The sequence below is a fragment of the Clostridium perfringens genome (assembly GCF_016027375.1).
GTDB classification, from domain to species: Bacteria; Bacillota; Clostridia; order Clostridiales; family Clostridiaceae; genus Sarcina; species Sarcina perfringens.
This window is the reverse complement of sequence record NZ_CP065681.1, coordinates 2,335,317-2,450,659: the sequence shown is the minus strand read 5'-3', so window position 1 is coordinate 2,450,659 and position 115,343 is coordinate 2,335,317. Positions and strand designations below refer to the sequence as shown.

The following is a 115,343-nucleotide window of genomic DNA, read 5'->3' as shown; positions in this document are numbered from 1 at the left end:
AATATTACTCGTAATTATTTATCAGATGAGATATATTCTTTTGTTACAAGTAAGGTTGGAAAGTATTCAAGAAATATTAATTTATTTATTAATTTGATAGCTCTGTTTCAAGATAGATTTGGTAGTGAGGCTCTCACTAGGGAGATAAATGAGAAAATTTTTGTTTGGGCTTTTTATCCACGTGTCATGGCAAAATATATTGGTGATTCAATGCAGGCAAATTATGCAGCAGGTGAAAAGTTTTTGAAAAAGCCTGCTCAAAAACTGTTTCATTTATTAGCTTCATCAACTACACCAAATGATTTCATATCAAAGATTAATACTGATTTATTTCAAAACTATACTTCAAATGATATTATCTCAAGATTAAATGATCAGGGAGGAAATAATTAAATGGGAAAACCACTTTCAATATTTGAGCTTATGAATAATAATAAATATTCAATTCCTTTGTATCAAAGAAATTTCGCTTGGACATATGATGAAATTAGTCAGCTCATAATTGATGTACTTGATTCTATAAAATCTAGAAGAGAAGAATACCATATAGGAACTCTTGTTGTTAGTGAAGATAATGGAGAATATTCTATTATTGATGGGCAACAAAGATTTACAGCATTACTTTTAATAAGTCTTGCTATTCAAAATAATTATAGAGATAGTGCAAATTTAAAATATATCAATAAAATTAATTTGAAGTTTTCTGCAAGAAAACGTTCAGATATAACTTTAAAAAACTTATTTGAATGTAAGGATAATATTGATAATGACGAACTAAGTAGAGGATACGAAAATGCTAGAAATGCTCTTAGTGCTTATGTTATGAATGATGAAGAGTATTCAGATATTACAATGATGGATTTTTATAAATATTTATTCAATAAAGTTAAAATCTTTCTAAGTATTATGCCTATTGATTTAGATTTGAATTTATATTTTGAAAGATTTAACTCAAGAGGTGAGCAGTTAGAATTTCATGAAATTATAAAAGCTGAATTAATGCAAAAGTTATTAGTTGAGAATACTGACCTTACCGTAATTCGAAAGTTTGCAAAAATTTGGGATGCTTGTTCAGATTTTGAAACTCCTGTAATTAGCTTCTTTAAAAAGAAAACTAAATCTTCAGATATTGATGATGAACGTGAGAGGATATTTTTAAATAAATGTAATGAATATGAGACAGGAAAAAAAACATGGAAATATGAATTTAAATTTAATGATATTTATGATTCAATGACTGTAGCTGATGAAAATAAAAAATCACTTTTAGATGTTTTAGAAAGCGAGAATTGTACATCTGATGATAATAAAAGTGGTAAAGAGAATGAAACGGATGAGCCTATTAAATATAGATGTATTATTAATTTTAATACCTTTTTATATTACGTGCTATATTTAACTGATAATAAGAAACCTAATGAAATTCAGTTAGATGATAAGAAACTTAACAGAAACTTTGCTGTAAGCACTAGGAATAAGGAGTGGATTTTAAAATTTGGGGAAAATCTATTGAAGTTGAAATTTATTTTTGATAATTTGATAATACGTAATTCACTTGAAACTAATAGGACAAGAGTTGAAGGGGAATGGTTCTTACAAAAAGCATATCGGGTGGATAAGAATGATAAACAAAGAGGGCATTTATATGTTCAGACTAGATATGATAAGAATTCCTTTGAAACAAATAATAGAGAAATTTTAATGTTGCAATCAATGTTTGCTATTACTTTTACTGCGAATAAAGATACAAAATGGGTATATACAATATTGAAATTTTTATTTGAAAATGCAAGTAAATTAAGTTCTTCAAAATTTGGTAGTGAATTCATGAAATTTTTAGAAGACTTGAGCATAACTTATGCTAAGGAAAGATTCTGTAGTGGTGAAATTATAGACCCAGTAAAATTGAGATGTGATAAAGAAGTTCCTGTATACGCATTTAACTTTACTGATTATGTTTTATGGAAAAACCGTTTAATATTAAAGAAGGATTATCCAGGCATTAATTTTGAAAAATTTTCTTTTAAATATAGAAGATCAATTGAGCATTGGTATCCACAAAATAAGGAAGAAAATGATGAAAGTCGCAAGATGGATAATGATTTACTACACTCTTTTGGTAATTTAGGCATTATATCTGCAAGTCAGAATTCTAAATTTAGTAATTTAGACCCTATGGCAAAACTTGCTAATTGGCGTAGTATTTTTAAAAATCAAAGTTTGAAAATACAAATTATGGCGGCTAAAACTGATGAATGGAGAGAATGGAATAACCATAAAAAAGATGAAATTAAAGATGTTGAATCATCAATCATTAAGTTGCTTAATGAGTATATAAATAAATTTTAATATTTTCATATATTTAGATATAATTACACATAAAGAAATATTACAGCTGATTAACACAGAATATTTAAATATATTGCCTATGCTATTTAAATTTAGAACTGAATGATTAATTAATAATTTGGTGAAGAGACTTATTTCTTATTAAGTTATTGATTATGATTAGAGTTGACTTATATAAAAAGGAGAGATTAAGTTTTGGAACATGAGAAATTAGAGAAGTTTGATTTAGAAGACGTACTTAAGAAATGTAAAAAAAGTGCATCAAATGGATATGACATAGCTTCAAAGCATGAGAAACTTTTAAATAAAACTTTAAATAATGCAAAAAAACAAATTGAAGATACAAAAAATGATTTTAATAAGACAAATTGTTGTATTTCAGATGCAACAAAATCTCTTGAAACTCAGCTGAATGATATTAAAATATCATTTGATTCATTGTCTAAAAAGTTAAGTAATGACTTAGAAAAAAACAGGAAAAATCTTTCAGATTTTTCTATTACATTGTTTGGTAGAACCATGGCAGGAAAATCTACTTTAATGGAGATTTTAACTAATGGTGAAGGAAAATCTATAGGTTTAGGGGCTCAACGAACAACAAGAGATGTTAGAAAATATAGGTGGAATAATCTTGAAATTACAGATGTTCCTGGGATTGGTGCCTTTGAAGGACAAGAAGACGAAGAAATCGCTTTTGAAGCAGCAAAGTCAGCTGATTTAATTTTATTTTTGATAACAGATGATGCACCACAAGCAATAGAAGCAGAATGTTTTGCGAGAATTGTAAGTCTTGGTAAACCAATTATATGTATAATGAATGTGAAAGCTACTGTATCTGAAAATAAAAGCATTAAATTAATGATGAGAGATATAAGTAAGAGATTTGATAGAGAAAGATTAGACTCAATAAAGGATCAATTTTTATCATACTCAAAGCAGATGGGACAAGAATGGGGTTATATCCCTTTTGTATATGTACATTTAAAGGCTGCATTTTTATCTCAACATATAGATGACAAAGAAAAATCTCATGGCTTATACGAAATTAGTCAGATATCATATTTGAAAAAGAAAATCGTTGAACAGGTAATAAATAAAGGACAATTTTATAGAATAAAGACTTTTATTGATCTTATTTCTAATCCAATGATGAATTCAATAGATACTTTATTAAACCAAAGTCTAATAAACAGTACACAAGGTAGAACTATTTTGAGTAAGAAAAGGAATCTTGAAAATTGGAAAGATAAATTTTATCGTGATTCTAGACAACAAATTAAATCACTTATTAAAAACATAAATAGTCAGTTGAAATCTGAAATTGCACTTTTTGCAGAAGAACATTTTTCTGATGAACATGCTGACAAAGCTTGGAATAAGATACTTAAAGAAAAAAGAATAGATACAAAGTGTAAAGATTTATTAGATAATTTAGAGACTCAATGTAATGATAGAATTAAAGAATTATCTAGAGAAATAGAAAATGAATTAAAGTTTTCATCATATATTGCATCTGATAGTTCATTGAAAATGAATAAAATAATAGATAAGAAAAGGTTATGGGATTGGACAACAACTATCTTAGGGGGTGGATTGTCAATTGGTGCGGGAATAGCATTTCTTGCAGGAGCAACTTTATTCACGCCATTAGGTTGGGCAGCATTGGGGGCATCAATAATTGGAATAGTTGGATCATTTTTGTTTAAAAGTAGAGATAAAAAAGAAAATGAAGCTCGTATAAAACTTGAAAATAATTTAAATAAAAATGTAGAAAACATTTGTGATTCTTTACAAAAGGAGATGCTTGCTAATCTTGATAAGCTTGTTAATAAAAGAATAGTATTATTAACAAAAGAATTAGATAGAATTAATTCAGTAATTTTTAGACTAGCTGATACTCAAAAGGAACTTGCATGGAAAATTAATAGTAATCTTGTTCAGTTAAATATACAGATTGTAACTGAGGCAATTCATTTAATTGGTGCTCAAGGATTAGAATTTCACATTAATTCTGTAGCTAGGATACCTGGTGTTTCTACACTTATAATGTTAGATGATGGAAAGAGATTTCCTGATGATATATCAAAAAATTTATATTTATTGATGTCTGAAAAAATAAGATATGTTTTTTATGATGAGAATAAGAAAGTGTTAATCTCTAGGATTATAGGAAAGACAATTAATAGACGCGATATTAACATTGAAGAAAATATAGGGATAGCTCACATACCATTAGAAAATACTACACCAGATGTTCTTAACCGAGTAAAATTAGCACAACAGCTTTCAGAAATATTGATTACAAAATGATAGGAGATAAGATTTATGTTTAAATTTGAAGAATATTCTAAGAAGATAAAAAATATAGAAGAGAGAATAAAGCAGAAATTTATAAATGCTAATATTGAATATAATATTGAAGAAGATAAGAAGAATACTATTAAGTTAGTTTTTACAGGACAATATAGCGCTGGAAAATCATCAATTATAAGAATGTTGACAGGTAGAGAAGATATTACTGTTGGTGCAGGTATAACAACACAAAAGGCACATATATATGAATGGAATGGATTAGAGATTGTAGATACACCAGGAATACACACACAGTTAAGGCCAGATCATGATGAAATATCTTATGATGCAATTGCATCAGCTGATATGCTAGTTTTTGTAGTAACTAATGAATTATTTGATTCTCATCTTGCACAGCACTTTAGAAAGCTTGCCATTGATAAGGACAAGGCAGGAGAAATGATTCTTGTTGTAAACAAAATGGAAAGATCATCTGAGGGAAATACCCTTGTACAACAAAGTGTAATAAGAGAAGATCTCAGAAAAGTCATTGAACCATATACACCAGAAGAGTTAAATCTTTGCTTTTTAGATGCAGAATCTTATTTAGATAGTTTAGAGGAAAGAGATGAAGATATTGAATTAGCAGATGAATTATTTAGTCGTAGCGGTTATACAGATTTTATTGAAACATTAAATTATTTTGTAAAGAAAAAGAGTTTAGCATCAAAGCTTACAACAAAGTTATATAAAATGGATGATGGGCTTCAGAAAGCTATTCAGCTACTTGAGCCTAAATCTTCTGATAATGATATTAATGCTTTAGAAGAAAATTTTATACAACAAAGATATGTTTTATCAGAATCAAGAAATAGATTACAAGAAGAAATAAGTGGTATTTTTACATCTTCAGTATCAAAAATAAGAGATTTGGGAGTAAGTTCAGCTAATTTATTAGTTGAGGGGTGTAAAAAAGAAGATATTGAATCAGAGTTTAAAAAGTCAATATGTTATGCTAATGAAACTATAGAAAAGTGTCAGCAAGAAGCTATGGAAAAACTTGAAGTTCGTTTGAATGAAATAGGACAAGAAATTGACTCTATAGAAAATTCAAAATTCTCAAAAGAGTTAAAATTAAGATTAGATGGTAAGTTCGATGGATTACCAGATAACATAAAAAGAATTCTAGTTAAGGCGGGTAATGAAGCACAAAAGAATGGAAATAAAGTTGTGAAAAATGCTTATAAGTTAGGAAGTAAGGGCGGAATGAAACTTACTAATTTTTCTGGAAGTTCTATTCACAATATTGTAATAAAGGCAGGTCATAGTATAGGTTATAAATTCAAACCTTGGCAAGCAATTAAGATAACTAAAGGTGTAGCTATTGCTGGTCAAGCATTAGCTATTGTTGGAGTTGGCTTATCTGTATTTATGCAAATAAAATCTGATAAAGATGAAGAAAAAATAAGAGAAGATTTAAGAAAGAATCGTCAGAATATAAGAAGTCAGTTTAATTCAGCGGCAAGCGAATTAGAGGATTATGGAAGAGAATTCATAAGAGAGAATATTTATAATTCTTTGGATAATTCTATTCAGGAGATTGACAATAATATCAGAGAGATAAGAAAAACTCGTTCTAATCGAAGTATTTTATGCAATGAAATGGAAAATTTACAAGTTGAGTGCAGAGCCTTAATTAAAGAAATACACAATATGTAATTAAATGAAAAAAATGTTGTTATTTAGGGGCTTAAATAAATATGATTAAACATTGATGTTACAGTTAAATATCATAGCATAATTAATTAATGCTTTTACTAAATTTATATAATTGAATATATAGAAATATGAAGAACATAAAGTTACTTAACGATAATCTTTAATAAAGTTAAGTAACTTTTTTTGTGTAATGAAAACCACTCGCTATGCGAGTGTGTTCAGAAGAGCTTTAGCGATGTAAGAAAAAACCTCCTTTTGTTAAAATGAAAATAGGTTCGCAGCCAATTTTCATAACAAAAGGAGGGTTTTAAATGGATACAAACAGTTTAGCACATACAAAATGGAATTGTAAATATCATATAGTTTTTGCACCAAAACACAGAAGGAAAGAAATATATGGAGAGAAAAAACAAGAAATAGGTAAGATATTAAGGCAGCTTTGTGAATGGAAAGGGGTTAGGATAGTCGAAGCGCACGCTTGCGTAGACCACATACACATGCTTGTTGAAATACCACCTAAAATGAGTGTTTCAAGTTTCGTTGGGGTTCTAAAAGGTAAAAGTAGTCTTATGATTTTTGAGAAATTTGCAAATTAAAAATATAAATATGGAAATAGACATTTCTGGTGTAGGGGATTTTACGTTGATACTGTCGGAAAAAATAAGAAGGCAATTGAAGACTATATAAGAAATCAAGAACAAGAAGATATGATAGCTGATCAAATAAGTTTAAAAGAATATATGGACCCTTTTAAGGGTAGCATGTAAAGAAGTATGCGGCTGGCGGACTAAAATTTAAGCGTCTTAAGATGCAACGCAGGTAGTATGCCCTTATAGGGCTAAGGAAATACCACCAGCTAAGCTAGTGGATTTTTATTTTAAATCGCAATATATTAAGAGTGAACATTATATTTAAGAACTATTTTATGAAAATTATAAAATAATACAACAATCATAACAAAGAATCCAAATGTATAAGCTATTCCATCATATTTAAAAAATCCATCAATGCTCAATGAATTTTTTAAAATAATAAACCAAATTATTGTTGGTAAGCTTAATAATAAAATATTAAGAATATGAATCTTACTTTTATTAATATAAAGAACTTGAATAATTAGATATAAAATTGTTACTATAATATAAATTATTACTTCTTTTAATGAAGAGAATGCGTTTATATCAATAGTAATTCTTGTTGCATATATCCAATTTAAAGTACCCCAAATAAATAATATAAAACTAATAAATATATCTGTAACTTTATGCATATATCCCTCCTTATTAATTAATAATTTAATACGATTGTTCAAAACTTTATCTTTGCTAATACCTCGCTTTTTGAATTGCTTACCTCTCTTACGAGAAGGTCTTGGCATATTCACAGGTTTAGTTCCCTTATAATAATAAGCAAAGAAAACTTCATCTGCTTCAACCACACCATCAACAGAACCTACACCAAGAAACTTACTGATACAATTAAGTATCTTATGTGGCCAGTAAAAAGAAGTTGCAATATTAATTTCTACTTCTTCTGCTGATTTTCTTATAGAAAAACAATTAAATTCTAATTGAGTCAATAGTTCTTGTTGTACTTTCCCTGATAAGGCTTTTGCTTATGCCAATAATGATGTTAGACTGCTTTGCTCATAGTGATACCTCCTAAAAATTGATTATATACATATAATAACCTATTTTTGTAAAATTATCATATATCAACCACTATTTAAAACAGAGCCTAAAATAAAATTTTTAACTGAGAAAAAGATTAAGATAAGATACTTAAATTGTGTTAAGTGTAATATAAGAATAAAGTTTAAAAAGGTATTTTATGCTATAATTATTAAAATATCTTAAATTAAAAAATACAATATATTTGAAAGGAATAGAGAATGAAAAAAAGAAAAAGACTTTTTCTAAGTATCATTTTTTTCGGTACAATTTTAAATTTAATTCTTATATTTTTAGGGCTTAAAGTATTGGTAAAGAGGTTAGAGATAAAAATCAATGAAGAGCCAAAAGTGGTGGAGGCACAATTCCCTTACAATACAGAATTTGATAATTATAATATAGAAATAAAAAAGCCTAAGGTAGTAAATCACTACATTCTCTTTGATTACACTATTTCTACAAAGGATAATTCTCCTATAGAAGAGGATGATTTTCACATTACAGGTAGTCCAAGCTTTCCAGACACAGCATATTTTGTATCAGCCCACGATATTTTAAGAAAAGTAGAGAATAATAAGATGAGAATTGTTAATGTTGGAATAATTGTAGCTAGAAAAGACTATGATAAATATGTTAATAATTTTGATTTTTTAGTAAGTGCTAGAGAAAAGGGAAGTAGTAAAAATCTCTTTGAGGAAAAAAGGGTAGATACAACTATAAAAGTTGATGGAGTAGTTTATCCAGATAAGGAAAACTACAAGGAGATTAAAAAGACTTTTAAACTAGATGATATTGATTTTGAAGTTTTAAGCATAGGAGACTTTGACTTTGGAAGCTGTATACCTATATTTGTAGGAAATATAAGTGAGGAAAAAGGTAAAGAAATAGAAAATAAATATGCCCTTAGAGTTGAAGGGGAAAATATAAATGCAATTTATGACTTAGAAAAATGGGTTGGATTTTATGAGCAGGTAATAAAAAGATACAGTAATATAGACCCAAGTTACAATGCAAACTCCCAGTATGACCAGTTCTACATGGGAAAAATCTTCTATAATCCAAATGAAGTAAATAAGGACAATGTAAAAATATATCTAATAAACAAGAAAACCAATGAAGAAGTAAGAATAAATTAAACTTACATCCATAAAAGAAGTAAAGATAAATTAAGTTGACAAAAGAAGTAAATATAAATTAAATTGACATCCATAAAAGATTTGCAGTAAAAACCTTATTGCAAATCTTTTTAATATAAAGTGAAAAAACATCCATCTAAGAAAAATCTATAAATCAAAAAGTATCTCTAAGGTACCTCTTCCTATAAAGTAAAATCTCCTTAAGTCAAAGGGGTTATTAAGTGAGCATATCTTAAAGGAAAAGTATATTCTAAGGTGTAAACATACTAAAATCAAAAGATATAGTGAAAAAGTTCCTTAAAAGGGAACTAGAGAGCATATCACTTTTTTAGAAGAAATCAATCCAAGTAAAAGCCAGCTAAAAGTTTTATTAAGTGATAATTAATTAAAGCGAAAATCTAACCTAGGTAAAAATATTACCAAGTAAAAAACAGTCTAAATCCCAAAAATCTAAGGTAAAAAAAAGTATTTCAAGTGAAAAAATGCTTTCAAGTAAAAATCTCTTAAAGCAAATATATTTTAAAGTTAAAAAATACATTCAAGTAAAAATACTTTTACAGAAAATTATAGGATATGAAGGAATAAAATCTATGGGTATTTATATATATTTGAATAAATGAAGTAAATTTTTTTATAAGAAAAATCTTTTTAGGAAAAAAGAGAAAAATAAATTTTTAGGGAGTAGAGACTATGGCTAGAAAGTGTTTTTTTATTGATTTAGATGATATGCCAAAAACTGATGAAGATATTTGTTTAGAAGTTGAAAGGTATTGTGGGGAGAATAATTTGCCTTTTGATTTTATTAAAAAAACCTCACCTGTAATTGCTAAAATTAAGGATAATAATTATGAAATTACAAAGAAATATGAAAATGGAAGATTCCTTAATCGTTGGATTTTAAGCTGTAAGGCAGTAAATTAAGGCATAAAGCGTGATGGATTTTTGAAAATGATTCTACTGTTTTAAGTTGTAAATTATTAACTTAAAGTTTAAAGTGTAGTGGGTTTTAAAAATGATTCTACCTTTTTAAGTGGCAAAAGAATAAATTAAAGCATTAACTTTATTTAAAATTCTCAATATATTGAAAAATATGGATAATAATTATATAGTATATATAACAGAATTCATAAATGTTTAATGAAAAGAGTAGTGAACTACTTATAATAACTATATATCATAGAAAATAGCTACTTTTAAATAGTGTAAAACAGTTAATTTGAAATTGTATTTATAATAAAATAGCTAATTTAAAATAGCACATGTACTAGCTACTTTCAAATGGTGCAAAATAGTTAATTTTAAAATTACTTTATCCAATATAATAAACTTAAAAATTAACTTTATTAAGGGGGATTAGAATTTATGTTTAAAAAAGGCTTTTTAATTGATTTGGATGTTGAACCTAAAACAGATGAGGATATTTGCCTAGAAGTTGCAAAATACTGTGGAAAAGATGGCTTGGCCTTTGAGTTTATTAAAAGAAATTCACCTGTAATTGCCATGATTGATGGAACCAAATATGAAATCAAAAAGACATATCAAACTGTTAGACTGCTTAACTGCTGGGTTTTAAGTTGTAGGGAAATAGACTAATATTAATTTATCTTCATAGTTTTAGTACATTATAAATTAAAAAATAAAAGAAAAATAGGTAGATCACATTTTAAGGTCTATCTATTTTTTATAACTTAACTCATAAGATTATTGATTTTTATAATAACCATGGTATAGACTATTTTTATAATTAAACATAGGATTAAGAGAAATACTTAGATTTTTAATAATAAGGGAGAGAGTTATGGGGAAAGAGTATTTAAAAGCAGATGAAAAGGATTATGAGGAGTTGGTTGACTTTATAAATTATGTATTTAGTCATTCAGGTGGAAAAACGGATTTTCCATCCTTATTGCCTAAGGTATATAAGAACAAGGATAAAATTAAGTACCACCATATAATAAAAGTAGATAACAGGATAAAGGGCGTAGTAGGGGCTTTTCCATTAACCTTAAGCTTATTAGGTGAAAAAGTAAATGTAGTAGGAATTGGAAGTGTATCAGCTCATCCCTATTCAAAGGGACAAGGCTATATGAAGGAACTTATGAATAAAGCTATTTGTGAGATGAAAAATAAGAATGTGGATATGAGTGTTCTTAATGGGTATAGACAGAGGTATGAATACTTTGGATATGAACATTGTGGACAACATATAAACTTTAATATTCTACATGTAAATATAAACTATAAGCGTGATGAATTAATTAATAAGGGAATAAGCATTCATTTATTAGATGAAAATGATCCTAATATAGTAGAAAAGGCATACAAACTTCATTGTAAGAAAAATGTAAAAATAGAAAGAAAAAAAGAAGAATTCTTAGATATATTAAAATCATGGAATTGCAGAATTTACTCTGTGTTTAAAAATGGCGAATTTACTGGATATATTTCCTCCAATAATGGGTTTATTGAAGAAATAGTTATAGAGGATAACAATGATTTAAACTTTGTCATAGCTTCATACATAAAAACTTTTAATCATAGGGAAGTAAATGTAAGGGTTCCAATCTATGAAAGAGAGAAAATATCACAGCTTTTAAAGATATGTGAAAACTACTCAATTACTAAGAATAATAATTTTAGAATATTTAACTATGAAAAGATAGTGAGAATAATGCTAAAGCTAAAAGCCACTTACTCAAATCTAGAAGATGGAGAATATAACATAAAAATAATAAACTATGGCATTTTAAAGATTAAAGTCCACAAAAATCAAGTGGAAGTCAAAAAAATTGAAGAGAAAACCTATAAAGCTAAAGGAATTTTAAAAAATAGTAAAGATGAAAACTATAAAGCAAAGGAATATTTCAATAGTAGTGGGGAGGAAACCTATAAAGATAAGGAAGCTTTAAAGAGCAGTGGAGAAGAAATCTATAAAGATAAGGAAGTTTTAAATACCAGTGAAGAGGAATTTAATATTGAACTAAATGAGTTAGAAGCAATGGAATTTTTATTTTCACCAATAAAATCCTACTTTAACTTCAACAAAGATATTCCAAACTTTTTAAATAGCTGGCTACCACTTCCATTATACATAGACAATTTAGATTGTGTGTAATAAATTTAAAAGAGCTTTAGCAGAAAAGAGGACAAGATTATTCTTTATCCACTTTTCTGCTAAAGCTTAATAATTTAAAGTTATTTGTAAAAATCTAATTGTTAAAAAGTAATTTAAGAATTATTTTTTCTTAGGCTTCTTTTCTTACTGTTAAAAAGGGAAAATGCCTCTAATAATAAACCATATCCTACTAAGGCTACTGTTACAAATTTAAAGCCTAAAGTCCACTAAACAATAGCTGCTAAAAGAAAATCTATTAAAAACAAAAGTAAACTATCTATAATTAATTTTTTCAATTAAATTCCTCCAATTATGAAAAAGTATATAATAAAATAAAGTAATTTTCTTAAAATATATGCCCTGCAAACTTTTCCTGTATAACTAAAAGTGCTACAACATCTAAAATACAAAGAATAAATATACTAATTTGCATTTGTGCAAAAGTTAAAATTTCAGTAAAGCCTAAAATAGAAAAGCCTATAAATACTACGCCTAAAAGGAATAAACATCCTCCCATAAAGCTACAATAATTTTTAATGTCCTTTACTCCCCTTAGGTGATAATCATGTATTAAGCTTGTTTTTTTCTTAACCATTATTAAATACCCAAAAACAGAGAAAAGTATTCCTACAGCTCCTATAATGATAAACTCAAACATAAAATCACCTTCTTAAAAATTATACTTATCAAAATGTTCTATATACCTTTATTGTAACGAATTACACACTACTTTTCAATTATTTCCCAATACCATATAAATTTAGCTCTATATTTTTATAAATTGATTTACATCTAAACTTGGTATTGGTGTTATTAGAAAGACGGTTACCATTTCTATTTTTATAACTTAATTTGTATTTAAACTAAGATTTAGTAATAGAAGATTTACATATTTCATTTACTTTCCATGCTATAATATTAAAAAGTAATTTACTGGTATTTTATTAAGGAGAAGTAAAATGAAATATTATAGATATATTATAACTTCAATTGCAATTTTCGCTGTAGCAATGGGAATAATGAAAAGTATATCAAAAATAGATGGGGCATTAGGAAATATATTTGTTACAATGCTATTTTCAGGTATAATTATCTTTACCTTTATTATTATATGTATAAATATTTTAAAGTTTATTAGAGTGAGAAAGAATCTACAAAATGAAAAAATAATAAGATGGTCTTTTACTAATGAAGAGTGGAGAAGATATATAAATAATGAAACAAAGGAAAGATTAAAATGCTTAGGTAATGAATTGAAGTATATTTATATAATGTATATAGTGTATGCTCTAATTATTTTAGAGCCAATAATACTAGATGCTATAGAAGGAAATATATTTATTGATACTGCCAAGCCAGTTATAATTAAGCTTATAGCAGGAGGTTTTTTAGTAACTATATTAGTATTGATTTACAACTTTATAAAAACAATGTTTTTCTACTTTACTAATATAAATTCTAATGGTGAGGTTATAATGACAGACAAGGCTATACTAATAAATGGGGAACTTAATGAGCCAGATAATTTTACTAGAATATTTCCTAAATCAACCACAGTAAAAAGACAATATTCTCTTTATTATGATGATTTTACACAGTTTAACATGTTAAAGATAGAGAGTGGAGAAACTGAAAGAACAGATTATAAGGGAAATAACTTAAATATAATTAAGGTTATTAGAATTCCCATAAAAGATATTTTTGTTATGAGTAACATTAAAAAAACTTTTGGTATAAAGTTGAAGAATAATAATCAAAAATTTAGAAAATATTAAAGTCTTTTTTATAAAAATAGATAGAATTGGCTTAGAGAATAGAAAAATAGTGGTTCAGAACTTGTCATTTAGTTCTGAGCCATTATTAATATGCTACAGATCTATATAATACTCTTATACAAAATTGGTATTGCCAATATTATTAGAATCATACCCATAAAATCAGGGGAGGAATGACCTAGAGATACATAGATTTGTCCTCCTAAAATAGGGCCAATTATTCTTGCTAGAGATTGAAGAGCTTGGCTACCTCCTTGAATCCTTCCTTGTTCACTAGAATCAGCAGACTTAGATAGCATTCCATTAAATGAAGGGCCAAAAATTGAATCTCCAAAACCAAATATAAACATGCCAACTATGAAAAAAGGATAGAATGTGAAAATAGCTGATGCTGCAATAAGAGCATATCCTACAATTTCAGAAGCCATCCCAAGAATTGCTATCTTTACATCACTAAGTTTTATTAAACAAATAAATACAGACATAAGACCAAAGTTTAAAATTCTAAGTTTATTATTTATTAAAAATTAAGTTATATCATATATGGAAAAGTAGACATAAATAAATTATTATATTAATATAGAGAAAAATATTGTAATATTAAGTTAATTTGGGAAATAAGGTGTTTTAATACTTAAAATGAGAAAAAATCTAATTAAATAATTTAGTTTTTATATTTAATTAGAAAAGTTATATTAGGAGGCAAATTATGAAGAGTATAGAAGTAACTACAAAAAATCAATTAAAGGAAGCAGTAGATAAAAACTATGATGAAATAGTAGTCAATGGAGAGTTAGCAAAAAAGTTAAATAAAGCTAAGAATATAAAAAAACTAAGTGGAGCAACAATTGGAGTATTAGCAGCAGCATTATCAGTTGGAGCGGCAACAGCACCAATAACAGGGGGATTATCATTAGTAGCAGCAGCACCTATAGCAGCATTAACTGGAGCAGATATAGCACTTATAATAGCGGTGTCATTTGTTGGATTAGCATTAGTAACATCAATATATAAGGGATATGATGAAATAGAAATTTCAAAAAATCCATGGAAATTAAAATTAAAGAAAAAATCAAATTGTTAGAAAGTTTTTTATGTAAGAAAATTTTATTAAAATACACTAGGTATTTAATTATTATTGCTAATATAAATTATAGGGATTAAGGAGAGTATTAATGGCACGAGATAAAAGAGTTTTTGGAAAATATACATATATTAATACGGGGATTGATATGGCAAATGTTTTTTTGAAAATTTCTGAGGATGATGAAAAAGTAGCTAATGTTCTATGTGAAAATGGGAATTATAATGAAGCTACTTATTTTTATATACAATCTATGGAGAAATACGTTAAATATTTTATATCTCAGAAAGTAGATATTTCTAATAAATATTTTGCCAACAAAATAAGAGAAACAGGACATTCAATAGACAAATCTATTGATTTTCTTATAGAAATTGTAGCTGGCAATGATGATTTATTAAGAGAGCAAATAAGCAATCAAATTAAGTATCAAATACTGAAAGGAGTAAAGCTTTCAGTATTATATAATGCTGTAAGATATCCATTTTATAATGAGTATAAAGGAAATTATAAAATTTTAAGTATGTCCATATCAGACTGTTTAGATATAAAGAATATGTTTAAAGGGCTAAAAAATATGTTAAAAGACTTAGGAAGAATTTAAAAAACTTTTAGTTCTATAGTAAAAAAGCAGGAGTTTTGTCCTGCTTTTTTTATTTAGATATAATTTAATGTTAAAAAATTCAAATTATATAATTTTATATTAAAACTCTAAAGTTTTTATTATACATATTGAGGAATTTAATCTAATAATGTAAAATTATAACGTTAATTGATATTTAGATTTTAATTCAAAGGATAAAAAATATAAATATAAACAATAAGTTTAAAGGTGTTTATTATGAATATTGAAATAAATAATTTTATTAGTACAAGTATTTCTGATGGTCCAGGTATAAGAAGTGTTTTGTTTTTACAGGGGTGTTCTATTAGGTGTAAAAATTGTCATAATAAAGAGGCGCAAAATGTAGGAGACGGAATATTATATGATATTGATCAACTTATTATTTATGTAAAAGAAAGATGTTTAAATAAAAAGATAACTATATCAGGAGGAGAACCTCTAGAACAATATGAATCTGTTAAGTATCTTGTAAAAAAGCTTTCAGAAGATAACTTTAATATTTGTTTATATACAGGATTAACATTAGAAAAGGTTAATAAAGATATATTTAAGTATTTAAATTATATAAAAGTAGGAGAGTTTAGAGAAGATTTAAAAGATTTAAAATTAGCATTTAGAGGTTCAAGTAATCAAAAAATATATAAAGTCTTAAAGGGGCGAGAGGTATGCTTAATAGAAATAGAGAAATAGCAAATTCTAACAAATGTGTTTCTGGAGAGATAGTAGGTATTGGAGAGGAAGTAAATAAAGAATATATTTTAAATAATATAATTTTAGATGATTTAGCATTAGGGCATAAAAATAGAGCATATTGGATACATGACTTAGAATTTTATGAATTAGCCTACAATTGTATTGGAATAAGCGCTTTAGATATTATAAAAAATAAAGAATATAGCTTCTCTAGAGCAATAAGGAAATTGAATAGAGAAATAGTGAAAATAACAAATAGTCAATCGGGTGGAATAGGATTTATAAATTTTGATACAGATATGTCAACTTATTTAAAGGATGAAAGTGATAAGGAAATTATAGAGTTAATATCAGAATTTTTTAATGATTTAAATATGTTTGTTAGAAAAGGGTGCGAAAGACCATATGTGACATTTAATTTTGGACTTGATGAAAGTTATAATGGTAGAAGGTTTAGTAAACTTCTTTTGAAAGCTTATGAACTTGGAGATGAAAATTCAAAACCATTTGTATTTCCAAATTTAGTTTTTAAAATTAAAGATGGAGTAAATAAAAAGGAAAGTGATAAAAATTTTGACATATTTAATCTTTCATGTAGTTTAACAGCAAAAAATATGATACCAACTTATCTAAATTGTGATTCTTCATTAAATAAAAATTTAAATGCAAGTAAATTAGGCGTAATGGGGTGTAGAACTAGAGTCTATAACAATTTATTTGGTGAAGATACATCTAAAAACAGAGGTAATATAGCTTGTGTCACTATAAATTTAGTACAGGCTGCAATAAAAAGCAACGGAAGTATAGATGCCTTTAAAGAAGAAATTAAAAATGTAATGAATAAGGCAAAGAAACTTCTTGTTCATAGGTTTAATACATTGTGTAAAAGTGGTAGTTTTAATTGTATAAGAGAGTTAGGAATATATTTAGACTACGATAAATCTAATAAAGAAATGTTAAGAAATGGGACTTTATCTATTGGATTTATAGGTCTTTGGGATTCTATTTCAGTATTATTTGATAAAAAGTTAACTAAAGATGATATATTATATAAGTATAGAGACTTAGCTTATAGTATTGTTGAATTTATGAAAGATATAATAAATTCTTATAAGGAGCAAGATTTATTAAATTTTTCACTTTTAGCATCAGCAGCAGAAGGAGTTTCTGGAAGATTTCCAGCATATGATAAAGAAAAATATAAGGAGTTTAATAGTAAGTTTAACAAAGAATATTATACCAATTCCTTTCATGTACCTGTTGATTTAGAACTTAATTATTTTGAGAAGTTGAGTATAGAAGGTATATTTCATAAATTATGTGATGGTGGATCTATTAGTTATGTAGAATTATCAGAGATACCATCACATAATATTGAAGGTGTCAAAGAGATAATAGACTTTGCATGTGAAAATGATTGTAATTATATTGGAATTAATTTTCCTTTAGATATATGTAATAACTGTGATTCTGTTGGTGAATTTAATATGGTTTGTGATTATTGTGGATCAGATGATATTTTAAGATTAAGGAGAGTGTCAGGATATTTATCATCAACAAGTAATTTTACAAAGGGAAAAAAAGCAGAACTTTGTGATAGAGTTGCACATTTAGTATAAAAGGAGTGATATTGATGCATATAGCAATTGAAGGTATGGATGGAGCAGGAAAAACTAGTGTAGCAAAATTATTAGCTGAAAAAATAGGATTTAAATTTGTTGAAAAACCATTACACTATATGTTAGATGAAGATGGAACATTAGATAATTATATGAGGGTTTCAAAAGATGTTAATAAGCAAAGTGAAATGGCTATAAAAACTCTTTTTTATGGTCTTGGAAATGTTTTTGTGAAAAGTAAATTTAAAGGAGAAAATATAGTTACAGATAGGCATCTTGTGTCAAATTATTTTTGGAATTGTGATGAGACTACTCAAGATATATTTGATGTTATATTAAAACATGCAAGTATTCCAAAAATAACATTCTTGCTTTATGCAAATGAAGAAGTTAGACTAAAAAGAATAATAGAGAGAAATCCATTAGACGATGATGTAAATAAAATTAATTTATATCCACATGCATATGAAAAAATGAAGGAATGTTTAGAAAAAAATAAAATGGATTATGTGTTAATTGATAATTCAGAAAAAACCTGTGAAGAAGTTGTAAGTTTAATTATTGATTATTTAAAAGTGGTAAATATTATATAAAAGAAATTGGTGATAATAATGGAAATTAAAATATTAATAGGATTACCAGGTTCAGGAAAATCTACTTATTGTGAAACAGTAAAAAACAAACAAGATGTTATATTAGCTACTGATGATATAAGAGAAGAATTATTTGGAGAAACTTTTAGTGACAGAATAAAAGCTAAAGTATTTAAAGAATTAATAAATAGAAGTATTAGAGCATTACAAAAAAATAAAAACCTAATTATAGATACCACTTTTCTTAATGAAAAGGATTATAGAAATATTTTTCTAAGGGAAGTAAGTGCTGTCAATAAAAACTTAATAAAAAAAGCAATTTGTTTTAATACTAATATAGAAAAATGTATATATAGAGATAAATTAAGAGAGAAAAAAAGGTTTGTTGGGGAAACTATAATATATGAATTAAGTAAACACTTAGTGTGGCCCAATAATTCTGAAAACTTTGATGAAATAAAATTTATTAATAATTAAGTAAAGAGAACGATATATTAAAAACAGTAGATAGATTTGTATGAAAACAAATACTATCCACTGTTTTTTTATTTCTCACTTACTAATTGCTCTACGGCTGGAACATCAGCAGGAGCCCATGAAAGAGTTTCAAGGTAATCTACTGGAAGCCATATAAGTTTTGCATGTTCACTAGCTTTTGGAGTTCCATTAACAAGTTTACATCTTAATGTTATTAAGTTAACTATAACTTTCTCATATTCATGAGTATTATCATTAAATGTAGATATGTATTCTATATCACAATCTAATTCTTCTTTAATTTCCCTAACTATTGCTTGTCCTACAGTTTCCCCTTCCTCAATCTTTCCACCAGGGAATTCCCATTGCTTAGGAAGAGTCATATCTTTTGATCTTAAGGCACAAAGAATTTCTTTCTTTTCATTTTCAATTATAGCACCAACTACTTTTACTGTTTTTTTCATAATGTTTTTCTCACCTCGAAGATTATTTTATCATAATTACAATCTATAGCAAATTTTATATTTATATTAAGTGATTTAAATTAATATTTGATAATAAATAGAATTTAATGTTAAATTTGTGTATAATTACAGATGTTAATATTAAAAATACATAAAATATATTATATGTATAAAAATAGTATATATTTAATGATAATCATTTTAAGAAAAGACCCTATTTTAATGGGGAGGAGTATTTAGATATAAATTAAAACTACTTTAAAGGAAAGTTAAAAGAAACCTTACTTTAAATAAAAAAATGTTTTGAAGGATAAATATTGTACTTTAAACCTATTATAATATTCTTGTACAGGAGAAAAGCAAGGTTTTTTATATCAAAATATAAAATGAGTTCAAGTTTAAAAAATAATTAATAAGAGAGGTTATAAAAATGAATAAAGAAATTTTAAAATGGTATTTAGATTATATTGATAGAAAAAGATTGGATGAAATAATCAATAGAGCTTCTGTAAGCATCAAAGGATTTACAAGTAAGAAAAATGTTTCTGCAATACCTACCCAATTAGCTAAAAAAAATATGTTAAATACTACAAACTATAAGAAGGTAAGGGAGTATTTACTTTCAGAATCCTTAATTGAGCTTATGGGAATTAAGGACAAGAGTAAGTTAATGAATTTAATTAAGGAAGGAAAAGAAAAAGAGGCTATTTTAAAGTTTTTAATTGGTAGCGATGAGGATGAATATATAGAGGAGAAAGAAATTTTTATTAATGAAATTAAAAATGAAACTCTTGACTTAAAAGATAGTAATGATTTAGAAGAAGATAATTTAGAAGATAGTAATGATAAAATTGATGAAAATAACGAGGTGTGTGTATCTAAGGAAGAAGTAAGCACTGAGTCTAATAAATCAGCTAAAAATCAGATTGAAAAGCTGAAAAAGCAAATAGTAAAGCTAGAGAAAAATAATAATAAATTAACTAGTGATTTAGAAAAAATTAAGGAGCAAAAAAAGACTCTAAGCAATGAGAAAATTTCTTTAAGCAAGCAGATTAATGTATTAAGCCAAGATATTAGCAGCTTAAAAAAGAAGTTAGAAGCAAGTGATAATAAAATATCAAAAAGTATTGAAAATTACAATAACTTAAAAAATAAATATGATCTTCTTATAATGAAAGAAAAAGAATTAATTGAAGAAAATAAAAATTTAGTAAAAGAGGGTAATAAGGTTAAAAAAAGAGAAGAAGGGTTAAAAACAAAAAACAAAGATCTTACAAGTGAAATTGAAACCATTAAAAAAATGTTAGAAAAAGCTTCAAAGGAAAAGATAGCTCTTATTGGAGAGATGGAAGAAATACATTTAAAGGGAAGTAGTTATGAATTTGAAAAAATAGATTTAAAAAAGGTCAAGAATTTAGATGAGCTTCTTGGAGAAGGTTATGAGGAGGTATGGGTCCTTTTATATGAACTATCTTCTTTAGATCAAAGTGTAATAAATAGAAAAGAAAATAAATATAAGGTCTTTAAATTTAAAAATTTTGAAGAAGTAAAAAGTCACATGGATAATGTCAGATAAGGAGAGTTATTGATAATGGATAATTTAAATATATACCTTTTAGGAAAATTAGATAGTAATGTATTTGAAAACTCAAGAGAATTTTTGCAATTTAGCGTTAAATCAATAATAGATGATTATAAGGATATAGTAAAAGAAGAAAAATTTAATTGCTTTGTAGAATCGATTTATAAATATGGATTAATAGAAGGTGAAGGAGAAAGTAAAGAAGACAGATTTTACGACTTCTTAAAGGATAGATTAGTTATATTTAATCCAATTATAAATAGTAATAATCCATCTACATGTAATGAAATATTTGTGAAGAAGCCAGAGAATTTTAAAGAAGAATTTGTATATAAAGCTATACCTGTATTTTCTAAGAAAAACTTAAAAATAAGTTTTGAGGAATTTAAGCGAAAATTAATAAATAAAGAGTGGATAGATGAGATTGAAGGGTTTTCACAAAGTAAAGAGTCTGTGCCTAATATAATATTCTTTGAAGATGAAGAAAGAATATATGCCTTATCTGGTTTTACTACTCAGCTTTGTAGATATGGAAAGGTTATTTATGACTATGATAAGATTTATGCTGTAGAGGAAAATGAAGCTTGGTATGAAAACTTTGTCAGAAGTGCAGAGCTTGAAGATATAATCTTTGTAGAGGAAAATACAGCTTTAGAAATAGAAAACTTAGCAAGGATGAGTAATGCTATTGACCATTTGAGCCTCATTAGTGATTTAGAGACAAGAGAAGATGAGAAGCCCGTACAAGAGGAGAGGGTTGAGAAATCTAATATTAAAACTTTATCAGACAACATTAATGATGAAGAGAGTAAAGGTGAAAGTGATATTTTTGAGGAGGGTACTATTGGCTCAGCTGTTTGGGATATTTCAGTAAAAGATGAAGATAAAGAAAAGATAAATTCAGAGATTTCAATAAATGAAGGGGTATTCCTAAAAACATTTATGAATACGTGTAGAGCTATGAATTTACTTTATGAGGAAAAAGATTTAATAAACTTTCACACAGCAATGAAATCTTCAAAGCTTGTTATATTATCAGGAATGAGTGGAACTGGTAAATCAAAAATTGTACAAGCTTATGGAAAAGCTTTAGGCTTAGATGAAAATAGACTTAATTTTATCTCTGTAAGACCTTCTTGGGGAGATGATAGTGACTTATTAGGATATGTAGATAGTATAAATAATATTTATAGACCAGGAGATTCTAGGTTTATAGATACATTAATAGAGGCTTCAAATAACAAGGAGAACATTTACATAATATGTTTAGATGAAATGAATTTAGCTAGAGTTGAGCATTATTTCTCACAAATATTATCCGTTCTAGAGCTTGATAGGGATGATAGAATACTGAAACTATATAATGAAGAACTTGAAGGAACAATAAAAAATTCTAATAAATATAAAGCAAATATAAAAATAGGTAACAACATACTTTTAGTTGGAACTGTAAACCTAGATGAGTCAACTTATCATTTTTCAGACAAGGTCTTAGATAGAGCTAATGTTATAACCTTAAATCAAGTTAATTTCTTAGAGCTTAAAAAATTACAAAGAAATAAAGAAAATTTAGTTAAAGTCAAGGAGATTTCTTTTAGAGAATATGAAAAAATGATAGATTCAAGTGATTTAATTGATTTAAAAGATAGGGAATTAGAGCTTCTATCAGAAATAAATGAAAAAATGAACTTCTTAAATAAAAATGTGGGAATTGGATTTAGAATAATAACTCAAATAGATGACTATATAAGAAATATTCCAAAAGATTCAATAATTTCAAGAGAAGAGGGAATAGACATTCAGTTAACTCAAAGAATTCTTCCTAAAATAAGGGGAACTAAGGAGCAATGGGGAGAATTTATTGGTGAATATGATATTTATGATGATGAAAATTCATATTCTAAAAGCTTAAATAGTGAATTGATTAAAATTTTAGATAACTACAAGGATGTATCAGACTTTAAAACCTCAAGAAAATATATTCTAAATAAGGCAAGAGAGCTTAGTATTTATGGCTACACATTATAATAATTTTGAAGTAAGCTTTCATAAGCAATATAACAATGAAGTTAATTACTTAAATTTTTATGAGGATTTAAAGAGCATAGATTATGAAAAAATAGTTGAAATAGAAGAAAATAGTATAATTTATTTAAGGTTTCAAGGGGAAGATAAAAGTGCACAACTTTATATGGATGAACTTGATTTAATTCTCTTTGAATATTTAGAAAATCATGAATATAAAAATGATAATATACATCTTCTTAGAAATGGAGAGATTTATTTAAGTCCTTCAGAGGAGGAAATTCCCTTATGCAAGGAGGGAGTCTCTCCCTTTATACCAGGTATATATTTAATAAAAGTTATTTCTTTTGGGAAGGAATTTTATGGTGCTTTTAAAGTAGTAAATAAGATGATAACCTGTGATGAAGCAAACGAGATAAGAAGAGAATTAGAGGAAGAAGTAGAGGGAATAAGCTTTGAGTTTATAAAAAAGAAATTTGATGTCTATGACAAGGAATTACTTTTAGATCTACCAAAGGGGCTTTATAAGTTCTTTGTAATAGTTAATGAGTTTAAAAATATTATGAATTCTCTTATGGAACTTAGGGTAAGACCTAATTATAAAATTATAAAAAGCTATAAACAAATAAGCAAGGAGAGAGTTAAATATATAGATAATGTAACTATTAGAAATCATTTAAGCAATTCTGAAAAACCTGGTTTTATGAAGGTACCAATAAAAATTATGGAATATGATTTGCCAGAAAATAGATGGGTAAAGAAAATAGTTTTAGAAATGCTATCCCTATTAAATGATTTTATAAAGGAAATAGAGATTATAGCTATAAAAAAGAATAAGAGAATAGAAGAAATAAAGAGATACTCTTATGAGGGAAGTAACAATATTATCTTAAATAAAGAGAAAAACGCCTTACAATATATAATAGAACTTAGAAATAAGGCATTTAAGATGAAAAGTTCAATAGATATATTAAAATCTACGAAATGGTATGGAAGCATAAAAAGTGTAGAAACATATACATTACCCCACGTTCTCATTCAAGATTCTAGATATAATATTTTGTATAAGGTCTATGAAAGATTACACTCTAAAGAGTTTAACTTTAATGATGATGAGAAAATTTCCCTTCAGTGGAAGAGAACAGACAAGCTTTATGAAATGTGGTGTTATATAAAAGTTTGTAACATATTAGAGAACATAGGATACTCCATAAGCAGTGAGCTTGAAAATTCATCAAGAGGTATATTAAACTCTATGTGTCAGCCTAAAGATTTTATTTTTAATCCTAGTAAAAGGAGAAAAAATTCTTTCTCCTATGACTTAGAAGAAAACAGCTTTAGAAGTTTTGAAAAAGATGATATAAAAATAAGATTTTACTATGATTCTAAAATACCAAATTGTAGTGAAAAAAGTGATTTTTATAGTAATCCAATGTTCATAAGAGCCTCAAATAATAAACCAGATGGAAGATTAGATCTCTATAAAAATGAACGTTATTTAGGAAGTATAATCTTTGAGTTTAAATATAGAATAAGAGAAATGCTTTGGAATAATGATACATTTTATAAACATTTAGACCAAGGGATTTATAAGCAATTAATTGCATATGGAACAAGTTGTGCAAGTAAATTTATTTTAAAAAGAAATGATGAAAGTACAGAAAAAAGACATCCAATTTTCCCTGTAAATAAAGTTATAATACTATATCCAAAATCAAAATACGATTTTATTAATTTAGATGAAGTAGAAGATTATAATTTAAAATTCATAAAAGTCAAGCCAGGTAAAAACTTAAAACTTTTAGAAGAAGAATTAAAAGAAGAAATAGAAGCTATTATAGAAAAAGGAGCTTTATTAAAATAACTTGTTAATAAAACTTACAAACAGTATGAAGAGAATATCTAGTAATTCTCGGAATATATTTGTAAGTTTTATTATTATATTTTGATACACGCCCTTTTTTTAAAATACAATAAAAAATATAATTAATTATACAAACAAGGAGTAATAATCATAGAATTTTAAGGGAAAAATCATAAGATAAATTTAGAAAAGTACTCAAAGTTCTTTTCAGATACAGACTTTTTTGAAAAATTAAGAAATTTTGCTAAAAAAGCTGGTATTAAGGTTGTTTATATGAGCTTATTATTATGAAATATTAGGTAATTACATTTATTAAGTAAAAGAAAGAAGAACTAATTCATAGGTTACTCTTTCTTTTTTATTTCAATAATATAAATATATTAAGTTATACTGATTTTAAAAAATTTTAGGCCATATGAAAGGTTGGATTTGTTTCAATATCTTGGACATAAAAATTCGAACTTACTTAAGCTGCATTCAAAGCCTTAAATTCTACCTCATTAGGAGTATTATAATCAAGAGCTGAATGTAGCTTTTTACTATTGTAAAAACTTTTCATATATTGAAAAGTTGATTTTTTAGAATCTTCATACTTTTCATAAGTATTTCTATAAACTTCTTCTTTCTTTAAAACAGCATGAAATGACTCTATACATGCATTGTCATAAGGACACCATTTTTGACTAAAGGATTGTATTATATTAAATTCATTGCATAGATTTTTCATATAATTACTTGTATATTGTGAGCCTAAATCACTATGAAATATTATTTTATTATCTTTGCCTATATCTTGAAGATAATAAGCATTTTTTAGTGCTGCTATAACAAGATCATTTGTCATATTTTTACCGAAAGAGTATCCCACTATTTTCTTAGAGTGTAAATCAAGTACAGAAGTCAAGTAACACCAACCATCTTTTTGCGTTTTTATGTAGGTTATATCTCATGTCCATTTCTCATTTATGCTTGTTGTTGCAAAATCACGCTTCAAAAGGTTTTCTAAACCTTCTTACGGCTTTTTATTACTATAATATTTCATTTTCCTCTTTAATTCTAGCCATTTCTTTCTTTAATTTGGCTACTTCTTTTAATGTTATAACTTCATCTTCAGATATTTTTATTTCTTTGTTAGATTTTACCCAACCATTTATAGTTGATTTTGCTATGCCATATTCACTACTTATTTCAGAAATTGTCATATCAGATTTATATAAATCATTTCTTTATAATCTTCAGTATATTTTTTACCTCTACCCATAGTAGTTTAACAGAGCCAAATAATAAAAACTAATATTCATTGGAAAATTTAATACTTACTTGTAGTATCTCTAACTATTAATTCAGTTGGTACAACAATATGCTCAATAGGTGCAATTTTATTATTTTTTTTAAGGTTTATTTGTCTTAATAGAGACTTTATAGCATAGTCAGATATTTTATCAATATTTTGACCTATTGTTGTTATAGGAATTATTGCTTCAGTAGAAATTGGAGAATTATCAAATCCTATTAGTTCGTATTCGTCTGGTATACTTTTTTTATTTCTTATAAGAATATTTAGAAAGATATTTGCATGTGTATCATTACTTAGAAATACTCCTTTTTTTACATAAGGATAATTTTTCTCAATATCTAAATAAATTTGATAAAGAGAATTATAGCTTTCCTCAAAAGAACTTTTAATGTCTGACATATAAATCTTAAAATCCTGATTATTCCTTTGGCAAGTTTCTTTAAATGCTTCAATACGCTTGTAAGCAGGAGTATTGCCATTTATTTTTCCATTTATATGTATTAATATATCACAGTTATTCTCAATTAGTAATTTAGTTGCTTTTTCAGCACCAGAATAATTATCACTATTTACACTTGATATATAATTGTCTTCGCGTTCTATGGCTACAATTGGAATATTAAATTCTTTTAATTGATGTGAACTTATAGAATGACTTAATATTATAAGCGCTTCAATTTTATAAGCCATTAGTTCCTTTATATATTTTATTTCTTCATTTGGATCAGAATTTCCTAAGAATACTAAAAATTTATAATTATATTTACTATAGGTATCTATTATATTATTTAATATTTGAGAATAATAGTGAAGAAATAAGTTAGGGATAATAATTCCTATAATTTCAGTTTTACCATTTGCTAAACTTCTGGCAACTTTATTTTCAGTATAATTTAATTCTGATAATGCTTTTTCAATTTTTTGTATTGAAGCTTGAGTCAAAGTTTCTGGAGAATTAAAATATCTTGATATTGTTGTCTTAGAAAAATTTGTATATTTAGCTATATCACTAAAAGTGATGTTTTTTTTCATGTAATTACCTCCTATTTCAATAATCCTTATATTAAGCTTATAAATACAAGGTTTAAAATATGTATTAAAACTATGTAAAGTAAAAGAATATTAAAATTAATGAAATTATATCATTAAATATTAATTTCAGCAAAAATATTAAAAATATATTGATTTGTAAATGTTTTCCTGATATACTTTAATTAAGATAACCGGTTACATTACCGGTAATTTAAAATAGGAGGAATGAATAGTGAAGAAATTTTATGGTTTTGTTTTACTAATATTTTGTTTTAATCTTTTTGGATGTTCTTTTAGAAATACAGAAGTATCAAATAAAAATATTCAAGGATATGACAAAGGCGAGGAGCTTATAACAATGTGGGTTCATGTTATAGAAGAAACTTCAGAAGGACAAGCTTATAAAAATTCAGTAGAAAGGTTTAATAAAGAATACAATGGTAAGTATTGTTTAAGTGTTGAATTTGTACCTCGTAATGAAAGTGGAGGAGGATATACTGATAAAATAAATTCATCAGTAATTTCTGGAGGACTTCCAGACATAATAACTGTTGATGGGCCCAATGTATCAGCTTATGTTGCAAACAACATAATTCAGCCTTTAGTAGGTATAACTGATGATGAAAAGGCTAAATATTTACCGTCAGTAATAGAGCAAGGAACAATAAACAATAAATTATATGCATTAGGTCTAATGGAATCTAGTACGTTATTTTATTATAACAAAGATATATTAAACGAAGTAGGAATACAAGTACCATCATTTGATAATCCATGGACTTGGGACGAATTAAATAAGGTCTGTGAAAAAGTTAAGAACTATTTAGATAAAAAAAATGGATATCCAATAGATATGTCATTCCCAGCAGGGGAAACAACTATTTATTTTTATGCACCATTTATATGGTCAAATGGTGGAGATTTTGTAAGCTCTGATGGTTTAAAGGTTAATGGAGTATTTAATTCTGAAAAGAATGTAGAAACTATTAGTTATTTTAAAGAAATTACAGACAAAGGATATATACCTAAATATACAATAAGTGATTTATTTGAAAAGGGAAGAGCTGCATTTAAATTTGATGGAGCATGGGCTATTACAAATATAAGAAATAACTATCCAGATTTTAATTTAGGAATAGCACCATATCCAGTGGGAAATGATTGGAATGGAGAAAAGTATACACCAACAGGAGGATGGGCTTTTGCAACAACTACAACTTGTAAAAACCCTGAGGCTGCAAAAGAAGCAATCAAGTTTTTAACTAATGCAGAAAGTGGCATAGATATGTATAACTTAACAGGTAATTTACCATCTACATTTGAAGCTTATGAAAATATTGATGCATTTAAAACTGATGAATTATTTAAAACAGCATATTATCAGCTTGTTAACTATGGTCATCCAAGACCAAAATCACCAGCTTATCCTCAGATAAGTACATCATATCAGCAGGCTATTGAAGGTGTACTATTAAATGATGAAACACCAGAAGAATCGTTATATAAAACAATGAGAAGAATAGAAGATAAGTTAATACGTTATCAAGATTAATATAATTGGAGGTGGAAAGTAATGAATAAGATAAGAGAAAAGATAATGGGAATGGCTTTTTTTGGTCCAGCATTAGTGTTACTAACATTATTTTTGTTTATTCCTATGATTTTAACTTTGATATTTAGTTTTACAGACTTTTTTACATTAAATCCTAGCGCAACTAAGTTTGTTGGACTTAGAAATTATACAAGATTATTTAACGATGAGTTATTTGGAAAAGCATTTTTTAATACAATAAAATTTGCACTTGTAGTTGTACCATTGCAGATGGGAGGAGCATTACTTTTAGCACTTGGCATAAATAAAGTTACTCATTGTAAAAAATATTTCAAAATAGCATTTTTTATTCCAGTAGTAATGTCACTTGCAGTAGTATCAACTTTGTGGATGCAGATTTATAGCCCTGAAGGTATATTAAATAATATGTTAAATGCTATTGGAATATCATCTCAGCCATTTATATTCAGTAAAGATCAAGCACTTAATTCTATATCAGCATTAAGTATATGGCAAGGAATGGGATATCAGATGATTATATTTCTAGGTGGCTTGCAGGCTATTTCTCCTAGTTTATATGAAGCAGCAGAAATTGATAATGCAAGTGGATGGGGCAAATTTTGGAATGTAACAGTTCCAGAGCTTAAACCAATTTCAATATATATATTATTAACAATTACAATAGGAGCATTTAAATTATTAGTTCAGCCTATGGTGATGACAGGAGGAGGACCAGCCTTCTCTACATATTCACTTGTGTACTATATCTATGATACTGGTACAGTTAATTGGGATATGGGATATTCTTCAGCAATGGCAATTGTATTTGCAATTATAGTAATTGCACTTGCAGGTATTCAATATAAACTTACAAACAAAAAGGAGGATTAATATGCTTTCAAATAAAGGAAAAATTTTTAATAGAATTCTTATAGTTTTTATGCTTGTATTATCACTATTGTTTTTATTTCCTATTATATGGATGATTGTAAATTCTTTTAAATCAGATGCTATGATAACACAAGATATGAACAGTATAGCAGCATTTCTTCCACCACTTAGCTTTGATAACTTTTTTGAAAATTATATAACTATTATTACAAACAGCAGTTTAATGCGATATATGACTAATACGTTAGTTTATGCAGCAATACTTATAGTTTTAAGTATTATAGTTAATGGTCTAGCAGGATATGCTTTAGCAAAAATAAATTTTCCATTTAAAGAAGTATGGGTATTTATAATACTATTATTAATGATTGTACCCATGGAAACTATAAGTATTATTCACTTTTTAATGATTGCAAAAGCAGGACTATTAAATACTGTAGTTGGATATATTCTTCCTATGATTGTAAGTCCGTTTAACATATTCTTATTTAGACAAGTATTTATGAAGCTTCCAGATGATTTATATGAAGCAGCGCAGCTAGATCATTGTGGTCCATTAAAATATTTTTTCAGAGTTGTTATACCTATGTCAAAGTCTATAGTAGCAACAGTAGGGGTATTCACATTCTTAGGAATATGGAATGATTTTTTATGGCCATCATTGGTGTTTACATCAAGCAATTTATTAACAGTTCAAATAGGATTAAATTCAATTACTGCAAATGATAATGTTACAACAGGTCAGGTACTTGCAACTATAACACTGGTTACAATACCAATATTAATAGTATATTCTCTTTTCTCTAAGCAATTAGTAGAAGGAGCAATGTCATCAGGATCAAAAGAGGGCTAAAATTTATATAAATAAAAGAAAGGTTAGGCGATAAAATGGGTTTTATAGAATTTAAGAATGTAGAAAAACAATATAAGAATGCAACAAAGAAGTCAGTTACTGATTTTAATTTATCCATAGATGAAAAAGAATTTATAGTATTTGTAGGACCATCAGGATGTGGTAAATCAACAACTTTAAGAATGCTTGCAGGTTTTGAAGAAATAACTGGAGGAACTATTTCAATAGATGGAAATATAGTCAATAATACGCCGCCAAGAGAACGTGGAATATCTATGGTGTTCCAAAACTATGCATTATATCCTCATATGACAGTAGAAGATAATATAGCTTTTGGATTAAAGAATATTAAAACTCCAAAAGATGAAATAAAGAAAAAAGTAAACTGGGCAATTGAGATTTTGGGTTTAGAAGAATACAGAAAGCGTAAGCCTAAGAATTTATCTGGAGGACAACGTCAAAGGGTTGCACTTGGAAGAGCAATAGTACGTAATCAAAAAGTATTCTTAATGGACGAGCCTTTAAGTAATTTAGATGCTAAATTACGTGTCAGTATGCGTAATGAGATAAGTAAATTGCATAGAGAACTTGGAAGTACTACAATTTATGTTACCCATGATCAGGTTGAAGCTATGACTATGGCAGATAGAATTGTTGTTATGAAAGATGGAATAATACAACAAATAGGAACACCTATGGACTTATATGACAATCCTAGAAACAAATTTGTTGGAAGCTTCATAGGCTCACCACAAATGAACTTTCTTAATGTTGAAGTTAAAGGAAATAAAGCTATATTAGAAAATGGAAGCAAAATAACGCTTCCAGAAGGAATATTAAAAAGAATGAACAACAGACAAGGCAAATTATGTATGGGATTTAGAGCTGAAGATATAAAGCTTGATAATCTAAATATTGGATTATTTGAAGACAGTATTATTACTTCAGCTATAGAAAATACAGAAATCATGGGAAATGAAAATAACTTGTATTTTAAAATAGGAAACACTACATCAGTAGCAAGAGTAGGAAAAGAAGACGTAAAGGAAATTGGAGAGCAATTCAAATTTGTAATCAATGTAAATAAAGTTCATTTCTTTGACTTGGATACTGAAGAAAATATACTAAACTTAGGAAATACCCTAACTTTAGATCATAATTAAAAAAATATATTAAAATTAAGAAATACTCTAACTTTAGAGAACTAGGAGGGAAATTAATGAGAAGACCTAAATTACATTTCACATCACCTAAAAATTGGATAAATGATCCTAACGGATTTATATATTATAAAGGAGAATATCATTTATACTATCAATACTTCCCATATGCTGCAGAGTGGGGAACTACACATTGGGGACACGCAACTAGTAAGGATTTAGTAAATTTTGAACATCACGGTATTGCATTATTCCCAAGTAAGAAATTTGACAGTAACGGATGTTTCTCAGGAACAGCATTAATAGAAGATGATAAACTACAATTTTATTATACTGGAATTAAATATTTAAGGACTGAAGATGAAAATATTCATAAACCATATGATAATGAATCATTTGAAGCGTGCCAAGTGAAAATAGAAAGTAAGGATGGATATACATTTGATAACTTTAATGATAAAAAAGTTGTTATTCCACCTATAACTGATAGAAAATTAGGTAATAAAACTCATACAAGAGATCCAAAGGTTTGGAAATATAAAGATGGATATTCAATGATAGTTGGAAGTAAGTTTGAAAAAGAAGGTGTAGAAGGATATATAGGACAGGCTCTTTTCTACACAAGTAAGGACGGCGAATCTTGGGAATACAAAAACCGTTGCTACGATGAAAGTATAGGTGATATGTGGGAATGTCCAGATTTAGTTAATGTAGATGGAAAATATATTTTAATTATATCTCCTGAACATATAACAAATGATGGGGTAAACTATACAAATAATTCTATTTACTCAATTGTAGATTTTGATGAAGAAACTTGTGAAATGAAAATAACAAATGGATATAGTTATTTAGATGAAGGGCTTGATGTTTATGCACCTCAAACAACTTTAGACAAAGATGGAAACAGAATTTTAATTGGCTGGGTTCGTATGCCTAAGAAGTTTGAAGGTGAAGAATGGATAGGTATGATGACTCTTCCAAGAGTAATAAATGTAATAGATAATAAAGTACATTTTGCAGTTACAGAAAATATACAAAACTTATTTACAAAAGAAATAAATAGATCAGATTTTGATATTAATAATCCATGCAGAATAAAAGTAAAGCTAAACAAAGAAAGTCATATAAATATTGGAGGATACAAAATATGTGTAGAAGAGGATAGCATAGCAGTTGATAGAAGCAGTGTGTTTGTAGAAACTGATTTTAAAGGAGTAAAATTTAAATCATCTAAATTAGATGGAATATATGATTTAGACATATTTGTAGATAACGGAATAATTGAAATCTTTATAAATGGTGGAAAGTATGTAATTACAAATGTAGTATACAATATGCAATCATACATTAAATATGATAATATTAATGAATTGGAAATATTTGAGATAAATAATCCTGATATTATTTTATAAATTGAAAAAGTTTAAGAGTACCGCATTTTTAAAATAGTAGTACTCTTATCTAGCATATTATTGGAGGAATGGAAGATGAAAAAAGTACTTTGCCCTGGAGAAGCATTAATTGATTTTGTATCTAATGAGCATGGAAAAGCTTTAAAAGATACAAGTGGATTTATTAGAAAAGCTGGAGGTGCACCAGCTAATGTTGCTGCTGCAATATCTAAGCTTGGAGCAGATGCATATTTTTGTGGAACAGTTGGAGATGATTTTTTTGGGGAGTTTTTAGAGGAAACCTTTAAGAAAAATAATATTAATACTGAAATGATGATTAAATTAAAAGATAAAAGCACTACATTAGCCTTTGTTTCACTTAAAGAAGATGGGGATAGAGATTTTAAGTTTATGAGAAATGCAGATTCAGATTTAACTTTTGATGAAATAAAGAATAATCTTGATCAATTTGATTTATTCCATTTTGGAAGTGCAACAGCATTTCTTGAAGGAGAATTAAAGAATACTTATTACAAGCTAAAAGACTATGCATTAAAAAATAATAAGATAATAACTTTTGATGCAAACTACAGAGACGCTTTATTTGGTGAAGATAAAGATACTTTTGTAAGTTGCTGTAAAGACTTTATAAAAGACAGTAAAATAGTTAAACTTAGTGATGAAGAAGCATGTTTAATAAGTGGCATGGAAAACATAGAAGAAGCAGCTAAATATATAATAGATTTAGGTTGTGAAAACTTAATAATAACTTTAGGTAAAAAAGGTGCACTTCTTACAACTAAAGAAAAACAAATATTAATACCAACAAACGAAATGAAAATGGTAGATGCAACAGGTGCTGGTGATGCTTTTATAGGTGCTGTTATTGCACAAGTGCTTGATATTCCTAATAAAAGCATAGAAGATATAATAAAAACAGCTAATTTAGTTGGAGGAATTACAACTACAAGAATAGGTGCATTAGAATCAATTCCAACATGGGATGAAGTAAAACAATATAGTAAATTAGATCAAATATAGTATATTTCAAAAGTGTAGATATACAAAATAAAAGTTTGCAATTTTAACATTAGAATATGCTTAGATAATTGTGTCATATATAAGTAATAAAAATAGCTAGATTACCTGGAATTATCCAATATCTAGCTATTTTTATATAATAGTATACATTTTAAACTTATTATTTTCCAAGAGTACTTCCAGTGATTCCTCTTTCAGCTAAAATATCATAAATAGTTTGAGAAGTAGTATTTTCTAAAGTATATCCAAGAGAAGCAACAACCTTTTCTAAATTTTCAATGGAATCTGTTTCTATTTCAATATAAGGGAAAGGGCAGAAGCTTTTATCGTTAATATCTATTTCTACAAGAGCATTTTCAAGTTCATAGCTTTCTATATATTTTTTTATTTGCAAAGAGTAATAAACTTAACTTATTAACAAAAATGTTATATAATGTTAATAAGTTGTTAAATATAGGAGGATATTATGAGAAGATTAGTAAGTCTATTACTTTCAATAGGAATATTAAGCGGTGCATTCATTGGTTGTAGCACAAACAATCAAAAAGAAGTAAGTGATAATGAAAACAGCTCTAATATTTCTAATGAGGAAAAGAATAATAAAGAAGAAGTTAAAAATGATAATAATGATAAAAAGGAATCAAAGGATTCAGAAAATGATACTAAAGCAAAAAAAGAAGAAAAATCTTCAGAAAATGAAGAAGTTGTTACTGTAAAGAATGGAATTATAACTATACCAAAGGGGTTTAAGATTGCTGAGATAAAACTTAATTACAATAGAAAGAATATATTAGAACTTAATGAAGTTGAAAATTATTCTGATTTAGACAAAGAAAATATTTATGGAGCTATAATAGGTAAAAATCCTTTGGAGGTTGGAAATATTGATGGTGATTGGAATTATAACACCTTTCTTATGCATGGTTTATCATTAAGGTATCCTAATTTCTTTAAAATACAAAAAAGTGAAATGCCAGATTTAGAATGTGGAATAACTCTTAAGAGTAAAGATAAAAAAATAGAATTTTCAGCAGGGTTAAATGATAATCATGATGGAAAAACAGCTAAAGATGAGCTTGATATTGAAAATAAATGTAATGAGAAAGATAGCAAAATATTAATTAGTAATCTAGAAGGAAATACATATACCTTTGCTTGTGAAAAAAATGGCTTAATAATTTATGAATATGGAATTGTAGAAGGACCAGATTCAGATATACCAGTATTTATATATAGATATCCTGCTAAATATAAAGACACATTTGATAAGATAATTGAAGAATCAAAGAAGAGCTTCGTACCAACTAAAGGATTTCCAAGAGAGGTTAATAATAACTCTAATAAGGTAAATGATAAGAAGTCAAATAATGTTCAGTCAAAGGATAACGCTCAAACAATGGACATTAAAGAGTACGGATTAACTCCAGATGAGGCTATAAAATTATTTTATAAAAATGATCCTAAAGGATTAAAAACACAAAATGAAGTTGATAAATTTTTAATTAAGAATTATAAAAGTGCTGATATATCAGTATTTTATGATAATTTAGATACCATATTAAATAATTTTGATAATAATATGGTATATATAGAAAAACCAGAGTGTGAGATATCTCCTGTTGCTTTTATAGGGAATGAACCTATATATATGTTTGAAGGATGGGGACAAGTTAATACTACATTTTATATGGATAGCAAAGGAAATTATTATGGAAATGAAGTATTATTAAATGCTCTTATGGAGAATAATTTATATAGATTTCTTGATGGGAAAAAGATAAAAGTAGTAAAGAAACCATCTTTTAATAGTAAAGGATGTTTACTTATGTATAATGATGAAGATTAAAGAGGTAAATATTATGAATAACAATAAAAAATTTAAGTTTATAGTATATTTAGACAACAAGGAGTTAGTAAAGCAATTTTTTTATAATAACATTGCTCCATTTACATATTACACTTTACCTGTCTGTGGGATACCTGCTGGCAAGGTTATTTTTGAAATAGAAAATGGAAAGATTTACTTAAAAGCAAAGTTAAATGATTTTGAAAAGGGAGAACACATTGAAACCTTAAGTGAAATAGGCTTTGAGGATTTAGATGATTTTAGCATTAATAAAACAAAAAATAAGGATGTTTACCACATTACAATGGCCAAGAAAAAACACAAAGTAGGACTAAACTGTAGCAATGGTTTAAATGATGATCTGGCTAAGGAAATAGTTCAGTATGTGAGGGAGAGTGCTTAAATGCATAGTTCAAAGAAGTTAAATTCATATTTGGAAATGAAGCACTAAATAGAGCAACAGGCTACTTTAAAGATGGAATTATACTTGGCTACTACATTTTCTACTTTAAAAATATACAAGTAGCTTACAGAGATAAATCAGGAAACATCATTGTAGAAGGATACGACAAAAGCCCCTTCAAAATAACCATTGCAGCAAAGAGAAACAAGAAGTATTTCTCCAAAATTTTAGATGTGGATTAAGGTAAATAATATAAGGATACACTTATAAATAGTAAACTCATTAAATCTAAAATAGATTTAAGGGTAATAATTAAATATAAAGTTATAAGAGTTCTAAAAATATCAATGCACAAAGATAATAAAAATGATACCAACATAGGTATCATTTTTTTATTTTATAAATTAACTTCACACTAGGAGAGTTTTTTATTAGTTTCCTCTAAAAATAAATATTTATTCTTAAGGAAAGTTATATAAAGTGGGAATAAAAGTTGTTTCCAACCATTCATATAATTACCACAATCAAAAAATATGGTTTCATTATCTGAATTAGAAAAATTCAATTTAGGGCTTCTACACCAATCTATTTTTAGATAAATTGTGTGATCCCCTTTCTCTAAATTTATTTGTTTTGTTTCACCACATTTTATCTTTCCATAATAGGTATCATCTATAATTATTTTATAAGATCTCATAACGTCAAGTAAGTTATCTCTATGTATTATTATCATAAATACCCCACCTTTTATTACCGTAATTTATATGTATATTTTACTAAAATTTAAACAAACAGTAAATAAAAGGAGGGTGAATTTGTTAATTATATATAATAAGAATTGAAAAGTAAAATGGACATGATATCTGTCCATTTTTACTTAATTATTGATATATACTTATTAAATTTAGAACTTTGAATCTAATAATCTATGTATTTAGCAGTTTACATCTAATAGCTCCCTTGAAATTTCTTCAAATCTTTCATCAGATATACCAAGTTTTTTCTTAAATATATCATCATCAATTCTAGCAACAATAACCTCATTAGGGCAGATTGTTTTTATAACTTCCTTCAGTTTATTAACTGATTCAGAGTCATCATTATATCCCTTAACTATGGTTATTTCAAATATGAATTTGCCATTATATTGTTTATTAAAGGAAGCCATATTTGATATGTATTCATGAAGGGTATAGCCTTCAATTGGTCTTTGAACCTTCTTAAAATCTTCCTCTGTTATTACCTTTATTTCTCCAATAACTTCATCACATTTATTAGCAATCTTTATATATTCATCCTTTCCAAGCATGTAACCATTAGAAAGTAGTCTTACAGGAACTCCCTTTGATTTTATAAAATCTATAATATCCTGAATTTTATCATTTATTAAGGCTTCTCCCTTTGAATTAATAAAGATTAGATCAGGTTTTGTATCATTAATCATATTTTCTAGTTCAATTAATGACTCATCCACATTATCAAAGGATTTTTGAGTATCTATTTTATTCTTTGATCTTCCTATAGGACAAAATATACAATCAAAATTACAGTACTTTTCTGGAAGCACATTAATCTCTAAAACTCTCTTTCCATCCTCAATATAAACCTCTTTATAGGTAAAATTATTCATAAACTTATCCTCCGTAAATACTTAAATTATAGCTTCCTTATTGTTAATATGAAGTATTGAAATCTCAGATTTTCCACCTAAGTTTTTCTCTACTAATTGAGATAACTCTTTTAAGGCATTTTCAAAATCTTTTTCTCTATTTTCATCAACTAACTCAATGCATAAGAAAGCATTTTTTGTATCTTCTGTTAACATAGTTCTTACTGACTCACGCCAATTCCAGCATCTGCAAATAGCTCCTTCATCATCTTTATAAACTATTTCTCCCTCATAGGGTGGCTCACTTTTATCTGATCCTAAGGTAATAAAACTTTCATCTCCTGTTGCCTTAGTTAATCTTATATCTCCAATAAACTTATCCATATCCTCTCCACCACAAGGCATGGCATACTTTAATGATATAGAGTTGTAAATATCAACTAGTGGGTTAATTGTTCCTAATCCTTTACCAGTAGAAACCCTCTTTAATAAAGCTTCAATTGATGATCTAGCACCTTTTTTAGTCTTAAACTTTTTAAATGCATCTCTCCATACCTTAATAACTTCATTGCTGCTAAATTCTTCGTTAGGTAAGTGATTTAAAGCTTCCTTTTCTCCTTGAGAAATCATGTCCTTATATTGGTTCTCATCTTTTATAGTATTATCTATGCCATTGCAAGTGATAATACCTATCTTTGCATTAGGGAATAGCTCCCAAAAATCATCCTCAATAATAAACTTTTTCATAACAATATACCTCCTTTAAAATAAAAAAGCCAGAGAAATATTATAAAAATATCTCCCAGGCTTTTATCCTTCCGTGTTCACAGTTTATCTGTGCGTTTTCTCTTGGACCAGACTAACTAAAAAGCTACGGAACCCTAGAAAACCATATATTATTAAACTTTAATTAACAAATAAAAAATTATAAGTTAATTTTAGCATAGTATAAGGGCTAAATCAAATTAACTGAATTATTATACATATTTCAATTACAATTAAAAACCCTATATGAAAAATTTCAAATATAAAAGGTTATATTAATTTTTACAAGAATAAAATATTAAGAATTACTAAGAATAGATATAGTGTTAAAAGTTATTATAGAGGAGTTGGAATAATGAAAAAGAGAATAGAACGCTTAATAATTTTTTGTATGCTTATAACTATAACTATTCCCAATATAGCATATGCAAAAACTAATATGAGATATGAACAAGAAAAAACAAATATTGTAGAACCTTATGGCCCTAAAATAGAAGATTTAAAAAGTAAGGATGTTATTATAAATAACTTACAGGAAATAAAGAGAATAAGAGGAAATTTAACTGCTGTTAATATAAGTGAAAGTTCTACACCTAATGAGTTAAAAGATGTATATAATCGTTTAGACTTTTATATTCAAGAGTTCATTGAGATTAAAAAAAATTTAGATAATAATATAAAGACATATACAAATTCATTTTCAGATAAATTTTTTTCTGAGCAAGTTTTATTTATAGCTGAAAGTTATATTGTTAGTTTAAGACAACAACAAAACTTAATAATTGCATTACAAGAAAAAAAAGTAGATGCAAAAAAACTGGTTTATTCAAGTTATTTAATACCTATATATCATTATATTACTTTAGGAGACCAAATGACGGCATATGTTGATACTTATTTTGTAGTAATATAAGTGCATTAAAGAATTTATTTATAGCTAATAATAAATATTTAAAACTAGATAACTTTTAACATAAACTTAATTTTATTATTCATTTTTAAAAGCAATATATTACTAAAATAGTATTAACTAATATATATAATTAAATAAAAAATAATATATAAAATTAAAAATTTCTCAATTACATTAAGCTGATAATTGAGAATTTTTTTTATATACTATTTATATAGTATATAATTCAACTAATAGTTAATTTATTTAATTTTAAATTAACTATTATTCAAGGGAATTTAAAAAATTTCCATATATTAATCCAAAATAATTAATAACAGATGAAATTAATAAAAAAGGTTAAATTTAAATCTTTTTTATATTTTAGATTAATTTTCATTAATTATGAAGAAATAGCTATTTTACAAGCATTAAAACTTAATATGATATGTATTTAAATATTAATACTGAATTCACTAAAAATTAAGTATCTAATTTATATTATTTTTCAGTATAATATAATTACTTAATGTCTTTCTATATAAAGTTTTATAATTAAGTAGGGGTATAATATGAAAAAACTAGCTTTTATTATAAAAAATATTTTGAAATTCTGGTATTGGCAAGATATAGAAAAGTCTAATATTTTTATAAGGCTTATGAATCTTGGAATGGCTTTATTTTTAAGTTTTTGTCTTTTAGTATGGATGTATGGAGAAAACTTTAATATTATATTAAGATTATTTATAAGTATTTATGGAGTTCTATGCTTCATGTCTTTTTGGCCAGTTTCATATTTATTTGATGAAAAGGACAAGGTAAAAGGAAGTACATTTTACATATTTCAAAATATTTCAGTATTTTTCTCTATTATTATATTAGTTGTTTATATACTGAAGAATTATGATAGAGTTAAAAGCTAGTAATATAATCAAAAGTAAACCAATATAATTTAAAAAATATAATCTTAAAATCAAAAGTTTATAATATAAAAATAAACTGATAAAATATAAAAATAGTATTTTATCAGTTTTATTTTTTATCTTAATATTCATAAGTTACTATGTGTTCAATCTCATTCTTAAGATTAGTTAACTTTTCTCTAAAGAATGTAGGATAAGCGCGATAATTACTTAGTTCTTCTATTGGAATCCAATACATTATTTCCTTAACTTCACTAGTATAGCTATTACTATTTAAATTACGTGTTCCTCTAGGTTTCATTAAAAAATAAAAACATATTTCATGACAGTTTTTACCTTCCAAACTTCCATCACCTTTAAAGAAGTTTTCATGTATAAATACCAATCTATCAACTTCATATTCAACTCCTGTTTCTTCAAAGACTTCACGCTTTACAGCTTCTTCAGCTGATTCTCCCATATGTACTCCACCACCAATAGAATAGTAGTAATCTTCCCTTTCATTACTAGCGAAAAGAACAGACTCATCTTCAATAATAATTGCACCAGCACGATAACGAAACCAGTTACTTTCCTTTACAAAACCACAATCATATTCCATAATATTAAACCTCTCAAAATTATACTTTAAGATTAATTTTATTCCTTATAAAAAAATATTTCTAGTATTTTTTACATTTTATTCAATTTATAATCCATGAAGGATATATAATAAAAATATAAATACTTGTACCAAAGTTTATAAGATAACTGTGAAGTTACAAGAGTAATTAATTTAATAGAGATTATTTTCATAGTATTTTAACTATGATTGCTATAGAAACTGTAGAAAAAGATTAAGCAGAAGTTAATTAAATCTTTGAAGCAGTTTATTTAGGTGTTATAGGAGGAATAGAAAATGAGATTATTACTAAGTGATAAAGAGTTAAATATTAATTTTTTAGAGAGTGATGAAAATAAATATATTGATTTATCTAAGCTTAGAATTTCAAATTGTATAGGATGTTTTGGTTGTTGGACTAAAACTCCTGGAAAGTGTGTTATCCGTGATGATGCAGTAAAGGTTTATCCTATTATTGCAAAGAGTGATAAGGTTATTTATGTAAGCAAAGTTAAATATGGTTCTTATGATACAGTGATGAAAACTATGCTTGAGAGAGCTATTCCAATTCAGCAAGCCTTTATTCGTCTTTTAAATGGGGAGGCTCATCATGTTCAGCGTGATGTTGCTATGAAGGAGGCTATTATTATTGCATATGGAAATATAGAAGATGAGGAAAAAGAAATATTTAAAAGGTTAGTAGAGCGTAACTCTCACAATATGAATTTCAAAAGTTTTAATGTTATTTTTGTAGGTGAAGAGAATTTAGAAGAGGTAGTAGATAAGGAGGTTAGAAAATGGGAAGAGTAATTATTATAAATGGGAGTCCAAGAGCACCAAGATCTAATTCTAAAGAGTATGGAGAAATCTTTAGCAGTTATTACAAAGGACAAGCTGATACTTTTAATATTACAAAAAATAATCATAAAGAGATTTGTAGTAAGATAGGAGAGTATACAGATATACTACTTGTTTTTCCACTTTATGCAGATGGACTTCCAGTTACAATGCTTAACTTTTTAAAGGTTCTTGAAGAAAATCCACCAAAAAATAAACCTAAAGTAAGTGTAATAGTAAATTGTGGATTCATAGAGCCAGAGCAAAACAATGTTTGTATTGATATGGTTAAATTATTTTGCAAACAAAATACATATGAGTTTAATTCAGTACTATCAATTGGTGGTGGTGAAGCTATTTTAGGAACACCTTTTAAAATCTTTGTAAAATGGAAAATAAAAAAATTAGGAAAGTCTATTTATAATAACACTCCTGAAAACTTAAGGGTTACCATGCCTATATCAAAAAAGATGTATCTTAAGGCCTCTACAAATTATTGGATTAACTATGGAAAAAGAAATGGTATTACAAAATCACAGATGGAAACCATGAAGATTGAATAGTTATTTATTCTATTAGGATAATAAATGTTATTTTTGAATTTAAATTAACTTTAAAGTTTATAAGTTATAATAAAATAATAGGTTTTAAAAAGAATAAAATCTATTTAATAGAGGACTCTATATTAATAATTATATTTTATAATTAAAAAATACATAATAAATTTTATATCCTTAGGCATTTAGATAAGTTGCCTAAGGATATATTTTTATTATTAAAAATTAATTGAGTTTAAGGAAGAAACAATCTAACTTTTAACAGTTTAACCTATAGTTAAATTATTTAATTTTAAATTAACTACTATTCAATTGTAGCTTAGTATATCACTTGATAAAATAATACTATCAAAAGCTTTTGTTATTATTATTTTATCAAGGAGTAGAGATTATATGAGAATAAATGAGATTATAAAAGAGAAAAGAAATGCTCAAGGGTTAACTCAGGAACAAGTTGCCATGTATCTTGGAGTATCAACGCCTGCAGTGAATAAATGGGAAAAGGGAACTTGCTATCCAGATATTACATTACTACCAGCTTTAGCAAGGCTTTTAAAGGTTGATTTAAATACCTTACTTTCATTTAAGGAAGATTTATCAGAGCAAGAGATAGGAGTTTTTGTTAATGAGTTAGTAAAGATAGCTAATAATGATGGATTTCATATAGCTTTTGAAAAAGCCATGGACAAAATCTATGAGTATCCTACCTGTGATAAATTGATTTTAACAGTTTCTACAGTGATGCAAGGAAGCCTGTATATGTTTGGAGTTGAAAGTAAGGAGAAGTATGAAGAGCAGATAGAAGAGTTTTATATTAAATTAACAAGAAGTGATGATATAGAGATTAGAAATCAAGCAGTTTCTATGCTTATAAACATATATTTAGGAAGAAAAGAGTATGGGAAAGCACAGGAGTGTGTGGATAAATTACCTGATATTACTTACGATAAAAAAGTATTACAAGGAAATATTTATAATAAATCTGGTGAATTTCAAAAGGCTGCTGAAATTTTTGAACAGAAGTTACTTTCAGCCACTACTGATATATTTATAAGTTTAATTTCTATGCTTGAAATAGCCTTAAAAGAAGGGCGCAATGAGGATGCTAATTATTTTGCAGAAGTTATAGATAAGACAACAAAATTATATGATTTATGTGAGTATAATTCATATAGTGGGTATTTTGAAGTATACAAAGCAGAAAAAGATGTAGAAAACTTTTTACTTGTATTAAAGAAAATATTAGATGTAATGGGCAAAAAGTGGGAGCCATCAAAATCTAAATTATATAAGCATATAAAAAGTAAAGGAGACGAAGAGGGATTTAATGAGCAACTTCTTTCTAACTTTGTAAACATTCTAAAAAATGATAGCGATGGTGAATTAGATTTTTTAAAGGATAATGAGGAATTTAATAATTTATTAAATTCATCTATATAATAAAACTTTAGATATAAAAATTATTATTTAAGGGAAATTAAAACATTACCATATATTAAACTCAAAATCATTAATAACAGATGAAATTAATAAAAGAGGTTAAATTTTAATCTGATTTTAATCTTTCTTATATTTTAGATTAATTTTCTAAAAGTATTATATAACCAAGATGAATAAGGAAATTAATTCGTGGAGGTAATATAAATGGAAAGAAATGAAATGATTAATATTTTAATTAGAAAGGCTAATATAAATGAGGAAGAGGCACAAGAGGTGCTAGAAAAATGTAATTGGGATCTTTTAGATGCTATTGTTTACTTAGAGAGAAGAGGAAAAGTAGAAAATAATGAAGTTACAGCACTCACTATAGTTGAGATGAAGGAAGAAAAAGAAGATAAGAAAAAGCAGGATGAGAAATTTGGTGGCATTGGAGAAATTGTTGGAAGAATGTTTAGGTTTATAGGTAAAATTATAAGAAAAGGAACTAAAAATTTCCTTGAGATTAGAAAAGACAAGGAAAAACCAATAAGAATATCTTTAACAATATCAATCCTCTTCTTAATATTTTTATCAGTACCAACTATAGTTTTATTAATCGTAGGATTATTCTGTGGATATAAATATTCAATTTCAGGACCTGACTTTAATTATGATGGAGTAAACAATATTTTTGAAGAAGTATCAAAGTCAGCAAATCATATTAAAAAAGATTTTAAAGAAGGATATGAAAAATAGTTTTTAGATAGTACTATTAAAGGAGCTACATCAAAACTCTTATATAAAATTTTATAAATATATTCCGAGAATTACTGAATTTTAAGTGAAAGTCTAAATTTTAATTTAGATTCTTGAACTTATTAAATGGAACTTTAGTTATATTGTAGTCATTAATTATAGCAATTACTTCTAATAATTTGATAAAGCTCAGAACTTAAGTGAAAATCCAAATTTTAATTTGGCAATTTGAACTTATGCAATGGAACATAAGTGACATTGTATTCCTATTAATACGATGCTTAGCTTATTAACGCAAATTATTCTACGTAATAGCTTAAATTCTAAAGGTCATTCAGATATTTTCTTTATATTATTTATAAAGTTTTATTAACAAGTTATTTTGATATAGCTCCTTTATTTTTGTGGTGTGGAAATATCAGGGGAATGGTATAATTTAATTATTATAAAGAGAATTAAAGTGGGAGATTAAAAGCTTTAATACTAATATAGGAGTAATGAGCTTCAGTAAATATGGAGGATTATTTATGGAAAAGCTTAAACTTGTAGATAAGTTAAAAAATAAAGCTAATATAAGCTATGAAGAAGCTAAAGATGTTTTAGAAAAGAGCAACTGGGATATGCTAGAGGCTATGCTATATTTAGAAGCACATGGAAAGGTGCAAAAGCCTTCCATTAGTATATTTTATACCAATGAATCCAAAGAAAGTTACAATGAAAATGGAGAAGAAGTTAATCTTAAAAAAGATACAAATGAAAATAATTTTGAAAATAAAAATAGTTTTGAAGGAGTTTTTGAAGCTATATGCAAAGCTATAGATACTTGCAATAATATATTTATTGAAATAATAAGAAATAGTAGAGTGATTTTAAAAATTCCTTTTACTGTACTAATTGTACTTTTGTTTTTTGCATTTTGGATAGTTATACCTTTAATGATAATTGGACTATTCTTTAATATGGAATTCTTAGTATCTTCTAAAAAGATTGATGTAGATAAAATAAACAAAGTATTTAAGGAAACATCAAAAGTAGTTAAAGACGTAAAAGGTAAGTTTACTAACCATATGCACTAAAAAGAATTCTTACTTAAGGGGGTTAATGAATGATTAAGATTTTGATTGTTGAAGATGAAGAAAAAATAGCAAGATTCATAGAATTAGAGTTAATTCATGAAGGATATAAAGTAATAAAAGCAGATAATGGGAGAACAGGTCTTGAAATTGCAGAGAGAGGAGAAGCTGACTTAATTATTCTAGATGTTATGCTTCCAGAAATTAATGGTCTTGAAGTATTAAGAAGAATCAGAAAGGTATCAGAAGTTCCTATTATAATGCTTACAGCAAGAGATGCTGTAATGGATAAGGTTTCAGGGCTAGATGCTGGAGCTGATGATTATATAACAAAGCCTTTTGCTATAGAGGAATTGCTTGCAAGAATAAGAACAGCTCTTAAAAAGAGAGTATTTACAGTGAAAAAAGATGAAGATGTAATAAGATGTGGATTATTAACCTTAGACAAGATGAGACATAAAGTAATGTATGGTGATACAGAAATAGAATTAACTAATAGAGAATTTACTTTGTTGCAAATATTAATGGAAAACAAAAATATAGTATTAACTAGAGATGTGCTTATAGAAAAGGTATGTGGTTATAACTATGTTGGAGAAACAAATGTAATAGATGTTTACGTAAGATATTTAAGAACAAAGATTGACGATGTTTTTAAGGTTAAAATAATAAGTACAGTACGTGGTGTAGGATACGTAATAAAAGATGAGTAAAAAGAATAAACCTAAAAATGTTACCTCTATTGCAATAAAGATTAATGCTATTTCTGTTAGAGATTTATTTTTTAGATTTTTAGCAATTGACATATGTTTAATAATTATTTTAATTATTCTTTGGTGTATTCAAGCTGAAAAAGATTTCTATGGAGAATTGGTAAAAAATGCACAAAGGTCATTTAACTTTTTCCCTATAGAAAATTCAACCTATACAGTTGTTTGGAGTAATGGAAAGACCATGGTTAAAGAAGCTGGTGCTTTTTTATATTATGTTAGAAAAATAGTTATAATTTTAGGAATAGTAGAAGGAGTATTTTTATTAGAAGAAATAATATTTGGTACAGCTAAAATTAGAAAGACCTTAAAACCACTTAATGAAATAGCAGAAACAGCAAGTAGGCTTAGTAATATGGACTTTGATGAGGAAAAATTTCAAAGTCTTGAAGATGCTATTTCCAAAATAAGTCCTGTAACATCTGATGAGAGAATACATATAGGTGATAGCGAGCTTAAAGGATTAGAGGATGCAATAAACAAGCTTTTAGACAGGATGAGGGATTCTTATAGGCAACAAGCAAGGTTTGTATCAGATGCATCTCACGAACTTAGAACTCCTATTTCTGTAATTCAAGGATATGCTAATATGCTAGATAGATGGGGAAAAAATGATGAGAGCGTATTAGAAGAGTCTATTATAGCAATAAAGAGTGAATCTGAAAATATGAAAAATCTAGTTGAGCAGCTATTATTCTTAGCTAGAGGTATTAATGGAAAGACTCAGCTTACAATAAAGGAATTTTCTTTAAATGATATGATAGATGAAGTTTTTGAAGAGTCTAAGATGATAGATAAAAATCATGTATATAACTACATTGAATCAGAACATATAACTGTTCAGGGTGATATGGCTTTGCTTAAACAAACAGCTAGAATACTAGTTGAAAATGCAACTAAATATACAGAAGAAGGAGAAACAATAACGCTTAAAGTAGGTAAGAATTCTAAAGGAGAAGCTTATTTCTCAATTCAAGACAATGGAATTGGCATGGATGAGAATGATGTGCCTCATATATTTGAACGTTTTTTTAGGGCTGATACAGCAAGAGTTAGAAAAAATGGTGGAACAGGGCTTGGGCTTTCTATAGCAAAGTGGATAATTGATAACCACAAAGGGTACTTTAGTGTTTTAAGTAGAAAAGGAATAGGAACAAGGATAACTGTTTACTTACCACAAAATATTAAGTAGCAAATATAGTTCTAAATTGGATTTAATAGAATGAAAATGGTGTCTTTATAGGGGATAGATACACCATGGTTGTGATTGTAAAAATTAATAATAAGATTAGCATATATTATATAATGAAATTTAAGGAGAGAATATGAAGTTATTAGCAAGTGATTTTGATGGAACATTATTAGTAGATAAAAAAATTAATAAGAGAGATATTGAAGGAATTAAAAATTTACGTAAAAAAGGTCATAAATTCATTATATCTACAGGTAGAACACTTCTAACTATGGAGGGAGTAATTGAAAAATATGACTTAGAGTTTGATTATTTGGTTCTTTGCAATGGAGCTGTAATACTTGATAAGAATAAAAATGTAATAAAAAATAACCTTGTTGATTTTGAGGCAGTTAAAAAGATTGTAGAAGAGTTTGCAGATCAAGATAAAATAATGATTTATTTTGATGATGGAAGTGGAATGAAACTAATAGAAAATAAAAGCGTTGATATGAAAAATCTATATTTTTCTGAAGAAATTGACTTTGATTTAGTAAAAAAAGAAGAGATATTAGATTTAAAAAGTGGAGCAGTAATCTTAAGTATATGCACCTCAGATGCCTCTGTAGAAAGAGGAGAAGAAATAAAGAAAAGATTAATAGAAATCTTTGGTGATGAGCTTTCCATATTCAGAAATCAGTTCTTTGTGGACATATCCTCAAAAGGCTCCTCAAAAGGGGAGGGTCTAAAGGAAGTTTTAAAACTAGAAAACAAAAATCTTAATGATATATACACCATAGGTGATTCTTTTAATGATATATCTATGTTTGAAATAACAGATAATAGCTATACCTTTAACAGAGCAGAAGAGGGCGTAAAGGCACATGCAAATAATCACGTAGACTATGTTCATGAAATTGTTGACCATATAATAAAATAGGGATGAATACTTAATAACAGGATGTTTAAAAGGTAAGAAAAATAGATAAACTTTTCTTACCTTTTTTTTATTTTATAAGATTTAAGTAATAGTAAAGCATTTATTATGAAAATAGGGAATAGTACAAACATTCCTATGAAAAACCAGTGATACTGTATTAAAAATAGTCTTTTAAAAGGCACATCCCAATAGGATACTTCAAAGACAGGGACTGCACCATCACCAGAGAATTCATAAGTTATATCTGTTACTTTCCCATAAACAGTAAGGGAACCAATTTCAGCTGGATCAGAAACGAGGTCATAGGGTGTATTGCCTACAAGTTTTATAAGAGAAGTATTTGCTTCTGGATAAGTATCTTTTAAAAGTTTTTTTAACTTTTTTGAATCTTCTTTAAGATAGTGAGTTGCTCCAGTAACTGCTTGATAATAAACCTTTAGCTTTATATCACCATTTTCAATAGCAGATCTTCCTATTAATTTAATCGGTGAAAATATGAGAAAGGCTAAGAGCAAAGCATAAATTACCACAAAAATCTTTTGAAACTTCATAGTTCACCTCCAATAATTATGTATTTTTCTAAATTATTATGCATGTCTATATTGAAATTTAAAAAGATTTATTTAAAAATAAATTCATACTAAAATTGGAAATATAATAAGATTTTATCATAAAGTAAGTTTAAAAAATTAAACTGAATGTAAAATTTATTAAAGGTGTGTTCTTAGATAAGATTTACCTTATGTTAATTGTTTTCAATAAAGTCTTTTGATATTATTAAAAAGATATTTGGTTAAACATATGAAAAAAAATTAAAATTTTTAGTATTTAAATATAAACTTAATGATTACGAAGGAGAATAACTATGATATTTAAAATTGAGGATAGAGATAGAAAAGAAAAAATATCACGAGAAATACTATGTGAACTTCAAGAGTGGTTTGGGTTGCCAGAGAGTACAGCTGAATATATTACTTATAGTAAGGAAATGTCTTTTGGGGCTGATATAGAAAATAGACAAGTAAGAGGCTTTATTGCACTAAAAGAAACAAGTCCATATACTTTAGAGATTTATGTTATGGGAGTATTAAAAGAATTTCATAGATATAAAATAGGTACTAAGTTATTTAAAGCTTGTTATGATTATGCCAAAGAACAGAGATATTTATATATGCAAGTCAAAACAGTAAAAGAAGGATGTTATGATGTTTAAGATAGAACAAATTCATTTTATAAAAAGCTTGGACTTAAAGAGTTTGAATGCTTTCCTACACTTTGGGACCAATGGAATCCTTGTCAGATTTATATTATGCCTATTAATTAAATTAAAGATATAAACAATGGTAAATCAAATTTCACCTAATAAGTCTAATGCTTCAGTAGCCATAGCTAAAATATTTTCTTGAATATTATTTACGTTTTTAAATCTTTTTTACTATACCACTTAAGAATTTTAGATTCACCAATTTCAGGTGAGGTCTCAAAGGAAGTAGTTGTTGCATAATAAACAAAGTCTATATGTGAATGATTAGGACTTACATCGCCCAAAATTGTGTGTATAGGATTTATGAGTAGTTTTTCACCAGATAAATCACATGATTTTTTTAGATTTATGTCTATGGGATTATATAAAGTTACATTTAATCCAGCTTCTTCTTTTGCTTCACGAATATATGCTTCTTTAGGCAATTCATTTACTTCAATATGTTCACCTAAAGGGAGCATTTTTTTAGCTTTCTTATGTAAATGTAATAATACCTTATTTTAATATAAAATTATATAATTCTTGGTATTATTAATGAGAATAAAAATAAATAGCTTGCAATAAATGTTAAATTTTTAATCCAATAGTATTATTAAAGTTTATATATTTAAAGTTATACTCAAATATGAATTGAAAATTTTTTGAATAAATTTTAATTATATTTAACTTCAGATTTATTCTTGTTTTAAAGTGTAATCGTTTGTTTTTGTGATAAAAATATTATCTTGCTATATTTTTTAATTTTATATTTTAAAATAAAGTGTTAAAAATGTTAAAAGTTGTTTTAAAAAAATTATTAAATATGCTATAATCTGTAGAATAATGGATAAATTTAAATAATATAGTGGGAGTTAATTTATGAAAAAAAGTAAGAGGTTTATAATGCTTATACTCTTTTTTCTTGTATTTATAATGTTATTTTTATGTCATGGATTAATTATAAATAAAGAGCAAAGAAAAACCTTATTGAAAATTGGATTTTATGATGACTACCCTCATTTTTATATTGACCATAAAGCCAATATCTGTGGATATTATAAGGATATAACTGAAAAATTAGCTGAAAAACTTAATTTTAAGATTGAATATGTAAATGGAAAAGCTCCAGATCTTTTAAAAGAACTTAAAAACGGAGAAATAGATTTAGTATTTGGAATAAAAAAACTTCCTGAGAGAGAAGAATTCTTTGAGTTTACAAATAAATCTATAAATAATGAGCTAAAGCTTATATATACTAATACTGATATAAAATATGGTGATTTAGAAGCCTTAAATGGCATGAAAATGGGATATATAGAGGGAGAATTAGATAATGAATGGATATTAGATTATCTAAGAAAAAGAAATATAAATGTTGAACTAGTTAAGGGATCTTCTTATAAAGCAATAAAAACTTTATTAGCTGATAATAAGGTGGATTTTATTGTAGATAATCCAGATAGTGATATAAAAAATAAAGGAGAAAATATTAGAGAAATTTTTGAATTTTCATCTGGACCAAAATATATTGTAGCAAATAAGAATAATAATGAGTTAATAAAAAAATTTGATGGATCACTTAGTACAATTAATCTTAATGGATATCTTGATAATAACCATTATTTTAAAAAAACTCATAACTTTATCATTGCTATTACTAATAAGAATGTAATTACTTTAATTATTTTTATTATATGTATAATTATATTTAAGAGGGTTAAAAAGAGAATAGTTAAAATCTTTAAAAAGAAAAAAATATATAATGATCTAAAAAAAGATAATTATATTTTGTATTATCAACCAATAGTGGATTTTAAACATAATAGAGTAAGAAGCGTTGAGGCTTTATTGCGTTTAAGGAAAGACGGCAAATTACTAACTCCATATCATTTTATGAAGGTGATAGAAGACGCCAATATGATGAAAGAAATTACATTGTGGGTCTTAAAGAGAGTAATTAAAGATTACAATATTATAAGGTGTTACGACAATATCAATGAAAAAGACTTTTATATTTCTCTAAATGTATCTTTTAATGAGATAAAAGATAGAGAATTTTTAAAGAAAATAGTTGAAATAGTTAATGATAACAAAATAATAAAAAATAGTATTTGTTTAGAGATTGTAGAAAAGTTTGTAGTAGGTGAAATAGAAAAAATACAAGAAAATATCAACTTTTTACAAGACAATGGTATTTTAATCGCAATAGATGACTTTGGTGTGGAGTACTCAAATTTAGATTTATTAAAGAAAATAGATTCTAATATTATTAAAATAGATAAGTTTTTTGCAGATGGAATTAATGATTCAGAAATAAGCCTTAAAGTAATAGACTTTATATTAGATATATGTAGATTATCAGATAAGTCTATAGTTATTGAGGGGATAGAGGAAAAAGAGCAGGTTGATATAATAAAAACCTTTCTTTATGAAAAAATTTATATTCAAGGATATTATTTCTCAAAGCCATTAGATATTAAAAGTTTAAAAGCTTATACCTTTTAGAATAAACTTATGGATATAATTACTTAATTTAATAAATAATAAAATAAGTAAATATTTAAAGGAAATAAGTAAGAAGAATAGAAGTAAGTAATTAGTCTTATTTTAGGAGGTAAAAAAGGTGAAGATTGGAAGAGTAAGAGAGGATGCTAATGATGCCTTTGAAAGCTTAATTGGATTTGAATTTATTTTATTAGATTTAAAGATTAAAGATAAATTTATGGTACTAAATCCTTTGACAACAGAGGGCTTTGAAAAGTTTTATTATGAGATTTTTAAAAGGTTTGGGAAAGATGTAATCAATAAAAAATACAAAGATTTCTTAAAATATATGATGAGTGAAGAGTGTGGGTTTGATATTTGCTCAGATATAGACAACTTTAAGAATCTAAGAGATTTTACTGATGATGATAAGAAAAATTATAATTTTGCTCTAGAAAACTTCAAGGGCAAATATGGTTTGCAATAAACAGTATTTTAATCAAAAATCTTAATAGTTCTTTAGAAGAAAACCTTCTAAAGCATAGTTTGCAATAAAACTTATGTTAATCAATAATTAAGCTATTAAAGGTAGAAGAAGTTTATAAGATTTTAAAATAAGCAGTATAGTAAGGCATATACTAAAAATGATTTTAAAATATAAAAATACATCTTTGTAATAAAGTAGTAAGCTATATTCTATAGAATTTAAAAAATTAGCTTTTGCTTAAGTGAAAGTTAAAGTATATTAATACCTAAGATAATATTTGCCTTTTTATTAACAATGGGGCCTTGTTAAAGTCTATATTAAGACCTAACTTGATTTTTCAAAGAGTTTCTATAAATAATGAAACTTTAATGAATCATTAAGAAGGTCTTTTATTTTTAGAATAAATGAATTGGATTAAAAGGAATATGTAACATCATTTTATATATAGGCATAGTATATTACTATAACGAAATTACCATATATGTAAAGGATGGATAAATAATATGTATGATTGTACTGATGACAAATTTAAATTAGAGTATGCACGTGCATATATATTACCTCAGAAATATGAAAACTTATATTCAATCTGTAAAGGTTTCTGGAAGGGAACAATCTTTAAAGACTTATACAGACCATATAAAGAAAAGAAAGAATGTTAATGAGGTGAAATTATGAAAGCACTAGAATTATTAGATGATATACAAAAGTTACAATTTTATGCAGTGGAATTAAATCTTTATCTTGATAATTTCCCAGAAAACAGAAAAGCTACTGAGGACTATAAAGAAATATCTTCAAAATTAAGCGAATTAATAGAAAGATTTGAATGTGAATATGGACCTATAAGAAATTTTGGAGATGCTTATGTAGAAAACCCAGTTGCATGGATTGAACAACCTTGGCCTTGGGAAATTAAATGTTAGGAGGATTTAATTATGTGGTATTATGTAAAAACTTTAGAATATCCAATAAACTTAAAGTGTAACGATCTTAGAATGGCAAAGTTTTTAATATCTCAATATGGTGGACCAGATGGAGAGTTAAGTGCAGCACTTAGATATTTAAATCAAAGATATACAATGCCAACTAATAAAGCAAAGGGATTATTAACTGATATAGGAACAGAAGAAATGGCTCACGTAGAAATGATTGCAACTATGATTTATCAATTAATGGATAATGCTTCCCTTGAAGATTTAAAGAAAGCAGGACTAGCTGGTCATTATACAGATCATGGAAAGGCATTATATTATGCAGATGCTCAAGGAAATCCATGGACAGCAACTTATATTCAAGCAAAGGGTGATGTTATAGCTGATTTACATGAAGATATGGCAGCTGAGCAAAAGGCTAGAGCAACTTACGAATGGCTTATAAACTTAACTGATGATCAAGATATAAAGGAAATCTTACGATTCTTAAGAGAAAGAGAAATTGTTCACTTCCAAAGATTTGGTGAAGCATTAATGGATGTTCAAGACAAAATGAAATGTAAAAAATAAGTAGAACAAAAGGGCTATATCAAAATTAATTTTGATAAATGCCCTTTATTTATATTTTTTTACAACTTGAATAAGAATCAATATATTGTATTCTTTAATTATATTTTATTATATGGGAGAGATTAAAAATATAATAGTTCTATCTATTGGTACTTTTAAAAAATATAATAAAAAGCTATTTAATCTCTTTACAAGCTAATTCATAACCACCACGAGCCATTGTAATTTCTACTTCATAGATCACATTGTCTAATTTAAAGATTACAGGTTTTTCTTTACTTATAAATTCAACATTACTTTCTTGCTTTAAAATCGTATCGCATATGGTATTAGCTGAAGGGTACTGTAATGAATCCTTTAGCTCAACAACAAAGGTTTTCCTAAAAAGTTTCATTATTAAAATCACTCCTTTTTATAAAATTATATGCTTAGATATTATATATTTACATTCATTATATCAGGATAGTGTTACTTATAAAGAATTTTAATGAAATGTTTACTTAAAATACATAATATAAAATAATTTTACATGTTATAATAAAGTTGTAATAAAAGTAAAAATATGTATATAAATATTGAAGGTGTATTTTAAACTAAAGTATAGTCTTTAGATGAAGGGTGACTTTTATTTAACTATTAAATTTAAGGCTATGATTTTATTTTATTAATATTGTCACACGATATAATCAACATATTAAAAGTTTAGAATACATTTTTAATATAAGTGTACAATTAATAAACAATTAAATAATATATTAATTAGTTATAAGGGAACTAGTTATTTAGATTTAATAAGTTTATTAAGTTTAATTTTTACTAGATTATTTTAGGAGGTGTTATAGAGGGGAAAATTGATATTATGTAAACTACAAAATTCATTATGAATTTTATAGTTTAAGAAAACGTTTTAAAGCAATCATAAATAAATATATTCTAATTTATAATCTGTTAATTTACTATGAAAAATTAGTTTGATTCTTTCAGAAAAAAAGGGGTTCTTAAAGAATCAATTTAACAGTTAGTGGAATTTATAGGGGGAATATTAATATGATGAAATATTTTCAGAAATTAGGTAAATCTTTAATGCTACCAGTTGCTGCACTTCCAGTAGCAGGTATATTAATGGGAATTGGATATTGGCTAGACCCATCTGGATGGGGTGCTAATAGTGTAGTATCAGCATTCTTATTAACATCTGGTGGAGCTATTATAGATAACATGGCAATCTTATTTGCTATTGGGGTAGCTGTTGGTATGTCAGATGATAATGATGGAGCAGCAGGTTTAGCAGGTTTAGTATCATGGCTTATGATAACTACATTATTATCTAGTGCAGTTGTTGCAATGATGCAAGGAGTAGATGTTGAAGCTGTTAACCCAGCTTTTGGAAAGATACAAAACCAATTTATAGGTATCGTAGCCGGTTTAATAGGAGCTGGTTGTTATAATAGGTTTAAAAATACTAAATTACCAGATTTCTTAGGATTCTTTAGTGGAAGAAGATGTGTTGCTATAGTAACAGCACTTGCTTCAATAGTAGCTTCTTTAGTTTTATACTTTGTATATCCTGTAATATATAGCGCATTAGTTTCATTTGGTGAATCAATAATAGCTATGGGACCAATAGGAGCTGGTGTTTATGGATTCTTCAATAGATTATTAATACCACTTGGTTTACACCATGCTTTAAACTCAGTATTCTGGTTTGACGTTGCTGGTATAAATGATATAGGAAACTTCTGGGCTGGAACAGGTACTTTAGGACAAACTGGTATGTATATGTCAGGTTTCTTTCCAGTAATGATGTTTGGTTTACCTGCTGCTGCTTTTGCAATGTATCGTTGTGCAAAAACTAATAAAAAGAAGGCTGCTGCTGGTATATTATTAGCTGCTGCTTTATCATCATTCGTTACAGGAGTAACTGAACCATTAGAATTTGCATTCATGTTCTTAGCACCTGCTTTATATGTAGCTCATGCTTTATTAACAGGAATATCTATGGCAGTTGTTGCTGCTTTACCAGTAAGAGCAGGATTTAACTTTAGTGCTGGCTTAGTAGACTGGATATTAAGTTTTGCATCACCAATGGCATTAAACCCATTATACTTATTAGGTATAGGTTTAGTATTTGGAGTTATATACTACTTAGTATTCGTAGTTATGATAAAGAAATTTGACTTAAAGACTCCAGGTAGAGAAGATGATGAGGATGATGATTCAAATGCAGTTTTAGCAAATAATAACTACACTGAAGTTGCAAAAATCATCTTAGAAGGACTAGGTGGACCTTCTAATATTACTTCAATTGATAACTGTATAACTAGATTAAGATTAGAAGTAAAAGACAGCACACTAGTTAATGAGAAAAAGATAAAATCATCTGGTGTTTCAGGAGTTATAAGACCTGGAAAAACAAGTGTTCAAGTTATAGTTGGAACACAAGTACAATTCGTAGCTGACGAGTTTAAGAAACTTTGTAAGTCTAAAAATTACGTATAATAATTAATATGGTTTTAAAGTTTTAATATAAAGTTTTTATATAAAAAGTTTAATCTTTAGATTAAGACTTTTTAATAAAGAAATAATAAAGTATCTCTTATATTTAAAAATAATTCCAGTAGAGTAGTTAGATATTTCTACTGGAATTTTTTTATAATAAACCCCAATTGTATAGAATTTAAGTGAATTTAATAAATCTAAAGATTTTAATTAATTTGTATATATTGTAAAATAAATTAATATAATTATTAGAATATAGATTGGGGAGATTTTATGAAACCAGCAGATTTAACAGGAATTCTAGTACTTGCTTTTTTAGGGGGAGGAATATTAACCTTTTTAGGGGTAATAATTAAATATTTTAATTGTGGAGATATACTAAACGGCTTTTATGAAAAGAAGCATGATAAAGAGAAAGTATCTAGAATTGTTGGAATGGATTTTTTGATAATTGGATTAAGTGTAATAATAATTGCTCTTATTAGTATATTTATAGATAAGAAATATTATAATGCTATAATGATAACCCAAGGAATTATTATTGTTTTGGGATTAATAAAAGCTTTATATGATCAATTCTTTAAATGTGGTAAAAATTAATTATAAATAAATATGAAGATGGGGTGTTTTTATGTTTAAATTAAATCTAAAAGAAGAAGATATTCTAATGAAGATTACAGTTATGAAACAAGTGAGTAATAAGGATGCAGCTATAAATTTTGTATCAAATTTAGTAACTGGAGCTGGTGGAGATGTGGCATATAAAGTAAATCTAATTGTAACTAAGGATTCTCTTTATTTAGAGCATGTAGGACATGCATCCTTAGGTTATGCTGAAGAAACAAGAGAGGTTGATCAGATACCATTTAAAGATTTAAAAGAATTTTCAGTAACTACTAAAGATGAAAATGAAGAAGTAAAAATAGTAACTGCTAATAAGGAATTTAATCTTTTTAGAGATAATTCAAAAGGTGATAATTTAGCATTAACTATGGCTAAGGTAGTAGAAGATTTAAAGTAATATAGCTTTAAATTAATATAAAACTATAAAAATACATGTGTTTATTTAATTTTACAAATTAATAATATAATTAATAAATGAAAAGCTAGCAAGAAAAAAATAAAAAATCTTGCTAGCTTTTTATTTATAGTATAACTTCTATAAATTAATGTTTTTAGAGTTTAATTTTATTTATAAAGTGATTTTATAAAAGATGAATAAAATGTAAAAAGTATAAAAAACAAGTCGTTTTTTATAATATTACATAAAAAATTAGAATATCTTATATTGAATATAGGATTAAATTTTTGTATTATATAAATACTAAAATAATATATTGGCAAACCTAGGGAAATCTAGAGACGCAAAGCTAAAGGGGCTAAGGTTATATGATAACTATGCTAGCCAGTTGCCGAAGAATTAATATTCTTTGTTTTAATAGAGTTAATTTATAAATATATACTTAAGTATATATTTATTTTTAGAACTGTTTTTATGCAACTATCCTTTAATTAATATTAAGGATAGTTTTTTTTAGTAAAAATACTTTATTAAATGGTATAGGCGTAGAGAGATGACTCGTGGTTACATAATAATATGAGGGGGAAAATTATGAAGAAAAAAATATCTAAAATTCTTATTGCATCAATGATAATGTCAAATGCAAGTCCTATTTTGAATGTTTATGCTAGTGAGGTAATAAAGGAAAAGATAAGTTCTATAGAAGAAAGCGTAATAAATCAAGCATCTATAAATCAATTCAATTTAAATAGCTACGAGAATTTTGATGCATATAATCAAAAGTACAAAGTACAGAGAAATGAAATAGTTTCAATAACAAATAATGGGGGACAATATTCAACAAGTTCTATAGACAAAGCTATAGATGGTGACTTGGCTACTCACTGGGAAACAGGAAGAGAAAATAGTTCTGATTTCACAAATGAAGTTGTAGTAGAATTTAATGAGTTAGAATCAATAGATAGAATAGCATATGCAACAAGACAAGATGGAGCAAGAGGAAAGGGATATCCAACAGAGTTTGATATATATGCTTCACAAACTGGAAATGATAATGACTTTAAATTAGTTTCTCAAGGGACAAGTAAGTCAACAGGAAGTCTTATGGAGTTTAAGTTTGATACAGTACAAGCTAAAAAACTTAAATTCGTATTTAAATCAGCTGATAGAGATTGGGCAAGTGCTTCAGAGTTTTGGTTTTATAAGGAAGATAAAATCATGGATAAGGTGAACTCCATATTCACAAATGAAGGAAAAAATAAGGTGAATCCAGAGTTTGACACTATAGAAAAATTAGATGCTTTTGAAAATGAGATTAAAGATCATCCATTTTATGAAAAGTTTAAAGAAATAATAGAAAATGCTAAGTTAGTTTTACAAGGAAACAATGTAGTTTACAAGGATGCCTTAGTAAGTAAATTTAAAGATTTTAATGATGAATCATTAAAAAAATATAATGAACTATTTAAGATAAATACATCATCAATAACAACTAATGGAGGAAGTTATGCAGAAAATACAATAGAGAGAGCTATTGATGGAGATGTTAATACAAAATGGCATTCTGGAAAGCAAAATAGTTCAGATTTTACAAATGAGGTAATAATTACTTTAGATAAATTAGAGACTTTAGATAGAGTAGTTTACACAAACTTAAATATGAGAGGATTTGCTGAGGCCTTTGATATATATACATCAAAGACAACTTCTGGAGATACCTTTGAAAAAGTTACTTCAGGAAACAGTGAAGTAACAAAAGGTTCAGTAGAAATTAAGTTTAATCCAACAGAGGCAAGAAGAGTTAAATTTGTATTTAAAAAAGGATATGAAAATTGGGCTTTAGCATCAGAATTTACTTTCTATAAAGAAGATCAGTTAAGAGATAAAATGAGTAGATTATTCACAGATAGCACTATGAGTCAAGTATCTGAAGAATTTAATACTTTAGAAAAAATAGAAAAGTTAGAATCAGAAGCTAAGAAGCATCCTTTTTATAATGATTATAAAGAAGAGATAGAGAATGTTAAGTTAATTATTGAAAATAAAGAGGTTCAATATACTGATGCTAAAGTATCTGACTTTTTAAATCCAGATAATAAATTACTTAAAGCTTATGATGCTATCTATAAGTTAGATAAGAGCAAAATAAAATCAATAAAAACTAATGGTGGACAATATGCATCAGAATCTATAGATAAAGCTATAGACGGAGATTTCAATACAAAATGGCATTCAGGAAAGCAAAATACAGAAAACTTTACAAATGAAGTTGAAATAGAATTAGAAGAATTAACTACATTAGATAGAATAGTATATACAGCACCTCGTGGTTCAAATAGAGGTTTTGCTGAAGCTTTTGATATTTATGCATCAAGAACAACTAAGGGAGATAATTATCAAAAGGTAACTAGTGGCAATGCTAATATAACTCAAAATTCTGTAGAAATAAAATTTAATCCAACAGAATTTAAGAGAATTAAATTTGTATTCAAAAAAGGTTATGAAAACTGGGCTTGTGCTAGTGAATTTGGATTATATAAAGAAGATAAAACATCAGATAAAGTTGATAAACTATTTACAAATGGATTAATGAATGAATTATCAGAAGACTTTAATACAGAAGAAAAATTAGCTTCATTAGAGGAAGAGGTAAAAAATCATCCCTTAGTAAATTTATATAAGGAAAAATTAGAACTTGCTAAAGAAGTATTAGCAGGAAATACAGGATCTACTGTATTTGAATTACAAAGTAGAGGAAACTCAATTAAAGAATCTCAAAAAAGAAAGGTTTGGAATTTCCAAGACTGGCAACCAACTGGCTATGCAGTAAAATCTGGACAAGTAATAACTGTTTATGTTGATGTGGAAGATGGAAAGCCAACACCAAAATTAGTATTTAAACAAATGGATAGTCAGCATAACGGAGATGTTACTATAAGTTTAAGCAAAGGTAAAAATGTAATAACTATACCAGAAAAACCTACAAATGAGTTAAGACCAGGAACAGCTAAGGCAGGTGTACTTTATACAAGTAACCCATACACTTCAGAAGAACAAGGAAGAAAGCCTAAAATAAGAATAGAGGGTGCTATAAACTATCCAAACTATATAAAAGGCATTGATAATGATGAAGAAGTTATGAATGATCTTGAAGAATATGTTGATTTATTAAAAAAGGATCCTCAATTACCAGATGTATTTGATGTATTTAGTGATAAAACATTAGTTAACGTAACTGCAACCTATGCTTTAAATTGGTATAAAAATAATAATAAATTACCAAGTGAAACTGCAAATAAAAGTGATGAAGTAATTAAAGAAACTATGAAATATTGGGGATTTGATGAATCTAGTGAGGTTAACTCTGACTTTAACTTTAGATATATAAGTATGCTTAAATGGTTAGACAATGGAGGCTTTATGAATGCTGGAAATGGAATAACAGGATTTAATAAAGCAGAGCAAGGTGGAGCGTTAGGCGTAGATACTGGTTGGGGATTTATGCATGAAATGGGTCATAATTTTGACACTAATAATAGAACTATAGTAGAGGTAACTAATAATATGCTTCCACTTCATTTTGAGAGAATTAAAGGTGTACCATCTAATATAACTAGACAAAATTTATGGGAAAGAAACATATTACCAAAGGTGGCTTTAGATGATTATTCTAATAATGAATATTATCCAGAAAGTGATAAATCTTTATTATCTCATGTAGCCCCTTTATGGCAATTACAGTTATATGATAAAACTTTCTGGCCAAGATTTGAACAAGAATTTAGAAGTAGAGATATAGGTGGTGGAAGTTGGGAAAATAAACACAATGCATGGGTTATGGCTGCATCAGATGTGTTTAAGTTAGACTTATCAGAGCATTTTGAAAGACATGGAATGGATGTATGGAAAGAGACTAAGGAATATACATCTAAATATCCTAAACCATCTAATAAATTATGGTACGCAAATGATAAAATGTACTTAAATAAAGGTGGAGTATTTACAGAAAATCTTAAGTTCGAGGCAGAAGCAAAAATAGTAAACGGAAATGATGTATCAATTTCTTTTGATATAGATAATGAAAATAAAAACAATGTTATAGGATATGAAATATCTAGGGATGGCAAAACAATAGGATTTACATCAACAAATAATTTTGTTGATCACGGAGCTAATATAGATGAAAACCATGAATACAGTATAGTTGCTTATGACAATGAAATAAATCCTAGTAAGCCTTATAATTTTAAATTACATGCTCCAAGTATTAGTGCACAACAAAAGGTTTTAATAGCGCTTAATGAAGAGTTTAACCCATTGGATTACGTAAAAGCTTATAATTACGAAGGAAATGATATAAGCAATAAAATTGAAGTAATTAAGAATACTTTTGATAACACTAAGAAAGGTGAATATGAAGTTGTTTATAAAGTCACTGATGAAGAGGAAACTAAAGAAAAAACTCTTAAAGTTGAAGTAGTTAGTGCTTATGACTATTTATCAGATGAAGAGTGGGAATCAGTAGAAACTCAATGGGGAACTCCAAGAAGAAATACAAATATAAAAGGTAGAGTAAATGGAGAAATTAAAACCTTTGAGAAGGGCATAGGAATACATGCTAATGGAAAAGTTGTATATGATTTATCAGGAAAAGATTATGACAGATTTGAGGCTTTATTAGGTGTTGATCAAACAATAGGAGCTAACGATAATTCAAGTATTTCTTTTAAGGTTATAGCAGATGGAGAGACTTTAGAAACAACTAAGGTTTTAAGATATAACGATAATATGGTAGAAATAAGTGTACCAGTTAAGGGCGTTAATAAGTTAGAAATACAAGTTAGTGATAGTGGAAATGGAAATACATCAGACCACGGTATAATAGTAAACCCTAAGTTATCAACTAATAATGTAAAGCCTACAATAAAAACTGAAGATACAGTAATAAATGTTAAGGATAATTTTAATATATTAGATGGTGTTACTGCTAATGATGTAGAAGATGGTGATTTAACATCAAGCATAAAAGTAAAATCAAGTGATTTTGAAGCAAATAGAGGTGGAATATACACTGTAGTATATGAAGTTACAGATAAAGACGGAAACACAGTTACTAAGGAAAGAAAAATATACACAATAACTACAGCTGAAAGTTTAAGTGATAAGGAATGGAAATCAGCATCATCTGGATGGAGAGATGTAAAAAAAGACTTAAGTGTTGAAGATAATAGAATAACTTTACTTGGTGAAAATGGACAAGAAGTAGAATATGATAAAGGTCTTGGAACTCATGCAAACTCAGAGATAGTTTATGATCTATCAGGTAAAAATTATGGAATGTTTGAAACTTATGTTGGTGTAGATAGAGAAATGAGAAACTCTAATGAGCCATCAGTAATCTTTGAAGTTTACGTTGATGGAAAAAAAGTATTTGATAGCGGTGTTATGAATGTAAACACTGAAAGAAAGCATGTTTTAATTCCAATAGCAGGAGCAAGTGAGCTTAAATTAGTCGCTAAAGATGGTGGAAATGGAAATGCCGGAGATCATGCAGACTGGGCAGATGCAAAAGTTTATACTACAAGCGATAAACCAATATTAACTGGGGAAGAGGTAGCCTTAAATATAGGTGATTTATTTAACCCATTACAAGGAATGGTTGCTAATGATCCTGAAGATGGAGACATAACAAAGAATATAAAAGTTATAAATAATAATGTAAATACAAAAAGAGGAGGTAACTATATAGTATCCTATGAAGTTACTGATTCTCATGGAAATAAAACTACACTAGATAGAAAAGTATCAGTTGTTAATGCTTATGATTATATAAGTGATAAGAACTGGAAATCAGCTAATTCAGGTTGGAGAAGTGTACAAAAAGATAGAAGTGTTGAAAATAATACCATAACTTTACTTGGTGAAGATGGACAAGAAGTGGAGTATAAGAAGGGTATTGGAACTCATGCAACTTCAACAATAGTATATGATTTATCTGAGGGAAATTATAAGTTCTTTGAAGCATATGTTGGTGTAGATAGAGAGATGAGAAATTCTGATGTATCATCTTTAAGCTTTGAAGTTTATGTTGATGGAAAAAAAGTATTTGATAGTGGGGTTATGAATTCAGAGACTACAAGAAAGCATGTTTTAATTCCAATAGTTGGAGTAAGTGAACTTAAATTAGTAGCTAAAGATGGTGGCAATGGAAATGGAGGAGATCATGCAGACTGGGCAGATGCTAAGTTATTATATGCAGACTCTAAGGATTTTACTGCTTTAGAAAAAATAGTTGAGGAAGCAAGAGGATTAGATGGAAATCTATATACTGAAGAAAGCTTTAATAAATTACAAGTTGCTCTAGAAAAGGCTAACAAAGTATTAGAAAACCCTAATCCAGAACAAGAAGTAATAGACTCTACTATTATAGAGCTTAGAGAGGCTATGGATAATTTAGAGGCAGCTATTGATTTAACAGAGGAAGTTAATATACCAGATAATGAATTAAAAAGGGCTATAAAAGATCAATTAAATCTATCAAGGGATGTAATAACAAGAGGCGATATGAATAAGTTAACAAGCTTATCAGCAGTTGGATATGGAATAGCAAACTTAGAAGGTTTACAATATGCTGTAAATATAGAAGAATTAAATCTTGACTGCAATGAAATAAGAGACATATCTAAAATAAAAGATTTAAAGAAGCTTAACAATGTAAGCATAAAAGAACAATATATAGTTATAAGATCACCAGAAGAAGTTGAAGGAAAATATGTTATAAATGAATCCTTTGTAGGAAAAGATGGAGAAAGATTATCACCTAAAGAAATAAATATAAGAAGAAATACAGGTGGACAAAGTATTGACATATCAAATGTTGATGTTGAAAGTTCTTTAAATAATGGAAATTTAGAACTAGATACTAAGCTTTTTAAAGAAGGTTTTAGTGGTATAGCAGCAGTGTATGAGGATTTAGATGGAAAATATGTAGCAACTCTTTCAACTATAGTAAGTAGATAAAAATAATTTATTTAAGCAGAATATTTAAATTAAAGTAAAAGGAAAGGGATTCGTATTTTAAATACGAATCCCTTATTAGTTTTATATAAAGTAAAATATTTGAAATGGTATTTAGTTTTTACATTACTATTTAATTTATTATTCATTTAAATAAGATTTTATAAATAACTTTTATCTTAGTGATTTTAATATATGGTGTTGTAAACATATTATGCACAATATAGCTAAGAATATAGGAAAGAAAGGGTTAAATTTAAAACATACTATACATAGACATAATATTAAAATAATAAAATTTAAAAAAGTTGAAAATAATATCTTTTTATATTTTTCTTCGTTTAAATTAGTATATAGAATTCCATTAAATCTAATTTCAGTATCGCCACTAAGGAATGAACAAATTGGATTAATAATTCCAGTCATAAGCATAGTTAAAAGCATCATTAAAGAAATACAATAATATATAAGCATCTACATCTTTCCTCCTTACTTAGAATATTTATTTAAATTTAAATTTTAATCTTATATTAAAAAATAATAATAAATTAATCAATAGGTTTTGCGCAACTGGTCGAAAAGTTAACAAAATTGGCATAAAAGTAAGTAAATGTATTAATAGAGGGTTAATAAGGTATGAATTTTAGATAATTAATATATAAGTAATATTAATAAATTTATTTTTATTAAGGGTTTATTAGATGAGTTTTACATATATTATTAATGGGTTAGTTTGTTAAATATTGGTGGATTTAATGGGGGAAATTATATAAAATTAATCTAAGGTTTATATTTTAATATGTTGGGAGAAATGTTATGGAGGAAAGAGAGAATAAATATTTAAAGAATAAGAATTTTAACTTTAGATTAGGAGTTTATATTATTGTAACTTTAATATTTTTAGGTGTAGCTACTTTTAAAATAACATCATCAATAAGAGAGTTTAATGATAGGTTTAAAGTAAGTGAAGAGCTTTTAGGAGAAACAGTATCTAGTGACGGAAAGTATAAGGTTGAAGCTTATCTTATTAATGGAGGCGCTACGGTAGATTGGTCAGTTAAATGTTATTTAAGGGAAGGAGATATTAAAAAAGAGATATATAGGGATTATCATATAAATGAGGCAAATATGATTTGGATTGATAATGATACTATTTCAATAAACAATCATAATATAGACTTACCAAATGGTAAATATGATTTTAGAGATGAATAAAGTAGAGAGTAGGTTTTAAAGTATATTGCAGTAAATTATTATACTTTTGATTAAGTAGGTTTAAGGCAATATATTAGGGCTTACTCTAATTTTTTATTAAAAAGCATTTTAAACAATAAAGTTTTAATGGTAGATTTTTTTGTTATAAGAAGAAGCTTAAAGTTTAACAAGGTTATTGTATTAGTGACATGGAGGATTTAAAACTTAAATATTCTAATAGGCTTAAGTTTAATAAGGTTACTATATTAGGTAACATAGATATAATAAATATAAACTAGAAATCTATAAATTAAAATTTATAGATAAAAGCTATAGAGAATTGGAAGTATATTAAAATAAAGTTCATATTATTAACAAAAAGTTAATAAATGCTCAGAAAATAAATTATAGTATTTAAATACATTAATTGAAAAAATATGTATTTGAGGTTAATATTATATGAAATAAGGAAACAAAAGTTTAATATTAAGGGGAGGAAAAATCTATGGGTAAACACTTAGCTACAACTATACGTGTAGCTATTGAGAAGGATAATCCATCTATTTGTAGAGATGAAGAGAAATGTATAAAATGTGGTTCATGTAAAAATATATGTACAGATTATATAGGTGTAAATGGTCATTATTCTTTGGAAAAAACTAATGATACTGCTGTTTGTATTAATTGTGGTCAATGTGCGAATGTATGCCCTACATCTAGTATTACAGAGGTTTTTGATTATAAAAAGGTACAAGATGCAATAAGTTATAAAGATAAAATAGTCATAGTTTCTACGTCGCCTGCTGTTAGAGTATCTTTAGGTGAAGAATTTAATATGAATGATGGAAGTTTTGTCCAAGGTAAAATGATAGCATTACTTCGTAAGTTAGGTTTTGATTATGTTCTTGATACTAATTTTGCTGCTGATATGACTATAGTTGAGGAGGCCAGTGAATTAGTGGAGCGTATAACTAAAAATAATAAACCTCTACCTCAATTTACTAGTTGCTGTCCTGCCTGGGTAAAATATGCTGAAACCTTTCATCAAGAAATATTAGATCATATTTCAACTTCAAAGAGTCCTATAGGAATGCAAGGGCCTACAATAAAGACTTATTTTGCAAAGAAGATGGGAATTGATCCTTCTAAGATTGTAAATGTAGCCTTAACGCCATGTACAGCTAAAAAGTTTGAAATAAAAAGAGAAGAAATGAATGCATCAGGTAGATATTATGGCATAGAAAATATGCGTGATATGGACTATGTTATAACAACTAGGGAAGTAGCTATTTGGGCTAAAGAAAAAGGAATTGATTTTAATTCTTTAGAGGATAGTAACTTTGATAAATTAATGGGAGAAGCTTCAGGGGCTGGTGTTATATTTGCTAATACAGGTGGAGTTATGGAGGCTGCTTTAAGAACAGCATACAAATATATCACTAAAGAAGATCCGCCTAAAGATTTTTATGATTTAGAGTCTGTAAGAGGTATGGAAGGTGTTCGTGAAGCTAGTTTCAAAATAAATGACTTAGAAATAAACATAGCTGTTATTTATGGAACTGAAAATGCTTCAAAGTTTATTTCAAAGATGAAAAATGAAGATAAGAAATATCACTTTATTGAGGTTATGACTTGTCCAGGCGGATGCATAGGTGGAGGTGGACAACCTAAAGATAAAAAATTTGAAGGTGATAAGCTTAGAGAAAAACGTATAGATGGGTTATATAAAAGAGATTCAAACATGAAATTAAGAGTTAGCTATGAAAATGAAGAGATTAAAAAGTTATATGAGGAGTTTTATGAAAAACCTTTAAGCAATCTTGCTGAGGAAATGTTACATACAACTTATTTTGATAGAAGTAAAGATTTAGGAGGAGAAAAAATGAGTGAATCAGTAAAATATCGTTGTACAGTTTGTGGATATATACAAGAAGGAGAATTACCAGAAGGATTTATATGTCCAGTTTGCAAGAGTCCAGCTTCAGCCTTTGTAAAAGTTGAAGAGAAATCAGAGGTAGATGATAAAGATTCTAACAAATCAGAATCATCTAGTGAAAGTAGTAATAAATATAAAGGAACAAAAACAGAAAAGAATTTAATGGATGCATTAGCTGGGGAGTCCATAGCTAGAAATAAATATACATTCTTTGCAGAGGTAGCTAAGAATGAAGGATATGAACAAATATATGAACTATTCTTAAAAACAGCTGGCAATGAAAGAGAACATGCTAAACTATGGTTTAAGGAGTTAGGATATTTAGGAGATACTAAAGAAAATTTATTACATGGGGCAGAAGGAGAGCATTATGAATGGTCAGATATGTATGCTAGATTTGCAAAAGAGGCTGAAGAAGAGGGATTTTTTGATTTAGCAGAAAAATTTGTAGAGGTTGCTAAAATAGAAAAATCTCATGAAGATAGGTATAGAAAGCTTTTAAACAATATAAAGATGAAAAAGGTATTTGAAAAATCAGAAGAAACTATGTGGGAATGCTTAAATTGTGGATATCTTGTTATTGGTAGAAAGGCTCCAGAGGTTTGCCCAGTATGTAATTATGCCAAAGGATTTTTTGAAGTAAGAGCTGAAAATTATTAATAATAATTTATTTTACATAGTTTAAGCTTATAAATTATAAAAACAATCTTTGTCACTATAAAAATATAGGTATAAGTAAATTACTTCCTTTAAAGTAGATAAGAAACTATAAAAATCTATTTTAAAGGGAGTATTTTTTTATTTGAAATGATACATAGATGAACTATGTTTTATTAAAATAATAGTTTAAAAATAGAGAAAGAGGATTTTAAAAGATAAATTTAAGTGATTTTACAGGGGAAGTGAAATAGAAATATTTCTTTAAATGTATGTACAAATTATATAATTTATTAACAAATTATATAAAGTATTCTTTTTGTATTAAAATATTAGACTTAAATTATTGATATTAAATAGTTTAAATAGTAAAATTCTTTATATAAAACGTTTTCGAAAGCGGATAAGATATTATTAGGAGGGGGACAATATGATAAAAAGAAAAAAAGCATTGTCACTGATTTTAAGTGGTATTGTATGTTCATCTTTAATACTTACAGGCTGTGGAAATAGCAAAGAAGAGGAAAGTAAGGAAACTGTTAATTTAACTTGGTATGTTATAGGTGATGAGCCAGCTGATAATGACATTGTTGAAGAAGAAGTAAATAAATATTTAAAAGATAAAATAAATGCTACAGTAGATATAAAACATATACCTTTTGGGGATTATACTAAGAAAATGAGTGTTATTAGTAATTCAGGGGAACCTTATGATCTTGCCTTTACATGTTCTTGGGCATTTCCTTATTTAGAATATGCTAGAAAAGGAGCTTTTTTAGAGTTAAATGATTTATTAGATACAGAAGGAGCACCATTAAAGAAAGAAATAAACAAAGAGTTATGGAAGGGTGCAGAGATAGATGGTAAAATATATGCTGTTCCAAATCAAAAAGAAATAGCATTAGCACCTATGTGGGTATTTGATAAAGAGCTTGTTGAAAAGTATAATATTCCTTATGAAAATATACATTCAGTAAACGATTTAGAACCTTGGTTAAAATTAGTAAAAGAAAAAGAACCAGATTTTATTCCATTTTATACTCAAGGAGATTCAATTCCTTTAGACTTTGATGATATAGTAAATCCATTAGGCATATTCTATAATGATAAGAGTTTAACAGTAACAAATAAATTTGAATCAAAAGAAATGAAGGATATGTTATTAAAATTAAGAGAATATTATGAAGCTGGATACATAAATCAAGATGCAGCAGTAACTGATATGAAACCAGAAGTAAAAAGATTTGTATGGAAAGCAGATGGACAACCATATGCTGAAAATATATGGGGAAAATCTTTAGGTAGGGAAGTAGTAACTTCATCAATAATACCACCATATATAACTAATAATTCAACAACTGGTGCAATGACTGCAATTTCTGCTAACTCTAAACATCCTAAGAAGGCAATGGAGTTATTGACTTTAGTAAATACTGATACAAATTTAAGAAACTTATTGATGTTTGGAATAGAAGGAAAACATTATGAAAAAATAAATGACAAGCAAATAAAGAAATTTGATGGTAAGAAATATGATGTTGTTAGCTGGGCATATGGAAACTTACTTGGTACTTATGTTTCAGAAAATGACCCTATAGATAAGTGGGAGGCTTTTGAAAAATTCAATAATTCAGCTAAGGTTTCTCCAATATTAGGATTTAAATTTAATTCCGAAAACGTTTCAAATCAAATTTCGGCTATAAATAATGTTTTACAGGAATTTGAAAGAGCATTATATACAGGTTCAATAGATCCTGAAGTTGGACTAAATGATTTAAATAAGAAATTAAATGATTCAGGTATAAATGAAGTTAAAGATGAAATACAAAAACAATTAAATGAATGGAAAGCAAAAAATAATTAGTGTTATTAATAAATAGAGGGTAAGTTTTCACTTACCCTCTTTATCTATTTAATAGTCTTATTTTATTTGTGATGTTTTGGTGAAATTTCAACTGTTATGCTAATACCAATACCTGCTATTATTCCAGTTAATATGTAGTAAGTTAAGTCATTCATTGGTATTACATATAAACCAAGTAGCCCTATTATAAGTAAAAGTAAAAACATACATACCACAAAAAATAGTGGTTTAAATTTAGGGGTTGTAGGAATAATTTTTGCTATTTTATCTGATAACTTTAAACTTTTATTTATAGGTATAAAAATAAAAGTTGCAATTGCTAGTGATAAAATCATTGGAATAAAACTCATTAAAGATTTCATCTTAAGTTCCTCCTTTATTAAAAACTTTCTTAATTTTATAAGTTGATATTAGTATTTTAAGAAGGCCTTATAATTCTTACCTTCATAATAATCACCTCGATTTTTCTTTAAATATAAGTAAAAATACAAATTATGAATTAATCAGTTTTAGTTAATGTTAATTACTTCTTATATAAATTATACATTATTTAAGATAAAAGAGTTTATATTATAAGGAATTTAATATAGAACTTTTTTACAAATTAGAAGTGTTTTAGGGATTTTAAGCAATTAGAAAATTAATCAAAGGAAAAAATAAAGAACCAGTTATTAAAACTTAAAAACTGGTCCTTATGAAATGTATATAGTTAAAAATAATTAAGATTATAAAAAATTAATTATTAGTGCTATTTTCTAATTGTTTAATAGACTCCTTAGTTTTATTTAATGAATCATTTAGAGTACTTAATTGTTTTTCTAAATCCTCTTTTTCAGTCTTAGCCTTAGATAATTCCTCTTCTTTGTGAGTTAAATCCTCTTTTGAATTGTTAATTGTGGTAACTAATTCATTATGAGTATTATTTAAACTTGAATCACCTTTTGCTGAAGAACAAATACAAAGAGCTATAAAAAATATACATATTCCTAGTAAGAATTTTAATATTTTTTTTGGTGTATTTTTCATAATATAGTAAAGTCCTTTCTGAATTTTATTAATAACATTTTGAACAAGGGGAGTATCCCATAGATTCTGCCTCTGATAGTGGAATATAACTTGTCCTAGCTGGGTTTGTATTACCACATTTATTTTTACGATGATATTTTTTACCTGTTGCAGTTATGTACACCATCTCACCAACTGGTTTAGAAGGCTGTGGATTATCAGAATTATATGAGTTTGATTTAGCGTTAGATGAGTTATTACTAGTAGATTTTTTACTAGAATTATTTGAAGAACTTTGACTAATACTATTTGCTTCTTCTTGTTTTTGTTTTTCAATCTCAGCTTGTCTTTGTTTTTCAGCTTCTTCTTTTTGTTTTAGTTCTACTTTGGCTGTGGTATCTTTTAAAAGTTGTTCCTGTTTTTGTTTTTCATCATTAAGTTGATTTATTTTTTCCTTCAAATCACCTATATCTTTATTCAAAGTAGATAGTTCTTCTTTGGAGCTATCTATTTTTGCTAATACAGTAGTTTTTTCAGCTTTTAATTTATTAATATCTTTTTGAGGTGTACCAAAAACAGTAAAACCAAAAATCATACCAATTAAAGCTACTATAACAAAAGCTTTTCTTTTCTTTAAAAATGATGTGAATTTATTCATTTTGTCCTTCTTACGTTTATGTCCATTAACTAATATAACATAAATTTAGAATAAAATGTATAAAATATTGATAAAAATTAAATTTTAAGTAAATAATATTAATTAATTGTTCATTAATTAGATTTTTATTATTATTTTATAATATTTAACTATGTATATATTATCATTACTTAAAAAAATACCAATTTATAATATTTTTTTATTAATTAGTGATGTTATTTAAAAATTAGTATTTAAATTTATACAAATTTTCTATATATTTGAAAAATATATAATAAATTTGTATTATATATTATATAAACAAATATGGAAAAATTTAAATGGAGTTGTTTTAAAGATTTATACTATTAATGAAAAGAGGATTTATAATGGAAAAAACAAAAGAATGTAAGAACTTATTATTAAAAGAAATACTAATGGATTTTTTATTTGTTATCTCTATGGTTGCACTTATATTATTAATTGATATTGTTTTAGGACAATTAATAGATATATATATTAAATTAGGTGGAAAATTTATTGGAAGCAATGTAATTAATGAGAGTGTTAGTGTAAGAATTATTTTTGCTAGTATAGTAGGACCCATAATAGAGTCATTTTTAATAATTGGATTAATAAATTTAAGCAAAAAAATTATTAAAAGCAAATTTAAATATTCATTATTAGTTGCACTAATATTTGCTTTATTGCATTACTACAGTCTAATATATATTTTTTGTGTGATACCTAGTGCAATAATAATGGTATTTTCTTATACATATTATAAACCTAAAAAATTATCTTCATTTTGGATTTTAACTTTAATACACATGATAAATAATTTTATAATTACTATGAGTTAAGCTAGAAGTTATATTTTAAATTTACTCTAAGGAGGACAAAATGAAATACAAAATAAGATTTGCAGATAAAGAAGATTACAAGGTGATAAATGAAATTATTAGAGAGGTACATGACTTACATGTTAAAAATAGACCAGATGTGTACAATGAAACTGATAAACCTTTATTAGAAGAGGAATTTAAAGAAATTCTAGAGGATGATAGATACAAGATGTTTTTAGTTCAGGAAAGAGAAAGTAAAGAGGTTGTAGCTTTTAGTCTTATACAAATAGTAGGACCTAGAAACATACCAATACTTACTCCAGTAAAAACTGCCTTAATTGATACTTTTTGTGTTAAGGAAAAGTATCGTAAAAGAGGAATAGGAAAATTTTTATTTCAGCATATTATAAGTTTTGCAAAAAAAGAAGGAGTAAACACATTACAATTAGTTGTCTGGGAATTTAATAAAGGAGCTATTAAATTTTATGAAGCTTTGGGAATGAAAAAAAGAAATATAAGTATGGAATTGGCTTTATAGATAAATATTACTTTATTACAATAAATAATTAAGATGAATTTTAATTAGGATATTAAATAGTTAATAATCTTTAATGGATAAAAATAAAACAGGGTGCTAATATTTATCACCTTGTTTCTATTTAGGTTAAAAGTATTTAAGCTCTTCTTCGTATATAATATTTCCATTAGTATCTAAGCCTTTTATATAGTTAGCTTTATTTTTTTCATTATTTGTATGTGAAGTAAGAATAAACATTTTATTTTCATCCAATTCATAATTTGAAATGATTTTATTATTATTGTCCTCTAATACAATATTTTTTATTTGAGGGTCATTTACATAACCGTATATTTTAGCTATAGGTTCAGAGTTTTTTATAGGCTTTGAAGTATAAGTATTAAAAGTTACTTGCTTAGAGTAGTCTATTGGATATCCAGCTGGATAATTAACTGGATGCCACTTAATTAGCCCTTTTCTAATAACATCTATTGAAAACCAATCCTTATATTTACATAGATATATTTTTTCTTTACCTAAGTCTATAGTTTTAATTATATTTGAAGGGCCATAATAAACTGACTTTTCTGATTGCTCATGTGCTTTTAGAGGAGTGAAGCTTCCAGGGAAAATTATTTTAGAACAAATGAGGATAAGTATTATTGCCAAAAACCATTCTATAATAGCACTATATTTTTTATAAATTTTCATTAGCTTCACCTTCTTTGTTAAGTGGAATTTTTATTTTATTTTGTCTATCATACCAGTCAATTTTAATAATTAAATATTTTACGTCTTCCTTGATCTTTTTATCAAGTAGTATTAATCCTTCTGTTACCCAAAAACTTGTAGAGGAGCTTATAGCTGTTTTTATATATTCTTCTCCATTGTCATCAAATATTCTAAAGATACTTTCTGAGAAAGACCAGCCTAGAGTAGTTCTGACTTGTTTATATCTAATATATGACTCATCTTCAGTATTAATAATTCTTTTTATTATTAAGTAATCATCATCTATTTTTATCTTTTGATTTGGTTCTATTACTTCAGCTTTGCCTTCATTAACAAGTGATCTTATATCTTTAAAATAATATTTGCTTTTAGGTAAGCAAATAAAGCCTATAAAACAAATAGTAATTAAGCAAACTAAAATTATTAATCTTCTTATTACCTTAATTGTATTCTCCCCCTTATTAATTTATTTGTAATTTTTATTTTTAAAGTTTAAAGTATTATACTTTGTAATTTGCTAATAGTTTTATATTAAAATAAGCAATAAAGTCTTTATATTTTAAAGTGATTTATGGATTTTTTATATTTACCATAGATTTTAGTATGTTCACTAAATATGATTTTAAGATTTAAATTTTTCAATCAATATATATAATTTTATAAAATAGTTTTGATTTCTAAAATAATATACCATTTTTTCTTTTATATGGGAATAAGTTTGTTGAATAAAAGCAATATTTAATAATATATATATTTATTTAAAATATATAAAATGGAAAAGCAGATATGTATATTTAAAAAAATAATCAATAAAAGTATATTTAAAATATAAGCTTAATTTAGTTGCTTTTGTATAATGTTACAAAATTTCTAAAAATATTGAAAACGTTATGATTAAAGTGTTAATATTAAAATATATTATTAAAATTTAAATAAGAAAGGGGTTTATAAAGTGAATAGTAGTAAAAAAATTAAGTCTATTTCTATGCTAGTTTTATTAACATTCTTATTTAGTTTTTTACCTCATATGCCAGTAATGGCTCAAGTAGAAAATAATAATGCTAAAGCAAATGAAAAGACTTTAGTTAAGAATGAGAGTGAAGCTTTTGCTGTAGTTGTGGGAGATTTTTTAAAAGAAAGTGGTAACGGTTCCGATTGGGATCCAAGAAATATGAAAGGAGTGTTGAAAAAGTATAAAAATGGTTTATATGAAGGGGCTTTAAAGTTAAAGGCAGGAAATTATAATTATAAAATTGCCATGAATGGAACTTGGGATGAGAGCTATGGTAATAATGGTCAAAACATAGCTTTGAATTTATCAAAAGATTCAGAGGTAATATTTAGGTTGGATTATAAAAATAAAAAGGTATATGATTCAATAAATAATCCTGATCAATTTAAAACTAAGGCTATTTTAGCAGGTAATATAAAGGATATAATTGATGGGGCTTCTGATTGGAATCCTGGTAACGATACCGAGAAACTTGATTATATAGGTGGAGGTATGTATAAAAAGACTTTCCCTATAAAAGAGAGTGCACAAGGAAAAGATATAAGTTTAGAATACAAAGTTTCATATAATGGAGAGTGGAATAATGGCGAAGTAGCAGAAAATGCTAAGGTAGTAATTCCAAAGGATACTAAAAACATAACTATTCTAAGCAATTATTTAGATAATTATGTTAAGGATTCAATAAATAATCCAAGTTTTTCTAATACAGTTTCCCTAATAGGAACAGTTAGAGAAGGAAATGGAGATTGGGATGTAAATAACAAAAATTTTGAAATGCATAATCTTGATGAAAATAGAGTTTTATATTCTAAGGTAATGAAAAAAGGAACTTATGAGTATAAAGGCCTTGTAAATCATTCTTGGGATAATGGAGGAATACCATCTCAAGGAAATGTTACTTTAAATGTGCCAGAGGACAGAAATGTTATCTTTGTAGCAGATTTAAAAAATAATAAAATATACGATTCAATAAATAACACCAAAGAAATAAATGAGGCATTAGGAATAAAAGGTGATGAAAATACAGGTGAAGATAATAATGATGGAAATCAAGGAGAAAGTGAAAACAAGCCAGATTCAGTAAAAAGTCCTGTAGTAAATGAGGATGGAACAGTAACTTTTAGTGCTAAGTTTAATGGTGATAGCTTGTATCTTATAGGATCTATGGTATCTTGGGATACAAGTAAGCAAATTGAAATGAAAAAGGGAGAAGATGGTGTATTTAAAGTAACAATACCTTTAACTGGTGGAGTTTATGAATATAAGTTTAAACCTAATAAGGATAATTGGGATAATTCATTTACAGACCCATCTAATAAGGCTATGGCTAATGGAAATTCAGTATTAAATATGCCAGGTTTAGAAATAGGCATAGAATCAAGTGTTGAAGTTGGTAGCAATACAAAGCTAGTTGCATATATCTATGATACTGAAGGTAATAAAAAAGAAACTAATGTTAATTGGTCTTTAGAGGAACCAGTAAGTGGAGTATCAATTGAAGAAAATACTTTAAAAGTTTCCAAGGATGTAGATTCAAGTAAGAAAATAAAGATTAAAGCTACTGATGGAAAATATGCATCTAGTAAAGAAATTACTATTTTATCTCAAATGTATACCTATACAATAAATTATTATAGATTTGATGGTAATTATGATAACTGGAATTTATGGTTATGGCAAACAGGTGGAGAAGGAAAAGGTTATGACTTCAATAAAAAAGATGAAGCTGAAAAAGGATTTACAAGAGCAGTCTATAAATTCCCATCTGATAAATTAAACTTCCTTATTAGAAAAGGAAATTGGGAAGATAAAGATGTTGGACATGATAGAACCATAGAAGTTAAGAAGGGAAGTAATGTAGAGGTATGGTTAATACAAGGGGATGAAAATATTTATTATGATAAGAAGGATGTAGATACCTCACCTAAATTAGTATCTGCCTTAATGGATAGTAAAACAGACCTGTTAGTTACTTCTGCTGGAAATATAGAAGATTCAGAGTTAGATTCTTTCAAATTAATTGATAAGACTGATAATAAGGAAATTAAAACAAGTGCAATTAAAGTATCTGATAATAAAGTTAAATTAACTTTAAAGAAAGAATTATTTAGTACTCCAGAAATTGATCCAAGCCATGATTATGAAGTTAGTAGTAATAACTTTAGAGCAACCAAGGTTACTATGAGAAAAATCTTAGATGATCCAGAATATTTCTACAATGGAGATGACTTAGGGGTAACTTACAAAAAAGATTCTTCAACATTTAAATTATGGGCACCAACAGCTAAGGATGTTAGCTTAGTATTATATGATAATGAGGGAACTTATGATGAAAATGGAAAAGTAACAGATAATCCTGGTGGAAGAGAAATTTCTATGAAGAAGGAGGATAAAGGAGTTTGGAGCCTAAAAGTAGATGAAAGCTTAGAAGGTAAGTACTATATGTACAAAGTAAGCTTTTCAGATGGAAAAACAAATTATGCTATAGATCCATATGCCAAGGCTGTTTCAGCTAATGGCCAAAGAGGGGCTATAATTGATTTTTCATCTACAAATCCATCAGAATGGGGAAGTGTAAAGAAACCTCCTATGTTAAATCCTACAGATTCAATTTTATACGAAATGCATGTTAGAGATTTTTCAATATCTAAAGATTCAGGAATAAAGAATAAAGGTAAATTTGAAGGTATAGCAGAAGAAGGAACAATGGTTCCAGGAACTGATGTTAAAACAGGAATAGATCATTTAAAAGAGCTAGGGATAACAACAGTTCATTTATTACCATCTTTTGATTATGCTTCAGTTAATGAAATAAGCAATAAGCCTCAATTTAACTGGGGATATGATCCTCAAAATTATAATTCCTTAGAGGGATCATATTCAACAAATGCTGAAGATCCAAAATCAAGAGTAAGAGAATTTAAAGATATGGTACAAGCTCTTCATAAAAATGGAATAAGAGTAGTTATGGATGTAGTTTATAATCATACTTATGGAATAGGTCAAAACTCACCTTTTGATCCAGTTGTACCAGGATATTTTTATAGAACTAATGATGAAGGCAAATATACTAATGGATCAGGATGTGGTAATGAAGTTGCAACAGAAAGACCTATGGTTAGAAAATATATAAAAGATTCTGTTAAGTATTTAGCTAAAGAATATGACGTTGATGGATTTAGATTCGATTTAATGGGATTAATAGATACAAAAACTATGAGTGAACTAACAACTGAGTTAAGAAATGAAATTGATCCAAGTTTAATAATATATGGTGAACCATGGCAAGCTGGAGGAAGTGCACTTCCACAAGAACAGCAAACTTTAAAGGGAAGCCAAAAAGGTAAGGGCTTTGCCGTATTTAATGATAATTTTAGAAACGCTATAAAAGGTGATAGTGATGGAGCAGGACAAGGATTTGCCACTGGAGCTAGTAGTAAAGAAGGAGATATAGTAGCTGGGGTTAAAGGATCAGTTGATGATTTTACTGATAGTCCAAGTGAAACAATAAACTATGTAACTGCTCATGATAATTTAAATCTTTGGGATAAGATTATAAAGGCAGCAGGCAAGGAAAAAGCTGCAGGTTTCTTAGAAATGAGAGATGGAGTTTTAACAGGGGAAGATGCTAATAAGTATTCTTCAGTTCAAGAGGCTGTTGAAAAGAAAGCTAAACCATATAGTGTAATAACAGAGACTAATCCTTTAGATAATGAATATGTAAGAAGAAGTATATTAACAACTGCTATTACAATGACTTCACAAGGAATTCCATTCTTCCAAGCTGGAGATGAATTCTTAAGAAGTAAATATGGAGATCACAATAGCTATAAGAGTCCAGATGCTATAAATGAAATAAACTGGCAAAATAAAGAAAAGTTTAGTGGAGTATTTGATTATTACCAAGGATTAATAGCTTTAAGAAAATCACATCCAGCCTTTAGAATGGATACAAAGGCTGCTATTGAAAGCAATTTAGTAGTAACTAAAGCTAATGATAATATAGTTGTATTCCAACTTAAAAACTTTGTTAATGGAGATTCATGGAAGAATATAGTTGTAGCTTATAATGGAAATAATGCTGAGAAGGAAATTTCTCTTCCACATGAAGGCGATTGGAATGTGGTAGTAAATGAACACAAGGCCGGAACAAGTGTCTTAGAATCTCTTAAGGGAGTAAATTCAGTAAAGGTTGCACCTTTATCAGCTAAGGTTCTTTATGATGAAAGCGTAGAAGGAGAAGCACAAACTCCAACATCTATAGATGTTACTCCTTCAAGCTTAAAACTAGATATAGGAGCTTCAAGTTTCTTAAAGGCAGTAATTAAAGACCAAAATGGAAGAATAATTTCTAATGCAGAAATAAAATGGAATGTTTCAGATGACTCAGTAATAAAGGTTGATTCAAATAATGGAAAAGTAACTGCTTTAAAAGAAGGAAAGTCAATTATAACTTTAAGCTCTGGAAGTTTAACTAAGGACGTAGAAGTAGAGGTTGTTCATCTTGTTCCAAGCTCTTTAGAATTAGATGGTCCAAATCAAGTTTATACAGGGAAGGATATTCAACTTAATGGAATTGTTAAGGATCAATTTGGACAAATAATCTCAGGGGCAAACATAGAGTGGTCCTCTTCAGATGAAAGCATAGCTAAGGTATCAACTCTAGGAGTGCTTCAAGGAATTAGTGAAGGCAAGGTTAAAATAACAGCTAAGAGTGGAAAGGCTAAGGCTACTAAGGAAATAGAAGTTAAAAAATATACTAAAAAGTATATAGAATTCACTTATGTTAGAGATGATAAAGACTATGATGGATGGAATATTTGGACTTGGCAAACAGGGGTAAATGATGGTCAACAAAATTTTACTCAAATAAAAGATGGAAAAGCAGTATCAAAGTTTGAAATAGCACCAGATGTAACTCAAGTTGGATTTGTTTTAAGAAAGGGTACTGGTTGGGATGAAAAAGATCCATATGAATCAGATAGATATATACAAATAGATCCATCAATGAATGTAACAAAGGTAACTGTTAAGAGTGGAGTAGGAGAGTTCTTCCAAGTTCCAGCTATAAAAAATGCTGAAATACAAGAAGGAAATATTAACTTTAAATATAGGGATGAAGCTTTATATGAAGAGAGTAATCAATCTTCCATAGATAAGGTTCAAGTTAAGGTTACTTCACCAGGAATATTGTTTAAGGATACAAAAACTTATGACATGGATTATGATTCACAAAATGAGTTCTTTGCATATTCATTAAAGGATATAAAACCTGGAACTTATGAATATAATTTCTTAGTTACTAAGGATGGTAAAACCGTTGAAACTGAAAAACAAAAAATAGAATATTCTCCATTAAAAATAAATGGAGAGGTTACTTTCAAAAATAATAAGGTTAACTATGATGAAAATGCTCTTGTAAATCTTAAATTAAGTGGAAGTGATGCTAAAAAAGAAAATATAAAAGAAGTTTATATGGACCTTACAAATGTAGGTGGTCCTAATAAGGTGTTAATGGATTTAAATTTATTAAAGGATAATTCATTAAGCCAAAGCATTGGAATAAATGATAATGTAGTAGCTGGAGAAAAAGAAATACCAGTTACAATAGTTGATAAAAATGGTGAAAATCATAAGGCATTAGGAAATTTAACTGTTAAATCAAAGGTTGGAGTTGGACCTTTAGACTTTGGTTTTGATGAATCTAGAATTTACTTTACAGTAACAGACAGATTCTTTAATGGAGATAAGAATAATGATGATCCTCATGGAAATAACTATTATAAGAAGAATCCATATACTTATCATGGAGGAGATTTAAAAGGATTAACAGATAAGATTCCATATTTAAAAGAACTTGGAATAAACACAATTTGGATAACTCCTATTGTTGAGAATACTGATTTTAATCAAATGTTCTCACAAGGGAAAACTCAATACTCATATCATGGTTACTGGGCTAAGGATTTTGAAAAATTAGATCCACATTTAGGAACAATGGATGACTTAAAAACATTAATAGATACAGCACATGATAGTGGAATAAAAATAATGGTTGATGTTGTTTTAAATCATGCTGGATATGGAATGAAGAATAAAGAGGCTAATAGTGGAGCTAATAACTATCCAACAGAGGAAGATAGAGCTAAGTTTAAAGGTATGTTTAGAGAAAATCCAGGAAATGATTTTATAACTCAAGAGTCAGCAGGACTTCCAGATTTTAAAACAGAGGATCCAGAAGTAAGAGAAAAATTAATAGAGTGGCAAACAGGATGGATTGAAAGATCAAAGACTGAAAAAGGAAATACTATTGATTATTTTAGAGTTGATACAGTTAAGCATGTTGATAATACAACTTGGAAGGCATTTAAAAATAAATTAACAGAAATAAATCCAAGCTTTAAAACTATTGGTGAATATTTTGGTGCTGATATAAATAACGATGGAGGACAACTTCAAAATGGTCAAATGGATGCTTTATTAGACTTTGGTTATAAAGGAAAAGCAAGAGATTTTGTAAATGGAAATATTGAGGGAGCTTCAGTTTATTTAGATGATAGAGCAAGTAAAATAAGCAATACCAATTTAATGGGACAATTCTTAAGTAGTCATGATGAAGATGGATTCTTAAAGACTGTAGGAGATGACTTAGGCAAACAAATGCTTGCTGCTTCTCTTCAAATAACAGATAAGGGTATCCCTGTTATATACTATGGAGAAGAACTTGGAATGTCAGGATGGAATGGCTTTGAACAAGGAGATCAAAATAGATATGATATGGATTTTGAAAGATTAAATGATCCTAAGTATAAAAAGGTTCATGATCATTATGAAAAACTTCTTAATATAAGAAAAGAATACTCTAAGGTATTTTCAAAGGGAAATAGAAAAACTATTGCAGGAAACAATGAAGAAGGATATTCAGTAGTATTAAGAAGCTATAATGGAAAAGAAATCACTCCTATGAATTTAAGTGAAAATAATGAAGAGAAAAATATTACAAATGGACAAAACCTATTTGTTGTATTAAACACTAAAAATGAAGGTAAAGATATAAGTTTTAAAACAAATTTCAAAGAAGGAGATAAGGTTAAAGACTTATATAGTGGAAAGGAATATTCAATAGGCAAAGATGGAAAGGTAACTGTAAAAGCCCCTTCAAAAGAAGAAGGAGGAACTGCTATCTTAGCTCGTAAAAATAATAGTATATCACCTTCAGTTATAAATAATGCTCCAGAAATAAATGCTAAAGATGTTACATTAACAGTTGGGGATAAATTTGATCCAATGGAGGGTGTAATAGCTATGGATAAGGAAGATGGAGAAATAACAAAGGATATTAAGGTTATAGAAAATAATGTGGACACAGAAAAGTCTGGAGATTATAAAGTAATTTACAAAGTAACAGATAGTGAAGGTGCATCAAAAACTAAGGAAATCAATGTTAAGGTAAATGAAAAAGAAACTACTCCTCCAGAAGAAATTAAGGTAACTGGTGTTAAATTAAATAATAAAGATTTAAACCTTAAAAAAGGTGAAAAATACGTTTTAAAGGCTGAAATAAGTCCAAAAGATGCAACAAACAAGGAGGTTACTTGGATATCAAGTAATCCAAAGGTTGTATCAGTTGATGAGAATGGAAATATAGAGGCTAAGTCATCAGGAGAAGCTGAAATAACAGTAACAACTAAGGATGGTGGATTTAAATCTACATGTAAAGTTAAGGTTAAACACTTAGGTTTCTTACCTAATACTGGCTCAGTAGGCGGAAGAATAGTTATTGTAATAATTGGTGTTATAGCTATTGGAATAGGTATAGCAATGATTTTTTACAAAAGAAAAGTAATTAGAAGAAAATAGGCAGGATAAATAATCATTATAAATTAATATTAATTTCTTCGATTTAAAGGAAAATTAATAAAAATATCATTAATTGAATAGTAAAATCAATGAAAAAGAGATATCAAAATATATGATATCTCTTTTTATACTCTATATTTTAATTGAATATTAATTTAAAGTGGTTTTCATATAGTATTGTTTAAAGAATTAATCTTATTATTTTTCCACAACTACATTTCCTTTAGAATCTAGTAAAGGGGTTAAACTGCAGCCATTTAGACCTTGAGCTAAAAGATAATTTACTCCAGTTTTTTTATCCACTAAGACAATTATTGTTCCAAAATCTAAGTTTTCTATAAACTTATTTTCAAATCTTTTTTCTTTCTTAGAAAACATATAAAAACTCCTTTTAATATATTTAAATTAATAAGCTTAAAAATAAGGCGTTAATTTTATATAATTTTATTTAAATCTTTTATATATTCTTCAAAATAAGAGCCACATTTTCTTAGCTCACCAAGAACTCTATTTATGCCGTAATCAGATTTATACCAGTTATCCTTAGAAATTCCTTGAGTTTCTACTGGAACAACATAAAATTGTGTATTAGGATATGCTAAAGAGTAAGTAATTAAAGCCCTTCTGGCATGAAAGGCTTGGCAACATAATATAGCACTTTTAACTTCTATATTTAAATCATCTGTAACTTTCCTTGAGAAAAAGGCGTTTTCAGAGGTATTAGTTGATTTATTTTCAACTAAAATGGATTCTAATGGAACATCATTTCTAAATAAAACTTCCTTACAGAATTCCCAATCAGATTCATATTTACCAGCATACTTTTTATTTATTATTTTTTCATTTGGAAATTTTTCTAGTTTACAAGAAAACTTGCCTGAAGGAAGTACATATTTTGCTAATCTTTGTTTATATAATAAACTAGCCTTTTCGCTTACCTCGTATTTGGATGAACCTGGTATAAAGATTAAGTCACAAGGCTTTGGTTCATCACAAACAAAAATAAATTTAGTTATATCATCTAGTATTCTCATTTTATAACCTCTCTAAATTTATAGCCTTAATTTTAAAACTTATGTAATTTAATATAAAAATTATATGTTTAGTTTATAAAGTATAATTAGTTTATTATTTTAAAAATTAGCTTATTGTTACAATATATATAATTTTATATATTGAAATTAGTTTTAATTAAAGTTTTATATACTTCTCATTATCATTATTTTCTTTTAGTTTAATCATAAATGGAGATAAGGGAACAATAATAATTAGATAAATAATGTAATAAAAAATATCAAAAGAAAATAGATAGCCTTCTATAAAATAAGGGAATAAGGCTAATAAGGCAATGAATACTTTAGAATTTTTTGTAACCTTGTATTGAGTATTACAATTTTTACATCTAATATACCCACAACCAACAAATCCCCATAATGCAAACATTAAATCCATATATGGAAAGCTTTCTTTACAATTAGGACAAACTTTCATAAGAGAATCTCCTTAAGTAGTTTATATTAATTAAAGTATCTTAATTTAACATTATTGATTACTTTATTGTCTTTAACTTTAGTTTTATATGATATTTATGTAAGATATACCATATATTATAAATACATTATACACTGTTTTTTTAATTAATTGATAAAATTTAAAGAAATTTAAGTGAAAATTTATGGTATTAATTAAAAGTATAGGTTAACATTTGAATAGATTATAAATTAACTTCATAATTGTTTTAATAACTTCAGGATATTATAAAAGTATAGAGAAACATTATTAAAGGAGGGAAGAAATATGGCACTTGGATATTTATTAATATTATCTGTATTTATATTAGTACTAAGTATATTAGGAATTTCTTTGCTTTTTTTCTTGAAAAACAGCAAACTAAAAAATGTAGTATTTTATTTTTTAGTTATATGGTCAATTCTTATAGCATACCTTAATGCAACTAGTTTACCAACAAATTATGTAGTGCAACAAATTATATCTTGGTTATTTGGATCTATATCAATAATTGCAATTATTATTAAAGTTAAAAAATTAGGGGAAACAAATATTCCCTATATACTTGTAACAATTTCAGTTTTACTTGGAATATTTATGATGTTTTTTTAAGTAGTTGACTATATTTATAGTTAAGGGATAAAAATTTCTTAAAAGAGATAATAAATTAAAATTTATTAGAATAATGGGTTTGTATCAAAATAACTTTTTATAAAACTTATAAACATTATGAAGAGAATATCTAGGTGAGCTTTAGAATTTAAATTATTACGCAGAAGATATTACGTTAAAAAACTGAGACTGTTCGAAGCGTAGCAAGTTTCGAAGTTTTAGTAATATCTTTGGAGTAATAATTATAAATTCTTAGCGAAATCTAGTAATTCTCGGAATATGTTTGTAAGTTTTATTTGTTATATTTTAATATATGATTTAGAGAAATTTTTTATAAAATTTTTCTAAAAAAGTAAAACTATTTCCTTATCTATTACGAATAAATAAGTGTAAAGATATTCAAGAGAAAATTATATATAATTTTTGGTTGTTAAAGTTTAGGATGAATTTTACTGAAGATGGTGGGGTGAGACGGATTAATGAAAAGAAATTAATAACCCTTGTAAAAAAGAATAATGATAAAAAAGCAGCTGGAGAGATTGTTAAGTTTTATTATAAGGAGATATTTGCTTATGTTTTTAGACAAACCTCTAATGAGGAGTTATCTAAGGATTTAACTCAAGAAATATTTATTTCTATGCTTAAATCCTTAGGGGGATTTGATGATGAAAAAGCTTCCTTTAGGACATGGCTTTATAAAATAGCCAGTAACAAGATAATCGATAATTACAGATCTACATATTATAAATATGTTACTGTTGTAGATGAATTTGAGGAAGGATTAGTAGGCTATAAAAATGATTTGGAAGAATCATTTCAGCTTAAGGAGGATGCTAAGGAGATATTAGAGATTATTAATACTTTAAATACAAGCATTCAGCAAATTTTAAGACTAAAGATATTTGGAGGAATGACATTTTTAGAGATTGCTTCTCTAATTGATATGTCAGAATCTACAGTTAAAACTAAATATTATTCAAGTATTAAAAAGATAAAGAAGATATTGGAGGTGAAGAAGAATGAACAGAGAAAAAGAGGAGTTTAATATTGATAATATGGATTTAGAAATAGAGGTTCCAGAATTAAATTTAGGGGAATTAGATGAAATACTTAATGAGGGGGTTAAACCTAAATTAACATTTTTCGCTTACTTAAGAAATGCTTTTAAAGATTTAGGATTTAATAATATATTTCATGATAAAACTGAACTAGGAATTATATTGCTATCTGGAATATTTGTATTATTTTTTTCAATGACCAGTTTAAATAATAGAGAGGTAGGAAGTTTATATAAATTTATATTTATATCTTCACCAATACTTTATCTTAGCGTGATTTTATTCTCATTTTATAATTCAAAAACAAAGGGTGTTTTTCAGTTAGAAATGACTTGCAAATATAATTTGTATCAACTTTCAGCTTTAAGAATGTTTATATTTAGCCTTGGAAGCATCTTAATAAACACAATAGTTATAGTTTTTATGAGTATATCAAATAAAGATTTAAATGCCTTAAGGCTAATAATATTGTCAGTTACAGGTTTATTTCTATTTTCAACAGTATTTATATATGCACTAATGAGGTTTAAAAGTGTATTTTCAAAGGCTTTTATTATAGTAGGGTGGATTTTAGGAAACTTACTTTTAAGTTTTGGAAATGAGAAGTATTATTTAGATTTTTTAATGGAGGTTCCAATATATGTTCACATAGTAATTTCAATTGTATGTATATTTCTATATGTGAAGAATTTGAAGGAATTAATAGATTATAGGTATAAAAAAAGGAGAGAAATTTTATGTTAGTTGTTAATAATGTAAGTAAGAAATATGGGAGTTTTTGTGCCCTTAAGGATATAAATTTAGAGTTTAATAATGGGATATATGCTCTTTTAGCTCCTAATGGGGCAGGAAAGACAACTTTAATTAAACTATTAACCACATTAATTTTTCCAACTAGTGGAGAAATACTTTATAAGGGTACAGATATAGTTTCATTAGATGGAGAGTATAGGGATATTATAGGTTATTTACCTCAGGACTTTGGATATTATAGAAATTACACACCAAGAAAGTTTTTACTATACTTAGCAGCCTTAAAGGGAATAAAAAAGGAGGATGCCCTAGGTAAAGTAAAAGAGGTATTAAAAATTGTTTCTTTAGAAAATGTTGAGAATAAAAAGATGAAGGGTTTTTCAGGAGGAATGATTCAAAGGGTTGGAATAGCTCAAGCTTTGTTAAATGATCCTAAGATACTAATTTTAGATGAGCCAACAGCAGGTTTAGATCCTAAGGAAAGAGTTAGATTTAGAAATTTACTAAGTGATTTATCAAGAGATAGAATAGTAATAATCTCAACTCATATAGTTTCAGATATTGAGTTTATTTCTAATGAGGTAATTATGATTAAGGATCATAAGATTTTATATAAGGATTCCATAGAAAATATATGTAGCACTTTAGAGGGCATGGTTTATGAAACCTCAATGACCTTTGAGGAGAGTAAAGAGTTTAGAAAGAAATATATTTTATTATCAGAAAAGCAAGATGGTGGAATAATGAAAGCTAGGTTCATAAGCCAGGGGAATAATGATGAAAAATGGATTAAGGTTAATCCTAATATAGAGGATGTATTCCTTTATCAATATAGAGATGAGGAGTTAGAAGGATAATCTTATGAGTATTAAAAAGGGTGAATGGGAAAAACTTTTTAGAAATCCAGTGTTAATAGTTCTTGCAGGTATTTTCTTAATATACAATTTTATTTTAATTAATGACAATTCCTATATAAAAGAGGGGTTAGAGGAAACTAATAAGCTAATAAGTCAGGTTGGATATAAAGTAGACGAGAATATGCTTAAAAAGTTAGAAAATATGTATGATGAGAAGATGAAGGATTTAAATGAGCTTACAGAAAGAAAACTTCATAAAATCTTTGAATCTATGGATGAATTTTTAGCTAATAAGGATTTTCATAATTGGACTTATGAGGAAAAAGTATTTTCAAAGGAGGATATGGATTTAATAAATCAGTTAAGTGCAATTAATTTATATAAAAATATAACTCCAGAGTTTATTCATAGAATAGAAAGCTTAGATTCTGAAAAAATGGCTGAAAGTAACATAAATAAGTATGGGTTTAAAGGAGAAGCCGCTAATTTAGTTAGAAAAAATTATGAAGATTTAGGGAAAAGACTTCAAGAGTTAAAAAGTAATGGAGAACATAAAAATTTATTTTTCTTTGGAGAAAGTTATAGAACTCAAAATTTATTATATAAAAAAGTAATTGGAGCTTGCTTAATTGAAATTATGATACTTGTAGTATTAGGAGTAGTTTTTTTAATAAATTATGAGAGAGAAAATAAAACTCTAGGATTAGTTTCTGCTACAAAAAGAGGGCGTAATCTTATTAAAGATAAGGCTATAGTTGGACTTATGTATTCAATATTAGTTGCAATAATCATCTTAGGAATTACTTTAATTTTATATTTTAGTGTGTTTGATTATAGTAAGATTTGGAATGTTCCAATTAGTAGTGCTTTAAATTGGGAAGTAGGTCCTCATATATCTTGGTATAACCTTACAGTTTTACAAAACTTACTTATTTCCATAGGAGTTGTTTTAATAATATCACTTATTTCAGGGGGAATAAGTTTATCCTTATGTCTTTTTCTAAAGAGTAGTTATAAAGCTTTTTTTGCCTTTTTTATACTTTTTGGAGGATTATTTATGCTGCCAGGATTATTTAGTATGAGTTCAAAACTAGTTATATGGTCATATTTTAACATATTTGTTTTAACCTTAAATCCACAAAAATGGTTTGCAGAGGCTGGAGCACTACTAACTTCAAAATATTATATAGAAGGAACATTAATAAGTAATGGAATTATTGTAACTATAATTTCCTTAATTTTAATAAAAAGATTTAAGAAGGTAGATATATTATAAGGGAAAAATATTAATTTAAGTGAAGAGGTAAAATATGAGAATAATAATTAATGAAATAAAGAAACTTTTCAATTTAAAAATTCTATTGATTCTTGGATTAATAGTTTTTATAATATGGAAAATATTTATAAGTTTTTGGATAGAAGTTTTTCCAAATGGTTCAAACACACCAACTTTTAATTTAAGCGTACAAATGCTTAAAGATTATGGAACAACAATGGATGAAAAGGAATTTGAAGATTTTAAGGAAAAGTCAGCTTTAAGAGAAAAAGAGGCAGATGAATATTTAAAGGGAGATAAAGAGGCACAAGAGCTTGGAATAAAATCATATAGAGAGCTAAGAGAAAGTTTAGATAAGGGAAAAACTGATGAAAAGGTTGAGGCTCTTCATTCAAAAATATATTTTAAGGATAATGTATATCTGTTTTGGGAAATGCAATCTAGAGAGTCTTTAATAGCGTCATATGAAAATCCTTTAAATAGAAACGCTGAATTATATAGTAGCAAACCCAATAAGTATAAAAGGTTAAAAGAACTTGAAAAAGGTGATCAATTAAAATCTGTTTTGAGTTATGTTACTTTTTTAAATTATGATTCCTTAATAACTAATTTTTCAATACTTGTTGTGGTGACCTTAGCTTTTATAATATCACCAATATTTTTAAGGGATGAAAAAAATAAAGTAAACTTTCTTCAGTATTCATCAAAAACTGGAAGAAAGATTGGAAGTAAAAAAGTTATTTCAGCCATGATAACTGCCTTTGGCATAAGTACTTTGGAGTTAATAGGTCTATTTTTAATGTATATTCCTAATAATACATTGCAATTTTGGAATTGTAGCATAAATTCTAAATTTAATTATATGGTTTCTTGGTTTGATTTAACTTTTGGACAATATATAATGTTAACTATTCTAGTTATATATATAATAACTTTTGTGGTAACTAGCATATCATTATTTGTAAGTAGTAAAGTTAAAAGTTATGTAGCATTAATAGGAGTACAAGTACCTATTTTAGGAGCTTTAATAATGTTTTTATATAATATAGGACTAAATCATATGACCACAATAAATTATCCTAAATATATTCCTTTAATTGCTTATATGGTATTTATTATAATTTCAATACTTTTAATAATTAACTTATTAAAAAATGAAAAGAATAGGGATGTTTTAAATTAGTATAAATATTAAAGAGATAAGGAAGCATTAAAGTAAAAAAGTCTGTAGCAAGAATATATTGCTACAGACTTTTTGTTTTGAAAAATTATGAAAGTGATAAATACCTATGAATATGCTTAATAAATAAAGAGTTAGATAATTATTAAGCTTAAATATATAAATAATACACTCTTATTAGATGCACGAAAAATATAAGAATGTTATTATACTTCAAATACTGTATTTTCAACCTCTGGATTTCCTATATAAAGTCTCATTGCTACTAGTGGAATATAAAGTATAAATATTTGAGAAAAAGCTGTTACCTCTAAATATAATGGTATGTCAAAGACTTTATTTATGGAGCTAAAGGAATAGATTATTGCACCAGTTAATATAACCCCCATAGATGTTACACAAGTATAGTTAAAGTGTTTTAAGTTTTCTTTATTCCTTATATTATGATCTGTATATAGAGTATATAAAAGAACTCCTAAAACTATAAGAACATATAAATAAGACCATTTAAAGTAAGAATTAAATTTATTAAGGGCCCAATTTATAAACTCAAGACTTACATAATCATAAAGTTCATTATGGATTCTTAAGTTATTTAAAAATATACTTTTTATTAGAAATGAAGTAATTATTCCAATTAATATTAAGAAAGAGGATAAAGTTAAAAATAATTTTTGTTTTACTAAGCTTTTTCCTCTACCTAAGAAAATACTTATTGCAATTATTAGAAAGAAAGATAAATACAGAATAATAAGCACCTCCAATCCTTTTTAGTTTACATATTAATTATAACTTAAATTCTAATAAATTACAAATATTGGAAAATAAAAAGCTATAGTATAGTCTAGCTTATTATTAGCTAGTATATACTATAGCTTTTTATCTTATATACTCTGTGTTTGTTAGCATAGATAAATTATATTATGTTAAATTATGTTCATTTCTAAATAGGGATTAAAAAATATATTAATAAAAAAAGTTTTAGAAAAATGTTTTTATAGGGTGTTAACTTTTATATTTTTTTAAGCGTTCTTTTAAAAGAATAAATGTGTTAATCATAATATATATAACTAGTATGTTTGATATTAATCCTAATAAATTAGTTGAAGTAGAAAATAAGAGAGTGGTACTATCTTGTGGAAATTCATATGTTGTAAAATATTTTACTGGATACCCCCAAGTTTTAAAGCCAGAAGAGCTTAATTCATAGGGGGTTATAAAGGTTAAAAGTAAGCTTATCCAAGCAGCTTGGTTAAGAATTTTAAAGTTAATTCTTTCTTTCATAAAATCCTCCTATATTATGAATTTTAATAATAATATAACATGAAAAATTTGTATTATAATTTATAATTAGTAAATTTTTGTTTAATAAATTTAACTATTAAGAAAAAGTGTTGATAATTGAAGGATTTATTTATATAATGTAATTAAGTAGAGATTTAAAATCTACTTTTGAAATAGGTGCAGTGATGCTTAATAGGGAATTTAGTGTAAAACTAAAGCTGCCCCCAGCAACTGTAAATGACTTCGACTTAACGATATACCACTGTGATTGATCATGGGAAGGTGTTAAGAAGATATAGTTATGAGCCAGGAGACCTGCCTAATTCAAAGCGAATAGTTTATCTTTCTGGGGAAAGAGACAAGTGATTGAAATTTTATCATACTGAAGAGGAATAGAGCCATATTAATAAAGTTCTGACTATTTATGAGTTAGTTTGTTTAAAGTAAGATTTAAGTTAATTATGGTAAGCTACAATGAGGTGGCTTGAATTAGTATGATTAAAATATAGAGATTCATCAATTAACTTGTAGAGATTTTCCTAGATAGGTATTCAAAGTGAGTATCTATCTTTTATTTTTGGGTAATTTAAGCTAGGATTGCTCAAAAATAACATCAGAAAGCAAATCCAAAACAGGTAAAAATCTCAATGGTGAGTAAGGTGCTTTTAGAAGTACCAAGGTTCAAAGAGGAATCAAAAATTAAATTAAGTTGTTTTAAAGGCTAATATAAATAAAAAGTCTTACTAACAAAGAGGTTAGTAAATAGAGTAAGATACTCTAAAGTAAACAACTTAAAAATATTTAAGAGTTATATGATAGAGGAATTAAAAGTTAAATTAACTTTTGCTTAAAAAGACTTTTAATTAAAATCATATAACTCTTTTTTATTGTACTTTTAAAGTATTTAAAAGATGATTTATAATTTCTTTTAATATAAATTATTAAGAATTCTTTTTTATATAAATTTTAAAAATAGACATGATTTATTATCTATAGAAATAATACTTTTAAAAAATAAAAATCTCTAGCTATAAGCTAGAGATTTTTTTTCTGCCAAAACTTAAATGCATAGATTATTTTTATATGTGAGATTCCGTCAAAACTTAAATGTTTACTTATGTTCATGTTTTTTTGAGCTTGCAACTACTAAAGCTATACCACCTACAATAATCGCTACTAATATAACATAATTAAGATAAATCACTATGTTACCTAACATATATCTCACTCTCCTAAATCTATATTTTATTTTAAGTATTAACAATTTAATTATAATTTCCTTTGTACATAGTATCAAATTTTAAACATTGTGTAAAAAAGTAAGAAATTTAATTTTTAAGTTTAATTTCAAGTTTATTTATAAGAAAAGTTTAGATTTATTATTAATTGATAAATTTATAACCTGTATTTTAAAAAGTTGCAATATTTAATATATAGTATTTTTGTTCAAAGAAACAATGACATAGAGAAATAAAAAGGAAAATTTTTAAATATTTTTTATATTGAAATATTTATAGAGTAAGAAGCTTTTTCTTGTAAATTTAAAAAATAAGAACATATAGAAAATGGCTATTTGAAAGGTGGTATGACCAATTTCAATTGTCGAAATCGAATTGGATAATAGAGTGCATAAATAAAATGAATATTTTAACGAAATTAAAAGTTAGAAGAGAATAATGTCAAAAAATAATTTGTTACTGTAATATACGTAACAATTTGTTAATTTTAGAACATTGTTAAATTAAAGAGGGAGTGGTAACATTTATAAGTAAAATAAAGTATTAATTTATATTGTATATATTGTTGAGTGAGTAAATGAAAAGCTATTCAGTGGGAGGAATAGCTTTTCTTTTTTTCAAAACAAATAGCTTATAGGTTTAAGAATCTCTTTGAAAGAGAGGTATTCTCCTTAATTAAATGAAGTGACAATAATTTTGAGAGAGTTAAAGTTGATTGACTAATTAATTACACTTTTAATAATCGTAAGAGATAGGCTATTAAATCTTAAACCTATAAGCTTAAAAAAGTAAGTAGTTATGAAGAAGGAGTATTTCATTCCTTCTTCATGAATTATTATTTGCTTAATTTAAATTTATATTCAAATATGCAATTAATTTATTTAAATTTGTATCTTATTATCCAAATTATCCAAAACATGAGAAATATAAAAAAAAGCAATGGTAATGAATGGATTTAAAGGATAATGAATGAATTTAAAAGAATTTATTAAATGAAAATTGTGGTAAATAGTGGTATTATATAAAGGCGATTGCAATTTTATATTTTTTAGTATTGGTGTTTAAACAAGAAGGGGGAAAATATTTTTGGTTATAATTTTTATGGGAATAGTTATGTTTATTAGTGGGCTTATTTGTAAAAAGCTTCATGATGACTATGAGGAATATCCCAATCTTTTTGTAGGGTATAAACTAAAGTATGCAATGAGAAATGAAGAAACATGGGAAGAGGCTAATAATTATATTTTAAAGCCATGTGTTTTTGTATTTATATTCTCAATAATATTCACTTTGATAATTAGATTTTTTAATTTAGAAATTTCTGATATAGGGTATATCTTGGTGGGTATATTAATTTTAGTTAGTCCTATAATTTGTACTGAAATTCATATAAGAAGATTCAATAAAACTAAAGAAATTTAGTTTTATAATAAATATATAACTATTAATTTTTTCAAAAGGGAATGTATCAAAATAACTTTTATTATATTTTGATACATTCCTTTTTTTATAACTTTAAATTAAGTATGAGAAAATATTAATTTAAGGAGATAATTATAGAATTTAATTATAATAAGGAGTTTTTATAGGAATTTTTGAAGTTGTGTTGAATTATATATTAAAGAAATTAAATTTTCGTTTTATTAAAGGAGTTGAGAAAATGAGAATATTAATGTTAGATTTAGACACTTTAAGAGCAGATCATTTAGGTTGCTATGGATATGAAAGAAATACATCTCCTAATATAGATAGTGTTTCAAGGGAGGGTATAACTTTTGATAATTATTATTGTTCAGATGCACCATGTCTTCCTTCAAGGGCTGCACTTATGTCAGGAAGATTTGGAATACATACTGGTGTTGTAAATCATGGAGGAGTTTGTGCTGATTTTAGAATAGATGGGGATAATAGAGGCTTTAATGATAGAATTGCATTTAATAGCCTTCCTATGTTTTTAAGAAGTGAAGGGTTTTATACAGCTTCTATAAGTACTTTTGCTGAGAGGCATAGTGCGTGGTGGTTTAATGCTGGGTTTAATGAGCTTCATAATGTAGGTGGATGTGGAGCAGAGTCAGCAGAAGAAGTAACTCCAACTGTATTAAAATGGATAGAAGATAATTGTGATAAAGATAACTGGTTCCTTCATGTAAACTATTGGGATGCACATACTCCTTATAGAACTCCAGATACTTATGAAAATCCATTTGAAGGAGATGGTTTAAAGAGATGGATAAGTGAGGAAAGATTTAATGAACATCGTAACAATAAAATTGGACCACATGGAGCTAGAGAAATAGGAATGTATAATAGTGATACATCACCAAGATTTCCAAAACATATGGGAGAAATTAAAAATTATGATGATCTTATAAAATTCTTTGATCAATATGATTCAGGAATAAATTATATGGATTCTCATATTGGACAAATACTTAGGTTATTAAAAGATAAGGGATTATACGAAGACCTTGCTATTATAATAACATCAGATCATGGGGAGGCAATAGGTGAATTTGGTATGTATGCAGAGCACGGAACTGCTGATTATGCAACTACTAAAATACCAATGATAATAAAGTGGCCTGGGGCTATGAAAAATTATAGAGATGATGGATTTCATTATAATTTAGATTTAGCACCAACTTTAGCTGAGTTATTTAATAAGGAAAAGAAAGAGTACTGGGATGGTAGAAGCTATGCACAAAGTATTTTAAATGGAGAAGATACAGGAAGAGATTATTTGGTTTTAGGGCAATGTGTTCATGTGTGTCAAAGAGCTGTAAGATTTAAAGATTATATTTATATTAGAACTTATCATGATGGATATCACTTATTTCCAAAGGAAATGCTTTTTAATGTAGAGGATGATCCTCACGAAATAAGAAATTTAGCAGAGATAAGAAAAGAACTATGCATGGAAGGAGCGTATCTTCTTCAACAGTGGCATGATGAAATGATGATGAGTAGTGAAAGTGATGTTGATCCCCTTTGGACTGTAATAAGAGAGGGAGGACCATATCATGCTAAAGGTCATTTAAAAGAGTACTGTAAAAGATTAGAGCAAACAGGAAGAGGATGGGCAATTCCAGAACTTAAGAGAAGACATCCAGAGGAATTTAAATAGAAAATAAAAATATAATTATTATTAGGATATATAAAGAAAATTTATTATAAATTTAATAAGCTTAAATATTATGGGTTAGATATATTAAAAAACTTATAAATAGATTTAGAGTTTAAAAAATATAAGCTCTTTATCTATTTATAAGTTTTATTTATATGTGTAGTTATTTATGTATAGGTTATTTTATTTATTTTAAAAACTATTAGAGGCTCTTAATGGTAAAAAGAGCTAGTCCATTTTTAGAGTAATTTTTATTTGCTAAAACAAGTTTTAGATTTATCTTTAAAATACTTTCTTATACGTAATAAGTAGTATGCAAAGAATATAATACTATATAATATTATTTCAAAAAGTTTCTTATCAAATTTTGGTATGTATAAAAGCATTATATGTATGTACATTAAACCATAAAATAAATATGCTGACCTTTGAATCTTTTTCCATGTTTTATAGTTCATTTTTTTTCTTACACATTGGAATGAAGTGATCATTAAAGGAATCATTAAGCATATCATGATTAAACTTAATAAAGTTGCAAAAAACTTATAATAAGTTAAAGAATGTGGGTTAGTAAAGAATGTAGGGAAATAATATATTCCATATAAAATATTATGACCTAAGGTTAAGATACAAGCGATTATTGAAAGTTCGCCTCTTATAGCCATTAGGTTTTTCTTATATTTAAATGAATTACTTAAAGCTCCAGTGTACATTACTATAGTAAATAAAGCTAAGGAAAAAGTACTTTTAGAGAATACTCCTATGGTGTATTTACTTATGTGTTTAGGAATATAGTTATGTAGATCGGTTTTCATAAATACTATGAAAAATATAGCTATTAAAGTAGCTATTATGTAGAGTATTGAAGAATATTTTTTTATTTCTTTATAAAAAACAATACTCAAGAATGTTGTTATTAATAATGAAATTATAAGTAGCATTATTATGTCTTCCTTTCTGTTAATGATAATCAATTTCAATTAGATTATATATGCAAGTTGTAATTTAGTCAACAAAAAGTTCATTTTTATAACAATTTATTTTTATTTATCATAAAATAATCTTTTTAGTAGGATATTTGATTTAAATGTGGAATTATATAGGAAACACCTATTTTTAGTATGAGAGGGGAATAAAGATGAGAGTTAAATTAGTTGGATTAAATGAGGAAATGTTAGAAGCTGTCAAGGGATTAGAAGAACTAATTGATTTTCAGCTTTATAATGAGAAGGGAAGTAAGAATGAAAATTTAGAAGTTATAAATGTTTCTAAGCTTCCTGAAGAATCAGAAAATGTAATAGAAGTCCTTAGAGGAAAAAATAATGAAATAAGATATAAGAAAAAACACCACTTTTTTAGAGCATTTAGTTTATATCTTCAATTTCTTAAAAAGGGAGAGGAGAGTTTTAGAAAAAGTGAAAAAACTTATATTGATTCAGTAGGAGCAATGATAGATGCCTCAAGAAATGCTGTCTATAGAGTTGCTGAGGTTAAAAAGATATTAGGATATATGGCCTTAATGGGACATAATAGGTGTATGCTTTATACTGAAGATACTTATGAGATTGATGGTTATCCATACTTTGGTTATATGAGAGGAAGATATAGTAAAGAGGAGTTAAGAGAAATTGATGATTATGGATACTCTTTAGGTATAGAGGTTGTACCTTGTATTCAAACTTTAGCTCACTTAAAACAAACTTTAAGATGGCCTTATGGGGAAGGGATGAAAGACACCCAAGATGTACTTTTAGTAGGAGAGGAAAAGACTTATAAGTTTATAGAGGCAATGATTTCTTCCTTAAGAGAGTGCTTTAGAAGTAAAAATATTCATATAGGTATGGATGAGGCTTTTGATTTAGGAAGAGGCCATTATTTAACTAAACATGGACATGTTCCTCACCAAAAGCTTATGGTAGAGCATTTAAATAAGGTTAATGAAATAGCAAAAAAATATGATTTTAAGCCAATGATTTGGGATGATATGTTTTTAAGATGTGGAGCTCCAGATGGTGGATATTACGATTTAGATATAGTTATAACTCCTGAAATAGCAAATAATATTCCAGAGGAAGTTTCCTTAGTTTATTGGGATTATTATAATTCTGATAAAGAAAAATATAAAAAGCTTTTAGATATTAGAGATGATTTTAATAATAATATTATCTTTGCAGGAGGATGCTGGAGGTGGAGTGGATTTGCTCCAAACTATTCAAAGACCTTTGAAACAACAAATGCTGCCTTAAATCAATGTAAGGCTAAAGGAATAAAGGAAGTCTTTGCAACGGCTTGGGGAGATGATGGATCAGAAACGCCAATATATTCCATAATAGTAGGTCTTATATTATTTGGAGAGCATGGCTATTATAACAAGGTAGAGAAAGAATGGATAGATGAAAGATGCAAATCTTTAACAGGGCTTAGTATGGAGGACTTTACTTCTTTAGAAGAATTAGATCTTGTTCCATCAGTTAAAACTCCTAATATGGAGGTTTGCAATCCTTCAAAATATATAGCTTACCAAGATTTGCTTTTAGGAGCCTTTGATAAGCATTTAGAGGGTTTAGATTTAGAAGAACATTATATTAATCTTTCTAAAAAATATGAGGAAATAGGAGAGAAAAGTGAGAGGTTTAAATTAATGTTTACTATGTATTCTAAACTTGCTGCTTACCTTTCAGTTAAAAGTGAAATAGGATTAGAAATAAGAAAAGCTTATTTAGAAAAGGATAAGGATGCCTTAAGGCTTATAGCATATAACTTTATTCCAGAAATACAAGAAAAGCTAAAGAGTTTTCATAAGAGTTTTAGGGATCTATGGTATAAGGAATGCAAAGGACAAGGCTTTGAAGTTATAGATATTAGACTTGGTGGAGTTATGGCAAGATGTGATTCAACTATGTATAGAATAAAAGCTTATCTTAAAGGAAATATTGATAAAATAGAAGAACTAGAAGAGGAAAGACTTTATTTTTCTGAACATTTTGGGGGAGATGATTGTAAGCTTATATGTTGCAATGAATACCAAAAAATAGCAACACAAAATATTTTAAGCTGGTAATAAGTTTCTATTATACAAAACTCAGAAGTATAAGCAATGGATAAAATAATTAAATTGGAGATGTTATGATATGAAAAATTATTAATCTTATTAGAAATAATATTCTTTAAAAATAGGACTATTTAGGCTTTATAAATTAAAGGAGGAGTTTTTTAGTTGAATACCTTTATTAGGTTGTATGAGGGTTTAGAGCCTTTTATAATGAGTATCTTATTAGTTATATTTTTGATTTTTGTAAATAAATATTTTAAGTGGAAAATAGGGAAAAAGTAAGGTGAAATATAGGGAAGGATTATTAAATGGAAAATAAAAATATTAAGTTGATTTTAGTAGCATTAGGATCCTTTATGCTTGTGTTACTTCAAACAGAGATGTTTCAAAGATCATTGGAGATTTTTAGCTTTATTGGATTAAGTGTAATAGGAGATATAATTCTTTTATTAAGTTCTATTTTATCCTTTGTAGGCTTTGTGATTTTTGCTTTTACATCTTTTAAAATTATAAGAAATAATATTAAATAAAAATAGATGGCTATACCTGAAGTTTCTTAGAAGGGGGAAATATAAGGTATAGCCATCTTTAATTTAAAAAGGCATATAGAAAATTTGAGAAATTAAGACTTTTAGGAGGTGATGAACATCAATCACAAAAATGAAGTCTTAACTTCTATAAGGATACACCCTTATGTTTCCCTTAAAAAAATCTTTTATACTAAATATTTGAAAGGATAATTTGGGGGTTAATAAGAGTCTTATGAAAGAGATTATAATTTAAGTAATAAAATTTTAGTACCCTTAATTTCAGTAATTGATCTGCATAAATAAAGAATGAAATAAATAAAAAAATTTATTTGACAATAATTATTATTAGGAGTAAAATAGTTTGCATAGGAACAAAGAGTTTTCATGCGAACCATTTTAAGGTGGGTTGCATCTAATAAAATAAAATTATTTTGTAGGAGATGAAAATTATGGACGGAATTAAAAAATTTACTCCAAGAGTTAGTAAGAGAATTTTACTTTTTATAGCAGGACTAGTATGGGGATTTGCAGGATTTAGAGTATTTACTTTAGGGTTTGGAGATGTTATGTCACATCACGGAAACTTAATCATAACAATCATTTTTGCAGCAATTATATTTTTTGTGTTTTTTAAATTTATATTTAGTAAAATGTTTAAGAAACATACAACAAGAATAGTAAATAGTAAACTTGATAAACATTGTGTATTTTCCTTCTTTGATTTTAAGAGTTATCTTATAATGGGATTTATGATTTTCTTTGGAATTTCAGTTAGAAACTTAGGAATATTTAATCCAGTTTATTTAGGAGATTTTTATATGGGATTAGGAGCAGCACTATTTATGGCTGGCGTATATTTCTTTGTGGGATTCTTCACCTTTGATAATTTAAAAGTAAAATATAAAATTAGCTAATTTAGTATAAAGATATTAAATGGTGCATAAAGTTTAGAAGACTTTATGTACCATTAATTTTATATGTAGAATCTTTTATATATTTTTCTAGAGCATGGAGAAATATAATTTGAAATTTATTTTTTTAGAAAAGAGGGACTTATATGAATTATGATTCATTTGAAATAGCTATGCTGATAAAGGAAATTTATTCAAGTACCATGGGGAAAGTAAGTGAAGGACTTAAAGAAAGTGGACTTACTCACCAACAAATAACAGTTATTAAACTTATAGCTCATAAAGGTAAGGTTACAGTTAAGGAACTTTGTGATGAAATGTCCTTAGCTAAGGGAACTGTGTCAGGAATAGTGTCAAGACTTGAAAATATGGGGTATGTAGAGAAGTTTAAGGATGAAAAGGATAAGAGAAATACATATATAGTTTTCTCTAAAAAAGGAGTAGACTTTGCAAAAACTTTTAGGTGTGATATAAATAATAGCTTTGATAGTGTATTTGAAAACTTTACACATGAAGAGGTTAAGGAAATAAGAGAGGTACTTTTAAAGCTTAGGGATAAGATAAAGTAATACTTAGTTATTTAGAAGAACTTAATTAATTATTATGGTATATGGTGTCTCTGCTATTTTTAAAGTCTTTTTAGAATTAAAAATGGTTAAAATATGGTTTGTAACTATAATGTTGTTGATATATAATAGTTGAAGGTTATTTAAAAATAAAGGAGACGACTTAAGGAATGGAAAATGAATTTGATATTGAATTTAAAAACTATTTGTATCAGGTTTTAGGAAAGGACAACCTTCAGGAACTAGAATCTAATGATGAATATGGAGAGTGTTATTTAGAGGTTGGCAGCAAGCTTTCTATAGATCTTTCGGAAGACATGGTTAGCCTTTTGACGGATAAGGATAGTCTCCTAGTTATTTTAAGGTTTCCAAGTGAAGCTAAGAAGAGTTTTAGAGGCGTAAGTAAAGGAAAGGTTGATTTTGGATTTCAACTTTTTAAGAGAGAAGACTTTGATATTAATTATGATTTTGTTGGATTTACCTTATCAATAAAGGATGCTGTTGATTATAGTGATATGAGGCTAGACTTTAATTTTACTCCTGAAGGTTTTGAATTTTCTGAGAAAATGAATTACGCTTTAAATATAATTGCTATAGATGAAAAGCATATAGTAAGAGCTATGAGACATATTAGATTCCCAAGGGAGCTTTGTAAGATTATTAGGGAGTATTATTTAAAAATTACAAGGGAAGATTATAATAGAGAAGTTGCTCTAGAAGACTTAGAAAACCTTGATGCTATACTTTTTGATGGAATAACATCAAAGCAGGTAGAAGAAAGTTTTAGCCTATATAAGTTTACAGATGAACCAGAAGAATCTAATTTAGATAAATACATTAAAGATTAAAACTATAATTATATTAGACTATATCAAAAGTGATTTAATTATAAATACTTATATCTTGTGAAAGGTTTATGATTAAATAAATGCTTTGATATAGTCTTTTTCATTGTCTGTACCAAAAAAAGATTTTGGTATATAATGGATTTGGGATGACATGTAATAAATGGGGAGGTTTTTATGATGAATGAGAAGCTTAGTGATGTTAGAGATTTCGTCAGAGAACTTATTAAAACAGATGAATTCGAAGATGAACTTTTCTTAAGTACTATTAATAATGCTAGAGATGAGCTTAAAAAGAGCGAAGAAGAGGCATGTTATGAAGATGAGGGGGTTATTGTTGGTATAGGGGATAAGACCTATATGGATATTAAGGGAGATAGTGCAATGGTTCTTCAAAATAAAGATGAATTTAACCTATTATTAAGATGGGATAATTCAAATAAAGAAGATCATTTTGCTATTAACTACGGGAAGTTAGAACTTGGATTTCAGATTTATCCAAAAAAAGAGTTTGGACTTTCAAGAGATTTTATAGGGTTTACTCTAACTATAGATGGAGTTTTGGAATGCAGTGCTTTTCCAGTGGATTTAAATTTTGCTTCCGATGATTTTTATTTATCAGAAGATTTAGATTATACCTTTGAAATCCTTTTGATTGAAGGAAAAGAAGGGATAGTTAGAGCTATGAGAGATGTAAAAATACCAAGAGAGTTTTGTAAGGTTATTAGAGAATGTTATCTTAAAATAAAAAGTGATGAATATGAGGAATTAGAAGGTTTAGAAGATAGGATGAACATACAATGGCATGTTAGAAAGCTTGGAGGTAAGATGGTTGAAAGGAAGTATGGAGTTTACAAAATTAAAAATGAAATCCAAATGTCAAAATTAAATTCTTACATAAAGTTAATATAGTATTTGTAGGATATTACAAAAATAAAAGAGAATAATGTTACATATTTAGGGAGTAATTTGATCATATTAAATTACTCCCTTTGATTTTGCTAGGTTTCAATTATATTTGGTTTTTGTATTTAAAATTTTTACTAATTATTCATTATTATTTTTGTTAGTTAAGAATATTTACTTATTGTTCAAAATATGATACTATTTATTTGGGATAAAAAGGAAATTGAAAAATTATAGAAATATAGGATTTTTTATAGGATTATAATTTTGCTTAAATTATTTTGCTAAGCTAAATTAAAATAATATAGATTAGGTCACAGGAGGTAATTAGGTGAAAAGAAGTATTAAGGCTTTAATTTTAGTAGTATTAATTACAATTTTATCATTAAATCTTATTGCATGTAGTAGTTCTAATAAAGCACTAGATAAGGGGAAAGAACTTATTAATGAAGGGCAATATGAGAAGGCGGTTGTATCTTTAGAGTTAGCTTTAGACGAAAATCCTAAAAATAAAGAGGCTAAAGAACTAAAAGATATGATTGAAAATTATTTAGAGGCAAGTAAGGCTTTAGATGAGGGAAAGATAAGAAAAGCTGAAGTTAAAATTCAAAATGTTGGGGAGAAGTCTAATGAGTTCCCTAATTTTAAGAAATGTGTAGATGCATTAAATAAGAATATAGATGAAAAATCTGAATATGATAAAGATATAAAAAGTGATATGGAAAAGTTAGAAAAGTTTATTGATAATAAAAACTATTCAGATGCAGTATTGCTTACAAAGAGTTTAGATGGAAGGGTAAGAACAAAGGAACAAAAGGAGAAACTTGAGCAAATAAAATTGAAATTGATTTCAGTATTATCTATAGAAAGTACTAAGAAATGAGAGTTATTTGTAGAAGGATATATTGGAAAAAAGAGTATTTCATATGATTATACAAATGGAAATAGATTAAATTATAGATTTTTGGACTAAAACCTAAATCTAGTTAAGCTTTTTAATAAGGATTATAAGGTATTGGTATCGAAATAACTTTTTATAAAACTTACAAACATTATGAAGAGAAATCTAGTAATTCTCGGCATATGTTTGTAAGTTTTATTTGTTTATTTTTATACATATTCTATTCTTTTATAAATAATAGTCTGTTAAATTTATCTAAAAATTTATTGAAAAATCTAGCTACACAATCCCTAGAGAGAATAAATGTTACTATTAAGGAGCCTACTATTAGTGCAAGTAATTTTCCTAAATTACTTGACATTAAGCTTGTTAATCCTAAAATACTACCTATAAAATAAGTATGTAAAAAATAAACTGAAAGAGTATTTTTACCTATTTTTGATAGAAATGTTTGATTTTCTGGCATTAAGTTTATAAAGACATATACAAAAGCAAATCCAATTATATAAACTGCAATATAAAGTAAGATTCCAGTGAATATTTCTATATTAAAATTACTATAGGACCTATCTGCCCAGAAAAATTCATCTGCAATATTTGAATAGTTAACAAAAATTAAGGCTATTAAAACTCCAATAATTAGAATTAATATTGAAGGAACTTTGTTTAGAATATTAAATCTTGTAAACTTCCTAAATCTTTTTAATTTTTCCTCACTAGAATAATAACCAGCTAAGAAAAATGGAGCAAAGGTAATAGTTCTAGAAAGTGCCATATAAGAGCCAAACTCACCAGAGAGTTTTACAAAAATACCAGCAATAATACTAAGTATAAAAATATTTTTGAACTTTAAAAGATCAGGTAAAAGGATTTTCCATAAAAACATTGCAAATATATACCATAGTGCCCAACCAGGAGTGAAGAAGGAAAATGCTTGTTCACTAGGAAGTTCAGTAAATTCACCTCTTAAAAATAAGGGACCTACTAATGTGATTAAATTCCATATTATATTGAATAGTAAAAAGGGAGTGAGAAAATTTCTTACGGCATTTCTACGTCCTTTTTCTACATTTTTTGAAAGATATCCTGAAATAAAAACAAATACAGGCATATGAAATTCATATATGAATACATATAAAAGTCTTGCCACTTCATAATCTTTTCTAATAAATTCTAAACTGTGTCCTAAGACCACTAAAAATATTAAAAGGCCTTTACTATTATCAATTAAGTAATTCCTATTTTGTGTTTTCAAGTAATTCACTTCCTTAAATAAGTTTGAATATCTTTACTATATTGTTCTTAGTATGATAAAAAGTATTATTTTTATAATAAAATTATATAAAATAACTATGCATTAAAATTATTATTAATAATTATGTTAAATTTAGGTATTAACAAATCTATTATAAAGAAAAATTTTTAACTATTATTGAATTTTTATTATACATTATATTAAAGTAGAATTAGTAATTAATTTTATATATTAATAATTATGTAAAGTTAAAGAAGTTTTTAAGCATAAAAGGGGGAGAAGATATGTTAAAAATACTATTAGTAGATGATGAGGCTACAGAACGTGAAGGAATTGAATTTCTTATAAAAAGATATGAATTTCCTTTAAATATAGCTAAAGCTGTAAATGGAAAAGAAGCTTTAGAATACATAAAGAAAAATCATATAGATATTCTTTTTACAGATGTAAAGATGCCTTTCATGGATGGACTAGAATTAGCAAAGGAAACCTTTAAGTATGATCCTAAAATTAGAATAATAATTTTTAGTGCATATAGTGAATTTGACTATGCTAAAAAAGCCTTAGAAGCAAAAGTGGTTGATTATTTACTTAAACCTATTGAGGTGGATGAATTTAAAAGAGTTATGGAAGAGGTAATAAAAAGCTGCATAAAAAGAAAGGAAGAAGAGAAAGAAAAAGAATTACTTATGGAATCAAGTAAGAAGATTTTACTTTATAAGCTATTAGCTAATCACAACAATCAAAATGATATTAATGAAAAGTTAAACGTATACAATATAGAGCTAGAAGATAAATATTTAGTACTTATAAACATAGAAACAAGGGATAATTTCTTTGAGGAGAGGGAGGAGATTTTCTTTAACCTCTTAAATACATATTTAAAAATTCCATATGAATATATAAATTTTTATCCTAATGAATCATATTTATTACTTTATAGTAATTTAAAAATAAAAGAGGACTTTTTAGATGAAGTTTGTTCTAAATTAGCTAAAGAAATTAAATTATTAGCTAATGAAAACTCTTCTTTTTTTATTAGCAATGTATTTTGTGGAATTGAAAAAATCTATGATGAGGTAAAGGGATTAAATAATATAAAGGAAAATATTTATGATTTTGAATCAAGGATTATTAGGGTTAATAAGGATAAAACTAATGATTTATACACACTTGAAATAGAGAATGTAAAGGAAAATCTTAAAAACTCTATAAATGAAAGAAATTTAAATGATATTGAATTTTACATAAATAAGCTTATAGAATACATGTTAGAATCAGGTTCACTTAGTACTATATACATACATCACCTTTTTTATGATTTAATAGAAAAACTTTGTAAAGCCTTTGATATATATAATGGTGAAGTGAAAAAGAGATTTATAGAAAAGATATTAAAATGTAACTCAAGTGAAACCTTAAAAGCAGCTTTTGAATCTATTATAAAGGATATTGCAAAGGAATGTGATAATGATATTTTAGACGAAAAAAGCATAGCTAACAAAGTGATAAAGATAATAAAAAATGAATATAGCAGTGAACTTAGTTTAGATTATATTGCAGATAAGGTTAATTTTACGCCAACCTATTTAAGCTATGTTTTTAAGAAAGAAACAGGATCAAATATAGTTAAATATATAACTGATTTTAGAATGAATAAGGCTAAGGAGTTTTTAGAAGAAGGTAATATGAAAATTGTACAAGTTGGTAAGGCCTGTGGATATGAAAATCAATCATACTTTAACCGTATATTTAAGAATTATTTTGGAGTAACTCCAAACCAATTTAAACGTAATAATAGTTAAGATAAGTGAGGTTATGTATGATTGAAAAATTAATAAAATGGTTTTTAGGAAAAGCATCTATAAGGAAAAAGTTAATTATTAGTTTTAGCATATCTGTATCTATACCAATAATAGTTTTAGGAGTTTATAGTTTTAGTGAATCAAGAAAAAATTTATTAATACAAACTGAGAAGACAATGGAAAATAATAGTCTTAGAATTGCTGATGAGATAGACTTTAAATTAAAAAAGGAAGAAGGGTATGCAAAATATCTTGCTTATAACTTGAATTTTAGGAAGGTTATAGAAAATAAGCCTAATGATAATATATCAATAGCACAAACCTTAAATGATACTGTAGAGCCTATATTTTGGTATTTTATAACCAGCGATGATTACATAAAGGAAATAAATATATATACTCCCAATGTAAGTGGAGAGATAGGATCATTTTTAAAGCCAAGTAATTTTGTAGAGGGTGAGAAATGGTATAAAAAAAGTGAAAAGAGTTTTAAGCCCTTTTGGAGTTATGAGGATGGAAAATTATTTATAACTAGAAGCATATTAGACACTGCAACTAATAGTAAAGTTATAGGTGTACTTAGAATTGAATTGTTTATGAGTATTATAACAGAGCCTTTAGAAAATATGGATTTCTTAGATAATGGAATTATTATTAAAGATAATAGTGGAAATATAGTTTTTAAAAAGCTGATGAAAAATAGTAAAATAAATGAATTGGTTTTAGAAAATATATTAAATATAAAATCTGGAGCTAATTTGAAAGAAAAGGAGTATTTAATATGTGAAAATAATATTGATGCTTCAAATTGGAAGGTATTTTATTATTTAGATAAAAAGAAAATAACAGAGGAATTAATCCCTATAATAGGTTCAACTTTATTAATAGTAATTTTTTGTTTAATTGCAGTAGTTATATTAATAAATATATTATCTAAAGTCTTAAGTAGAAGAATATTATTGCTTAAGGATAAGGCTAAAGATGTTTCAAAGGGGAATTTCAATAATCCTATTTTTACAGAGGATACTGATGAAATAGGAATTGTGACAAATAGCTTTGGACATATGACAAGGGACTTAAACGATATGATAAATAAAGTTTATAAAATTGAGCTTGAGAAGAAAGCAACTGAGCTTAAAGCATTACAAGCTATGATAAACCCACATTTCTTATATAACAGTTTATCTACTATAAAGTGGAAAGCCATTAGAGAAGGAAATGATGATATAAGTGATATAACAGGGTATCTAGCTAAATTTTATAGAACTAGTTTAAATAATGGACAAGATATAACAGATGTTAAAAGTGAAATTGATAATATAAAATCCTATATTGAAATTCAAAAAATAGCACATTCACATAGTTTTGATGTGGAATATAGAATAGATGAAAAGGGATTAAAAAATAATATGTTAAATTTTATTCTACAACCTATAGTTGAAAATGCTATTAAGCATGGAATTGATTGTAATGAAGGAAAAGAAAGAGGAAAGATTATAGTTGAGTTTCAGGAGGATGAAGATTCTTTAATCTTTAAAATTTATAATAGTAGTAATAATAATGATATTAAGGGCATAGAGGAGATGTTAAATAAGCCAGGAAAAGGATATGGTATATATAATGTAAAAGAAAGAATAGAACTATATTATGGTATAGAGTGTAATTTAGAGTGTTCTTTAGTTGAAAATAATTATATATGCATTGCACTAAGGCTTCCTAAAATAAATGATAAATTAAATTAAAAATAAACTAAGGTGCTGTATCAAAGTTAAGAGATAAAACATAGAAGCATACTGAGAAAATTACTAAAATTCTCTTTATAAGGCTTTAAGTTTTATTAAAAGTTATTTTGATACAGCATTTTTTTATTAATAAAAAATAACGTAAAATTGTACAATGTTTCGAAAAAATGTATTATTTATTAATAAATTAAATGATTTTATAATTTAATCATAAGAGGAACTTAATAATTTATAAGCTATGACATCATTAAAGGGATGGATAAATTAAAGGGGGAAGAGATATGAGAAAAAAAATTCTAAGTGCAATTCTATGTATGATGATTGGAGCAACTGCAATGGTAGGATGTGGTGACAAAACTGATTCTACTCAAGCAAAAGATGGTGGTAAAGTAAAGCTTCGTATGACTAACTGGAATAATGAAGATACAATGAAAGATATGTTAAAGTATTTATCTGAAAAACTACCAAATGTGGAAATAGAGTATCAATTTATTGATAACTCAAACTATAACACAATAGTAGATACTCAATTATCAGCTGAAGAGGGTCCAGATATAATTTGTGAATCTCCAGCATCAGCCTTAAAACATGCTAAATTAGGATATCTAGAAAATGTAAACGATTTGGCTAAGAAGTATTCAGATTCAGGTACTAATGTTTATAAGTACGATAATAATGTATATGCTTTACCAGGAATAAGTTGGTTTGAAGGAATATATTATAACGAAAAATTATTTGAAGAAAATAATATTCAAATACCTAAGACTTTTGATGAATATATTGAGGTTTGTAAGAAATTCCAAAGCTTAGGAATAAAACCTTTAGCAGCAGGATTAAAATCATGGGAACCTTTATTAAAGAATTCTATGGCCTTTGTAACAGCAGAGTATTTATCAACAGATGCTGGTAAAAACTTTGGACAAGAGTATAGAGAAGGAAAAGTTAAGTTAGATGGTACATGGAATATGTATTTAGATAAATGGTCAGAAATGATAAAGGATGGAATATACACTAAAGATATGACTGGAATAGACCATGATCAAGCTTTAGAGGAATTTGCTACTGGAAAAGCTGCAATGTATTGTTCAGGACCATGGGATTTAGAAGCAATTATGTCAAAAAATCCTGATTTAAAACTTAATATGATGCCATTTTACGGAACAAAACCTAGCGATGGATGGTTAATAGGTGGACCTGGATGTGGATTTGCAGTAAATTCAAAATCTAAAAATAAAGATGCAGCAATGGAAGTATTAAAAGCTATATCTACAGAAGAGGGACAAAAAGCTTTATGGGAAAACAATCAAGGAGGATCTTCTTACTTAACTGGAACCTCATTCACTCTTCCAGAAGCCTTTAAGGGAGCTGAAAAAGCTATAAATGCAGGTCATATTTATTGTCCTTGGAATGAATGGGGAGATGCAGGATCAGCACATGTAGATTACGGTAAACAAATGCAAAATTATTTACTTGGAAACCAAGATCTAAAAACAACTTTATCAAATGTAGATTCTGCTGCAAGTGAACTTATAAATAAATAAAATTAAATCTTTTGCTCATAATTCTAATTTGTTTAGAGTTATGAGCAATTTTAAAAAACTTATCTAGCATTTAAAGGAGGAGACTACATGGAATTAGTTAAAAAGAAAAGAAGAACACCGGGAACTTTGGGAAAATACTTTTATGTTTTTGTATTACCAGCTTTAGCAATTTACTTAATATTTAGTATTGTACCATTTTTATACACAATATTTTATAGTTTTACTAATTATACAGATATAAATCCTATTAATTTAAGTTTTGTTGGATTTGAAAATTACGCTAAGGTATTTTCAACACCAGTAATGATGACTGGTATTAAGAACTCAGTAATATATGCTATAGCTCTTACAGGGTTACAAACAGTTTTGGCATTACCTTTAGCAGTATTATTAGATAAAAAATTAAAAAGCCGTAATTTATTAAGAGCTGTATTTTTCTTTCCAGCAGTATTCAGTTCATTAATAATAGGTTACTTATGGAATTTTATACTTTCATCATCAGATTATGGTTTAGTAAATAATATATTACATTCTTTAGGATTAGACACAATAAATTTCTTCACAACAAATAAAGCTTTATTTTCTGTAATTTTTACTCAAGCTTGGCAATGGACAGGATGGGCAATGGTTATATTCTTAGCAAATTTACAATCAATACCTAAAGAATTATATGAAGCTGCAAGTATTGATGGAGCTGGAAGTTTAAAACAATTCTTTCATGTAACACTTCCATTAATGTGTCCATCAGTAAAAATAATAGTTGTTACAGGACTTATAGGTGGTATGAAGGTTTTCGATATCATATATTCAATGACTTCAGGAGGACCAGGAAATGCTACTGAAACAGTTATGACTGTTATGATGAAAAAAGGTATTTCAGATGGATTCTATAGTACAGGGGCAGCCTTTGGAGTATTATTCTTTATTATAGTTCTTGTAATAAGTGGAATAACAACGAAATTAATGGGGAAATGGAGTGAGTCTATATCATGATGAATAAAGTGAAGAGTAGTGGAATTAAGAAAAAAGACAAAAAACTATGGGGATTAGAATTAGCAATGATTCTATTAGCTGCTATATGGTTTATACCAATTTATTATCTTATAGTAACAACTTTTAAATCTCCTCAAGAAGCAACCGCTAGTCCATTAGGAATTCCTAAGACTTGGATTTTTGAAAATTATTCTAATGCGTGGAAACAGATGAGTTTTCCAAGAGCTTTTGGAAATACAGTGTTTATAACTGCCACAGCGGTTATATTGATTGTTGTTTTTGGATCTATGGCTGGATATGCTTTAGCTAGAACAAAAACTAAACTTGGAAATCGTATGTTTTTGCTTTTCCTTGCAGGATTAATAGTTCCATTCCAAATGAATATAGTAAGTTTATATAAAATCGTAAAGAGTTTACATCTTATGAATAGTGCCTTTGCTGTAATATTAGTAAACGTAGCCATAAACACACCTCAAGCAATATTTTTATTTAAAGAATTTATAGAAGCTACTATTCCAATGGAGTTAGAGGAAGCTGCAGATATTGATGGATGCGGAGTATTAAAAAAGTTTTTTAGAGTTATATTACCACTTTTAAAACCAGTTATTTCAACTGTAGTTATAATAGTAACTTTAAATGTATGGAATGAATTCTTAACACCTTTATTATTCTTACAAAGTAGAGAAAATGGAGTTATTTTACAAGAAGTATCTAGAAATATAGGTCAATTCTCAACTGACTGGACAGCACTTTTCCCAATGTTAATGCTAGGAGTTGCACCTCTTATGGTATTCTATATATTTATGCAAAAATACATAATAGGTGGAGTTACAACTGGAGCTGTTAAAGGTTAAATGGCGAGGTGATAATTTTATGAGAAATATTAATATAGACAAAGATTTTGGAAGTATTATGATAATTGTTCCCCATGAGGATGATGAATTACTTATGACAGGAGGAATAATAAAAAATGCCATAGAAAGTGGAGTTGATGTGAAGGTAGTAATGGCTACTAATGGAGATTATGATTGTAAAGATTTTTCTGTGGGAAGGGCAAGAATTAGCGAAAGTATAGAAGGCTTAGAACTTTTAGGGTTACAAAGTGAAAATTTAATAGTCCTTGGATATGCGGACACTGGAATGCCTAAAGAAGAAAGTTTTATATGGAATCTTTATGAAGAGAAGGATGAAAATAAAATTTTAGAGTCTAGCTGTTCAAAGGAAACTTATTCTTTAGAGAATCATAAAGAATATCACTTTAAAAATTTTAATGAACATAGTAAATATACTAGAAAGAATTTTCATGATGATTTATTAGGAGTAATAGAAAAATATATGCCAAAAAATATTTTTACAACCTCTGAGTTTGATACCCACGGAGATCATAGCGGATTATATTGTTTTGTAGTTGAAATACTAAAAGAACTTAGAGAAAAAAATAACTATGAACCTAATTTATATAGTGGCATAGTACATTCTTGTGATGGGGATGAAAATTGGCCTATTATTACTGAAGAAGTTAGTGAATTTACATGTCCAAAACTTCTAGAAGAAACTTCAAACTTAAAATGGAGTGAAGCATTAAGTTTTATTGTACCTAAAGAAATGCAATGTAATAATTTAAAAGAAAATTTAAAGAGAGAAGCAATTTCAAAACATAGGACAGCATTGAAACCAGATGCCATTGAGTTTTTATATTCCTTTGTGAAAAAGAATGAAGTTTTTTGGAAAATAAAGTGGTAAGGAGAGAGTAATATGGAAGATTATAGAGAGCCTATTTATAAAATAGAGCCTTGGAATATAACAGAAGAAGAATTTCTTTTAAAAAATAATTATAGAAATGAAACAACATTTTCATTGGCTAATGGATATATAGGTACTAGAGGCACCTTTGAAGAGGAATATGATTTTGATGTTGAAACAGGATTAGAAGGAAACTTTGTAAATGGCTTTTATGAAAGTGAGCATATAAGATATGGGGAATGGAATTTTGGTTTCCCTACAGAAAGTCAATCACTTTTAAATCTTCCAAATGCTAAAATAATAAAGCTATTTATAGAAGATGAAGAATTCAGTATGCTTACAGGTGAAATAGAAGATTATAAGAGAGTTTTGCATATGAAAGAGGGAAGGATAACTCGAGATCTTATATGGGTATCACCTAAGGGTAAAAAAATAAAAATTAGCATAAGTAGATTTGTTAGTTTTAATAATAAAAATTTAATGGAAATACGTTATAAAGTTACTCCTTTAAACTTTAGTGGAAATTTAAAATTTATCTCTGCTATTGATGCAAATGTAGAAAATCATACAAGAAAAACTAATCCTTTAGTTGATTATGGTCCTTTTGGTAAAAGGCTTGCAAATGATTATATAGATTCCATAAAAGATGAACTTTATTATGAAGGAACAACATTAAATAGTGAACTTTCAATAGCTTGTGGAGCAGTAAATAAAATATCAGCAGAAAACTTTATAAGAAAGAATTTTAAAAATTATGAGCTTTTTGGGGTATCTTATGAATTTTATGCTAAGGAAAATAAAGAAATTATATTAGATAAGTTTATTGCATATAGCACATCTTTAGATATGAATTGTAAAAAGTTACATGGCTTTATAAAAACTATTTTAAGTGATGCCAAGAAAAAAGGATATATAGAAGCTGAGAGAGAGCAAAAGGAATATGTTGAAGAATTTTGGAGAACAGCTGATGTAATTATTGAGGGAGATGATGCACTTCAACAGGGAATAAGATTTAATCTTTTTCACCTTATGCAATCAGCTGGGAGAGATGGTAAAACCGGAATGGGAGCTAAAGGGTTAAGTGGAGAAGGATATGAGGGACATTATTTTTGGGATACAGAAATGTATGTACTTCCTGTATTTGTATATACTAAGCCAGATTTAGCTAAGAAATTACTAGATTATAGGTATTTTACTTTAGATAAAGCTAGAGAGAGAGCAAGGGTATTAGGACATGATAAAGGAGCCTTATATCCATGGAGAACAATTAATGGAGAGGAAGCATCAACATATTTTCCTTTAGGAACGGCTCAATATCATATAAATGCAGACATAGCATATGCCTTTAAGCTTTACGTAGATGTTAATGATGATTTTCACTATTTAAAGGATAAAGTAGCTGAGGTTTTATGTGAAACTGCAAGGGTTTGGGCTGATGTAGGATCATTTTCTGAGTATGTAGGAAATAAATATTGTATTTGTGCTGTAACTGGGCCAGATGAGTACAATGCTATAGTTGATAATAATTTTTACACTAATCTTATGGCCCGTGAAAACCTTAGAGATGCAATATGGGCATTAAATAAGATTAAAGAAAAAGATCAATTAGCTTATGATAATTTGGTTAAAAAGATTGATTTAAAAGATGAAGAAATAGAATATTGGAAAAAAATAATTGAAAATATGTATTTCCCGTATGATGAGAAAAGAGGGGTGTATCCTTTAGATGATGGCTTTATGAAGAGGAAGCATTGGGATGATTCAAAAATACCTAAAGAAAAGAGACATCTTCTTTATGAAAATTATCATCCTCTATTTATATTTAGACAAAGGATGTCAAAGCAAGCTGATGCAATTTTAGCAATGTACCTTCATAGTAATCTTTTTAGTATAGAGGAATTAAGAAAAAACTATGATTTCTATCAAGAAGTAACATTGCATCATTCCTCTTTATCAACTTGTATATTTGGTATTTTAGCTAGTCAAATTGGATATGATGAGGAGGCTTACAAGTATTTTTCACAGTCAGCAAGAATGGACTTAGATGATTATCACAATAACTTTTATGCTGGAATTCATGCTGCAAATATGGCAGGAACCTGGCAAGGCATTGTAAATGGTTTTGCAGGACTTAGAACTAATAAAGGAATTTTAGAATTAAATCCTACAATACCTAAGGAGTGGAATGCATATAGTTTTAAAATTTTCTATAAGAAGAATCTATTAGAAATAAAAATTTCTAAAGATGAAATTGAAATAAGACTATTAGAGGGCGAGAATTTA

Annotated in this window: 98 protein-coding genes, 5 pseudogenes and 3 riboswitches (2 of these 106 cut by a window edge); of the genes and pseudogenes, 75 read left to right on the top strand and 28 right to left on the bottom strand. The window is 26.9% G+C overall.

Going from position 1 to position 115,343, the window contains the following annotated elements; translation table 11 throughout:
* The 5 genes and pseudogenes from I6G60_RS11565 to tnpA form a co-directional block, all read left to right on the top strand.
* Positions 1-393, top strand: the 3' portion of a protein-coding gene (locus I6G60_RS11565) for a DUF262 domain-containing protein (protein ID WP_197925362.1). Its footprint begins 939 nt before the window's first position; only the last 393 of its 1,332 coding nucleotides appear in the window; its start codon lies off the left edge, out of view; the stop codon is at positions 391-393.
* Positions 394-2,349 carry a DUF262 domain-containing protein gene (locus I6G60_RS11560; RefSeq protein ID WP_197925361.1) on the top strand — a complete coding sequence of 652 codons (1,956 nt, stop codon included), beginning with the start codon at positions 394-396 and terminating at the stop codon, positions 2,347-2,349.
* A gap of 195 nt (positions 2,350-2,544) precedes the next feature.
* The gene (locus I6G60_RS11555; protein WP_197925359.1) at positions 2,545-4,659 is read left to right on the top strand and encodes a GTPase; all 2,115 of its coding nucleotides are present in this window, start codon (positions 2,545-2,547) and stop codon (positions 4,657-4,659) included.
* A gap of 15 nt (positions 4,660-4,674) precedes the next feature.
* Positions 4,675-6,360, top strand: a complete 1,686-nt coding sequence (locus I6G60_RS11550) for a GTPase (RefSeq protein ID WP_078233513.1) — start codon at positions 4,675-4,677, stop codon at positions 6,358-6,360.
* A gap of 311 nt (positions 6,361-6,671) precedes the next feature.
* Positions 6,672-7,127, top strand: a pseudogene (tnpA, locus tag I6G60_RS11545) (IS200/IS605 family transposase).
* A 506-nt stretch (positions 7,128-7,633) separates the two neighbouring features.
* On the opposite strand, the pseudogene I6G60_RS11535 reads toward tnpA, so the two are convergent.
* Positions 7,634-7,915, bottom strand: a pseudogene (locus I6G60_RS11535) (IS1595 family transposase); the annotation flags it as partial.
* Between the two features lie 423 nt (positions 7,916-8,338).
* Between I6G60_RS11535 and I6G60_RS11530 the strand changes: the two are divergent.
* The 4 genes from I6G60_RS11530 to I6G60_RS11515 all read left to right on the top strand — a co-directional run bounded on the left by I6G60_RS11530 (position 8,339) and on the right by I6G60_RS11515 (position 12,281).
* Complete coding sequence (locus I6G60_RS11530; RefSeq protein WP_004457112.1) at positions 8,339-9,166, top strand: hypothetical protein; 828 nt, start codon at positions 8,339-8,341, stop codon at positions 9,164-9,166.
* 690 nt (positions 9,167-9,856) lie between these two features.
* Positions 9,857-10,087: a DUF4318 domain-containing protein gene (locus I6G60_RS11525; protein WP_060794979.1), complete on the top strand. Its 231-nt coding sequence runs from the start codon at positions 9,857-9,859 to the stop codon at positions 10,085-10,087.
* A gap of 441 nt (positions 10,088-10,528) precedes the next feature.
* On the top strand, positions 10,529-10,759 hold the full coding sequence (locus tag I6G60_RS11520; protein WP_049040182.1) for a DUF4318 domain-containing protein: 231 nt from the start codon (positions 10,529-10,531) through the stop codon (positions 10,757-10,759).
* 205 nt (positions 10,760-10,964) lie between these two features.
* Positions 10,965-12,281: a GNAT family N-acetyltransferase gene (locus I6G60_RS11515; RefSeq protein ID WP_197925357.1), complete on the top strand. Its 1,317-nt coding sequence runs from the start codon at positions 10,965-10,967 to the stop codon at positions 12,279-12,281.
* 346 nt (positions 12,282-12,627) lie between these two features.
* Here the strand turns inward: I6G60_RS11515 and I6G60_RS11510 are convergent, their stop codons facing one another.
* Positions 12,628-12,939 carry a DUF3784 domain-containing protein gene (locus I6G60_RS11510; protein WP_140562221.1) on the bottom strand — a complete coding sequence of 104 codons (312 nt, stop codon included), beginning with the start codon at positions 12,937-12,939 and terminating at the stop codon, positions 12,628-12,630.
* A gap of 301 nt (positions 12,940-13,240) precedes the next feature.
* Between I6G60_RS11510 and I6G60_RS11505 the strand changes: the two genes are divergently transcribed.
* Positions 13,241-14,056 (top strand): hypothetical protein, encoded by an 816-nt coding sequence (locus tag I6G60_RS11505; RefSeq protein ID WP_197925355.1) that lies wholly within the window; start codon positions 13,241-13,243, stop codon positions 14,054-14,056.
* A gap of 101 nt (positions 14,057-14,157) precedes the next feature.
* On the opposite strand, the pseudogene I6G60_RS11500 reads toward I6G60_RS11505, so the two are convergent.
* A pseudogene (locus I6G60_RS11500) lies at positions 14,158-14,523 on the bottom strand (MFS transporter); the annotation flags it as partial.
* A gap of 242 nt (positions 14,524-14,765) precedes the next feature.
* Here I6G60_RS11500 and I6G60_RS11495 point away from each other — a divergent pair.
* The 6 genes from I6G60_RS11495 to I6G60_RS11470 all read left to right on the top strand — a co-directional run bounded on the left by I6G60_RS11495 (position 14,766) and on the right by I6G60_RS11470 (position 19,147).
* Complete coding sequence (locus I6G60_RS11495; RefSeq protein ID WP_168971255.1) at positions 14,766-15,140, top strand: hypothetical protein; 375 nt, start codon at positions 14,766-14,768, stop codon at positions 15,138-15,140.
* A gap of 91 nt (positions 15,141-15,231) precedes the next feature.
* Positions 15,232-15,744, top strand: a complete 513-nt coding sequence (locus I6G60_RS11490; RefSeq protein WP_197925353.1) for a HEPN domain-containing protein — start codon at positions 15,232-15,234, stop codon at positions 15,742-15,744.
* Between the two features lie 237 nt (positions 15,745-15,981).
* Positions 15,982-16,455, top strand: coding sequence for a 4Fe-4S single cluster domain-containing protein (locus tag I6G60_RS11485; protein ID WP_168971257.1), 474 nt, complete (start codon positions 15,982-15,984; stop codon positions 16,453-16,455).
* Positions 16,431-18,077: an anaerobic ribonucleoside-triphosphate reductase gene (gene nrdD, locus I6G60_RS11480; protein ID WP_197925352.1), complete on the top strand. Its 1,647-nt coding sequence runs from the start codon at positions 16,431-16,433 to the stop codon at positions 18,075-18,077. The genes I6G60_RS11485 and nrdD overlap by 25 nt, the downstream gene beginning before the upstream one ends.
* Positions 18,078-18,091: 14 nt before the next feature.
* A complete protein-coding gene (locus I6G60_RS11475) occupies positions 18,092-18,670 on the top strand; it encodes an AAA family ATPase (RefSeq protein WP_197925350.1) in 579 nt (192 codons plus the stop codon).
* Between the two features lie 18 nt (positions 18,671-18,688).
* Positions 18,689-19,147: an AAA family ATPase gene (locus I6G60_RS11470; protein WP_168971260.1), complete on the top strand. Its 459-nt coding sequence runs from the start codon at positions 18,689-18,691 to the stop codon at positions 19,145-19,147.
* Between the two features lie 68 nt (positions 19,148-19,215).
* Here I6G60_RS11470 and I6G60_RS11465 read toward each other — a convergent pair whose 3' ends face one another.
* Entirely contained in the window at positions 19,216-19,611 is a 396-nt protein-coding gene (locus I6G60_RS11465) for a (deoxy)nucleoside triphosphate pyrophosphohydrolase (RefSeq protein WP_197925348.1), read from the bottom strand.
* A gap of 430 nt (positions 19,612-20,041) precedes the next feature.
* On the opposite strand from I6G60_RS11465, the gene I6G60_RS11460 reads away from it, so the two are divergent.
* The 3 genes from I6G60_RS11460 to I6G60_RS11450 are packed head-to-tail and all read left to right on the top strand — an operon-like array spanning position 20,042 to position 25,082.
* Positions 20,042-21,187 (top strand): hypothetical protein, encoded by a 1,146-nt coding sequence (locus I6G60_RS11460; RefSeq protein ID WP_197925347.1) that lies wholly within the window; start codon positions 20,042-20,044, stop codon positions 21,185-21,187.
* A 15-nt stretch (positions 21,188-21,202) separates the two neighbouring features.
* The gene (locus tag I6G60_RS11455; RefSeq protein ID WP_197925345.1) at positions 21,203-23,221 is read left to right on the top strand and encodes an McrB family protein; all 2,019 of its coding nucleotides are present in this window, start codon (positions 21,203-21,205) and stop codon (positions 23,219-23,221) included.
* Entirely contained in the window at positions 23,205-25,082 is a 1,878-nt protein-coding gene (locus I6G60_RS11450; protein WP_197925343.1) for a DUF2357 domain-containing protein, read from the top strand. The genes I6G60_RS11455 and I6G60_RS11450 overlap by 17 nt, the downstream gene beginning before the upstream one ends.
* Before the next feature lie 466 nt (positions 25,083-25,548).
* Here the strand turns inward: I6G60_RS11450 and I6G60_RS15490 are convergent, their stop codons facing one another.
* From I6G60_RS15490 to I6G60_RS11440, 3 genes are all read right to left on the bottom strand, one after another.
* Positions 25,549-25,986 carry a transposase gene (locus I6G60_RS15490; RefSeq protein WP_371830502.1) on the bottom strand — a complete coding sequence of 146 codons (438 nt, stop codon included), beginning with the start codon at positions 25,984-25,986 and terminating at the stop codon, positions 25,549-25,551.
* 124 nt (positions 25,987-26,110) lie between these two features.
* Positions 26,111-26,284 carry a hypothetical protein gene (locus I6G60_RS15485; RefSeq protein ID WP_371830501.1) on the bottom strand — a complete coding sequence of 58 codons (174 nt, stop codon included), beginning with the start codon at positions 26,282-26,284 and terminating at the stop codon, positions 26,111-26,113.
* 107 nt (positions 26,285-26,391) lie between these two features.
* Positions 26,392-27,411: a LacI family DNA-binding transcriptional regulator gene (locus I6G60_RS11440; protein ID WP_004457320.1), complete on the bottom strand. Its 1,020-nt coding sequence runs from the start codon at positions 27,409-27,411 to the stop codon at positions 26,392-26,394.
* A 232-nt stretch (positions 27,412-27,643) separates the two neighbouring features.
* Here I6G60_RS11440 and I6G60_RS11435 point away from each other — a divergent pair, with 232 nt between their 5' ends.
* From I6G60_RS11435 to I6G60_RS11410, 6 genes are all read left to right on the top strand, one after another.
* Entirely contained in the window at positions 27,644-28,963 is a 1,320-nt protein-coding gene (locus I6G60_RS11435; RefSeq protein WP_049040173.1) for an ABC transporter substrate-binding protein, read from the top strand.
* A gap of 21 nt (positions 28,964-28,984) precedes the next feature.
* On the top strand, positions 28,985-29,854 hold the full coding sequence (locus I6G60_RS11430; RefSeq protein WP_003467041.1) for a carbohydrate ABC transporter permease: 870 nt from the start codon (positions 28,985-28,987) through the stop codon (positions 29,852-29,854).
* 1 nt (position 29,855) lies between these two features.
* A complete protein-coding gene (locus I6G60_RS11425; protein WP_004457083.1) occupies positions 29,856-30,707 on the top strand; it encodes a carbohydrate ABC transporter permease in 852 nt (283 codons plus the stop codon).
* Positions 30,708-30,742: 35 nt separating this feature from the next.
* Positions 30,743-31,870, top strand: a complete 1,128-nt coding sequence (locus I6G60_RS11420) for an ABC transporter ATP-binding protein (RefSeq protein ID WP_197925341.1) — start codon at positions 30,743-30,745, stop codon at positions 31,868-31,870.
* A 56-nt stretch (positions 31,871-31,926) separates the two neighbouring features.
* Positions 31,927-33,282, top strand: coding sequence for a glycoside hydrolase family 32 protein (locus tag I6G60_RS11415; protein WP_197925339.1), 1,356 nt, complete (start codon positions 31,927-31,929; stop codon positions 33,280-33,282).
* Between the two features lie 75 nt (positions 33,283-33,357).
* Positions 33,358-34,302 (top strand): carbohydrate kinase family protein, encoded by a 945-nt coding sequence (locus I6G60_RS11410; RefSeq protein WP_004457102.1) that lies wholly within the window; start codon positions 33,358-33,360, stop codon positions 34,300-34,302.
* A 160-nt stretch (positions 34,303-34,462) separates the two neighbouring features.
* Here I6G60_RS11410 and I6G60_RS11405 read toward each other — a convergent pair.
* Positions 34,463-34,687 (bottom strand): annotated as a pseudogene (locus tag I6G60_RS11405) (CYTH domain-containing protein); the annotation flags it as partial.
* An 81-nt stretch (positions 34,688-34,768) separates the two neighbouring features.
* Between I6G60_RS11405 and I6G60_RS11400 the strand changes: the two are divergent.
* Both I6G60_RS11400 and I6G60_RS11395 read left to right on the top strand, forming a co-directional pair.
* Complete coding sequence (locus tag I6G60_RS11400) at positions 34,769-36,148, top strand: hypothetical protein (RefSeq protein ID WP_197925337.1); 1,380 nt, start codon at positions 34,769-34,771, stop codon at positions 36,146-36,148.
* Positions 36,149-36,161: 13 nt separating this feature from the next.
* Entirely contained in the window at positions 36,162-36,551 is a 390-nt protein-coding gene (locus I6G60_RS11395) for a hypothetical protein (RefSeq protein WP_111744150.1), read from the top strand.
* A gap of 415 nt (positions 36,552-36,966) precedes the next feature.
* Here I6G60_RS11395 and I6G60_RS11390 read toward each other — a convergent pair whose 3' ends face one another.
* The 3 genes from I6G60_RS11390 to I6G60_RS11380 form a co-directional block, all read right to left on the bottom strand.
* Complete coding sequence (locus tag I6G60_RS11390) at positions 36,967-37,284, bottom strand: hypothetical protein (RefSeq protein ID WP_004457089.1); 318 nt, start codon at positions 37,282-37,284, stop codon at positions 36,967-36,969.
* Positions 37,285-37,485: 201 nt separating this feature from the next.
* The gene (locus I6G60_RS11385) at positions 37,486-38,181 is read right to left on the bottom strand and encodes a radical SAM protein (protein ID WP_004457341.1); all 696 of its coding nucleotides are present in this window, start codon (positions 38,179-38,181) and stop codon (positions 37,486-37,488) included.
* A 21-nt stretch (positions 38,182-38,202) separates the two neighbouring features.
* Positions 38,203-38,907 carry a B3/B4 domain-containing protein gene (locus I6G60_RS11380; protein WP_004457187.1) on the bottom strand — a complete coding sequence of 235 codons (705 nt, stop codon included), beginning with the start codon at positions 38,905-38,907 and terminating at the stop codon, positions 38,203-38,205.
* A 50-nt stretch (positions 38,908-38,957) separates the two neighbouring features.
* Positions 38,958-39,056, bottom strand: a riboswitch (guanidine-I (ykkC/yxkD leader).
* Positions 39,057-39,280: 224 nt separating this feature from the next.
* Between I6G60_RS11380 and I6G60_RS11375 the strand changes: the two genes are divergently transcribed.
* Positions 39,281-39,838, top strand: coding sequence for a hypothetical protein (locus I6G60_RS11375; RefSeq protein WP_004456258.1), 558 nt, complete (start codon positions 39,281-39,283; stop codon positions 39,836-39,838).
* 551 nt (positions 39,839-40,389) lie between these two features.
* Entirely contained in the window at positions 40,390-40,740 is a 351-nt protein-coding gene (locus tag I6G60_RS11370) for a hypothetical protein (protein ID WP_197925335.1), read from the top strand.
* A gap of 121 nt (positions 40,741-40,861) precedes the next feature.
* On the opposite strand, the gene I6G60_RS11365 is transcribed toward I6G60_RS11370, so the two are convergent.
* On the bottom strand, positions 40,862-41,341 hold the full coding sequence (locus tag I6G60_RS11365; RefSeq protein ID WP_110084288.1) for an NUDIX hydrolase: 480 nt from the start codon (positions 41,339-41,341) through the stop codon (positions 40,862-40,864).
* 297 nt (positions 41,342-41,638) lie between these two features.
* Here I6G60_RS11365 and I6G60_RS11360 point away from each other — a divergent pair, with 297 nt between their 5' ends.
* The 8 genes from I6G60_RS11360 to I6G60_RS11325 all read left to right on the top strand — a co-directional run bounded on the left by I6G60_RS11360 (position 41,639) and on the right by I6G60_RS11325 (position 48,864).
* Complete coding sequence (locus I6G60_RS11360; protein WP_110077375.1) at positions 41,639-42,151, top strand: NAD(P)H-dependent oxidoreductase; 513 nt, start codon at positions 41,639-41,641, stop codon at positions 42,149-42,151.
* The gene (locus I6G60_RS11355; RefSeq protein WP_110077376.1) at positions 42,139-42,741 is read left to right on the top strand and encodes a hypothetical protein; all 603 of its coding nucleotides are present in this window, start codon (positions 42,139-42,141) and stop codon (positions 42,739-42,741) included. The genes I6G60_RS11360 and I6G60_RS11355 overlap by 13 nt, the downstream gene beginning before the upstream one ends.
* Before the next feature lie 387 nt (positions 42,742-43,128).
* Positions 43,129-44,175, top strand: coding sequence for a helix-turn-helix domain-containing protein (locus tag I6G60_RS11350; RefSeq protein WP_110077377.1), 1,047 nt, complete (start codon positions 43,129-43,131; stop codon positions 44,173-44,175).
* A gap of 204 nt (positions 44,176-44,379) precedes the next feature.
* The gene (locus I6G60_RS11345) at positions 44,380-44,910 is read left to right on the top strand and encodes a UBA domain-containing protein (RefSeq protein ID WP_061415437.1); all 531 of its coding nucleotides are present in this window, start codon (positions 44,380-44,382) and stop codon (positions 44,908-44,910) included.
* A gap of 527 nt (positions 44,911-45,437) precedes the next feature.
* Entirely contained in the window at positions 45,438-45,986 is a 549-nt protein-coding gene (locus I6G60_RS11340; RefSeq protein ID WP_061415439.1) for a UBA domain-containing protein, read from the top strand.
* A gap of 29 nt (positions 45,987-46,015) precedes the next feature.
* Positions 46,016-46,696 carry a response regulator transcription factor gene (locus I6G60_RS11335; RefSeq protein WP_003480791.1) on the top strand — a complete coding sequence of 227 codons (681 nt, stop codon included), beginning with the start codon at positions 46,016-46,018 and terminating at the stop codon, positions 46,694-46,696.
* Complete coding sequence (locus I6G60_RS11330) at positions 46,689-47,945, top strand: sensor histidine kinase (protein ID WP_003462180.1); 1,257 nt, start codon at positions 46,689-46,691, stop codon at positions 47,943-47,945. The genes I6G60_RS11335 and I6G60_RS11330 overlap by 8 nt, the downstream gene beginning before the upstream one ends.
* Before the next feature lie 133 nt (positions 47,946-48,078).
* On the top strand, positions 48,079-48,864 hold the full coding sequence (locus I6G60_RS11325; protein ID WP_110077378.1) for an HAD family hydrolase: 786 nt from the start codon (positions 48,079-48,081) through the stop codon (positions 48,862-48,864).
* 56 nt (positions 48,865-48,920) lie between these two features.
* On the opposite strand, the gene I6G60_RS11320 is transcribed toward I6G60_RS11325, so the two are convergent.
* Positions 48,921-49,415 (bottom strand): hypothetical protein, encoded by a 495-nt coding sequence (locus I6G60_RS11320; protein ID WP_003454097.1) that lies wholly within the window; start codon positions 49,413-49,415, stop codon positions 48,921-48,923.
* Positions 49,416-49,729: 314 nt separating this feature from the next.
* Between I6G60_RS11320 and I6G60_RS11315 the strand changes: the two genes are divergently transcribed.
* The gene (locus I6G60_RS11315) at positions 49,730-50,077 is read left to right on the top strand and encodes a GNAT family N-acetyltransferase (protein WP_337250390.1); all 348 of its coding nucleotides are present in this window, start codon (positions 49,730-49,732) and stop codon (positions 50,075-50,077) included.
* A gap of 200 nt (positions 50,078-50,277) precedes the next feature.
* On the opposite strand, the gene I6G60_RS11310 is transcribed toward I6G60_RS11315, so the two are convergent.
* Positions 50,278-50,589, bottom strand: coding sequence for an NUDIX domain-containing protein (locus tag I6G60_RS11310; protein ID WP_223932438.1), 312 nt, complete (start codon positions 50,587-50,589; stop codon positions 50,278-50,280).
* Positions 50,590-50,986: 397 nt separating this feature from the next.
* Here I6G60_RS11310 and I6G60_RS11305 point away from each other — a divergent pair, with 397 nt between their 5' ends.
* The 5 genes from I6G60_RS11305 to I6G60_RS11285 all read left to right on the top strand — a co-directional run bounded on the left by I6G60_RS11305 (position 50,987) and on the right by I6G60_RS11285 (position 54,583).
* A complete protein-coding gene (locus I6G60_RS11305) occupies positions 50,987-52,612 on the top strand; it encodes an EAL domain-containing protein (protein WP_163235648.1) in 1,626 nt (541 codons plus the stop codon).
* Positions 52,613-52,730: 118 nt separating this feature from the next.
* Positions 52,731-53,078, top strand: coding sequence for a hypothetical protein (locus I6G60_RS11300; protein WP_003454002.1), 348 nt, complete (start codon positions 52,731-52,733; stop codon positions 53,076-53,078).
* Between the two features lie 503 nt (positions 53,079-53,581).
* Positions 53,582-53,740, top strand: coding sequence for a spore coat associated protein CotJA (locus tag I6G60_RS11295; protein WP_003453870.1), 159 nt, complete (start codon positions 53,582-53,584; stop codon positions 53,738-53,740).
* Between the two features lie 12 nt (positions 53,741-53,752).
* Positions 53,753-54,004, top strand: coding sequence for a spore coat protein CotJB (locus I6G60_RS11290; RefSeq protein WP_111693928.1), 252 nt, complete (start codon positions 53,753-53,755; stop codon positions 54,002-54,004).
* 12 nt (positions 54,005-54,016) lie between these two features.
* Positions 54,017-54,583, top strand: coding sequence for a manganese catalase family protein (locus tag I6G60_RS11285; RefSeq protein WP_057231230.1), 567 nt, complete (start codon positions 54,017-54,019; stop codon positions 54,581-54,583).
* 175 nt (positions 54,584-54,758) lie between these two features.
* On the opposite strand, the gene I6G60_RS11280 is transcribed toward I6G60_RS11285, so the two are convergent.
* Positions 54,759-54,977 carry a DUF4318 domain-containing protein gene (locus tag I6G60_RS11280; protein WP_003454064.1) on the bottom strand — a complete coding sequence of 73 codons (219 nt, stop codon included), beginning with the start codon at positions 54,975-54,977 and terminating at the stop codon, positions 54,759-54,761.
* Between the two features lie 653 nt (positions 54,978-55,630).
* On the opposite strand from I6G60_RS11280, the gene nagE reads away from it, so the two are divergent.
* The 4 genes from nagE to I6G60_RS11260 all read left to right on the top strand — a co-directional run bounded on the left by nagE (position 55,631) and on the right by I6G60_RS11260 (position 65,123).
* A complete protein-coding gene (nagE, locus tag I6G60_RS11275) occupies positions 55,631-57,082 on the top strand; it encodes an N-acetylglucosamine-specific PTS transporter subunit IIBC (protein WP_197925333.1) in 1,452 nt (483 codons plus the stop codon).
* A gap of 273 nt (positions 57,083-57,355) precedes the next feature.
* Positions 57,356-57,682, top strand: coding sequence for a DUF3784 domain-containing protein (locus tag I6G60_RS11270; RefSeq protein ID WP_110083155.1), 327 nt, complete (start codon positions 57,356-57,358; stop codon positions 57,680-57,682).
* Positions 57,683-57,713: 31 nt separating this feature from the next.
* Complete coding sequence (locus tag I6G60_RS11265; RefSeq protein ID WP_195934390.1) at positions 57,714-58,103, top strand: hypothetical protein; 390 nt, start codon at positions 57,714-57,716, stop codon at positions 58,101-58,103.
* Between the two features lie 308 nt (positions 58,104-58,411).
* A riboswitch (cyclic di-GMP riboswitch) is annotated at positions 58,412-58,499 on the top strand.
* 195 nt (positions 58,500-58,694) lie between these two features.
* Positions 58,695-65,123 (top strand): NPCBM/NEW2 domain-containing protein, encoded by a 6,429-nt coding sequence (locus I6G60_RS11260; RefSeq protein ID WP_138329677.1) that lies wholly within the window; start codon positions 58,695-58,697, stop codon positions 65,121-65,123.
* Between the two features lie 171 nt (positions 65,124-65,294).
* Here I6G60_RS11260 and I6G60_RS11255 read toward each other — a convergent pair whose 3' ends face one another.
* Positions 65,295-65,594, bottom strand: a complete 300-nt coding sequence (locus tag I6G60_RS11255) for a hypothetical protein (protein WP_003480815.1) — start codon at positions 65,592-65,594, stop codon at positions 65,295-65,297.
* Positions 65,595-65,936: 342 nt separating this feature from the next.
* Here I6G60_RS11255 and I6G60_RS11250 point away from each other — a divergent pair, with 342 nt between their 5' ends.
* The 3 genes from I6G60_RS11250 to I6G60_RS11240 all read left to right on the top strand — a co-directional run bounded on the left by I6G60_RS11250 (position 65,937) and on the right by I6G60_RS11240 (position 70,771).
* Positions 65,937-66,335, top strand: a complete 399-nt coding sequence (locus I6G60_RS11250; RefSeq protein WP_003460379.1) for a DUF5412 family protein — start codon at positions 65,937-65,939, stop codon at positions 66,333-66,335.
* A 484-nt stretch (positions 66,336-66,819) separates the two neighbouring features.
* Positions 66,820-68,910, top strand: a complete 2,091-nt coding sequence (gene rbr / locus I6G60_RS11245) for a rubrerythrin (RefSeq protein WP_061415451.1) — start codon at positions 66,820-66,822, stop codon at positions 68,908-68,910.
* Positions 68,911-69,337: 427 nt separating this feature from the next.
* Positions 69,338-70,771: an ABC transporter substrate-binding protein gene (locus I6G60_RS11240; protein WP_004460583.1), complete on the top strand. Its 1,434-nt coding sequence runs from the start codon at positions 69,338-69,340 to the stop codon at positions 70,769-70,771.
* Positions 70,772-70,833: 62 nt separating this feature from the next.
* Here the strand turns inward: I6G60_RS11240 and I6G60_RS11235 are convergent, their stop codons facing one another.
* From I6G60_RS11235 to I6G60_RS11225, 3 genes are all read right to left on the bottom strand, one after another.
* Complete coding sequence (locus I6G60_RS11235; protein ID WP_003460376.1) at positions 70,834-71,133, bottom strand: hypothetical protein; 300 nt, start codon at positions 71,131-71,133, stop codon at positions 70,834-70,836.
* Between the two features lie 373 nt (positions 71,134-71,506).
* Positions 71,507-71,797: a hypothetical protein gene (locus I6G60_RS11230; protein WP_197925331.1), complete on the bottom strand. Its 291-nt coding sequence runs from the start codon at positions 71,795-71,797 to the stop codon at positions 71,507-71,509.
* Positions 71,798-71,825: 28 nt separating this feature from the next.
* Positions 71,826-72,434 (bottom strand): coiled-coil domain-containing protein, encoded by a 609-nt coding sequence (locus I6G60_RS11225; protein WP_197925329.1) that lies wholly within the window; start codon positions 72,432-72,434, stop codon positions 71,826-71,828.
* 368 nt (positions 72,435-72,802) lie between these two features.
* Here I6G60_RS11225 and I6G60_RS11220 point away from each other — a divergent pair, with 368 nt between their 5' ends.
* Positions 72,803-73,276 (top strand): CPBP family glutamic-type intramembrane protease, encoded by a 474-nt coding sequence (locus tag I6G60_RS11220; protein WP_197925327.1) that lies wholly within the window; start codon positions 72,803-72,805, stop codon positions 73,274-73,276.
* A 40-nt stretch (positions 73,277-73,316) separates the two neighbouring features.
* A complete protein-coding gene (locus tag I6G60_RS11215) occupies positions 73,317-73,796 on the top strand; it encodes a GNAT family N-acetyltransferase (RefSeq protein ID WP_142712029.1) in 480 nt (159 codons plus the stop codon).
* 126 nt (positions 73,797-73,922) lie between these two features.
* Here the strand turns inward: I6G60_RS11215 and I6G60_RS11210 are convergent, their stop codons facing one another.
* Both I6G60_RS11210 and I6G60_RS15480 read right to left on the bottom strand, forming a co-directional pair.
* Positions 73,923-74,486: a hypothetical protein gene (locus I6G60_RS11210; protein WP_195934378.1), complete on the bottom strand. Its 564-nt coding sequence runs from the start codon at positions 74,484-74,486 to the stop codon at positions 73,923-73,925.
* Positions 74,473-74,763, bottom strand: coding sequence for a hypothetical protein (locus I6G60_RS15480; protein ID WP_371830504.1), 291 nt, complete (start codon positions 74,761-74,763; stop codon positions 74,473-74,475). The genes I6G60_RS11210 and I6G60_RS15480 overlap by 14 nt, the downstream gene beginning before the upstream one ends.
* Before the next feature lie 696 nt (positions 74,764-75,459).
* Between I6G60_RS15480 and pulA the strand changes: the two genes are divergently transcribed.
* Positions 75,460-83,379, top strand: a complete 7,920-nt coding sequence (gene pulA, locus I6G60_RS11205; protein ID WP_197925325.1) for a type I pullulanase — start codon at positions 75,460-75,462, stop codon at positions 83,377-83,379.
* A gap of 198 nt (positions 83,380-83,577) precedes the next feature.
* On the opposite strand, the gene I6G60_RS11200 is transcribed toward pulA, so the two are convergent.
* The 3 genes and pseudogenes from I6G60_RS11200 to I6G60_RS11190 form a co-directional block, all read right to left on the bottom strand.
* On the bottom strand, positions 83,578-83,757 hold the full coding sequence (locus tag I6G60_RS11200; RefSeq protein WP_011590557.1) for a DUF6440 family protein: 180 nt from the start codon (positions 83,755-83,757) through the stop codon (positions 83,578-83,580).
* A 22-nt stretch (positions 83,758-83,779) separates the two neighbouring features.
* Positions 83,780-84,413: pseudogene (locus I6G60_RS11195) on the bottom strand (YdcF family protein).
* Positions 84,414-84,570: 157 nt separating this feature from the next.
* Complete coding sequence (locus I6G60_RS11190; RefSeq protein ID WP_003456391.1) at positions 84,571-84,870, bottom strand: TIGR04104 family putative zinc finger protein; 300 nt, start codon at positions 84,868-84,870, stop codon at positions 84,571-84,573.
* A 306-nt stretch (positions 84,871-85,176) separates the two neighbouring features.
* Between I6G60_RS11190 and I6G60_RS11185 the strand changes: the two genes are divergently transcribed.
* The 6 genes from I6G60_RS11185 to I6G60_RS11160 all read left to right on the top strand — a co-directional run bounded on the left by I6G60_RS11185 (position 85,177) and on the right by I6G60_RS11160 (position 90,627).
* Complete coding sequence (locus tag I6G60_RS11185; protein WP_003456267.1) at positions 85,177-85,500, top strand: hypothetical protein; 324 nt, start codon at positions 85,177-85,179, stop codon at positions 85,498-85,500.
* 442 nt (positions 85,501-85,942) lie between these two features.
* Positions 85,943-86,545, top strand: a complete 603-nt coding sequence (locus I6G60_RS11180; protein WP_110083160.1) for an RNA polymerase sigma factor — start codon at positions 85,943-85,945, stop codon at positions 86,543-86,545.
* Entirely contained in the window at positions 86,520-87,302 is a 783-nt protein-coding gene (locus tag I6G60_RS11175) for a hypothetical protein (protein ID WP_110034872.1), read from the top strand. The genes I6G60_RS11180 and I6G60_RS11175 overlap by 26 nt, the downstream gene beginning before the upstream one ends.
* A complete protein-coding gene (locus I6G60_RS11170; RefSeq protein ID WP_110034871.1) occupies positions 87,296-88,168 on the top strand; it encodes an ATP-binding cassette domain-containing protein in 873 nt (290 codons plus the stop codon). Before I6G60_RS11175 ends, I6G60_RS11170 begins: the two co-directional genes overlap by 7 nt.
* Before the next feature lie 4 nt (positions 88,169-88,172).
* Positions 88,173-89,444 (top strand): hypothetical protein, encoded by a 1,272-nt coding sequence (locus I6G60_RS11165; RefSeq protein WP_110034870.1) that lies wholly within the window; start codon positions 88,173-88,175, stop codon positions 89,442-89,444.
* Positions 89,445-89,478: 34 nt separating this feature from the next.
* Positions 89,479-90,627, top strand: a complete 1,149-nt coding sequence (locus I6G60_RS11160; protein WP_110034869.1) for a hypothetical protein — start codon at positions 89,479-89,481, stop codon at positions 90,625-90,627.
* A gap of 203 nt (positions 90,628-90,830) precedes the next feature.
* On the opposite strand, the gene I6G60_RS11155 is transcribed toward I6G60_RS11160, so the two are convergent.
* Together I6G60_RS11155 and I6G60_RS11150 are read right to left on the bottom strand one after the other, a co-directional pair.
* Positions 90,831-91,382, bottom strand: a complete 552-nt coding sequence (locus tag I6G60_RS11155; RefSeq protein ID WP_111744163.1) for a hypothetical protein — start codon at positions 91,380-91,382, stop codon at positions 90,831-90,833.
* Positions 91,383-91,629: 247 nt separating this feature from the next.
* Positions 91,630-91,908 (bottom strand): hypothetical protein, encoded by a 279-nt coding sequence (locus tag I6G60_RS11150; protein WP_163235975.1) that lies wholly within the window; start codon positions 91,906-91,908, stop codon positions 91,630-91,632.
* Between the two features lie 158 nt (positions 91,909-92,066).
* Positions 92,067-92,245, top strand: a riboswitch (cobalamin riboswitch).
* Positions 92,246-94,232: 1,987 nt separating this feature from the next.
* Here I6G60_RS11150 and I6G60_RS11145 point away from each other — a divergent pair.
* Both I6G60_RS11145 and I6G60_RS11140 read left to right on the top strand, forming a co-directional pair.
* Entirely contained in the window at positions 94,233-94,568 is a 336-nt protein-coding gene (locus tag I6G60_RS11145) for an SdpI family protein (RefSeq protein WP_003451843.1), read from the top strand.
* A gap of 238 nt (positions 94,569-94,806) precedes the next feature.
* Complete coding sequence (locus tag I6G60_RS11140) at positions 94,807-96,270, top strand: sulfatase (protein ID WP_110077394.1); 1,464 nt, start codon at positions 94,807-94,809, stop codon at positions 96,268-96,270.
* A 251-nt stretch (positions 96,271-96,521) separates the two neighbouring features.
* Here I6G60_RS11140 and I6G60_RS11135 read toward each other — a convergent pair whose 3' ends face one another.
* Positions 96,522-97,211, bottom strand: coding sequence for a ferric reductase-like transmembrane domain-containing protein (locus I6G60_RS11135; RefSeq protein ID WP_003456246.1), 690 nt, complete (start codon positions 97,209-97,211; stop codon positions 96,522-96,524).
* Positions 97,212-97,408: 197 nt separating this feature from the next.
* Between I6G60_RS11135 and I6G60_RS11130 the strand changes: the two genes are divergently transcribed.
* The 7 genes from I6G60_RS11130 to I6G60_RS11100 all read left to right on the top strand — a co-directional run bounded on the left by I6G60_RS11130 (position 97,409) and on the right by I6G60_RS11100 (position 103,963).
* Positions 97,409-99,331, top strand: a complete 1,923-nt coding sequence (locus tag I6G60_RS11130) for a beta-N-acetylhexosaminidase (protein ID WP_111744165.1) — start codon at positions 97,409-97,411, stop codon at positions 99,329-99,331.
* 299 nt (positions 99,332-99,630) lie between these two features.
* Entirely contained in the window at positions 99,631-99,852 is a 222-nt protein-coding gene (locus I6G60_RS11125; RefSeq protein ID WP_003456362.1) for a hypothetical protein, read from the top strand.
* A 449-nt stretch (positions 99,853-100,301) separates the two neighbouring features.
* Positions 100,302-100,766: a hypothetical protein gene (locus tag I6G60_RS11120; protein WP_057231262.1), complete on the top strand. Its 465-nt coding sequence runs from the start codon at positions 100,302-100,304 to the stop codon at positions 100,764-100,766.
* A 143-nt stretch (positions 100,767-100,909) separates the two neighbouring features.
* Positions 100,910-101,332: a MarR family winged helix-turn-helix transcriptional regulator gene (locus I6G60_RS11115; protein WP_003451953.1), complete on the top strand. Its 423-nt coding sequence runs from the start codon at positions 100,910-100,912 to the stop codon at positions 101,330-101,332.
* A 167-nt stretch (positions 101,333-101,499) separates the two neighbouring features.
* On the top strand, positions 101,500-102,177 hold the full coding sequence (locus tag I6G60_RS11110) for a hypothetical protein (RefSeq protein WP_057231264.1): 678 nt from the start codon (positions 101,500-101,502) through the stop codon (positions 102,175-102,177).
* Positions 102,178-102,354: 177 nt separating this feature from the next.
* Positions 102,355-103,086, top strand: coding sequence for a hypothetical protein (locus I6G60_RS11105; RefSeq protein WP_003480842.1), 732 nt, complete (start codon positions 102,355-102,357; stop codon positions 103,084-103,086).
* 325 nt (positions 103,087-103,411) lie between these two features.
* Positions 103,412-103,963 (top strand): outer membrane protein assembly factor BamD, encoded by a 552-nt coding sequence (locus tag I6G60_RS11100; protein WP_003451892.1) that lies wholly within the window; start codon positions 103,412-103,414, stop codon positions 103,961-103,963.
* A gap of 238 nt (positions 103,964-104,201) precedes the next feature.
* On the opposite strand, the gene I6G60_RS11095 is transcribed toward I6G60_RS11100, so the two are convergent.
* On the bottom strand, positions 104,202-105,236 hold the full coding sequence (locus tag I6G60_RS11095) for an acyltransferase family protein (RefSeq protein WP_025648837.1): 1,035 nt from the start codon (positions 105,234-105,236) through the stop codon (positions 104,202-104,204).
* A gap of 284 nt (positions 105,237-105,520) precedes the next feature.
* Between I6G60_RS11095 and I6G60_RS11090 the strand changes: the two genes are divergently transcribed.
* From I6G60_RS11090 to I6G60_RS11060, 7 genes are all read left to right on the top strand, one after another.
* On the top strand, positions 105,521-107,041 hold the full coding sequence (locus I6G60_RS11090) for a response regulator transcription factor (RefSeq protein ID WP_110034864.1): 1,521 nt from the start codon (positions 105,521-105,523) through the stop codon (positions 107,039-107,041).
* Positions 107,042-107,058: 17 nt separating this feature from the next.
* Positions 107,059-108,783 (top strand): sensor histidine kinase, encoded by a 1,725-nt coding sequence (locus I6G60_RS11085; RefSeq protein WP_061415479.1) that lies wholly within the window; start codon positions 107,059-107,061, stop codon positions 108,781-108,783.
* A gap of 281 nt (positions 108,784-109,064) precedes the next feature.
* Entirely contained in the window at positions 109,065-110,324 is a 1,260-nt protein-coding gene (locus I6G60_RS11080) for an ABC transporter substrate-binding protein (protein WP_003456161.1), read from the top strand.
* Between the two features lie 87 nt (positions 110,325-110,411).
* The gene (locus I6G60_RS11075) at positions 110,412-111,317 is read left to right on the top strand and encodes a carbohydrate ABC transporter permease (protein ID WP_003451894.1); all 906 of its coding nucleotides are present in this window, start codon (positions 110,412-110,414) and stop codon (positions 111,315-111,317) included.
* Complete coding sequence (locus I6G60_RS11070; protein WP_003451790.1) at positions 111,314-112,171, top strand: carbohydrate ABC transporter permease; 858 nt, start codon at positions 111,314-111,316, stop codon at positions 112,169-112,171. Before I6G60_RS11075 ends, I6G60_RS11070 begins: the two co-directional genes overlap by 4 nt.
* Positions 112,172-112,190: 19 nt before the next feature.
* Positions 112,191-113,060, top strand: coding sequence for a PIG-L deacetylase family protein (locus I6G60_RS11065; protein WP_011590576.1), 870 nt, complete (start codon positions 112,191-112,193; stop codon positions 113,058-113,060).
* A gap of 12 nt (positions 113,061-113,072) precedes the next feature.
* Positions 113,073-115,343: the 5' portion of a glycoside hydrolase family 65 protein gene (locus tag I6G60_RS11060; RefSeq protein ID WP_057231272.1), read on the top strand. It continues 72 nt past the right edge of the window; only the first 2,271 of its 2,343 coding nucleotides appear in the window; the start codon lies at positions 113,073-113,075; its stop codon lies off the right edge, out of view.

Excerpts from the sequence above, each read along its gene's own strand:
- nrdD (WP_197925352.1), top strand. The coding sequence starts at position 16,431 with ATGCTTAATAGAAATAGAGAAATAGCAAATTCTAACAAATGTGTTTCT.
- I6G60_RS11120 (WP_057231262.1), top strand. The coding sequence starts at position 100,302 with ATGGACGGAATTAAAAAATTTACTCCAAGAGTTAGTAAGAGAATTTTA.
- I6G60_RS11465 (WP_197925348.1), bottom strand. The coding sequence starts at position 19,611 with ATGAAAAAAACAGTAAAAGTAGTTGGTGCTATAATTGAAAATGAAAAG.
- I6G60_RS11390 (WP_004457089.1), bottom strand. The coding sequence starts at position 37,284 with ATGATAATAATACATAGAGATAACTTACTTGACGTTATGAGATCTTAT.
- rbr (WP_061415451.1), top strand. The coding sequence starts at position 66,820 with ATGGGTAAACACTTAGCTACAACTATACGTGTAGCTATTGAGAAGGAT.
- I6G60_RS15485 (WP_371830501.1), bottom strand. The coding sequence starts at position 26,284 with ATGACAATTTCTGAAATAAGTAGTGAATATGGCATAGCAAAATCAACT.
- I6G60_RS11385 (WP_004457341.1), bottom strand. The coding sequence starts at position 38,181 with ATGAATAATTTTACCTATAAAGAGGTTTATATTGAGGATGGAAAGAGA.
- I6G60_RS11425 (WP_004457083.1), top strand. The coding sequence starts at position 29,856 with ATGCTTTCAAATAAAGGAAAAATTTTTAATAGAATTCTTATAGTTTTT.
- I6G60_RS11085 (WP_061415479.1), top strand. The coding sequence starts at position 107,059 with ATGATTGAAAAATTAATAAAATGGTTTTTAGGAAAAGCATCTATAAGG.
- nagE (WP_197925333.1), top strand. The coding sequence starts at position 55,631 with ATGATGAAATATTTTCAGAAATTAGGTAAATCTTTAATGCTACCAGTT.
- I6G60_RS11365 (WP_110084288.1), bottom strand. The coding sequence starts at position 41,341 with ATGGAATATGATTGTGGTTTTGTAAAGGAAAGTAACTGGTTTCGTTAT.
- I6G60_RS11080 (WP_003456161.1), top strand. The coding sequence starts at position 109,065 with ATGAGAAAAAAAATTCTAAGTGCAATTCTATGTATGATGATTGGAGCA.
- I6G60_RS11175 (WP_110034872.1), top strand. The coding sequence starts at position 86,520 with ATGAACAGAGAAAAAGAGGAGTTTAATATTGATAATATGGATTTAGAA.
- I6G60_RS11490 (WP_197925353.1), top strand. The coding sequence starts at position 15,232 with ATGGCACGAGATAAAAGAGTTTTTGGAAAATATACATATATTAATACG.
- I6G60_RS11320 (WP_003454097.1), bottom strand. The coding sequence starts at position 49,415 with ATGAAGTTTCAAAAGATTTTTGTGGTAATTTATGCTTTGCTCTTAGCC.
- I6G60_RS11560 (WP_197925361.1), top strand. The coding sequence starts at position 394 with ATGGGAAAACCACTTTCAATATTTGAGCTTATGAATAATAATAAATAT.
- I6G60_RS11520 (WP_049040182.1), top strand. The coding sequence starts at position 10,529 with ATGTTTAAAAAAGGCTTTTTAATTGATTTGGATGTTGAACCTAAAACA.
- I6G60_RS11190 (WP_003456391.1), bottom strand. The coding sequence starts at position 84,870 with ATGAAAGTTTGTCCTAATTGTAAAGAAAGCTTTCCATATATGGATTTA.
- I6G60_RS11125 (WP_003456362.1), top strand. The coding sequence starts at position 99,631 with ATGGAAAATAAAAATATTAAGTTGATTTTAGTAGCATTAGGATCCTTT.
- I6G60_RS11225 (WP_197925329.1), bottom strand. The coding sequence starts at position 72,434 with ATGAATAAATTCACATCATTTTTAAAGAAAAGAAAAGCTTTTGTTATA.
- I6G60_RS11305 (WP_163235648.1), top strand. The coding sequence starts at position 50,987 with ATGAAAAAAAGTAAGAGGTTTATAATGCTTATACTCTTTTTTCTTGTA.
- I6G60_RS11360 (WP_110077375.1), top strand. The coding sequence starts at position 41,639 with ATGAGATTATTACTAAGTGATAAAGAGTTAAATATTAATTTTTTAGAG.
- I6G60_RS11475 (WP_197925350.1), top strand. The coding sequence starts at position 18,092 with ATGCATATAGCAATTGAAGGTATGGATGGAGCAGGAAAAACTAGTGTA.
- I6G60_RS11070 (WP_003451790.1), top strand. The coding sequence starts at position 111,314 with ATGATGAATAAAGTGAAGAGTAGTGGAATTAAGAAAAAAGACAAAAAA.
- I6G60_RS11260 (WP_138329677.1), top strand. The coding sequence starts at position 58,695 with ATGAAGAAAAAAATATCTAAAATTCTTATTGCATCAATGATAATGTCA.
- I6G60_RS11455 (WP_197925345.1), top strand. The coding sequence starts at position 21,203 with ATGGATAATTTAAATATATACCTTTTAGGAAAATTAGATAGTAATGTA.
- I6G60_RS11075 (WP_003451894.1), top strand. The coding sequence starts at position 110,412 with ATGGAATTAGTTAAAAAGAAAAGAAGAACACCGGGAACTTTGGGAAAA.
- I6G60_RS11415 (WP_197925339.1), top strand. The coding sequence starts at position 31,927 with ATGAGAAGACCTAAATTACATTTCACATCACCTAAAAATTGGATAAAT.
- I6G60_RS11115 (WP_003451953.1), top strand. The coding sequence starts at position 100,910 with ATGAATTATGATTCATTTGAAATAGCTATGCTGATAAAGGAAATTTAT.
- I6G60_RS11105 (WP_003480842.1), top strand. The coding sequence starts at position 102,355 with ATGAATGAGAAGCTTAGTGATGTTAGAGATTTCGTCAGAGAACTTATT.
- I6G60_RS11325 (WP_110077378.1), top strand. The coding sequence starts at position 48,079 with ATGAAGTTATTAGCAAGTGATTTTGATGGAACATTATTAGTAGATAAA.
- I6G60_RS11285 (WP_057231230.1), top strand. The coding sequence starts at position 54,017 with ATGTGGTATTATGTAAAAACTTTAGAATATCCAATAAACTTAAAGTGT.
- I6G60_RS11160 (WP_110034869.1), top strand. The coding sequence starts at position 89,479 with ATGAGAATAATAATTAATGAAATAAAGAAACTTTTCAATTTAAAAATT.
- I6G60_RS11235 (WP_003460376.1), bottom strand. The coding sequence starts at position 71,133 with ATGAAATCTTTAATGAGTTTTATTCCAATGATTTTATCACTAGCAATT.
- I6G60_RS11255 (WP_003480815.1), bottom strand. The coding sequence starts at position 65,594 with ATGCTTATATATTATTGTATTTCTTTAATGATGCTTTTAACTATGCTT.
- I6G60_RS11470 (WP_168971260.1), top strand. The coding sequence starts at position 18,689 with ATGGAAATTAAAATATTAATAGGATTACCAGGTTCAGGAAAATCTACT.
- I6G60_RS11460 (WP_197925347.1), top strand. The coding sequence starts at position 20,042 with ATGAATAAAGAAATTTTAAAATGGTATTTAGATTATATTGATAGAAAA.
- I6G60_RS11180 (WP_110083160.1), top strand. The coding sequence starts at position 85,943 with ATGAATTTTACTGAAGATGGTGGGGTGAGACGGATTAATGAAAAGAAA.
- I6G60_RS11430 (WP_003467041.1), top strand. The coding sequence starts at position 28,985 with ATGAATAAGATAAGAGAAAAGATAATGGGAATGGCTTTTTTTGGTCCA.
- I6G60_RS11350 (WP_110077377.1), top strand. The coding sequence starts at position 43,129 with ATGAGAATAAATGAGATTATAAAAGAGAAAAGAAATGCTCAAGGGTTA.
- I6G60_RS11200 (WP_011590557.1), bottom strand. The coding sequence starts at position 83,757 with ATGTTTTCTAAGAAAGAAAAAAGATTTGAAAATAAGTTTATAGAAAAC.
- I6G60_RS11420 (WP_197925341.1), top strand. The coding sequence starts at position 30,743 with ATGGGTTTTATAGAATTTAAGAATGTAGAAAAACAATATAAGAATGCA.
- I6G60_RS11355 (WP_110077376.1), top strand. The coding sequence starts at position 42,139 with ATGGGAAGAGTAATTATTATAAATGGGAGTCCAAGAGCACCAAGATCT.
- I6G60_RS11220 (WP_197925327.1), top strand. The coding sequence starts at position 72,803 with ATGGAAAAAACAAAAGAATGTAAGAACTTATTATTAAAAGAAATACTA.
- I6G60_RS11440 (WP_004457320.1), bottom strand. The coding sequence starts at position 27,411 with ATGAAAAAAAACATCACTTTTAGTGATATAGCTAAATATACAAATTTT.
- I6G60_RS11135 (WP_003456246.1), bottom strand. The coding sequence starts at position 97,211 with ATGCTACTTATAATTTCATTATTAATAACAACATTCTTGAGTATTGTT.
- I6G60_RS11210 (WP_195934378.1), bottom strand. The coding sequence starts at position 74,486 with ATGAAAATTTATAAAAAATATAGTGCTATTATAGAATGGTTTTTGGCA.
- I6G60_RS11485 (WP_168971257.1), top strand. The coding sequence starts at position 15,982 with ATGAATATTGAAATAAATAATTTTATTAGTACAAGTATTTCTGATGGT.
- I6G60_RS11290 (WP_111693928.1), top strand. The coding sequence starts at position 53,753 with ATGAAAGCACTAGAATTATTAGATGATATACAAAAGTTACAATTTTAT.
- I6G60_RS11370 (WP_197925335.1), top strand. The coding sequence starts at position 40,390 with ATGAAAAAACTAGCTTTTATTATAAAAAATATTTTGAAATTCTGGTAT.
- I6G60_RS11270 (WP_110083155.1), top strand. The coding sequence starts at position 57,356 with ATGAAACCAGCAGATTTAACAGGAATTCTAGTACTTGCTTTTTTAGGG.
- I6G60_RS11090 (WP_110034864.1), top strand. The coding sequence starts at position 105,521 with ATGTTAAAAATACTATTAGTAGATGATGAGGCTACAGAACGTGAAGGA.
- I6G60_RS11165 (WP_110034870.1), top strand. The coding sequence starts at position 88,173 with ATGAGTATTAAAAAGGGTGAATGGGAAAAACTTTTTAGAAATCCAGTG.
- I6G60_RS11340 (WP_061415439.1), top strand. The coding sequence starts at position 45,438 with ATGGAAAAGCTTAAACTTGTAGATAAGTTAAAAAATAAAGCTAATATA.
- I6G60_RS11345 (WP_061415437.1), top strand. The coding sequence starts at position 44,380 with ATGGAAAGAAATGAAATGATTAATATTTTAATTAGAAAGGCTAATATA.
- I6G60_RS11140 (WP_110077394.1), top strand. The coding sequence starts at position 94,807 with ATGAGAATATTAATGTTAGATTTAGACACTTTAAGAGCAGATCATTTA.
- I6G60_RS11335 (WP_003480791.1), top strand. The coding sequence starts at position 46,016 with ATGATTAAGATTTTGATTGTTGAAGATGAAGAAAAAATAGCAAGATTC.
- I6G60_RS11250 (WP_003460379.1), top strand. The coding sequence starts at position 65,937 with ATGGAGGAAAGAGAGAATAAATATTTAAAGAATAAGAATTTTAACTTT.
- I6G60_RS11110 (WP_057231264.1), top strand. The coding sequence starts at position 101,500 with ATGGAAAATGAATTTGATATTGAATTTAAAAACTATTTGTATCAGGTT.
- I6G60_RS11450 (WP_197925343.1), top strand. The coding sequence starts at position 23,205 with ATGGCTACACATTATAATAATTTTGAAGTAAGCTTTCATAAGCAATAT.
- I6G60_RS11230 (WP_197925331.1), bottom strand. The coding sequence starts at position 71,797 with ATGAAAAATACACCAAAAAAAATATTAAAATTCTTACTAGGAATATGT.
- I6G60_RS11400 (WP_197925337.1), top strand. The coding sequence starts at position 34,769 with ATGAGAAGATTAGTAAGTCTATTACTTTCAATAGGAATATTAAGCGGT.
- I6G60_RS11295 (WP_003453870.1), top strand. The coding sequence starts at position 53,582 with ATGTATGATTGTACTGATGACAAATTTAAATTAGAGTATGCACGTGCA.
- I6G60_RS11315 (WP_337250390.1), top strand. The coding sequence starts at position 49,730 with ATGATATTTAAAATTGAGGATAGAGATAGAAAAGAAAAAATATCACGA.
- I6G60_RS11310 (WP_223932438.1), bottom strand. The coding sequence starts at position 50,589 with ATGCTCCCTTTAGGTGAACATATTGAAGTAAATGAATTGCCTAAAGAA.
- I6G60_RS11410 (WP_004457102.1), top strand. The coding sequence starts at position 33,358 with ATGAAAAAAGTACTTTGCCCTGGAGAAGCATTAATTGATTTTGTATCT.
- I6G60_RS11395 (WP_111744150.1), top strand. The coding sequence starts at position 36,162 with ATGAATAACAATAAAAAATTTAAGTTTATAGTATATTTAGACAACAAG.
- I6G60_RS11515 (WP_197925357.1), top strand. The coding sequence starts at position 10,965 with ATGGGGAAAGAGTATTTAAAAGCAGATGAAAAGGATTATGAGGAGTTG.
- I6G60_RS11240 (WP_004460583.1), top strand. The coding sequence starts at position 69,338 with ATGATAAAAAGAAAAAAAGCATTGTCACTGATTTTAAGTGGTATTGTA.
- I6G60_RS11265 (WP_195934390.1), top strand. The coding sequence starts at position 57,714 with ATGTTTAAATTAAATCTAAAAGAAGAAGATATTCTAATGAAGATTACA.
- I6G60_RS11550 (WP_078233513.1), top strand. The coding sequence starts at position 4,675 with ATGTTTAAATTTGAAGAATATTCTAAGAAGATAAAAAATATAGAAGAG.
- I6G60_RS11065 (WP_011590576.1), top strand. The coding sequence starts at position 112,191 with ATGAGAAATATTAATATAGACAAAGATTTTGGAAGTATTATGATAATT.
- I6G60_RS11380 (WP_004457187.1), bottom strand. The coding sequence starts at position 38,907 with ATGAAAAAGTTTATTATTGAGGATGATTTTTGGGAGCTATTCCCTAAT.
- I6G60_RS11495 (WP_168971255.1), top strand. The coding sequence starts at position 14,766 with ATGAAGAGTATAGAAGTAACTACAAAAAATCAATTAAAGGAAGCAGTA.
- I6G60_RS11130 (WP_111744165.1), top strand. The coding sequence starts at position 97,409 with ATGAGAGTTAAATTAGTTGGATTAAATGAGGAAATGTTAGAAGCTGTC.
- I6G60_RS11280 (WP_003454064.1), bottom strand. The coding sequence starts at position 54,977 with ATGAAACTTTTTAGGAAAACCTTTGTTGTTGAGCTAAAGGATTCATTA.
- I6G60_RS11525 (WP_060794979.1), top strand. The coding sequence starts at position 9,857 with ATGGCTAGAAAGTGTTTTTTTATTGATTTAGATGATATGCCAAAAACT.
- I6G60_RS11185 (WP_003456267.1), top strand. The coding sequence starts at position 85,177 with ATGGCACTTGGATATTTATTAATATTATCTGTATTTATATTAGTACTA.
- I6G60_RS11375 (WP_004456258.1), top strand. The coding sequence starts at position 39,281 with ATGAAAAAGAGAATAGAACGCTTAATAATTTTTTGTATGCTTATAACT.
- I6G60_RS11505 (WP_197925355.1), top strand. The coding sequence starts at position 13,241 with ATGAAATATTATAGATATATTATAACTTCAATTGCAATTTTCGCTGTA.
- I6G60_RS11215 (WP_142712029.1), top strand. The coding sequence starts at position 73,317 with ATGAAATACAAAATAAGATTTGCAGATAAAGAAGATTACAAGGTGATA.
- I6G60_RS11150 (WP_163235975.1), bottom strand. The coding sequence starts at position 91,908 with ATGAAAGAAAGAATTAACTTTAAAATTCTTAACCAAGCTGCTTGGATA.
- I6G60_RS11170 (WP_110034871.1), top strand. The coding sequence starts at position 87,296 with ATGTTAGTTGTTAATAATGTAAGTAAGAAATATGGGAGTTTTTGTGCC.
- I6G60_RS11330 (WP_003462180.1), top strand. The coding sequence starts at position 46,689 with ATGAGTAAAAAGAATAAACCTAAAAATGTTACCTCTATTGCAATAAAG.
- I6G60_RS11510 (WP_140562221.1), bottom strand. The coding sequence starts at position 12,939 with ATGTTTGAGTTTATCATTATAGGAGCTGTAGGAATACTTTTCTCTGTT.